This is a genomic window from Saprospiraceae bacterium, assembly GCA_016709995.1.
GTDB lineage: Bacteria > Bacteroidota > Bacteroidia > Chitinophagales > Saprospiraceae > JADJLQ01.
In genome coordinates this window covers 1-86,353 of record JADJLQ010000006.1, presented here as the reverse complement: position 1 = coordinate 86,353, position 86,353 = coordinate 1, and the positions used below count along the sequence as shown (strand labels likewise).

69 protein-coding genes and 3 pseudogenes are annotated in these 86,353 nt (G+C 41.0%); 42 read left to right on the top strand and 30 right to left on the bottom strand.

All coding sequences use genetic code 11. The annotated features are described in order from the left end of the window. The 3 genes and pseudogenes from IPJ09_21735 to IPJ09_21725 all read left to right on the top strand — a co-directional run. The coding region (locus IPJ09_21735; GenBank protein MBK7373989.1) for a hypothetical protein at positions 1-910 on the top strand (910 nt) is incomplete at its 5' end. A gap of 110 nt (positions 911-1,020) precedes the next feature. Further along, a pseudogene (locus IPJ09_21730) lies at positions 1,021-2,545 on the top strand (IS1634 family transposase). A gap of 3 nt (positions 2,546-2,548) precedes the next feature. Continuing rightward, positions 2,549-2,731 carry a hypothetical protein gene (locus tag IPJ09_21725; protein MBK7373988.1) on the top strand — a complete coding sequence of 61 codons (183 nt, stop codon included), beginning with the start codon at positions 2,549-2,551 and terminating at the stop codon, positions 2,729-2,731. 138 nt (positions 2,732-2,869) lie between these two features. Here the strand turns inward: IPJ09_21725 and IPJ09_21720 are convergent, their stop codons facing one another. Next, the gene (locus IPJ09_21720; protein MBK7373987.1) at positions 2,870-5,128 is read right to left on the bottom strand and encodes a carbohydrate binding family 9 domain-containing protein; all 2,259 of its coding nucleotides are present in this window, start codon (positions 5,126-5,128) and stop codon (positions 2,870-2,872) included. A 91-nt stretch (positions 5,129-5,219) separates the two neighbouring features. Then, positions 5,220-6,254 carry an endonuclease/exonuclease/phosphatase family protein gene (locus tag IPJ09_21715; GenBank protein ID MBK7373986.1) on the bottom strand — a complete coding sequence of 345 codons (1,035 nt, stop codon included), beginning with the start codon at positions 6,252-6,254 and terminating at the stop codon, positions 5,220-5,222. A gap of 335 nt (positions 6,255-6,589) precedes the next feature. Here IPJ09_21715 and IPJ09_21710 point away from each other — a divergent pair, with 335 nt between their 5' ends. Next, positions 6,590-7,792 (top strand): hypothetical protein, encoded by a 1,203-nt coding sequence (locus IPJ09_21710; protein MBK7373985.1) that lies wholly within the window; start codon positions 6,590-6,592, stop codon positions 7,790-7,792. A 527-nt stretch (positions 7,793-8,319) separates the two neighbouring features. Here IPJ09_21710 and IPJ09_21705 read toward each other — a convergent pair. From IPJ09_21705 to IPJ09_21695, 3 genes are all read right to left on the bottom strand, one after another. Continuing rightward, on the bottom strand, positions 8,320-8,868 hold the full coding sequence (locus IPJ09_21705) for a DUF4287 domain-containing protein (GenBank protein MBK7373984.1): 549 nt from the start codon (positions 8,866-8,868) through the stop codon (positions 8,320-8,322). 12 nt (positions 8,869-8,880) lie between these two features. Next, on the bottom strand, positions 8,881-9,285 hold the full coding sequence (locus tag IPJ09_21700) for a DUF1761 domain-containing protein (protein MBK7373983.1): 405 nt from the start codon (positions 9,283-9,285) through the stop codon (positions 8,881-8,883). 415 nt (positions 9,286-9,700) lie between these two features. After that, positions 9,701-10,519: a helix-turn-helix domain-containing protein gene (locus IPJ09_21695; protein MBK7373982.1), complete on the bottom strand. Its 819-nt coding sequence runs from the start codon at positions 10,517-10,519 to the stop codon at positions 9,701-9,703. Between the two features lie 147 nt (positions 10,520-10,666). Here IPJ09_21695 and IPJ09_21690 point away from each other — a divergent pair, with 147 nt between their 5' ends. From IPJ09_21690 to IPJ09_21675, 4 genes are all read left to right on the top strand, one after another. Next, positions 10,667-11,224: an RNA polymerase sigma factor gene (locus IPJ09_21690; GenBank protein MBK7373981.1), complete on the top strand. Its 558-nt coding sequence runs from the start codon at positions 10,667-10,669 to the stop codon at positions 11,222-11,224. Between the two features lie 11 nt (positions 11,225-11,235). Then, on the top strand, positions 11,236-12,009 hold the full coding sequence (locus IPJ09_21685) for a HEAT repeat domain-containing protein (GenBank protein ID MBK7373980.1): 774 nt from the start codon (positions 11,236-11,238) through the stop codon (positions 12,007-12,009). A 21-nt stretch (positions 12,010-12,030) separates the two neighbouring features. Then, entirely contained in the window at positions 12,031-12,927 is an 897-nt protein-coding gene (locus IPJ09_21680) for a hypothetical protein (GenBank protein MBK7373979.1), read from the top strand. 75 nt (positions 12,928-13,002) lie between these two features. After that, the gene (locus IPJ09_21675) at positions 13,003-13,785 is read left to right on the top strand and encodes a DUF4097 family beta strand repeat protein (GenBank protein ID MBK7373978.1); all 783 of its coding nucleotides are present in this window, start codon (positions 13,003-13,005) and stop codon (positions 13,783-13,785) included. 134 nt (positions 13,786-13,919) lie between these two features. On the opposite strand, the gene IPJ09_21670 is transcribed toward IPJ09_21675, so the two are convergent. Further along, a complete protein-coding gene (locus IPJ09_21670; protein MBK7373977.1) occupies positions 13,920-14,384 on the bottom strand; it encodes a CBS domain-containing protein in 465 nt (154 codons plus the stop codon). A 294-nt stretch (positions 14,385-14,678) separates the two neighbouring features. On the opposite strand from IPJ09_21670, the gene IPJ09_21665 reads away from it, so the two are divergent. Next, positions 14,679-16,361, top strand: a complete 1,683-nt coding sequence (locus IPJ09_21665; protein MBK7373976.1) for a PQQ-dependent sugar dehydrogenase — start codon at positions 14,679-14,681, stop codon at positions 16,359-16,361. 3 nt (positions 16,362-16,364) lie between these two features. On the opposite strand, the gene IPJ09_21660 is transcribed toward IPJ09_21665, so the two are convergent. Both IPJ09_21660 and IPJ09_21655 read right to left on the bottom strand, forming a co-directional pair. Next, positions 16,365-16,832 (bottom strand): RecX family transcriptional regulator, encoded by a 468-nt coding sequence (locus IPJ09_21660; protein ID MBK7373975.1) that lies wholly within the window; start codon positions 16,830-16,832, stop codon positions 16,365-16,367. Between the two features lie 12 nt (positions 16,833-16,844). Next, entirely contained in the window at positions 16,845-17,477 is a 633-nt protein-coding gene (locus IPJ09_21655) for an HAD family phosphatase (GenBank protein ID MBK7373974.1), read from the bottom strand. A gap of 79 nt (positions 17,478-17,556) precedes the next feature. On the opposite strand from IPJ09_21655, the gene IPJ09_21650 reads away from it, so the two are divergent. After that, a complete protein-coding gene (locus IPJ09_21650; protein ID MBK7373973.1) occupies positions 17,557-18,711 on the top strand; it encodes an alpha-hydroxy-acid oxidizing protein in 1,155 nt (384 codons plus the stop codon). 168 nt (positions 18,712-18,879) lie between these two features. On the opposite strand, the gene IPJ09_21645 is transcribed toward IPJ09_21650, so the two are convergent. Further along, positions 18,880-19,326, bottom strand: coding sequence for a GNAT family N-acetyltransferase (locus IPJ09_21645; protein MBK7373972.1), 447 nt, complete (start codon positions 19,324-19,326; stop codon positions 18,880-18,882). 100 nt (positions 19,327-19,426) lie between these two features. Here IPJ09_21645 and IPJ09_21640 point away from each other — a divergent pair, with 100 nt between their 5' ends. Together IPJ09_21640 and IPJ09_21635 are read left to right on the top strand one after the other, a co-directional pair. Continuing rightward, on the top strand, positions 19,427-20,113 hold the full coding sequence (locus IPJ09_21640) for a DUF2490 domain-containing protein (GenBank protein ID MBK7373971.1): 687 nt from the start codon (positions 19,427-19,429) through the stop codon (positions 20,111-20,113). A gap of 137 nt (positions 20,114-20,250) precedes the next feature. Beyond that, on the top strand, positions 20,251-21,534 hold the full coding sequence (locus tag IPJ09_21635) for a sigma-70 family RNA polymerase sigma factor (protein MBK7373970.1): 1,284 nt from the start codon (positions 20,251-20,253) through the stop codon (positions 21,532-21,534). 237 nt (positions 21,535-21,771) lie between these two features. Here IPJ09_21635 and IPJ09_21630 read toward each other — a convergent pair whose 3' ends face one another. The 4 genes from IPJ09_21630 to IPJ09_21615 form a co-directional block, all read right to left on the bottom strand. Next, positions 21,772-22,395 carry a protein-L-isoaspartate(D-aspartate) O-methyltransferase gene (locus IPJ09_21630; protein ID MBK7373969.1) on the bottom strand — a complete coding sequence of 208 codons (624 nt, stop codon included), beginning with the start codon at positions 22,393-22,395 and terminating at the stop codon, positions 21,772-21,774. Between the two features lie 92 nt (positions 22,396-22,487). After that, complete coding sequence (gene aroB, locus IPJ09_21625; protein MBK7373968.1) at positions 22,488-23,525, bottom strand: 3-dehydroquinate synthase; 1,038 nt, start codon at positions 23,523-23,525, stop codon at positions 22,488-22,490. Continuing rightward, entirely contained in the window at positions 23,512-23,811 is a 300-nt protein-coding gene (locus tag IPJ09_21620; GenBank protein ID MBK7373967.1) for an antibiotic biosynthesis monooxygenase, read from the bottom strand. The genes aroB and IPJ09_21620 overlap by 14 nt, the downstream gene beginning before the upstream one ends. Beyond that, positions 23,808-24,587: an SAM-dependent chlorinase/fluorinase gene (locus IPJ09_21615; protein MBK7373966.1), complete on the bottom strand. Its 780-nt coding sequence runs from the start codon at positions 24,585-24,587 to the stop codon at positions 23,808-23,810. Before IPJ09_21615 ends, IPJ09_21620 begins: the two co-directional genes overlap by 4 nt. 188 nt (positions 24,588-24,775) lie before the next feature. Between IPJ09_21615 and IPJ09_21610 the strand changes: the two genes are divergently transcribed. The 3 genes from IPJ09_21610 to IPJ09_21600 all read left to right on the top strand — a co-directional run bounded on the left by IPJ09_21610 (position 24,776) and on the right by IPJ09_21600 (position 27,772). Next, entirely contained in the window at positions 24,776-25,537 is a 762-nt protein-coding gene (locus tag IPJ09_21610; GenBank protein ID MBK7373965.1) for an SDR family oxidoreductase, read from the top strand. Between the two features lie 153 nt (positions 25,538-25,690). Beyond that, a complete protein-coding gene (locus IPJ09_21605) occupies positions 25,691-26,731 on the top strand; it encodes a PhoH family protein (protein ID MBK7373964.1) in 1,041 nt (346 codons plus the stop codon). 129 nt (positions 26,732-26,860) lie between these two features. Beyond that, positions 26,861-27,772: a sugar phosphate isomerase/epimerase gene (locus IPJ09_21600; protein MBK7373963.1), complete on the top strand. Its 912-nt coding sequence runs from the start codon at positions 26,861-26,863 to the stop codon at positions 27,770-27,772. 128 nt (positions 27,773-27,900) lie between these two features. Here IPJ09_21600 and IPJ09_21595 read toward each other — a convergent pair whose 3' ends face one another. The 9 genes from IPJ09_21595 to IPJ09_21555 form a co-directional block, all read right to left on the bottom strand. After that, positions 27,901-28,326 carry a biopolymer transporter Tol gene (locus IPJ09_21595; GenBank protein ID MBK7373962.1) on the bottom strand — a complete coding sequence of 142 codons (426 nt, stop codon included), beginning with the start codon at positions 28,324-28,326 and terminating at the stop codon, positions 27,901-27,903. Positions 28,327-28,952: 626 nt separating this feature from the next. Beyond that, the gene (locus IPJ09_21590; protein ID MBK7373961.1) at positions 28,953-29,594 is read right to left on the bottom strand and encodes a hypothetical protein; all 642 of its coding nucleotides are present in this window, start codon (positions 29,592-29,594) and stop codon (positions 28,953-28,955) included. Positions 29,595-29,873: 279 nt separating this feature from the next. Beyond that, complete coding sequence (locus tag IPJ09_21585; GenBank protein ID MBK7373960.1) at positions 29,874-30,278, bottom strand: VOC family protein; 405 nt, start codon at positions 30,276-30,278, stop codon at positions 29,874-29,876. 75 nt (positions 30,279-30,353) lie between these two features. Then, entirely contained in the window at positions 30,354-30,767 is a 414-nt protein-coding gene (locus IPJ09_21580; protein MBK7373959.1) for a VOC family protein, read from the bottom strand. 284 nt (positions 30,768-31,051) lie between these two features. Continuing rightward, positions 31,052-31,876, bottom strand: coding sequence for a DUF4249 domain-containing protein (locus IPJ09_21575; protein MBK7373958.1), 825 nt, complete (start codon positions 31,874-31,876; stop codon positions 31,052-31,054). Between the two features lie 29 nt (positions 31,877-31,905). Further along, a complete protein-coding gene (locus tag IPJ09_21570) occupies positions 31,906-34,662 on the bottom strand; it encodes a TonB-dependent receptor (GenBank protein MBK7373957.1) in 2,757 nt (918 codons plus the stop codon). A gap of 231 nt (positions 34,663-34,893) precedes the next feature. After that, positions 34,894-35,562 (bottom strand): DUF998 domain-containing protein, encoded by a 669-nt coding sequence (locus tag IPJ09_21565; GenBank protein ID MBK7373956.1) that lies wholly within the window; start codon positions 35,560-35,562, stop codon positions 34,894-34,896. 34 nt (positions 35,563-35,596) lie between these two features. After that, entirely contained in the window at positions 35,597-38,188 is a 2,592-nt protein-coding gene (locus IPJ09_21560; GenBank protein MBK7373955.1) for a lysylphosphatidylglycerol synthetase family protein, read from the bottom strand. A gap of 199 nt (positions 38,189-38,387) precedes the next feature. Beyond that, complete coding sequence (locus IPJ09_21555) at positions 38,388-44,150, bottom strand: T9SS type A sorting domain-containing protein (GenBank protein ID MBK7373954.1); 5,763 nt, start codon at positions 44,148-44,150, stop codon at positions 38,388-38,390. A gap of 588 nt (positions 44,151-44,738) precedes the next feature. Between IPJ09_21555 and IPJ09_21550 the strand changes: the two genes are divergently transcribed. Further along, entirely contained in the window at positions 44,739-45,722 is a 984-nt protein-coding gene (locus IPJ09_21550; GenBank protein ID MBK7373953.1) for a cytochrome c, read from the top strand. A gap of 186 nt (positions 45,723-45,908) precedes the next feature. On the opposite strand, the gene IPJ09_21545 is transcribed toward IPJ09_21550, so the two are convergent. Together IPJ09_21545 and IPJ09_21540 are read right to left on the bottom strand one after the other, a co-directional pair. Further along, positions 45,909-47,204 carry a GHKL domain-containing protein gene (locus IPJ09_21545; protein MBK7373952.1) on the bottom strand — a complete coding sequence of 432 codons (1,296 nt, stop codon included), beginning with the start codon at positions 47,202-47,204 and terminating at the stop codon, positions 45,909-45,911. A 754-nt stretch (positions 47,205-47,958) separates the two neighbouring features. Next, positions 47,959-49,200 carry a histidine kinase gene (locus IPJ09_21540; GenBank protein MBK7373951.1) on the bottom strand — a complete coding sequence of 414 codons (1,242 nt, stop codon included), beginning with the start codon at positions 49,198-49,200 and terminating at the stop codon, positions 47,959-47,961. A 1,259-nt stretch (positions 49,201-50,459) separates the two neighbouring features. Between IPJ09_21540 and IPJ09_21535 the strand changes: the two genes are divergently transcribed. The 3 genes from IPJ09_21535 (at position 50,460) to IPJ09_21525 (ending at position 53,189) form a co-directional block, all read left to right on the top strand. Further along, positions 50,460-51,080 carry a rhomboid family intramembrane serine protease gene (locus IPJ09_21535; GenBank protein ID MBK7373950.1) on the top strand — a complete coding sequence of 207 codons (621 nt, stop codon included), beginning with the start codon at positions 50,460-50,462 and terminating at the stop codon, positions 51,078-51,080. 5 nt (positions 51,081-51,085) lie between these two features. Further along, positions 51,086-51,994 (top strand): rhomboid family intramembrane serine protease, encoded by a 909-nt coding sequence (locus IPJ09_21530; protein ID MBK7373949.1) that lies wholly within the window; start codon positions 51,086-51,088, stop codon positions 51,992-51,994. A 250-nt stretch (positions 51,995-52,244) separates the two neighbouring features. Beyond that, positions 52,245-53,189, top strand: a complete 945-nt coding sequence (locus IPJ09_21525) for a hypothetical protein (protein MBK7373948.1) — start codon at positions 52,245-52,247, stop codon at positions 53,187-53,189. Positions 53,190-53,350: 161 nt separating this feature from the next. Here IPJ09_21525 and IPJ09_21520 read toward each other — a convergent pair whose 3' ends face one another. Beyond that, complete coding sequence (locus tag IPJ09_21520; protein MBK7373947.1) at positions 53,351-54,727, bottom strand: Gfo/Idh/MocA family oxidoreductase; 1,377 nt, start codon at positions 54,725-54,727, stop codon at positions 53,351-53,353. A gap of 29 nt (positions 54,728-54,756) precedes the next feature. Continuing rightward, positions 54,757-55,797, bottom strand: a complete 1,041-nt coding sequence (locus IPJ09_21515) for a PmoA family protein (GenBank protein MBK7373946.1) — start codon at positions 55,795-55,797, stop codon at positions 54,757-54,759. Positions 55,798-56,054: 257 nt separating this feature from the next. On the opposite strand from IPJ09_21515, the gene IPJ09_21510 reads away from it, so the two are divergent. Beyond that, on the top strand, positions 56,055-57,455 hold the full coding sequence (locus IPJ09_21510) for an amidohydrolase (GenBank protein MBK7373945.1): 1,401 nt from the start codon (positions 56,055-56,057) through the stop codon (positions 57,453-57,455). A 66-nt stretch (positions 57,456-57,521) separates the two neighbouring features. Here the strand turns inward: IPJ09_21510 and IPJ09_21505 are convergent, their stop codons facing one another. The 4 genes from IPJ09_21505 to IPJ09_21490 form a co-directional block, all read right to left on the bottom strand. Further along, the gene (locus IPJ09_21505; GenBank protein MBK7373944.1) at positions 57,522-59,984 is read right to left on the bottom strand and encodes a helix-turn-helix domain-containing protein; all 2,463 of its coding nucleotides are present in this window, start codon (positions 59,982-59,984) and stop codon (positions 57,522-57,524) included. Between the two features lie 370 nt (positions 59,985-60,354). Next, positions 60,355-60,702, bottom strand: coding sequence for a hypothetical protein (locus IPJ09_21500; GenBank protein ID MBK7373943.1), 348 nt, complete (start codon positions 60,700-60,702; stop codon positions 60,355-60,357). A 60-nt stretch (positions 60,703-60,762) separates the two neighbouring features. Next, entirely contained in the window at positions 60,763-61,857 is a 1,095-nt protein-coding gene (locus IPJ09_21495) for a hypothetical protein (protein ID MBK7373942.1), read from the bottom strand. A 7-nt stretch (positions 61,858-61,864) separates the two neighbouring features. Continuing rightward, on the bottom strand, positions 61,865-62,365 hold the full coding sequence (locus tag IPJ09_21490; GenBank protein MBK7373941.1) for a hypothetical protein: 501 nt from the start codon (positions 62,363-62,365) through the stop codon (positions 61,865-61,867). Positions 62,366-62,576: 211 nt separating this feature from the next. On the opposite strand from IPJ09_21490, the gene IPJ09_21485 reads away from it, so the two are divergent. The 22 genes and pseudogenes from IPJ09_21485 (at position 62,577) to IPJ09_21380 (ending at position 86,353) form a co-directional block, all read left to right on the top strand. After that, complete coding sequence (locus tag IPJ09_21485; GenBank protein MBK7373940.1) at positions 62,577-63,353, top strand: DUF1080 domain-containing protein; 777 nt, start codon at positions 62,577-62,579, stop codon at positions 63,351-63,353. A 164-nt stretch (positions 63,354-63,517) separates the two neighbouring features. Beyond that, a complete protein-coding gene (locus tag IPJ09_21480) occupies positions 63,518-65,617 on the top strand; it encodes a discoidin domain-containing protein (protein ID MBK7373939.1) in 2,100 nt (699 codons plus the stop codon). A 425-nt stretch (positions 65,618-66,042) separates the two neighbouring features. Beyond that, entirely contained in the window at positions 66,043-69,591 is a 3,549-nt protein-coding gene (locus IPJ09_21475; protein MBK7373938.1) for a DUF4175 domain-containing protein, read from the top strand. Between the two features lie 19 nt (positions 69,592-69,610). Beyond that, entirely contained in the window at positions 69,611-70,006 is a 396-nt protein-coding gene (locus tag IPJ09_21470; protein MBK7373937.1) for an ATP-binding protein, read from the top strand. A 228-nt stretch (positions 70,007-70,234) separates the two neighbouring features. Further along, on the top strand, positions 70,235-71,542 hold the full coding sequence (locus IPJ09_21465; GenBank protein ID MBK7373936.1) for a hypothetical protein: 1,308 nt from the start codon (positions 70,235-70,237) through the stop codon (positions 71,540-71,542). A gap of 59 nt (positions 71,543-71,601) precedes the next feature. Beyond that, positions 71,602-71,919, top strand: coding sequence for a hypothetical protein (locus tag IPJ09_21460; GenBank protein MBK7373935.1), 318 nt, complete (start codon positions 71,602-71,604; stop codon positions 71,917-71,919). 3 nt (positions 71,920-71,922) lie between these two features. Then, positions 71,923-74,187 carry a DUF2357 domain-containing protein gene (locus IPJ09_21455; protein ID MBK7373934.1) on the top strand — a complete coding sequence of 755 codons (2,265 nt, stop codon included), beginning with the start codon at positions 71,923-71,925 and terminating at the stop codon, positions 74,185-74,187. A gap of 346 nt (positions 74,188-74,533) precedes the next feature. Further along, the gene (locus IPJ09_21450; GenBank protein ID MBK7373933.1) at positions 74,534-75,379 is read left to right on the top strand and encodes a methyltransferase domain-containing protein; all 846 of its coding nucleotides are present in this window, start codon (positions 74,534-74,536) and stop codon (positions 75,377-75,379) included. Between the two features lie 596 nt (positions 75,380-75,975). Further along, positions 75,976-76,431 carry a hypothetical protein gene (locus IPJ09_21445; protein MBK7373932.1) on the top strand — a complete coding sequence of 152 codons (456 nt, stop codon included), beginning with the start codon at positions 75,976-75,978 and terminating at the stop codon, positions 76,429-76,431. A gap of 83 nt (positions 76,432-76,514) precedes the next feature. After that, complete coding sequence (locus IPJ09_21440; GenBank protein ID MBK7373931.1) at positions 76,515-76,808, top strand: hypothetical protein; 294 nt, start codon at positions 76,515-76,517, stop codon at positions 76,806-76,808. Between the two features lie 320 nt (positions 76,809-77,128). Further along, complete coding sequence (locus IPJ09_21435; protein ID MBK7373930.1) at positions 77,129-77,686, top strand: carboxymuconolactone decarboxylase family protein; 558 nt, start codon at positions 77,129-77,131, stop codon at positions 77,684-77,686. Positions 77,687-77,751: 65 nt separating this feature from the next. Then, the gene (locus IPJ09_21430) at positions 77,752-78,390 is read left to right on the top strand and encodes a thioredoxin family protein (protein MBK7373929.1); all 639 of its coding nucleotides are present in this window, start codon (positions 77,752-77,754) and stop codon (positions 78,388-78,390) included. A gap of 7 nt (positions 78,391-78,397) precedes the next feature. Next, positions 78,398-78,811 carry a nuclear transport factor 2 family protein gene (locus IPJ09_21425; protein MBK7373928.1) on the top strand — a complete coding sequence of 138 codons (414 nt, stop codon included), beginning with the start codon at positions 78,398-78,400 and terminating at the stop codon, positions 78,809-78,811. Between the two features lie 5 nt (positions 78,812-78,816). After that, positions 78,817-79,437, top strand: a complete 621-nt coding sequence (locus IPJ09_21420; GenBank protein MBK7373927.1) for a pyridoxamine 5'-phosphate oxidase family protein — start codon at positions 78,817-78,819, stop codon at positions 79,435-79,437. 110 nt (positions 79,438-79,547) lie between these two features. Next, complete coding sequence (locus IPJ09_21415; protein ID MBK7373926.1) at positions 79,548-80,426, top strand: helix-turn-helix domain-containing protein; 879 nt, start codon at positions 79,548-79,550, stop codon at positions 80,424-80,426. A gap of 248 nt (positions 80,427-80,674) precedes the next feature. Then, a complete protein-coding gene (locus tag IPJ09_21410) occupies positions 80,675-81,565 on the top strand; it encodes a hypothetical protein (GenBank protein MBK7373925.1) in 891 nt (296 codons plus the stop codon). A gap of 277 nt (positions 81,566-81,842) precedes the next feature. Then, on the top strand, positions 81,843-82,124 hold the full coding sequence (locus tag IPJ09_21405; GenBank protein ID MBK7373924.1) for a DUF4386 domain-containing protein: 282 nt from the start codon (positions 81,843-81,845) through the stop codon (positions 82,122-82,124). Next, positions 82,121-82,540 (top strand): DUF4386 domain-containing protein, encoded by a 420-nt coding sequence (locus tag IPJ09_21400; protein MBK7373923.1) that lies wholly within the window; start codon positions 82,121-82,123, stop codon positions 82,538-82,540. Before IPJ09_21405 ends, IPJ09_21400 begins: the two co-directional genes overlap by 4 nt. 436 nt (positions 82,541-82,976) lie before the next feature. Beyond that, positions 82,977-83,504: a VOC family protein gene (locus IPJ09_21395; protein MBK7373922.1), complete on the top strand. Its 528-nt coding sequence runs from the start codon at positions 82,977-82,979 to the stop codon at positions 83,502-83,504. 60 nt (positions 83,505-83,564) lie between these two features. Next, entirely contained in the window at positions 83,565-83,993 is a 429-nt protein-coding gene (locus IPJ09_21390; protein ID MBK7373921.1) for a VOC family protein, read from the top strand. A 785-nt stretch (positions 83,994-84,778) separates the two neighbouring features. Next, positions 84,779-85,477, top strand: a pseudogene (locus IPJ09_21385) (SDR family oxidoreductase). Between the two features lie 197 nt (positions 85,478-85,674). After that, positions 85,675-86,353: pseudogene (locus IPJ09_21380) on the top strand (NAD(P)H-binding protein).

Sequence of the window (86,353 nt, the reverse complement as noted above, 5' to 3'; positions counted from 1 at the left end):
CCAGGTAGACGAAGGCGGGGTTCGGGTACCGTCGATGGTCCTCTGGCCAGGTCAGATCAAAGCAGGTACCAGCACTGACCAGATAGCAGCCCATATCGATTGGTACCCCACTTTACAGACCCTTTGTCATTTAAATACCCTTGCCGGCAAACCCATCGATGGTAAAGATCTGAGTGGAATAATATTGAATAAAACAGATACCTTATCTGATCGCAAAATTTTTAGCCATGTGGCTTTTTTAGAAAAAGAGCTCAAACCTAAACCAGGCTCTGTGCGTACCCCACGATATCGTATGGTATGGAAATCTGCGGCAGCTGAACTTTATGACATGTCTTCAGACCCTCAACAGCTGGTAAATCTCGCAGCCACCGACTCGATCACCTTATCGACTCTTTCCAATCTGTACCAATCCTGGTTTTCATCAGCCACCCAGGATTATCAGCCCATCAAACCGGTCAACGTAAATACCTCTTATATCGAGCTCCCTGCATATGAATCTACTTTTACCGGCAGCCTCCATTATGCCGAAGGACATGGCTGGGCACATGATTGGCTCCAACACTGGGCCACGACTGAAGATGAGATCAGCTGGAGCATCATCAGCGATACTCCGACCACCTTTACAGCCTACCTCAAATATACCTGCCCGGCCGGAGATACCGGTTCCATCATCACTACCTATATCAATGAGGCACCTGTCGCCTCCGCTAAAATCATCGTACCCTTTGATCCACCATTGACCCCCAGCCCTGACCGGGTGATCAGGAAAGAAGCTTATGAAAAGGAATGGCGGATGATGGAGCTTGGTAAGATCGTGGTACCGTCTGGTCAGAGCAAGTTGAGCTTGAGGGCTAGTGAGGTGAGGCATGGGATGGTGGGCGAGGTGATGGGGGTAGTGATGGAGCGGTGAGGAAGGTGGTGCAGTCCTCCTGTTTTCCGCACTAGAGCATTTTTTTGAGATAAGTAATTGATAATCAGTTATTGTTTTTGAGAAACGGGTGTCCGGGCTTATTTTTAGGGGTGTTCATTAGACAAAAGAAGAATAAATCTGGTAGTATCAGTGTTCAGATTATATCTAAGGTTGGGGGCCGATATAAAGTTGAAAAGACTGTTGGCAGTTCTGACCGAGAAGATCAAATAAAGAATTTAGTCCAGAAAGCCGAGCTTGATGTAATCAGTATGGTTGGACAATCAAGTTTATTCAATTCTGAACAGGATGTACAGCTTGAAAATTACCTGGACACTATAGAAAACATGCAAATTAGGACTATAGGGCCTGAGTTAATTTTTGAAAATATACGACGCCATCGGCTACAATGCTATCAAAGAAGACTTATTCCGGCAATTGGTTATAGCCCGTTTAGCTTTTCCACTGAGCAAGCTAAAAACAATAGAATACATCTACCGATATCAAGGAGTAACCATTGGTCTTGATCAGGTATATCGATTTCTAGACAAGTTAAATGATACATTAAAAGAACAAGTTGAGCAGATTTCATATCAACACACTTTAAAGACTCTCGAAGGAGAGATAGGTATAGTATTTTATGACATGACGACTCTGTATTTTGAGTCTAATGAAGAAGATGATTTTCGAATGAGCGGATTCTCTAAGGATGGCAAACATCACTTACCTCAGATATATCTTGGTTTATTAGTAGGCCTAGGTGGCTATCCTATCGGCTATGATCTTTTCGAAGGAAAAATATTCGAAGGAGATACATTGATCCCAGTTATTGACAAGTTGACAAAAAATTCAATTTGGCGAAACCAATCATTGTAGCCGACGCTGGCCTATTAACTAAAGCAAATATTGATACGTTAGCAGGTCTTGGGTATAGTTATATTATAGGAGCAAGAGCTAAGTCTGAAAAAAAAACATTATCAAAAACGAAATTCTTTCCTTAAAGTTGAATGATGGTGAAACCAGGATAATTCACAAAATGGACGGCAATAGGCTTATAATATCGTATTCTGAAAAAGGGCCAAAAAGGACGAACACACCCGGAAACGAGGCCTGTCTCGTTTAGAAAAACAAGTAAAATCTGGAAAACTTACCAAGCAGAACATTAACAATAAAGGCTACAACAAATACTTACGAATGAAAGGCAAAGTAGATATTGAGATAGATTATGATAAGTATAATGCTGATAAACAATGGGACGGGCTAAAAGGTTATATCACAAATACGACCATTAGTCCTTCGATAATACTTGAGCAATACAAGAATCTTTGGCATATAGAAAAAGCATTTAGGATGTCTAAAACAGACTTAAGAATAAGACCCATATATCACCGATTAAAAAGAAGGATAGAAGCCCATATTTGCCTCTCATTTGCCGCATACTCTATTTATAAAGAACTTGAAAGAATCTTAAATAAGAATCATTCGTCAATATCTATAGTACAAGCGGCGGAGCTAACTCATACTATGTATCAATTGGAAATAAGCCTTCCAGAATCTAAAAAAAACAAATTGATTACCTTAAAAATGGATCCCCTTCAAAAGGAATTGTCGAGCATTGTTGAATCAAATTATGCATAAAACTTGTCCACAGACGCCAGGGTGTCCCATTGCGGAAAACGCGAAGAAGCTTATGAAAAGGAATGGCGGATGATGGAGCTTGGTAATATCGTGGTACCGTCTGGTCAGAGCAAGTTGAGCTTGAGGGCTAGTGAGGTGAGGCATGGGATGGTGGGCGAGGTGATGGGGGTAGTGATGGAGCGGTGAGGAAGGTGGTGCAGTCCTCGTCGCAATCAACTCCAGGCACAGCCAAACACTCACACTTTATTATTTCTATATTCCCTCCTTGATATTCCTTGCTTTCCCATAGCAATCAACCAATGGCAAAGCGCCACCGGACACCCATCACCTGATCACATCAAACATCCTCGAATACTTCACCGTAAAACTCCGATTATCAAATCGATCCAGGCCCCGATTTTCATTAAATACCAAAAACAAACCGGTATTGGACTGCTGCAACCATCCCAGCCTCAGGTTGAAAGACCATTTGTCGAGGACATCATTAAATTGGGTAAGGCTCTGGACATATAATCTGGGTGTAAAAGAATAGGATATCCTCGATCGAAGTATCGTTGTATTAAAATCACCATAGGGTAACCGCACAATATTGCTATTGAGACCCCACTCGGAGGTAAACTTGTCTCCGAGGCGGACATTAAATCCAAAAGTCGTACTGGCCCGATGACCGCCAAAAAAACCACCGATGACTTCACGTACATTAAAGGATATGTTTTTACTGGTATTCGTCATCCATACAAACTGACCTTCGTTGTGAGAATATGACCCCGCCGGTACGATAACCCCAGTGGCGATCTCAAAAGGCGTGAAAACCCCTTCGGTGGTAAAATTGATTCCGGTGTGGACCTCCATGCCGTTTTCCCATTCCCAATGATTGTCTATATGGAGAAAACTGGTCTCCAGTTTTTTATTGCCGTAATTCCAGTAGCTGCGATAAGAAATATGAGGTCTGAGCTCCAACAATCCTGCTTTGCCATTCATGCGCCAATGGTATAGGATATTGGCTTCGGGTTTGCGGAAGCTATTGCGCAACAAAAATCCAACTTCCGGATTAAATCCACTGCCAAGCTCACTATAACCTGCACCCACATTGAGTTTATTCCACTCATAATTATAGTTTAGTTTAAAGGAATGATCATTTTCTTCGATACCCGGGGTGGAGGATTTGGCCAGGAACCCAGTGAGCTGGGCTTTTTTGCCGAGGCCCCATTTGCCATCGATGGCCAGCACTCTATTATAATGGTCTTCGCCGGGTCCCAGGTTTTCTTTGTTGATGAAAGCAGCGCCGATGCGGGAGAGTTTGGCAAATTCGTGGCTCACGCGCGCAATCGTATAATTGCTCTTTGCAATGGAGTTGGACTCTACCTGATCAGTAAACATGGAGAGAAAACCGACATTGGTATGATTGATTTTGCCAGAGAGCCGAGCCCCGCCGACGATGGGTACGATAGAACCATCATCCCCGATCCCAATGCGTCTGCTAAAAAACATTTCTACCTCCCCGGGGCTCCCAACGCCAAACTGGCCTGCATTCTCCAGGAAAAAAGGTCTTTTCTCGGGGAAAAAAAGATTGAAGCGGTCGATATTGACCTGTTGGTCATCCACTTCTACTTGAGCAAAATCCGTATTGTACGTGAGGTCGAGCGTAAGACTCGGGGTAATGCTGTATTTTATATCACCCCCGACATTGGCATCGGTGCTCGTTTTTCTGGGGGACACCAGGTTATTGGCCGTCACATTGCCCAGGACATAGGGTATCACTTTGAGATTGCCCGGACTCTGAAGTTCGAGGTCGGTTAGGGTACCCTCCATAGAAAGGCGATGAAGATTAAACTCCACAGGGATGGGAGACCAAAAAGCAGCTTCATTGTTCTTCTGTATGTTACGCTGAAAGTTGACACCCCAGGTTTGATCTTTCCCACTTAGATACCGCAATGTCCTGAAAGGAATTGCAAACTCTGCTGACCAGCCTATGGCGGACACCTTTGTTTTTACAGTCCAGGAGGCATCCCAATTGAGGTTGATACCACCGATGCGGCCGCCCTGCTGACGATTGGCATTGACACTGCCCTGGCCTTCATTGTCTACTTGCGCATCATATTCAATCCCTGCCGGATTGGTACCGAACACAAACCCATTCTGTCCATCTTTATAGGTATCAAGGATAAACAAAAATGCATCAGTGGCATCGAGGGAAGCGTCGCGTCGGGAGTCTGAGATGATTATTTTTTCCGGTGTCTTATCGTGGCAGACTGCGGACAGATATAAATTCTCTTTGTCATAACAGATCCTTACCTCGGTCATTTCAGATATAGGCTGACCGGCATAAGGTTGGGTCTGGGTAAGATCGCCAAAAGCTGGTATGTCTGACCAAGCCGAATCTGCTAAAACTTCCCCATCGATCACGGGTCGCCTGGTGAGTTTGTGAGCTTTGGTAGTGGGCCTCACACCGGTATAGGCAGAAGTAGTACCACTCATAGTATTACTGCCATTGACCCCCAGGGTGCCCAGACTACCATTGGTTTGGGCCAAACCTAACTGATACCCTGCAAAACAAATAATGAAGATGATTGAAAACCTCACTTTCCTGGCTTTTAATGGATCATAAAAATAATTAAGGATACCAAACTAATAAAAATACCCGGGCGTACAAAACACCTCCTGGTAATATCTCTCACCTGGATACCTTCAGCGTAGCTGTCACCGGAAAATGGTCAGAATACCTGACCCTGTGTATGGTAAAATTGGTCCCCTTTAAAGACTGACTGCACAAAACCTGGTCGATATGTAAAAAAGGCAGTTTGCCGGCATAGGTGTAAGCCAGGCCATTGCCTGATTGCAGCCAGGCATCATTGAGCTGTCCGGAAAGCAACCTAAAAATATACGTGCTGGGAATATCATTAAAATCTCCAGCCAGAATAAACGGATGCGGAGAATGATCCATTACTTTCTTAAGCTCTTCTGCCTGATCCGTCCTAAGGAGCAGAGCTTCTTTGTATCGGTTGAGGACTCTTTTTATTTTTTGCCAGGTGGAAGCATTTTTAATATTTGCGGCATTCATCAATTGCTCGGTTTGCCCGGAGATCCGGTTGGAGACCAGGTGTACATTGTATATACGCAGCGTATCCTGATGATAAAGGATGTCTGCCCAGGTGGTGCCGTTGCCTTTGGACCTGCTATCTAGGATCCCTTTGGAGAGGATAGGGTGCTTTGAAAATATGGGTCTGGCATTGACAGCCTCTTTGAGGGTAGAATAATAGTTTTTTTCGATCGAGTCTCTTATCTTTTTGACGGATGGATTCGATAGTTGCCATTCCTGAAAACAAAGTATATCCGCTTTTTGATTGAGGTAAAAATTCCATTCCGCAGGTCGATTGGCAGGCAGGCTGGAGCCAATATTGTGAGATAATATTTTCAGGCCATCTGAGGTAGGTTCAGGTAAAGAAATATTAAAAAACGACTGTCTAAAAAGGGTAGAGAACCCGATCAGCAAAATAAAAAGCAACCATGCTCTATGGTTTTTGATCATCAATCCTACCAGGAATAAAACACCTGTCAAAATATATAGATAGGGGAAAACCAGACTTGTAAATGCTGCCGGCCAAAATAAACGCGGATCAATATAACCTGACCAGCCACTGATCAGTAGTGCCAGTGCAGCCAGCACAGCAATAATGACAAAAGATTTGTTCAATAGTTTATTCTTCATCGGTCAGATGAGCGATATAGAGAGATTATAATTTTGGCATGAAAATAAGCAAATCTTTTGTCAAGCGCAGTCAATTCATTTCAACCATCCTCTATTCTTCGTGTCAGTTCAGCCCCAGAGTCTCCGGTAGTTAAAATGCAAAAAATATCAATCTGTCGTATTACCAGATATCTTTCAAAAACCACCTGTTATCAGTATACAACGTTGGATATCCATTTTCAAAAAAAAATCTTAGCACAGTTTATATTTTTAAATTGAGAATAGGGAATAGACATCCCGAAACTTCGGTAGGCAAGGACAGACAACTAAGTAACTTATTTAAAAAACCATATTTTATGAAAACACGACATCTATTTTGCCTTTTATTACTCAGCACAGGTATGATCTATACTTCCTGTACGCGTGACCAGGTGATATCGGCAGACCAGCCTATATCAGAAGCTGAAGCCATACAATGGAAACCTGCTGATGGCATAGCCCGGTTTATTCCACAGGAGTATAAAGACAATATCCTGGCAGAAGACTTGGCCTTTGCAGAAAGATTACTACTTAACCCTAAAGAAGAGGATCTAGCTGCTCGTGGACAAGAGATTCATATAGCCGCCGGGTCCAGCAATTCATTGGCGTCGGCTATTGCATCAGCGGGTCATGGAGATGTGATCGTATTGGATCCTGGTGATCACTTCGAGACAGGTACCGTCTATATTGATAAGACGATCAGTCTGATGGGTTATGGAGCCAACTATATCTCCAGTGGGGTAGTATTTGGGCCTAATTTTAACTCCACCTCTGCTATTCATGTTACCAAAAATGGTTGTATTTCTACTATCAGGGGTATCACTTTTAAAAGTACCGAAGCTCATCCAGGGACCTGTATCTTTCTTGAAAACACCAAGAGCGTAAAAGTACTTTACAATAAAATGGAAAATTGGAATATAAGTATCATGATGGCCACCAGTGATTTTTGTTCCATTATAGGTAATAAAGTTTTTGCTGATGCATCATGGACCACAGGAGACATTCAGGAATCAGATGGAATAGTTATATCAGATGGCAAACACAACCAAGTAGTAAGTAATGAGGTTGCGGGTGCTGTATTAGGAATATTTACAGGCGGTAGTCAAGGAATGGATTTTTCTAATTACACTCACGATTGTTTTATGGGTCAAATATTATGTAGAGTGCCGGCCGGCGGATATACGATGGGAGGCTATACGATAGACGGATATGATTCCGATACAAAAACCTCCACAGCCAGATGGTTAGCGGTGTTTAATAAATCCGAGAACAACTATTTTTGTGGTTATAGTGTTGTCGATGGATCACATGATAATTTGTTACAACATAACACCACAGCCAATAATGCTGCCTATGATTTCTTTTTATTAGGCGATAGCAATTTCTTTGGTTTCCCGACTCCTAGAGCTTTTAATAATACTATTGAAGCCAGTAGCTCACAAACAATAAAAGATTGTGCAGAAAATTCAAAAATCAGAGGAGGTATGTTGATCGACACATCACTGGATCCATGTGAATAAGTAGGATGTAAAGAATGGTTAATTAGATTTGCTAAATCGTAATAGGTTTAGCAAATCTTTTTTTTATGACGGATCAACTACGACCAGTGTGAAATTGGTAGGAGGCACTTGTTAACTTGTGTGAAAAAGTATAGCCAACTTCATCACCCAGACATCCTAGTTTTTTGAATCTCCTTTGGTATGGTCTAACCAGAGACCATCCGGTGACCAGATGGAGAATAATCTTATGCATTCTACCTTTTATGGCTCCTGTCAAAAGATGCCTGAAGATAACTAGGGTTTTTTTTTCCCTTTTTTTTTTTTTTCTTTTTTTTTTTTTTTTTTTTTTTTTTTTTTTTCTTTTCTTTTTTTTTTTTTTTTTTTTTTTTTTTTTTTTTTTTCTTTTTTTTTTTTTTTTTTTTTTTTTTTTTTTTTTTTTTTTTTTTTTTTTTTTTTTTTTTTTTTTCCTCCCCCCCCCCCCCTTTTCCCCTTTCTTTTTTTTTTTTTTTTTTTTTTTTTTTTTTTCTTTACAATGTGTTAGATGTTTTTCAGCAGACCCTACTAATTACTTTTTTATCAAATTGTCCGATATCTGTGAGTACGACCATGTGAGAGATCCGAGGCATGGGTCCGGTGAGCTTTGATTTCTGGAGCGTATCATCAAAAGCTTGATCTCCAAGATCTACGCCAAGTCGAATCTCTTTGGGTTTGATATTGATCGCTGCAAACTCCCTGGTCGCAGTAAAGGAGAGGTATGTTTTCTTCGGAATAAGTTGCGCATCCGGAAATAAGCTCATTATTTTCCTGGAGACCACTTCAAATAATGGGCGCATCTGCTCACTTTTAATAAATTGATTGTCGAGCAGACTCGATTCATTTTGATACACTGGCATACCATGATTGAGATAGAGACCAGCCAGCAGGGAGGCTTGCATGTGATTGAGCTCGTGGCTGGATTTTAACCAATTAGTGATCTCCATTTGTTTGGTGAGCCCCGAGGCCTTCACTACCGGCAGCCATTGTTCAAGTGATTTGCCAGTTTTTTCTTTTGCGGATTGGATAAACTCCTGCTCAAATTCTCCTGATGTTTTCGCCATGATATAATTTTTTTACCTCCAGACACCTAAAATAAAGCCGACAATCGTAAAATACAACGTGATAAAACCACCATTGATCAGGATGTACTTCCACGAACGCATTTCAAATAGACCTATGATGGTAAAAATCAAGGCTGAAAACCCAAACCCTGCCAGGAATCCGGCCGTAGTACCCCATGCCATATCCGTTTTGTCATCTCCCAAAAAAAAAGCCATGTTATAACTGATGAGCAATGCCAGGATAAAACTCAGTCCGTAGACTTTAGGGGGATTTAATTTTTTTAACTGTTCATCCGTAAGTCCATTTTCTTTTTTCCAGGCATGGTAAAACATCGCTGGCGAATACCATAAGGCACCCAGGGCAAGATTGGCAACGGCGCAGACGATGACTGCAAAATGATTGATATGTATTTCCATTTATTTTTTTATGACAAAAAAACTACAACTAACCGATAGCGTATTGGAAAAAATTTACCTCATCGTTTAATTCTTGTAAATCATCTACTTTTTAAAAGCGTGTAATAAATCAAATGACAGTCCCGTGATCAGGATATGACATAATCTGTCTCCTTAGAGTCAGTCCATTTCTGTAGCGAAGATGTATCGCTATTCATTAGTACAAATATCCAAGGTGCCAAGTCGGTTGCGGACGACAAATGCCCTATTATATATTCTTGGAGTACAGTTTTGAATAAAAAATATTATGGTCAAGCAGAAAGCTATTCTGATGAGGAGCGTATCGCTATTAATCATTAACATCAAGGTAATTTTCAAATAAATAAGATAACAAAACTCAGGAATAGGATTAGGTCCTTATTGGAAATATTTTACCTCACCCAACAGGGATATAATTCAGGTAATCGAATTGTTTCTGCATATATTGTTTCGGTGTAAACCCTGAAAACGATTTAAAGTCATTGATAAAATGTGCCTGGTCATAAAAACCGCTATCAAAGGCGATTTTCGTCCAGTCTGCTTCTTTGGCCGTCGCTATTTCTTCAATGGCTTTTTGAAAACGAGTGATTTTAAGAAACCCCTTTGGGGTGAGGCCGACATAGTCTTTAAATAGCTTGATGAGGTGTTTTTGAGAATAGCCTACTTTGGCAGCGATTTGTTCTATAGACTGCTGATTGGGAGAAGTAATTATTTGATTTACTGCATAGTCTATAAATGGGTTTATGACCAGTTTGTTTTCAAATTTTTTTCGCAGAAAAGATTCGGCTATTAAAAATTTTTGACAGATGGAGGCTGTTGCGAGGATCTTTTCTCTGAGCTCCATGATCTCATAAGTCAATACAAGGTCACCATCTACGACACTATCTGTCAACTCATGGAGAGGCATCTGTACAAAAGGATAAGCTTTGCCTCTATGAAAATTGATGATGAACATTTCGCTGTCCTTACCGGAAGGGATAGTGATAAATTTGTTTCTGATACCAGAAAACCAAACATGGCGACAAGCCTGGATTTCTTTAAGTGAGTCATTATCGTAGATATACTTTGGATAATCCGTCAGGTCTATAACGATATTGACATGACCATCAGGCAAAAAACGGTCCACAGTATGAACAGGGTGGTAGTCACAATAATAGACAAAGCTCTCTATAAATTGACTGAGTGGAAATGACGGTATATATAGCTCGAATATCATGATGGGTAAGAAGGTTAAAGGTAACTTTTTCGGATATTTTCCTGATACAATATGTCAGCAGTTGATTCAATAAGCACTGTCACTTACTATTTTCTTTCCCATTCCTGTAACCTTTCATAACTTAGGGAGTTTACCTCTATACAAACCGTGACAGAAGAGACCGATAACGAACTGATGTACCTGGTGCGTTCTGGCGAAGTAGAACGACTGGCTGACCTGTATGATCGATACCAGGGCCAGTTGTTTGGATTTTTTAATGGCATGACTAAAAATCGGGTCTTGAGCGCCGACCTGGTACAGAATGTGTTTTATCGGATCTTAAAATATCGGCAGCAGTTTCAGGGAGGACAGTTTAAATCATGGATGTTTCATATAGCGCGCAATGTATACCATGATCAGTATCGAAATAAAAACAATACACATCATGCCTCTTTGGACGACTACAAAGAAGTCATGGTGGCTGAACACCAGGCGGATGGTGAGCTACACAAACAAGATCAGTCAGAATGGCTAAAGAAAGCGATGGCAGCGCTCTCCGATGACAAAAGAGAAATTATCCTATTGAGTAAATACCAGGAGAAAAACTATAAAGAAATCGGAGAAATATTAGGATGTACCGAAGGTAATGTCAAAGTAAAAGTGTTTAGAGCACTGCATGATCTCAAGCTCTTGTATAAAAAGTATGAAAGCAATGTGCCTCAATAAATAGAAATACTATGTCTGAATACGAATTAAATATATTAAAGAAAAAATACCACGATGGCGTCCTGGATCTGGATGAATGGAATCTACTCGAGCAAGCCATATCTCAAGGTAAAATAGACTTGAAAGATTTGCCTTCTTTGCAAAAGTTAGAAATTGATCTCGCCAGGATACCCGGAGAGGATACTCCACCGGCTGTGCGCAGCGCAGTAGTCGAGATGATCAAAAAGGAAAAAAGAGAAGTGCCGGTAAAAACGGTATCACTAAGAGAATGGATGATTCGTAGCGTACTGGCGGCAGCGGCTATGATGACAGGCGTACTGATAGGATATGTGATACCCGGGCGCTCCTCTGCTCAGGTATCGGAAGTAGCCAAACTACAATCGGAGATGGAGTCACTCAAAGAAACAGTCATGTTAAACCTGCTGCAAAAAGAATCTACTACAGACAGGCTCAAGGCGGTAAGTTATAGTTATGATCTGGATCAAAGCAGCCATCGGGTGATCAATGCCCTGCTCACGACACTCAATGAAGACAATAATATCAATGTACGCCTGGCATCTGTAGAAGCCCTGCAACAATATGGCACCCAACCTTGGGTAAGAACACAACTGGTCAAATCGATCAGTCGGCAACACTCACCTTTAGTGCAGGTAGCCCTGGCTGAATGTATGGTAGCGCTTAAAGAAAAAACTTCGGTGATCGAATTCAAAAAATTAATCGACAGCAAAGACACTCCTGAAGATATCAAGACAAGGCTAAAAGATTATATACAACAAATCATTTAATCAATATAATAACCCGATAAGATGAATAAAATAATTTTTGTTCTGGCCGTGCTGTGCATCGCCAGCAGCTCAGCGCAAGCACAACGATTCACTGAATCTATAACAAAAACATACACTTTTGAAAAAAAGAATGCACAAAATGCAGTACTCATCTACAATATCGATGGGGATGTCCAGGTAGAAGGCACCACCGGTGATCACGTGATCGTCGTCGTGGAGAAAATCATCACTGCTAAGACCGAAGCACGATTAGCTATTGGGAAAGCAGAAATACAACTCGGTAGCATGGATTTAGCGGATAGCCTTATATTTTATGTAAAAGGCATAGGCCAGGAGTTTGGTCGCAACCCGGGTCGTAAAAATAACTCGGGCCATGGTGGTTGGGGCTATATCTGGAATCAAGGAAACAATCATAATGATCTGCAGTACGAATACACCATGAATTTTAAAATAAAAGTCCCGAGAAATGTACATGTCATGGCCTCTACAGTCAATGACGGAGATGTGTTGGTATCTAACACTAATGGTGAGGTGATCGCACGTAATGTCAATGGCCATATCAAATTAAAAGATATCAGCGGGGCCACCAATGCCAATACCATCAATGGCAATGTAGACATAGATTACACCAAAAACCCCGGTAGTGACTGCAGGTACTACACCCTCAATGGTGACATCCGTGTCAATTTCCCCAGTATCGTGTCTGGCAGGATGTCTTTCAAATCATTTAATGGCGACCTGTATACCAATTTTGATCCATTGACTTCGCTGCCTCCTGTAGTCAATAAGAAAGAAAGTGACAAAGGTGTAAAATATAAAATAGAAGATCAACACTACCAAATTCGAACTGGGGGGCCGTTGCTGGATGTAGAGACCTTCAATGGCGATGCTTATCTCAAAGAAAAAATAAATAAATAATTAATTATACTATCATAAATAAATCAAACCATGAATAATCTAAAACATTTAATCTGGAAGAAACACTTCTTCTTAATGCTTGTTCTTTTACTTGCCATCGTGGCTGCAGGAACAAGTCAGACCAACAACGAATTTACCATTCCACTGAAAGATCCTTCGAAGCGAGGTAAACTGACTGCATCGATCAATTCAGGATCTATCACAGTCAAGGGAACAGCCCGCAAGGACATCCTGGTGCGATATACTTCAGACGCTGAGAAAGACAACAAAAATGTCAGCAAAGATGGATTGAAAAGGGTAAGTGGAGGCAATGTAGACCTCTCGGCTTCAGAAGATGATAATAATGTGAAAGTGATCTCCGGATCCTGGAACGAAGAACTCCAGCTCGAGATCGAAATACCATCCAATTTTGATGTAAAAATGCATACCTACAATAGTGGTGATCTTAAAATAGCCAATGTATCTGGCGCAATAGATCTAAATAATTACAATGGTGGCATATTTGCCGAAAACATCAAAGGGTCCGTAGTAGCTACCACTTATAATGATGATATCAAAGTAACTTTTGACGAAGTCAAAGGTGATGTGCCTATGGCATTCTCTACCTATAATGGAGATATCGATATCACTTTTCCTGCAAATGTAAAAAGCTCGATGAAGTTTAAGACAGATCGGGGAGATATCTATACCGGCTTTGATGTGGATATCAAAAGCTCAGGCCCTGTCAAAAAAGAAGAGTCTGCAAACGGGGTCTACAAAGTAGTGGTCAATCAGTGGAAACAAGGCAGTATCAATGGCGGTGGACCGGAAATGACTTTTAAAACTTACAACGGGGATATCTATATTCGCAAAAAATAAAATCCCTTCCCTCCTGCCAGGAAGATTGTTCTAATAGAAACATCACCAAACCTATCATATATGCTCCTGCATTCAACTGTTGAATACGGGAGTTTTTTGTTAGTGCAATTTGTTGATTGACCCCAAGTTAAGATTTATTTCCTCCAGGAGATGGAGTTATGATCATGAATGGCTCTGAGGATATCCCGTCTGCTGATCTGACCAACTAATTTGCCAAGTTCATTGACCACCAGTAATCTTTTAAATCTGGTCTCCAAAAAAATATTGGCAGCCTCCACGATGCTGGTATGCTCTGACACCGTCTGCATCACATCATCCATATAATTGCTCACAGGATCTTTAGAATTAGGAGTATTGTAATATTGAGAACCCACCAGTAGTTTTAAGCAGGTCTTGTCGTCAATCATCCCCACTATTTCCTGATGGTCGTTGAGCACTGGTGCGCCGGTGATACGTTTAGATAATAAAATATCCACTACATCACTGATGTCCGAGTCGGGATGAAAGGTGATAAGCTTGGTAGCCATGTATTGGCTCACAGGTACTGATTTTGGTTCCTCTGTGGCGGTAGTCACCACTTTTTGCATAAAGTTTTTCATTACAATACTGTTTTTAAAATTAATAATCGATCACTGGACAAGTGCGAACAAAGGACTAATATAAACTTTTATTATTGACTTAATAGTATAATTTACCTAATATTTTTATTGTGTAGCTTTAAAGTAAAAATATTAATAAATAAAATTTAAAAAATGACAACTATAATTTGGTTTCATTAAAAATAACCTTTAACTTCAAAAATGAACTTTTATAAAATTATGATTGGTAAAGCTTAACAAAACAATATGCTTTGACAATTGTTAGTTTTTAATAAAACAAACTTCTTCAACCATATGAGATTGATCCTTTTAGTATTGTGCGTAGGTCTATGGTTGAGCGCCTCTGCACAAATCCAATATACCACTATCAAGTCTGGTCTGGGCACTATCACAGACATCACTCACGCCGGCGATGGCAGTCAGCGCATATTCGTAGCTAACAAGACCGGCACCATATCTATACTAAGTGATAGCTACAGCACCTTGGGCGTTTTACTGAGTTTACCATCCGGCATGATTTCCACAGCAAGTGAAAAAGGACTGTTAGGCTTGGCTTTTCACCCTGATTTTAAAACCAATGGTTATTTTTTCGTCAATTACAACCCTGCAGGAACCAATTACACCCGAATCTCGAGATTTACAGCTGCTGATCCAGCATCGAATAATACGGTGAGCCTGGCCACAGAAAAAATAATTTTAACCATCACTGGTGCTGCAAATACCAACCATAAAGCAGGTGATCTGGCTTTCGGCCCGGATGGATATTTATACTTTGGTACCGGTGATGGAGGTGGAGGTGGGGACCCTCAAGGATCGGGTCAAAACGGCAATTCGCTACTTGCTAAAATATTACGAATCGATATCAATACCACCAGTCCGTACGCTATTCCTTCAAGCAATCCTTTCGTGTCGAATCCTGCTATTTTAGATGAAATCTGGGATATAGGACTACGAAATCCCTGGCGTATCAGTTTTGACAGGCAGACAGGAGACCTTTGGATCGGTGATGTGGGTCAGAATGCCCGTGAAGAAATAGATTTTGAACCAGCCGGTACCGGGGGGAAAAATTACGGATGGAACTGTAGGGAAGGATTCAGCAGCTATAATGGATGCGCTATGAGTCCTTCCTTTTCTGAGCCCATCTTCGATTATGGGCGATGTAATGATCCGTGTTCTACACCAGGATTAGGCAGATCGGTGACAGGAGGATTTGTATATCGTGGCACTAAGGCTTCTAATGCCTCTATGCTGGGATATTATATCTTCGCTGACTACCTCAGTCGCCATGGTTGGTTGATCAAAAACAATTCAGGCAGTGCGTCAGGACTGAGGCAAGCCCTTGAAGTGATTACCGTCAATAAACTCACGACAACTGGAGGAATCACCTCCTTCGGAGAATTGGAAAATGGTGAAATAATGGCCGGCCTCGACAATGGTGAACTGGGTACTATCAATGCAACTGCGGCGCTACCCATAAGGATGTTGAGTTTCCAGGGAGTAAAGGAGCGTGACCAGGTTGTTTTGTCGTGGACTACTGTCTCCGAGATCAATACCCTTCAATATGACATAGAACGTAGTGGTGATGGCCTTCATTTTGATAAAATAGGCAAGTTGGATGCACTGGGAAAAGCCGCTTCTTATCGCTACCTGGATGCCAGTCCGCTACAGGGGGTCAACTATTATCGGCTCAAAACAAAAGACCTGGACGGTTCGATAGATTATACCATGACCATAAAAATTCAAAATAATGAATACCCGGCTTTAGCAGCATTCTCCCCTATTACAGGAGCAATAAACTTAATTACGAATCTTGATTTGACACTTCCCATAGAATTATACAATTTTCAGGGGATATTGATACGAAGCTTCGAACCTGCTGCGAGAGCGCTGCCTGTCCATAATCTTGCGTCGGGAATCTATATCTTAAAAATCAATTCTAAAGAGTCTGCCCTTCTTAGAAAAGTGTTTATTTATTGAGTCTCAATCTTCTTCTCCTAATGTTTGAGTGATGATCTCATATTCAAATCCTTTTTGAAGCAGATAGTCCGCTATCTTTTTCTTTTTCTTAAAACGATCCTTTTCGTTAGATAATAGCTTTGATTTATTTTCAGCGAGTTTTTTTACCACTTGTGTATATTCTTCAGGATCAATCTCCAGCATGGCTTTTTTGATGCAATAATCGGGGACTGCATGGAGTTTAAGCGCCTGTTTGATCTTTATTTTACCCCATTCATTATTTCTAAACTTGCCTCTGGCGAGGGCCCTGGCATAACGCTCTTCGTCCAGCAGTTTTTCGGTGATCATGGTAGAGATGATCTCCTCAAGATCATCACCCCGAAAACCCAATTTTAATCCTTTGGTCCTGACATCCTGATGACACCGTTCTTGATAATTGCAATACTGGCGCATTAGGCTGATACCTTCCTGTACAGTGAGTGAGACTGCCATTAAAGAAAAAAATTATATGGGAAGATACGATTTTAAAACACTGACGATATCATGACCACCGGTGAGATGTAAGCCCCGGATACCTGCTAGTTGTGCTCCCAGTATATTTTCATGTATATCATCGATAAATAAAGTCTCGTCGTGCTTTAAACCTGCATCTGCCAACACATATTCAAAACAAGCGAGGTCCGGCTTGCGTCTTTGAATCAAATGTGAATAATAGGCTCTGTCAAACCAGGCATCCAGCGAAGGTGCATCATAATGTTTGAGCATATATTTGTTGACCCATGCCAGGTGCAGGGCATTGGTATTGGACAATAGATAAATGGCATATCCTTGTCGTTTCAACTCGGTCAAATATTGTAGCCGCTCAGCAGGGATGTCGATGAGCATGGCATTCCATGCGCGGATCACTTGTTGGGCATATACATTAGGACGGGCATGTTTTATAAGAGCATTGATAAAGAGCTCGTCTGAAATAGCTCCGGTTTCGTATTGATGCAAGGTAGGTTCGAGACTGGTCCACACTTCGCTTTGAAGATCCGGATGGCGCAAAAGGCTTTGCATCTCATGAGCGGTCCGGGGTATGTCCAGATCTATGATGACATTGCCAAGATCGAAGATGATGTTTTTAAGTGCTGACACCTGACAAATTTAAGCTATGCTTTTAACTATATGGTTTTAAAATGTTTAGTTTTGAGCAAAAGATTTGAATCAAACTGATATGGCAAGCTTATCCTACAATACCAAATATCCCAGCATCGAAGATCTCCGGTCCCGGGCGCAGAAAAAAACACCTCGATTTGCATTTGAATATATGGATGGTGGCTGCAATGAAGATGTCAACCTCAGAAAAAATACTGATGAAATAAGACAAGTAGAGCTTGTGCCCAGGTATTTTTCTAATTCAGGCACTTCAGATCTCAAAACGGAACTATTCGGGCATACTTATGATGCCCCATTTGGTATCAGTCCCATTGGTTTACAAGGGTTGATGTGGCCTGGTGCTACCAAGATTCTGGCTAAGGCAGCCGTAGAACACAATATCCCGTTTATCCTCAGCACCATGGCGACCAGTAGCATCGAGGAGATCAGCAAGATTACGGAGGGTAGAGCCTGGTATCAGCTGTATCATCCCAAAGAAAATGCCTTAAAAGATAAAATTCTACAAAGAGCGCAAGAAGCTTCAGTGCCTGTCCTGGTATTGCTCTGCGATGTGCCAACATTTGCTTTTAGACCCAGAGACATACGTAACGGGCTTGCTCTGCCGCCCAAAATGACTTTTAATAATATCCTGCAGATGATCGGACGACCACACTGGTCACTGGCCACCTTGATGGAAGGTCAGCCGAAATTTGCCAATCTGATCCCATACCTGCCAAAGGGCCTGGATCTCGGGCAGCTTGGCTTATTTATGAATCAGACTTTTTCAGGATTGATGAATGAAGAAAAGATCAAATCCATCCGTGATAAGTGGAAAGGCAAAATCATCATGAAAGGCGTAGCCTCTGAGTCAGATATGGAGATGTGTGTCCGGCTCGGCCTGGACGGGGTCATGCTGTCCAATCACGGCGGACGACAGTTGGATGCCGGCCAATCTACTATCGCTACTTTAAAAGAACTTGCACCAAAGTATAAGGGTAAAATCAAAATTATGTTGGACAGTGGTATACGGTCCGGTCCGGATATCGCGCGCACGCTCGCACAAGGGGCTGATTTTGCTTTCCTCGGAAGATCATTTATGTATGGCGTCGCGGCCCTGGGCAAAGCCGGGGGTCAGCACACTATCGCGATGCTCAAAATTCAGTTACAGCAGGTACTTGAACAAATAGGTTGTAGTAAAGTAGAAGATCTGCACCAGCACTTAGTCAGTAAGTAGGGGCTTTGATATAGTGCTGTAGTGGAGGGTTTATATAGAAGTCGTTCTTCGTAATGGAGGAGTTACACTCCGATTCACCGTTCCGGAGAGTGTACTCCGGCTCCCATACTTCACTGTGCTGGAGGAGTTCTACGCCCGATTCAATAAATCACTAACACTGCAAAATTTCTACAGCTCCACTACCATATATATTGCACTGGAGGGACACAGATTGCCAAATTCAGAGCTGCTGCTTATGTTTTCTGGGGCCATGGACCGCTCCGTTTTTTTGAATCCTTTCGCAGCCCAGTAATCTTGCGCTGTTTCAGTTAATAGATGGATACGATCTATTCCTGTAGTCTTGGCGATCACTTTGACCTCATCAAACAATATGCTACCGATGCCTTGCTTTTGAAAATCTTTTTTTACGGCGACCGATCTCAACAATGCATCCTGTCCGTAGCGTTGCAGACCGGCACATCCCATCATCATATCCTGGTCATACGCCACGATCAACTCGACTTTTGATTGGATCAGATCAGTATAAGGCAGTGCATTTTGTGCCAAAAGTTCGGCTATGGGTGAAAGATCCTCAAGCGCTGCATGCCGGATATTTAATGGTCGATCGATGATCATATATTTGGATTAAAGGATCAAAGTTAAGTGTTTCTAAAAAACGATTTATGGTGAACAAAATTTATCCTAAAGGTGTTTAATTTTGCCAAAACCATTTGCTTTGAAAAAAATAATATTAACAGCTACTTTTTTTCTGGGAGTTTTATTGCAATTTGCTTCCGCACAGTCTTCCAGTATTGGTGCCTGGTATATTTATTTTGGCAACAAAGTTTTAGACAAAAGATGGAATCTGCATCATGAAATACAATATCGCAATTATAATCTGGCCGGTGACCTTGAACAATTATTGTTAAGGACTGGTGTTGGATATAATCTCAGTGAAAACAATAATAATCTGTTGCTGGGTTATGGTTTTATTCATGGCCAGAGATACGGGGTGAATACGGATGAAAAATTAAAATCAAATGAACACCGCATCTTTCAACAATTTATCTCCCGCCAACATTTTGGAAGGGTTTATGTCCAACACCGATACAGGATAGAAGAACGTTTTTTAAAAGATGATTTTAAATGGAGGTGCCGCTATTTCTTGTCCTTGAATGTACCTATTAATCATACTGCGCTACTACCCGGTGCCTTTTATTTTTCTGCCTACAATGAGATCTTTTTACAACCTAAATCAGCGGTATTTGATAGAAATCGGATATACGGAGCATTGGGCTACGTAATAAATAAAAATCTCAAGGCAGAAGGTGGATTTATGACTCAGCTATATGAAAATACTAATCGTGGCCAGTTTCAATTAGTGGTTTTCAATACCATACCCTTCCTGAAAAAAGAAGATTAAATTCATACTTTGTATTGGATAGAAGGAGGTAGCTCAAGATGCATTACTTTAAGGCTGTTGCTCTAACTGCGATTTGATCAGAAATCGATTACTTTTATCCTTGCCTTAAATCCTATCACAAGAAATTAATTCTTACCATGGCTGAGAATTCCTCCTCCACTATTGACCAGTTGTCAAACGACCTATTTCGACAGGAGTCCGGTAAAATCATCTCTGTACTGACCAAAATATTTGGGATCAGGCAATTGGAAGTAGCGGAAGACATTGTACAGGATACCTTTCTAAGTGCCATCCGACACTGGCGTGCTAATGGTCTCCCGGACAATCCGCCAGCCTGGCTCATGCAGGTAGCGAAAAACAAAGCGATAGACACCATGCGAAGTAAAAAGCCGATAGTCGATATCGATATCAGCGATCAACAAAAAGCATTGCTTCAATCAGGATATACTTTTGTGCCCACCTTCGACAAGATCTGGGATCAGATCAATATCGAGGATGAAATGCTGCAGATGATGTTTGCCTGTTGCCACGAGGGCATATCCCAGGAATCTCAAGTGACCTTGATGCTTAAGATATTGGGTGGATTTTCAACTGCTGAGATCTCGAGAGCATTTCTTACTTCAGAAGATACTATTTCTAAAAGGTTGTACAGAGCAAAAGAATTTTTCAGGGCCCATAATATCAGGCTGCAATCTTCAGAAAACATAGATTACCCTGCAAGAATTGATGCTGTGCTCAAAGCCATATACCTGCTATTTAACGAAGGTTATCTATCTACTGACTCGGATCAATCTATCCGCCAGGATTTGATCCATCAAGCTATCTATCTGGGGAGTATACTCACTGAACATCCTAAAACAAAAAATGCGATGTTGTATGCAGCGATGGCTTTAATGTGTTTTCACGCTGCCCGGATCAGCAGCCGCCTGGATGAAAGTGGTGATATCATACTCTTGTCACACCAGGACAGAAGTCTTTGGAGTCTGCCCATGATCGCCAGAGGTATGTCCTACCTGGATCAGAGTGCTGAAGGAGAGGAAATCACTTCATATCATCTCGAAGCAGCCATTGCCTACGAGCATTGTATAGCACCTTCTTTTGAAAAAACGGATTGGAAAAAAATATTGCAGTATTACGATTGGTTAGAATCTATCCAGCCCAATCCAATGGTATCACTCAATCGCCTGGTCGCTTTTAGCAAATGTCATGATTTGAGTACCACCATGGAAGCATTGAATCAATCCAATCACCTGCAAGCCTGGTCTTTCCAACCTGTCTATTATGCGCTATTGGGGGATCTGCTTGCTGATACCAACCCGGATCTTGCCAGGACACATTATCAAAAAGCAGCGGAGATCACTAAGTCAGCTGCCGAAAAAAAATTAATGTATAAAAAAATGGACTCCCTGGTATCGTTTTAACCCAATCCATGCATTAGACATGGATTGCCCGCAGGGCTGACGCAATGAAAAATGCACCTTAAATCCATTGCATTAGAAACATCTTTTGGGTGCATTGTTCATTGGTCAGGGTTAAACCCTGATAAAGTTTTTCCCTAAGGAAAAAACTTTCATCAGCTCCGAAGGAGGTATTCATTGCATTTCTAATGCATGAATACGGTTTAAGAGGGAGATGAAAATCTGCTGGATTAGTTTTACTCACTGTGTATTCAACCCACCTAAAAAAGGGACAAACCTAAACATGCCATGAGTCTCCACTTCTAAGGGTCCCGTTGGTCTTTTATAGATTTTATTCATCACCTGGTCCTCACCGCTACCCACCGGAATGACCATAAGCCCGTGTTCAGAGAGTTGCTCTACCAGGGCTGGAGGTATGGTAGGTGCCCCGCAGGTTACCAATATTTTATCATAAGCGGCATATTTAGGAAGACCCTCGAAACCATCCCTCAAATAACAACGGATAGACAGGTAGCCCATTTTTTTAAGAAATCCAGCAGTTTGGTGATACAGACTTTCTTGTCGTTCGAGCGTATATACCCGGGCTCCTAATTCATGGAGTATCGCAGCCTGATATCCACTGCCGGTCCCTATCTCCAATATTTTATCTCCGGCCTGCACATCGAGCAGCATAGTTTGAAAGGCGACTGTATAAGGTTGACTGATAGTTTGATCACTGCCTATAGGAAAAGGCACATCTTCATAAGCCCATTTTTCAAATCCTTTTGGAATAAACAAATGTCTGGGTACGCGGTCCATCGCTTTGAGTATTTTTTCATCAAAAAGGTTTTTGCGCCTAAGTTCATCGACCAGTTTTTTGCGCATACCTTTATGCACCAGGCTGTCTTGTGATCTGGAGACCTCCGATACGCTATAGTTTTTTGCTAAGAGTTTATTCAAAATATTATGATTGCATGTTAAGATTCAAGGAATAAAAGATCTTTTTCTTCTAAAAGCAAATCCCACTGGCTATGACCTATAGATGATAAAAGGGAAAAACTGATTTTATTGTCCAGGTTTTTTTTGTCTTGTTTCATTGTATCCATCAGTTCAGAGATGGTGATTTTGGGTGCCGGCCCATAAAGCAACTGGATATAATGAATGATTTCTTGTTGATCATCTTTGTTTAAGCTGAGGTATTTGGACGAAAGCCGGGTTTCATAGATCATGCCTGCAGCGATGGCTTCGCCATGCAGCAATGGATATGAACTTTCGAGAAAATGACTTTCAATCGCATGGCCCAGGGTATGCCCAAAATTCAGGAGTTTTCTTTTACCTTTTTCGAATGGATCTTCGATGACGATTTGTCGTTTTACTTCCAATGATCGGCGGATGACGACTGACCAGTCTACAGATTCCAATTCTATTATTTGAGAGAGTTCGACCCAGTAGGATCCATCTGCGATGAGACAGTGTTTGATGATTTCAGCGTAGCCGCTCCGAAGTTCGCGTGTCGACAAAGTTTTCAAAAAAGCTACATCGATCATCACAGCCATCGGCGATCGAAACACCCCAATATGATTTTTATACCCATCAAAGTCGATACCAAGTTTGCCCCCAATAGAAGCATCAACCTGGCTTAGCAGGGTAGTAGGTACTTGTACAAATCGAATGCCCCTTTTATAAGTCGAAGCGCAAAAGCCACCCAGGTCACCGATGACTCCCCCACCCAGGTTGATTATGATAGCATGTCTGTCGAGTTTGGCTTCTGTCATGGATTGCCACACCCGTACACAAGTATGGATATTCTTATGAATTTCTCCGGCAGGGATAGTACATAAAGCATGTGGGTGATTTGATAGAAAAGCATCCAATAAAGGTTTGCAATGAATCAAGGTATTTTCGTCTGTGAGAACAAACAGGGAGGAAAAAGATTGTCTTTCGATCAATGACTCGAGGGAGGACAATATTGGTCCCATATAGATATTGTAGTCTATGACATCAATTTTTTCCATGATAGATAGATTGTGTGGTCCAGGCTTGTGGTCGGGCGCAAAATAAGGGTTTGACTTTAGACCATACCGCTGAAAACAACTCCGACTGCCGATAGTTTTCCAGGTCTTCCTGTCGCTGCCAGGTACTGATCGTAAAAAAGATAGTAGCTTCCGGGTCGTTTTGCAACAACTGTAAAGTCATGCACCCGGCTACTGACTCCATATTGATAGCATGATGGCTGAAGATATCCATAAAGGTATCTATGGCTTCAGGTTTGATTTCCATTTTTACTATTCGCGTGATCATGTTTCTTCGTTGAAAAAATCGATCTGCACCATTTCGTCCACTGCCAGTCCGAGCATGCTAGCAGCAGTACCGCTGTGGATAGCAATCTCCAAAAAATTGCTCGAATTAAACAGACATAGGGTTTCTCCGACCGCTACATCCTGGTAATTTGTACAAATTGTATTGATAGCATCATTGCGTTTCAGGTATATATTAAAAGGTCTTCCTGCCCTTGCTTTTTCAAATTGTTCCCTGGTGATATTGACTACTACATTTTCATAGTGGTCGATATAGATCACAGAGCCTCGGATCATATATTTATTGATCACAGGCTGCAGATGAATACGCATGATAAGGTTTCTTACCGGAGGGCCAAGTTCATCCAGGGGTTTTTGGTCCGCAAGGTGGGCCACAATCTTACTCAAGATCTTTTTTACTGAATATCCATCCCCGGATTCATCTATGACCTCGTATATATCTATCGGCAGTTTTTCAAATGCCAGGCTAAAGACTCCATTATTAGGCCCGACAAAAAAATGTCCCTGGTGTTCAAAGGCCAGGTATGAGTGCGCATTATTATAATTATTCAACACACTCACTACGTGGATCGTCCCGGCAGGAGTATCTTTATAACAGTTTTTGAGTAGCCATCCTGCAGTGACTATGTCATGAGCTTTAAGGTCATGTGTCATATCGATAAACCGGATCTGTTCATTTTGGGTAAGCATAGCTCCCTTGAGCTGTCCTACATAAGGATCACGCCATCCAAAATCAGTAATCAGTGAAACCCAGGGCATGAGATAATTTATTAGTCTTTATACTTTGTGTTTGTAAAAAATTGGTATCAACATATATCTACCTTCCATCAGTGAAATACATGCATATTTGGCACAAAATACATATTATTTAAAAATTTAATATATTTAATGACGGATGACTATAATACGGGTAGTCCATCACGGTAAATCAACACTGTTATAAACTTATGAAAATAGAAAACGCTATCGTCATGATCACTGGTGGAGCCTCCGGGCTTGGAGCAGCCACAGCCGTAAAGCTGGCACAGTCAGGGGCAAAGGTGGTCATTCTGGATACCAACCTGGAGGCTGCTAAGAACATTGCCGACTCCATCGGCGCCATCGCTATCGCCTGTAATGTGACTGACGAAGCCATGATCCTCGAGGCTATTCAAGTCACCAAAAATAGATTTGGAATCCCAAATGTACTGGTCAATTGTGCCGGCATAGCTCCATCGGCCAGGGTCGTGGGCAGAGAAGGCCCTATGCCATTGCATGATTTTTCAAAAGTGATTGAAGTCAATCTCATTGGAAGCTTTAATATGATGCGTTTAGTGGCTGCTGACATGATCCAAACTACCCCTGACGACCAGGGAGAGCGTGGTATCATCATATCAACAGCTTCTGCAGCTGCATACGAAGGGCAGATAGGTCAGGTAGCCTATGCGGCATCCAAAGGCGGAATCGTAAGCATGACCTTACCTGCTGCGCGAGAACTGGCCAGATTTGGCATACGCGTCAATGCGATTGCACCAGGACTGTTTATGACTCCTTTATTGGCCTCGATGAGCGATGAAATTAAAAAAAACCTCGCTGCATCTATCCCTTTTCCCGGCAGATTGGGTGCACCGGAAGAGTTTGCCGACCTAGTACTGCATCTTATAGAAAATCGTTATATCAATGGTACGGTGATCCGTCTGGACGGAGCACTGCGAATGCAAGCGAAGTGATAGCATTGGTAGCTCATGCTTATAAGGGAAGAAGTGGAATTGGGTATGTTTTTTATCTTAATTCATCAATCAAAGTCTATGACATTTGCAGATAATTATTAGTAATTTTGAAAAGCGATTTGAATCGTACAATGACTACATTTTTTATTTTAAATACAATACTTGGATAAAACTAGTGAAATCAATCTGACGGTGGAAGGAGTTCAACCGTTGGATCTTTTTGGTGAGAACAACCTTAAACTCAATCTTCTGCGCAAAGCTTTTCCTGATGTTCAGATCACCTCCAGAGGTAATCTGCTCAAACTTGTGGGTGAAAAAAAAGAAACTCAGGAAGTCAAAGCTCGGTTCGAATCGATGGTGCGATACCTCAAAGAGCATCATGAGCTTTCCTTGCACACGATGGAAGACCTGCTGAGTGGATCCAAATTATATGATAGTCAGGTAAATCCTAACAGTGATGGTAGCATCATCCTGCATGGTAGAGAGGGTCGACCCATCCGTGCCAAGACGCACAATCAAAAACTCATGGTAGAAGCCACAGAGAAAAATGACATTGTATTCGCTATCGGACCTGCAGGGACAGGCAAAACCTATACAGCAGTAGCCCTGGCGGTGAGAGCCCTAAAAAACAGGTTAGTAAAAAAGATCGTACTTACCCGACCTGCAGTAGAAGCCGGTGAAAGCCTTGGGTTTTTACCAGGTGACCTCAAAGAAAAAATAGATCCCTATCTCAGACCACTATATGATGCACTCGATGATATGATCCCCGCTGAAAAATTGGCTCAGTTTATGGAGCAACGCATCATAGAGATCGCACCACTCGCGTACATGCGCGGGCGCACGCTAGACAATGCTTATATCATCCTTGATGAGGCTCAAAACTCAACCCCATTACAGATCAAAATGTTTCTGACCCGACTTGGACCTTCCGCCAAGTGCATCATCACCGGTGATCTCACGCAGATCGATCTTCCGCGCAATCAACGTTCGGGTCTATCTCAAGCTATCTATTTGTTGCAACATATCCAGGGTATTGCCAAAGTCGAGCTTACCGCAGAAGATGTAGTCAGGCATCGACTGGTGAAAGAAATCATCAAAGCCTATACCCGAGATCAACAAAAAAACCGAAGAGATGATGATTATAATCTCGATGAAAAAGAGGAGCCGATCGCAGGAGAAGTAGCTGAATCGTAGTGGAGATTTAGCTTATTGTTAAGTGCTTGAAGCCTGCTTTATCATCCGTACAAAGTTTTTTTGCTTTTCGGTGGACTGTAGATAGCTATGTGCAAATTATTTCCCTACCTTTAAATAAAAAATATAATCATGCAAAGGCGCAATTTTATCAAAAATACATCACTGGGAGCCCTGGCTATATCCACCACCTCTCCTTTGGATTTATTGGCAACAAAGAAAAAACCATATATTCTCAGCCTCCAACTATATTCTGTCCGGGATGCAATGACCAAGGACCCGGTGGGCACTATCAAAGCTTTGGCCAATATCGGCTACAAGGACTGTGAGCATGCAGGCTATAACAATGAAAAAAGACAATTCTATGGATATTCCCCCATGGATTGGAAAAACATACTCAGTGATCACGGCATGACGATGAAAAGTGGTCATACGGTATTTGGACAACCCCATTGGGACGGAACTCAAGTCACTGATCTATGGAAAACCACCGTAGAAGATGCCGTTACAGCAGGTCAGGATTACATCATCAGTCCCTGGCTGGATATCAATCTTAGAAAAAATCTCGATGATCTCAGAAAATTTCTCGAAGGATTTAATGGTGCAGGGGCATATTGTAAGTCACAAGGTATCAGGTATGGTTATCACAATCACGATTTTGAGTTTAGCATCCGATTGACTAGTAAATTGATCATGGACATCATCATGGAAAATACGGACCCCAGCCTGGTAGCACAACAAATAGATATCGGCAATATGTATGGCGGTGGTGGGCGTGCCATGGAGTTATTAAAAAAATATCCAGGCAGATACGAGTTGATGCATGTCAAAGATGTCATCAAAGCTCAAATGAATGGGCTTGATCATTACGAAAGTACTATCCTGGGTAAAGGGCTCATCGATGTAAAAAGCATCGTCAAATATGCCCGAAAAAAGGGAGGAACTTTTTACCTCATCATCGAACAGGAAGCCTACCAGGGTATAGCTCCGATCGACAGCATGAAGCAGGATTTTGCGATTATGAATGGATGGGGTTATAAATGATAAGAAAACCCCGGAATCACAACAGGTCATAATTGACCATTAAACTAAACAATGGTCGCTTCGCTTTTCAGGTATATGCTCGAGGCGCAGGGTCTCCAAAATCCAGGAGCCTGATAGTATTAGCTAGCTTATTCTATTTTACCCGCACTATTCACCATCACTACATTAGACAGTATGGTTTTATCTACCGTCACAGGTTGATGAGAGCAAAAGCCGATACCCACATAAAATGGGCCATCCATATGTAGCTCTACAGGAGTGCCATATTGTTGCATGGGTTCTCCTGACATACTGAGATAGACAGTGAAATAATCCCCCTTTTTCTCAATCCCTATACGCATCGCTCCTTTTTTATCAACCTTCATTTCTTTTAGATTTTGGCCTTTTTCAGGACGGTATGCCAGGTGAATCAGCCCACCACCATGCAGGGCAGTCATAGCTTCTTTGGCATCGTCTTCCAGATTTTGTCGAATGATCAGCACTGCTTTTCTGTCAAAATAACCTTCTTTATCAGGGAAGTTTACATCTGCTGCCAGTGATACATCCCCTGACATCTTCTTCCATAGGTATCTGAATTCATCTCTGAAGTACCAGATATTGTATCCGGCCGAAGCGATGGTATACTGTTTGGTTTTTTTGTCATAACTGGCGGAGCCTGGTACTAAGGGTCCACCTATATCACTTTGACCTTTAAACATACCGATGCGTTTTTTGATGTTTACAGTCGGACGATGAAAGCCTGCCGGAGGCGGTACTTGTTTATGAGTTTTGGACCCAGGCAGTGCCCATTCAGGGACTTCTATGGTAGAAGCGGTCTGTGCAGTGAGCGTAGCAGCGATATGAACACATAATAATAAGGCCAGTAGAAACCTTTTACTGATCGTTTTGGATTTATTGATAATCTTAATAAGGATAATATTAAGATCACAAAATGCGAATGATGTGTTTTTCATTTTAGGAATTCTAGACTATGATAATGATCGAATGAATAAATGTACCCAATAATATCTGGTACTCATTTTTTATTCAATCTTCTTTGATAGCAAAGAGGGAAAATGTTGGATCAGAATCAGAATGGTTATAATTCTGGCTAAAGTAGTGCTAATACAAAGGTCAACCTTTCATTAAGTAATAAAGTCCTCCGTCAAAATCCAAGAGAAATAATATTTCAGATCGAGCGTTAAGGCAAACTAAGTTGCTTGGCCAATACATTTTTGCTCAACATATTGTTTACAATCAATTGTCCATATTCATGTCCCAGGCTTTCAGCATTGCCCGGATCAAAAGACTCGGTTTGTACAGAATAGATCAGTTGCTGGCTATGCATATCATAAAGATTGCTTTCCCAAAAATATTTTGTAGATACATAATAGCCAGGTTCGACTATGCGATGATAGAGCGTATATCTATAGTTCCAAAATCTGGAGTAATATCCAGCATAGGGAGAATAATATATCCTATCACCGGTATACAACCTCTCTTTTTCTTTGTCCAATAAAACAATAGTAAGGACTGCATCGATCCCACTATTCTTAAGCTTATTGATAGCTTCGTCTTCATTCATATTATTAAAAGCCTTAGGACCATATTCCTCATAGGAGGATAAAGCAAAGTAACCAAGATTGCGAAGATCTCCCATGAGGTGCTTTTCCATACTAACCTGAATGTTGCGATCTGATTCGCGGATCAGGCCCAGTACCAGGATTTTATTGAAGTGCTGCAAAGTAGTTTGCGGTGCTATCCAGGACGAAGTGATGTTGGAGGTCGCACAGGCAGTCAAAAGAACTATCGAACTCGCCAGAATCCATTTTATTGTGTTCATATAGTATTGGTTTATTTGAATTAAATCACCTGGAAAGGTAGTTTGATCGTCTTAAGTATCAAATGACAGGTATCATTGATATAAGGAATATGAGTCAGGACATGCGTAAAAAAGGAGTGAAAGCAGAAGCTTTACTATTAATCTCATGCCTCAGATATCGTTAATATAAGGTGCATCGCCCAGCGTCACTCACCTGGCATTGCCGAAAAAACAAAAGAAAAAAAGCCTATAGCTAAGATAGATATAGGATATGTATAGCCTAATGTGGGTGTGTACTCTTTACATCGGCATCATAGGAACAGGCGGAACTGAATGCAAAGCCACCCGATTGCCTTCCGTATCCAAAAACACTGCCATATGTCCGTGCTCTGGAGAGATCTCCGTCTTAGGCACTAAAATGGTACCACCTGCATCCGGAATCCTGTCGAGTATGCTCTGCACATCCGGATTGGCATTGAGATAGACCAGTGGCCCATCAGTCGCTGAGGGCTTATAAAATCCTTCAGCAAATGTCAAAGCACCGCCTACACCCATCATATCTTCCAGAGGGAACATGCGCATCTTGAGCTGAGGCATATCCAAAGGATTGAGTTTGATGTCAAATATCGTTTCGTAGAAAGTAGTGGCACGATCGAGATCCGTAGTCGGTATTTCAAACCAACTGATTGCATTATTAAAAACCATGAGATACTTTTTTATTTAAGTCAAAAATAATTTTAATCAAGTTGAAATTTATTCACCCAAGATGGGGGATTTCGTTTATTCGCTGATATTGACGGTCACCAACATTTTCCCAAATTCTTCGTTGACCGGCTCCCATAATTCTATTTTGTGCCCTTCCGGATCGAGGATCCATCCAAATTTGCCATAGTCATACACTTCCATATCACCAACGATCTCTACACCTTCCTCTTTGAGGACTTTGAGTAGCTCTTCAAGGTTTGCAACACGGTAATTGATCATGTATTCCTGTTCACCAGGATTGAAATAATCTGTATCCTTTTTAAATAGGCTCCATACTGTATGACCGATATTGCCAGCCTGGCTTTGCCAGGAGAAAGTGGCGCCGTATTGATCCGTGTTGATACCGAGGTGTTTTGAATACCAGGCTTTGAGGGTGGTGGTGTCATTTGACTTAAAAAAGATGCCGCCCAGGCCGGTGACTCGTTTCATAGTATCAGGGATTGATTAATGAAGTATAAAAATACTCTGAAAATTTTATACATGGCTGGTTGGAAAACCAATATCTGAGGGATTTAATATTCAACCTCAAACATCAGTTGGGATTTAACAATCTCACTCCCATCAAAATAAACCAGCGTAGCTACTGCCGAATAGATACACACAATAAATCAAAATTGGGTGAAGTGAAGGTCAAGGATCAAAAAAATTATTGAGCCTGCAAAAATAATATACCGCACCCAATGGCAATACACTATCTAATCCTATACGAAGTATTATTGTTTTTTGACCAGTAAGTTCAGCGTAGTTTGAGCATATCCTGTGAATATACCCAGGCCATTTTCTATATTGGTTGGTGGTGGTGCAATATTAATAGAACTTAATTGATTATTGTTTTCATATAAGGCTGCATATTCTGGCTGGACATGCAGGAGTCCTATGTGGTACAGGCCATAGTATTCCAATTGGAATGGTTGTATCTGGGCAGATATACCTTGTGTCGGAGGGTTAAATGCGATCCTGCCTCTGCCACGGAAGTTGGGCCCGCCACTAAAAATCGGTACTTGAATGGTATCGGTATTGATATAAGAAGTCAAATAATAAGATTGATCAGTATTGGTCCAGGTGAGTAAGACAGGATCAGGCAATCCTGAAAATCCTCCTGGAAATCCGCCACCACCAAAAACGATCTGTGCAATAGCCAACTCTGATGCACTCATGGCGAAATCCACCGGAGGTGTAGGTACAGTAGTGTGAGCAGTGACGAGTTTGCCACCATATTCAAACTCCAAAGTATAGGTTTGTTCTGAAATGATTTTTTGAAAGGAAGTATAGATACCGGGTTGAGTTTCTATCAAAGCAATAGACTGACCTCCGGTGGAGATCAGGATATCCAGGCCGGTCAAGGGCTCTGCAATGGTATCTGCTGACCCAATAGGAATTTCCTTTGTAATCTCAATAGAGATGCTGTCACCGGCAGAGAGATATCCCTGCACCACGGGTCTTGCGCCGTAGAGGTCGATGGAATCAGACTTTTCGCAAGAAGATACTAGTGTGATCAGGCATGTAAAAAGGAAGAAATAAAAAATAATTCGATTCATGTTATTCATTGATTGGTGTGTCATAAAGATTAACGTAGTTGCCAGGATACTGAAAGATTGGGAGTAAAGCCAAGAAAGCTGACATTGGTTTCCAGGATCTGGCCTGATTCTATTTGAAATTCTTTATACCAGGTATTAACCCGGCCATAAAGATTAAATAATGAGAGGCTAATGCTGCGCGGCGCACCTTTGAGGCTTTGCCATTTATAGGTAGCTGCTACATCCATTCGATGATAATCAGGCAATCTCACGCCATTTTTGTCGGTCACCGTGATAAAATCCCTGGTAGTGCCATCGAGCAATTTTAATACATAACCACCGGCCGGAGAAGTATAAGGTCGGCCGCTGGCATAGATCCAGGTAGCTGAAAAATCCCAGTTTTTGTATGAATAAATGCCCACCATTTTAAATTCATGGCGAACATCCTGGTTGGCATAAAATGGCTTGCCAAAATCTGCGAAATCATATTTGACACTTCCCAGTGAATAGGACATCCATCCATTTAATTTTCCATATTTTTTCTGCACCAGCAGGTCCAGACCTTTAGTGATTCCGTCTCCCTGGGCAAACTTTTCTTCATAGGAGATAGATCTTGGTGCAGGCTTGATGCGCAAGGAGTATTCACTCAGCCCTGTGATGTCCTTGAGATAGATCTCCGCATCAAACAGCCAGTTTTTGTTTTCATAGGAAGCTCCGGCTATATAATGAATCGCCTTGGCGACAGGCAGTTTTACATTGTCTGCCAATACCCAAAAATCCCGACTGCCCTGTAAGACATCTTCACGCACTACCCGCTTGACGAATTGATAATAGTGGCCGTAGGCTGCTTTAAGTTTTATACGTTCGGTCAAATTGTAGGCGGCAGATAAACGAGGTTCGAAATAGACACCCTGGGTTGGTGAAAAATGGTCAATTCGTAAGCCGGGAATCACGCTGAGTTTGCCATAAGTCCATCGATCTTGTACATAGGCTGTACTGGTATAACCTGTGGTGTGCCGATCTATGATTTTAACCGTATCATTTTGTGAATAAAGATATTTTATATCATTGAGGGTCGTACCCACGCCAAATTCCAATTGATGATATTGATTGAGTTTCCATTCCATATCGACTTTGGCAGAATAGTCCAGGAGGTTATTGTCTTCATAGCTGCCAAGGCGATTATTGCTCACAGCGCCGGATGAATCTGTAATCGTATTGTCTGATCTTCGATCACGGGTAGAAAAATAGTTAGAATAAGAGATGAGTGAATTGAGATAAAACGATTTTGAAAATCGGTGACTCCATTTAAATGAGCCGCCAGTATTGCCCCAATTGGTTTGGTCATTGGTATTGAGGTTAAAGTTTTGTCTACCGAAACCACCACCGCCAAAACCACCACCACCACCAAAACTATTGGTACGAGAGTTGTCCATATTATCAGTACCATTGTATACACTCAGCGTGAGGATGTCTTTTTGTGTGGGTTTAAACGTGATTTTACCATTGAGGTCATAAAAAAAGGATTTAGGCGTAGTCGTGGCAAAATTAAATCCTTGATTGAATCTACCTCCTCCTCCCCCGCCAGCAGGAGGACTGCCGGGTATCACCTGGTTGGTAGAAGCGCCATATTTATTAAAGATCTTGTTGTATAAGCCGGATTGATAAGATCTTCTGAAGGCGAATAAAGTGGTCACTTTATCTCCGATCGGTATCTCTGCGGTTGCATTGGCGGCTAGCAGGCCTGCATTGATCCCCAGGTTAAAATGTTGGGCATTGCCCTCTTTGCCTGTGATCTCTGCAACAGAGGAGATCCTTCCGCCAAACTTTGATTCAAAGCCGCCTTTGTACAGTTGGACATCTTTGATGGCATTGGAATTGAATGCGGAAAAGAACCCAAACAAATGCTCTACATGATATACATTAAATCCATCATACAGTACCAGGGTTTGATCCGGCGTTCCTCCCCTGACATATAATCCCGACGAGTTTTCATTGGCAGCTGACACCCCTGGCATCAGTTGAAAAGATCGCATAACATCTTTTTCACCGATAGAAGGAAGTGCTGCAATTTTGACGGGTGACATCTTGAGCATGGATATTTTTTCATTGGCTCTCAGGATCTCCTCTCTATCAGCCGAAACGATGACTTCATTCAAAAGTTGAGATTGCGGCAGCATTGGGATCATAATATTATTAGGGTCCAGTTTTGGATTGAGATAGAAAGTGATCGATTGGTATCCAATATAGGACACCAGTAACCCTACCGTATCGCTGGGTACTGAAAGCAGGGTAAAATACCCATCCACATTAGTATTGACTCCCTGGTCTGTACCTGCAATAGAAATATTGACATAAGGTAGTGTCTCACCGGTGTTGCGGTCCTTGACGATACCTTTAATCGTAAAATCTTTTTTTTGGGGTTTACCCTGATATCGGGTTTGATCTTCAAGTATTTTTTGAGCTGTTATTTTGGTTTTGTTATAGATTTTAAATACTCCCTTCTCAGAGATAGCGTAGCTAAGGTCAGTGTGATCCAGGCAGATTCGTATCACACTTTCAGGTTTGGTGCCTGTAAACAAATAGGTGAGCTTGTAAGGACTTACATCTTCCAGATCATAATTTATTTTAAAATCGTACTTGGAGATCAGGGTGTCAAGTACCTGGCTGAGTGGTTTATAGTTAAAATATTCTTTGACCGGCTTGGCGGCAACCATATTGTCCTGGGAATACAAACTTGGGAGATAACCAATATTGCCCAATAATAACAAGGATACAATGATACCAAAGGATATTTTAGAAGTCATAAAATGGCTTTAAAGCAATAAATAATTATTAAAAAACAGATATGGGCAGGCTTTGAGAGAGCAATGCTTTTATCAAAGTACTAGGTGCCTTTAGGTGAGATTGGTTGCATGAAAAATAAAAAAAAACAACTCATCGCAAATATGGATCGGGGCCAGTTTAAAAAATTCCTGGTATTGGGTTTGAATGGATGAGACATCTACCGCGCCACATAAATTATCATTTCTCCTGTTTTATGATTTGTGAACAGGTCTGAAGCGACTGGTTTTCCACATAAAATAAATGGCAGTTAGGATATAAATATAGTTGGTAAAAAGCAGTAATCGCTGCCACAAACCCTTAATTCGGACTATTGGATGATCTGCTGGAACAAAAAATCGGCACAGAAATAAGCCAAGCAGGACACCACCAAGAGCAAAAACGAAGTCGGAAAAAAAAGGAAATCCGGGTATAGATCTAAAAGGAAATAATCTTTTTATGACCAAAGGCAGCAGAAGGATGGCCAGTACGCCACAGATGCTGGTCAATTGATGAATAATCCCAATAAAACTCAGGGAATGATGTAAAGAATCTACTTTGAAGAAAGCTGAGCCAAGTCCTTCCCCTGCTCCATATAGAATGATCAACCAGGATGCGACTTTTGCATACGTTCCTTCAGCCCTATACTGGCGTCCAAATTCTACACCAAACCAAATAAACAGGAGCCCAATGATCAACCAACTGATCTCTGCCCACTGGGCGACCGGACTATTGGAGGCACCTAAGGAGCTGATGCTGTGCTCCAGTTGACTGTAACCAGGGTAATATCTACCAAGGACAAATAAAACGACCCAATCACCTATACAGGCCATCACAGCTCCAAAGCTTGCAATCCTGGTATGCTGCGCTAATGAATTCGTCATACTGATTTGATTCTAATCCGTTGGTTTGAAAACATTATGGTTTGATCACTTTGGCCAACACAGAAGGAACTTGCAGCAAATCAAAATCGTGTGAATAGACCAGGTATTCGTTTTTCCATTCAGGAGAAAATTTGTCTTTAAAATCCCGAAGTCCTTTATAGTGAGCGAATGATTTTATTTTTTCATACGCATACTTCATGGATTTCTCCGGAAAAGTATTTGGATCTTCAAGGCCGCTCAAAGGGGCCAAACCAAGATTGATAGAGGTAAATTGTTGTGTTTTCAAATAGGCAAACAGGTCCAGCAGGATAAAATCCAGGACGCCATTGGGAGCGTCACTGGTCTTTCTAAGCAGGTCGTAAGTAGCTTCCCCTTTGACATAATCAGGGATGATATTTAAAAAGGCAATAATTTTCTCTTCGGTATTCTCGACAGTGATGATAGTTTGCTTTTTTAGTTCTTCCACTAAAAACATGCCTTGAGAAAACACGATTTCGCTTCGGTGAGTATCTAATAACCACTCGTCGCTGACAGATTTAAGTTTTTGAATTAAACCATCTTTGATAGGGGGTAAATGGATCTTTGACCGCAGTCCTTTATCATTGATTTTCCTATAAGCATTGCGTAATGATTTTTTGCCGGGACCTTCTAATGAAAACGAATCCAGATCTACTACACCGACCTGACCTAAAAAAAGATGTTTATACCCGAGTTGACGATACACGGAAAGGCTTTCTTCCGGCACCCTGTAAAAAATACTCTTTAACCCACTCTCAAAACAATATTGATTAAATTCATTGATACAATTAATCCTGACTACCCGGCTGATGGCTACAGGATTTTCAAGAACCACCGCAAAATTGGCAGACACTCTATAAGAAACAAATGCTTGTTTGTCGGAAGCGATAAATATCAGTTTGTCTCTGTAAGTTTTAAAATAATCCAACGCTGAATCTCCTGCTTTAGATACTAGATCATCCGACAAGACTTTTTCTTCAGCTGAAAAGGTATTTTCTTGTATAAAAGGCCTTACCAGGGTGTAGAGCATAAAACTAAAAGAAAAGAGGCCACTGATTTTAATTGACATCAGGAAATGGTCGGCAAACGAACCTAACGGATAAAGGTCCTCGCTCCCGATCAAAAAATAATTCTGCAAGGTATATCGTACAGATTGCATAAAACCAAAATCAATTCCGAAATGTTTTTTGTCTAAAAAATAAAATCCAATGATGCCATATACCAGGACCGCTGCTATACTTAATAAAGCAGTCTGGATGCCAATCAGTCGAAGGTGCGGATTATTTTTAATGTAATATTCTTTGCGTGTAGCCATTAAAACCAAGATGACCAGCAAAGCTGCGGAAGCTTCCTCCACATCGATGGCTTTAGTGAGATGGCCGATCAGTGAGATCACACTCAATATCACTCCAAACCACCATGCTGTCCTTAAACCTTTGAGCATGAATGCCGCGGTCACCAGCAAAAACAATCCGGTGATCAACACAAGATTGTTGGAGGCATGAATAGCTTCTATCGGTAAAAAATCCTTGAGCCAATTTAGTCGATCCTTAAACGCCGGAGTCAAGACGGATACGATATTGATAATGCCCAGGCCAAACAAAAAAATTGCCGGGAGAATACGCATTAATAATTTATTGATTTTTAAAAGAAACGAAAGGGCTCCGGCCAACAAAGGCATCCAAAATTCAAAAAAGCGATACAAAAAAGTAATTGAAATAGCACTCACTGGCTCAAATCCAAATCGAATTAAAACATAACTCATGGAGACCTCTACGGCTCCAAGTCCCCTCAAAAAAGGAGATATAACCAAAAACACTACCGAGACGATATATCCCATGATCGCTGCGAATAGTGTTGGTGAAAATTGCAATGCCAGCATAGCAATGTATACATGAACAATACCTACTAGTTCTATGAGGATGGAATAAAGTATGGTTAACAAAAATTGTTTTCGATCTATACCTTTACTCGCGAGATCATTCAAAAACACTTCCGTCGAAGGGAACCACTTAAGGATGATCTTATAGGCTCTACCTTGTTGGAGCATCGAGCGGTAAGCCTGCACCAGTCCAACATTAAGCACCACAATGGCTATCAAAGCTAACCATTCACCAGCACCGGACGCATTCTTGACCAAAGCAAACATAAACGCAGGAATACCGACTACTGCTACAGATAAAAAACCGACAAAAGCATATATCGTTGACGCGAAAAGGATTTGGGTCTCTTTGATACCCTTTTTTTTAAGTGGGTCTGTAAAAAAAACCAGGGACGAAATACCCCCTGCTGGTAGAAAGACACTGACAAAATTTCGTTTCAAAAAGAGGATAATGGCATCGGCAAGACCGACCGTGTTTCCTATGGCAGCAAAAGAAGTCATATACATCAAAGCTTGTAAAAGAATGTATAAGAAAGTCACTCCTATACCAGCAATAACCCACCACGCATTAGCACTGCTAAGGTGGTTTCTGACCGACACCAGCTCAGCCTGTTCGTGTTGAATAAACCAAATACCAGTCCCTATAAAGAAAATACTGAATATAAATTGGCCGATTATTTTTCTATTTTCTTTGATGTAAGGAATGGTCTTGATCACAAAAAACAAATTAAAGCTTTAATGAGGATACCTCAGCTACCCCGTAGTTTAACTCTTACGTATAAATCATACTTCATAGAGCTACTAACACAGAGAAGGGACGATGTCACAAAGATATAGGCTTTGCCCTGGAAGGTTGATTCTTCTTTAAATCCAAACTGTTGTCACAGGATAAAGCAGAGCAAATTTATGTTTTAAAAATGCTTATTTACTCAACCACTATTATTTTCTTTACGATATGACCTTTTGCAGTGGAAATCTTTACGAGATAAGTGGCAGCCGGCAAAGAATGAATGTCTATAGATTTTGTAAAATGATTATTTTCAAATGATTCATCTGCGACCTGCTGACCTATCAGGGAATATAAAGAAATCTGCACCCTGCCCGGTAGTGCTTCATTAAACTGAATATAGATTTTTCCCTTAGACGGATTGGGATAAATCGAAATTGAATAGGGTTGAGATTTGTCAGCGGCACTCACGCTGGAGCATTTCCATTGATTGAACAGCACTTCACCACCCGTATAAAGATTGCAGTTTATCTTTTGAACCCCTGAATCTGATACTGCAATCGCTTTTACTATGCCATTGGCAGGATGTCCAAAACCTGACCAACTGGTTCCATTCCATTTGGCCAGTTGAGCAATATTCTGACCATTGATTTGACTGAACTGACCTCCGACTAACAGTTCGTTATTAATCACTTTTAACGCAAAGACTCCATTGCCTGTGTTAATAGAACTTCCTGGAGGATTTGGACCTATGCCTATCGTAGTCCAGTAGGCACCATTCCACTGTGCCAGATGTTGTGTTTTGGTGCCATTTAACACGGTGGTGGAAACTGCTGAGGGAAATTGACCACCGACGATTAAATCATTTTTGTATTGTGTAATTGCATAAATTCCTTCGGTGCTAATGATTGGTGGTGTAGATAGAGTGACAGCACCGCCACCGCCTACTTTGGTCCAATAACCAACCCAGATAGCCAGATTGTTAAGCCCTCCGGGAGAGTTGCCAAAATGACCACCGGCTACGATGTTGCCATTGAAATGAGATAGAGCAAATACAGGGCCATTCAATCCACTACCAAAAGTAGCCCATCCGCTCACCGGATTCCACCTGGCAATATTATTGGCTGTTAAAGCGCTAGAACCAACAGCATTAAACTTACCACCCACGACCAATCCCCACGCACTGGAAAGTAAGGCTTCGACATTATTGGCAACTCCATTGATACCCCCTTGTGGCAACGCTGACCAGGAGGATCCATTCCAACTGGCAATTTTATTGGCTGAGGTATTGCCCGCCATTGTAAAATCACCACCAGCATATAATATACCATTGTGTACTTCTATATCTTTAACCATATTGTTTAATCCATTGCCCAGGGGTGCCCAGACAGATCCATTCCAGGCAGCAATATTGTTAGCCTGGATGAGGGGGTTGCCAATCGAACTAAACTGACCTGCCACGATGAGTTTTCCCTGGAAGACGACCATATCCTCTATCCAGGAAGTATTGAGCTGACTCCACGAGGTACCCGAACAATACATATTACAGGTATCGATCACAGGACATGGCCGCTGGAAGATGGTAATTTTACAAGTACATTTTTGTTGGCCGCATACTGTCTGCAAATTCAGCACATAATACCCTGCATTTAAAGGACCAGGGATATTTATTTGAATATTTCCCGGTGAGGTACTGCCGCTGAGGTTGACCGAAGGTCCTGATAGCGTCCATTGAATATTGGGGGTGACGCATGAATCTCCCGCACAGGTAAAATGTCCGTTAATCGACAAGGAAGGTGATGCCGGGCACCCCAAGGTAAGCGTATCATTGCAGGACAAAGGCGTTACAAAACCATTTTGCGCCGCACCCAATAAATATCGTCCGCATTCACAAACGCAGTGAATTTCTATCGGAATGCTCAGTAAAGTATCAAAGCAAGGTTTTCCATTAGCACCATATTCGACGATAGGAATCTGTATGGTATAGGTGCCGCTTTGAGTGTAAGTATGCATCCACATCCCATTGGCAAATGCTCCATTCGTGATCTGCCCGTCTCCCCAATTGATCAGTAGGATGGAATCACACAGGGGCAATCTTTGCACCGTAATCTTTGCTTTGCAAATAGAGTCTGCTATTGTAAAGTGAACCGCATTTAATATGTTTTGACCAAATGTCGCTTTACTCATACAGCAACTGTCTTTTTCCGGTGGACAATTGGCAAAATTGACTTGTGCGACCTGATTGGCTCCCAGGAAGATGGAGGATATGCCAGAAGAAGGCAGTGAAGGTGTCCATCCGGATTGATTGATTTCTTTTAGGGTGTATAAGCCTGGAAGTAACGGGCTGAAGCTATAGGCCCCAGATGGATCAGTGATCACCGTATCAATGGCCACCCCCTGGTTATTGCACAATACGATTTGCCATCCTTGCAGGGTGGGCTGGCCTCCATTATAAGATAGGCCTACACAGGAAGTGTCCAAATATTTTACACCGATAATAGAGGAAGGCTCACAACAAATCTCTTTGACCAGGCCATCCCCTTTTATGCTTCCACATACGTTTAACCCGGTATAAGTATGACCATAATTAGATACGCTGGCTTTGATACAATACCTTCCTTTATCCAGGAGCAACGATACAGTAGTGTCAGCAGGAGGTCTGAGGAATGTACTGGAACTTAATAATTGTGCCAGGGTGGTACCCGTGCTATCACAAAGGGTAAAGTCAACTTTGTTGTCAACCAATGCACTTAAATGTATTTGTATTCTTGCGCCATCTTTGCAAATACAAAAACATCGGGTAAACTCATAGATTCCGCCATCGTAGTGATAAGGTCCACCTGAAAAATTTATCCAACGTGAGCAAGGCATGGAAGCATTGGGTTGATCGTGCCAATAAGATGGGGTAGCCAACACATAAGCAGGTTTCGGCAAGCTGTAGGCAGGATAGGGAGTTTGTGTCACGGTCCAGTAGGGATCAGGACTTCCGGGTGCATAAAACAAACCAGTACTGTGATCCACCCCGGTGTTTAATAAAATACTATCTGCTTTACAACCAATACCGCAGGCTGTATCAGGCTGAGGTGGACAGAAGAATACAAAACTGGTATCACAGGTCACCTTGGTATGACCGACCAGAAATTCTGCTTTCACAGAAATGGTATCCGGATTAGATCCACTATAGATACACCAACTAAGCGGTGTAAAACTACCGACCGGAATAAAACCGGATACGTTGTTTGATAGATTGATATTGCCTGGATTGGATTGGCTCGCAATCCAACCGTTGAAATTATCTACACTGATGGAATTGAACTGAGCTGTATTCAGCACTAATGGGATTTGAGTAAACTTGTTTTTCGCCTTATTATCGACATGCAATCTAAAGCAACAGGCAGGAGGGATAGCCTTCAACGATTCCACCCAAAACGAAATGCTGTCACAATAATCTATTGGGCAATTTACTTTGACTGTAGTACACATCTGCTTCACCTGGCAGGCATCAAATACTGTGACGCATACCTGATGTGTACCACTTTGAGTAAAGGTATAGGTCCACGAACCATTTGGATTGGTAATGACCTGTGATGCTATCCCCCCATCCAATACCGGTGGAGTGCTAAATAAAAAACAGCTGTCAAATTGTGGTGCAGTGACGGTCACCTGGCAATCCTGATTGACCACGGTAAAACCCTGATTGACCAGAGCATTAAAAGTCATTGCATCTTTACAGCAGGTATCGCAGGGAGGAGAGACGCAGCTCTCACAGACGGATACATCATCAATATAATAGTAGGAGCCGGGATAAAACCCACCTTGCCCCATCAGTGGAATGGTCAGGGCATCATTATAAAAATTTCCGATCACCAGGTGAGTTTCAACGCCCGTGGCTACATAATTGCCACTTATAAGCGTCCAGCCTGTTTTATTGGTGATATAATTGCCTATAGGGTTCATGATTTGAGGTGTATACGGCAATACTGGTGCTGTAGCTATAGGCCCTACAGATGTCGGGGAAAGAAATGCGCCTATCTTGTCAATAGCCCATTTGGCCTGATCGGCAAGGCTTAGATAAAAAGAAACCTGGTAAGTATGTCCGGCTGTCAAAGTCGCTGTCAAAGGCACTTCGAGATATTCCCGATAGTTAGGATTAGAAGGGCGCAATATAAATCCCGCATATCCATTGCCTGTCCTGGGATTTTGGAGACCAAAAGAATTTTGTGGAGCATTTACGTTACTGCTGATTGGGGCACAACTGTTGTACAAATCTGAGGTCCCCCCGGTAGGCAATGTCCAGCCCGTTGCCGTGAATGGTGGTGAAATACCAGGCGGGCATATAGTATAACTCTCAAAACTGGGATTAGGTACCAGGTTGTTAGGGCAAGTCAAAGAATTGACGCAAGTCACAGTAACCGTAAATTTGCAGGAGTCCCTATTTCCTGCCATATCTGTTACATTATAAGTCACGGTAGTGATTCCCTGCAAAAAACTTAAATTACTGGCCATGCCATTCCCCTGGCCGGAGGTAGCTCCTGCCAAAAGGTAACTAAGGTTTGTCATAGGACAATTATCTGTGACGGTAGGTGCCAGATTAGATACGATCGCTGTGCAGGTACCTTGAGGATTAATCGTACCTATCAGGGATAAGTTTGAGGGACAAATAATTTTTGGCTTTTCATTGTCGACTACGGTGAGGCTAAAATTGCAATTTTGACTTTGGTTTCCGCATCCATCTTTTGCAAAACAGGTGATAGTATTTACTCCCTTAGGAAACTGGGTTTGTGAGGTAATCAGGATAGAACTGGTCGGCGTAATCAGTGAACAGGTGAAGGTCACATTTTGGCTGCAATTATCTACTCCTGTGGGTTGGGATATTGGGCCTGAAAAATAGCATACACCAGGATTGGTATTCACTACCGCATTGGAGGGACATATAATACCCGGCGCAATAGTATCCTTGATGGTTATGCGTTGAGGACAAGTAGAAATATTGCCACAACCGTCTTTTGCAGACCAGGTTCTCGTGATGGTCGCATTGCAAGGCATGACCCCGGTCACCAAATCGGAACTGGTGATCAGGATTGAATTGGCAGGGGTACAATTATCTGTTGCCGTAGCCACGCCTGAAGCGGGTGGGTTGGTATTGATATTGCAAGCCAGGTTTAGGAACGGTGGGCAAGTAATCACAGGTTTGACATTGTCTATGTATGAGACCGTTTTACAAATGGAATCAGTACATCCGGAACCCGAAGTTTTCAGACAAACCAAATACATTCCACACGCGGTGAATTGATGATTAGGATTCTGTGCGTTGGATAGGTTACCGGATCCACTACCGGGGTCACCAAAAGTCCAGCTATAGGTTAAAGGAGCAGATCCTGTAGATTGGTTGGTAAACTGAACATTGCCACAACTATTGATATTGCCAAAAGTAAAATCTGCATCACACGGCAGGGGATCTGAACAAAGCAAGGAGTTGATCGAACAAGTACCGGAGGTGCCTAAAGCAGAATAAGAAAAACTAATTTTTAGTGAATCCGGATTGTTTCCGCCCTTAAGACAAAAGGTCAAAGGGGATGACCCGCCCAGTGGTATAAACCCTGAGGAGTGTGATAATAATATATCTTTTTGAAGAGTTTGGCTGACTATCCACCCAGCATTAACTTCTACCACAATATTGGTAAAAGTGGCTGTATTAATATCCAGTTTGATTTGGGTTATGGCATTTCTAAGTTTATTATTAATAATCAATTGAAAACAACAGGAGGCCGGCACAGTCCTTAGCTGCTGAGTAAATATGGTTACGCTATCACAAAGACCTGCATAATCGAATGCGGTTGATTCGTCCTTCGGGGAATTATATGTGCCAGCATTAGGTGATTCAGTATTATTAAAATTAAAAAGAATAGTACTCCAAATGGCGAGCATCAGAGTAAAAGTGAAAAACAAGAAATTTTTCATTTTAAATATGATTTAGAAAGGACTACATAAATGAATTTTTCAATCCGCAAAGACGCACACAGGATAACCCAAAATATCTGATTTGAGCGTTATATTTTGTTACCCCTTCTCACCAATAATCACTCATTTTTCAAAGAACTTACCTAAATATATCTCTTTTTTGAAGTGCCTGTATTTTTCAAAGATTATTTGATTTTTAAAAATCATGCTTTCTTTCGTAGTTGATCAAAGTATTAAAACCATATTAGCAGGTATAAATTTTAATAAAAACAGTATCGAATTGAAATATGACCGAATTATAATCCTTAACCTAATAATATGGAAATGAAAACCAAATAATAATCTGAAAACACCATGACAGTGGTATTCAGGGTATTCATAATTTATTAAAAATGTTTAAATGAATCCAGTGAAAGACTTGTTTTTTAATTCATCGATACGCCGTGTAAGAGATCAAGAATTCTTGCCAATTTTTTTAATAAATGCAACCTATGGTTTATATTTGGATCCATATGCAATAAGCTTTCTTGCTTTAAGCAGGTCAGCGTTTTTATTTATTAACCAATCCAACTAACCCCAATTACCATCATGAAAAAAATCTTACTTTACCTGGTGACTATACTGTTATTAGTCATCGCAGGATTTTTCATCTTCGTCCAATCCACCTGGAACAAAAAACACGAAGCACCCTATCCTGACATCAAAGCAAGTACAGATAGTGCAGTCATTGCGAGAGGTAAATATCTTGTATTTGGACCGGCGCATTGTGCCGAATGTCATGGAGACATGAATAAAATGAAAGAATTAGCTGCCGGAGAGATCATTCCTCTATGTGGAGGCTGGGAGTTACCTATTGACCCGGGCATAATGCGCGCAAGAAATATAACCCCCGATGTTGAAACCGGTATCGGTAAATTAACCGATGGAGAAATAGCCCGAACGATGAGGTATTCTGTAGGCTCTGACGGTAGAACCATTTTTCCATTTATGCCATTTCAAAACATGAGTGATGAAGACCTGACTGCGATTATTTCCTTTTTGAGGTCACAACCAGCCGTAAAAAACAAGATAGAACCTTCAGCGTTAAACTTTTTGGGTAAAGCCATTCAAGCTGTCGGCATGATCCAGCCAATTTTTCCGGAAGGCACGCCACCTAAAACAGTCAAAATAGATAGCACTATTGAATATGGCTCCTATATCGCCAATAGTGTAGCCAATTGTAAAGGATGCCATACAGACAGAGATCTGAAAACCGGCAAGTTTACTGGAAAACCATTTGCCGGTGGATTTCATATGCCGCCGGATGCTTTTTCCAAGGGATTTGCTTTTATCACACCCAATCTTACTCCTGATGTCGAAACAAGCAGGTTAAAAGATTGGACTGAACAAGCTTTTATCAACCGATTCAGGCAAGGAAGGATATATGAGACTTCGCCCATGCCCTGGGGGCCTTTTTCAAGATTGGACGAAGTAGAGCTCAAAGCGCTGTACAGATATTTACAGTCAATACCTGCGGTAAAAAATTCAGTAGTAAAAACAGTTTTTGCTCCAGGCGAAGCTTTGCCAAAATAAGAGTCTCCCTCCCTGACAGCAGGGAAACAGACCCGTGGTATGGTTACGAAGCTTGAGAATAGTGAATCTCATAAGTGTCTCCGATTATTTTTTTTACTATCTCTTTCTATTTTCATTCTGCGTAATCTTTTAATCTCAACAATCTGCGCCAGTATGCCTGAAAGATGAAGTCGGAGCGGGCGTGAATCAGACAATAGGGATTAGAATGATAAATGAAGTACCGCAATAGATCGAGGCATTCGGGTGGGTTTCACCTTCATTACCTGTCCGTCCGGAAGGCGGGCTTCCAACCATGATTTCCCCTCCAGGAGGATAATAATTTGACTTAACTTCAATGGTCCCTCCATGAGCCTTCACAATATCATACGCCAATGATAAGCCCAAGCCCGTTCCTTTCCCTGCTTCTTTGGTGGTAAAGAAAGGTTGAAAGATCTTGTCTTTGATCTCTTCCGGGATCCCGGAGCCATTGTCTTTTACGGATATTTTCACTCTGGCGTTTTCAAGTTTTGTGGTAACTGTAAGCGTTGGTTTGTAGCCTTCAATTCCTCTTTTGGATTGTTCATCAATAGCCTGGAATCCATTATTTATCAAGTTCAAAAGCACCCGGCCGATATCTTGTGGAATGACTTCTATTTTTGGGAGGTTTGGGTCGAAGTCGGTGACCAATGCAGCATTAAAGTCTTTATCCTTGGCACGGAGACCGTGGTATGCTAAGCGTAAATATTCATCAGCTAAGGCATTAATATCAGTTAGTTCTTTTTTACCTGAACTTGTTCTGGAGTGCTCCAACATGCCTTTTACGATGCTGCTGGCACGATTTCCATGGTGATTGATTTTTACTTGGTTTTCCGCAATATCATTGGCTATTTCTGAAATGAGTAATTTATCAATGGTTTCTTTATTTGCTTCTTCTTTGAGCTCTTCTGCAAGCTCTTTAGAAACCTCTGAAAAATTGTTCACAAAGTTTAAAGGGTTTTGTATTTCATGAGCAATTCCTGCAGTGAGCTCTCCAAGTGAAGCCATTTTTTCTGATTGGATAAGTAACGATTGGGTGGATTTGAGCGCTTCATGTGTTGCAGTAAGTTCCTTGTATGCTTTTTCTAATTGCCTATTAGAGGTCTTTTTGATCTGATTATTTCTATAAAAAAATAAAGCAGAAATTAATAAAAGCATAGCCAGACCCATCAGAGAATATTGTATGATATTACTTCTTAAAGCTTTTTCACGAACAATTTGATCGAAACGGAGTTGTTGTTCATTAATCCGTATCTCTTCCATTTGTTTGAGCTTATTTGAATTATAGAATGTATCCTTTGTATTGACATAAAGATTTAAATATTGATTGCTGGTTGCAGGACTAATTCCAGAATACAGGCGAGCCAAAAGTTGTGTGCTTTCTAAGATAATGCGTGGATCATACTTCTGTTGAGCAGTATTTAATGCCAATTTAGCAAAATATATAGAAGAATCGGAGTTGTTCATTTCATCATAAGTCCAGGCTAAACCAATTGGGCTTTGGTCTCCTTGTCGGTAATAGTACAAAGCCTCTTCATAGTTTTTCCTCTTGCGTGCGATGTTGCCTAATAAGGAATAAGTATTAGCTTCCAAATCAACTGCATCATACTTTTTGAGGTATTCTTTTAAAATATCAGCATAAAACTGTGCTGAATCCAAACGATTTTCCCATTCATACGATAAACCCAATTGCATATAAGTTGGCCATTTTACTAAATCGTTACCGCTTTCAAAATCCGGGTGTTGTAATGCTTTTAAAGCCCATATCCTTGCCTGCTTTAAATCGTTTTTAGAAGCATAATTGATAAATTTTAGATTATAAAGAAAAATAGACCACTCAGTCTTTACTTCATGGGTCAAAGGAATGGCTTGGTTAATCTCAAGAATAGATTGAGGCCAATTGCCAGTGGTGGCATGGTAATAAGCCATCTGTCCAAGTGCACTAATTCTGCCTACAGTCGAATTGATTTTTTGAGCTAAAGAATGTGCCTCATTTGCATATTTCATAATCAAGTTCGAATCTCCTTTGGCAATGTACATTTGTGATAATAAAATCAAGTTGCTTATTTTATTGGTATCGTCTTTCATTGCAGGCAATAGATATGTAAGGCTATCTACAAGCTTTTTGTTAAAAGGTATAGGTTGTGCCGTAATATTTATTATGGTAAAAACACATAATACCAGTATTCTCCACCATGGCCGTTTTGATATACCCATTTTTTTAACTTTTTAAAGGTAAAGTAATTATAAACTCCGCTCCAATCCCCACAGTTGAAATGAATTCTAAAGCACCCCCATGCCCTTTTGTAACAATATCGTAGGCCAAACTCAACCCCAATCCAGTTCCCTGACCGGTAGGTTTGGTGGTAAAGAAGGGTTGGAAGATTTTGTCATTGATGGATTCTGGAATGCCAGGGCCATTGTCTTTAATGCAGATAATAATTCGGTCAGTCTCTGATTTTGTGCTAACTGTAAGTGTTGGTTTGAACCCTTCAATTCCCTTTTTCGATTGCTCATCAACTGCTTGAAATCCATTATTAATTAGATTTAAAAACACCCTTCCAATATCCTGCGGAATGACTTCTGTTTTTGATAGGTTTGGATCAAAATCGATGACCATTTCAGCATGGAAGTCTTTATCCTTGGCACGTAGACCGTGGTAAGAAAGCCTCAGATATTCTTCTAACAGGACATTTATATCGGTCAGTTCTTTTTTGCCAGTATTGGTTCTACTATGCTCCAACATGCCTTTTACAATGCTGCTGGCTCTTTGGCCGTGGTAGTGGATTTTTGAAAGGTTCTCTTTGATTTCGCCTAAAATTTCTCCTTCCAGAGATTCATCCCTTTTTCCATTCTCCTTTTTCCTTTCTCCTAAAACTTCCTCCATCAATTCCTTGCTTAGTTCACTGAAATTATTCACAAAGTTTAATGGGTTTTGGATTTCATGGGAAATACCTGCGGTTAGTTCTCCCAACGCGGCCATTTTTTCTCGTTGTATTAACTGACCTTGAGCTGATTTTAATAAAGCCAAATTTTTCTGAATTTCATCTTTCTGGTCCTGAAGTATAGAATTTGTTTTTTGTTTATGTTGATTGTTTCGGAAAAGGATGATGGCTATAGTCAAAAAAAATCCCAATAATGTCAGCAGTGCTATTGTCCTGATTTTGTTTTTATATGCCTGCTGTTCTTGTTGAGTTTTTTGTTGTTTTTGTAGTTGGTCCAGCATCAGCAATTGGAGTTGCTTTAATTTATGAGGTCCGTATAAACTGTCCTGCTTCGCGATAGCTATATCCTGGTAATAAATCACACTATCAGGAGCATTATTTCTATACAATTTTACCAACAGGTTGCTGGCATCCATGACCTGGAGTTTTCTGGCAATACTACTACCATTGAGATAAGAAAGTCGGGCATAATGCAAGCTGGAATCTCTCTCGTTCATTGAATTGAATACCTCTGCCATCTTGATCTGAATATTGCCAGGATTGACTTTGTCATTGATATCATAAGCATCCTGTAAAGCTTCCCGGTAATATTGTAAGGCCTGTACTTTTTTATCTAATCTTGCAGAGACGATCCCCAGTCTTGTCAGAATTAATATTTTTAAATTGCCATGTGGTAGACGAATCGAGTTTTCCCGGGCTTGCTGCTGAAATAATAATGCTGAGTCAAGTTTGTCCATTCTTTCATAAGCACTCCCAATATTAGAAATACAAAGGGTATGCCGGATAGAGTCAGCAAGATGAATAAATAATTCTTGCGCCTGGTTTAAATAATATAGTCCCTGTTGGAATTCGTTGAATTCAATATATGTAAAACCAATAAACCCTAAGGTCACCGCTTCACCATTTTTATCATGGTTTCTCTGGTTTATTTGAAGGGCTGTAAACTGCATTTCTAAAGACTGTGGAAAATCGCCCAGGAAGCGATAAGATTCTCCAGCTACATTCAATGCATCTAATTCACCATAGCTGTAACCTAGTCTCTTTGATAATACAATGGCCTCTTTTGCTAATGCCAGACAGGTATCTGGCTTCATAAAATAATAATTTCTAGCTAATTGAATCAGTAGCTTTACCTGATTCGTGTCCTGCTCAACTTTTAATAAGTGCTGTTGATTGCCATCCTGCTGTCCTTGACAATATGAGCCTGGTATCACCCACAATAAAAGGAAAAGCAGATTAAATAGTGATTTCATTATTGATCGTTAAAAGAATAAACTCCCTTAGTCCCAGGCATTAATCTCCAGCTGGAGGGTCTCATCCTTTGGAAGGACCGAAGGATCATAGTCATAACCCTATTGCTTATTGACCTAAAAGGTTGGTAAAAAAATGCCAGAGTATGGACGGTGGCTGAGATCATAATTCAATGAATGGTAAGTATTTTGAAGGTTTGATTGAGTTTTAAATATACGATTATGGTTGAATAATAAAGACTGACTGGATAAATCAAATTCTTGATGTAAGCAGGTGAGGAATACACGAAATATATCCAATCGATCTAAGAGTACATAGTCGGGCATTGCTAGACAAGATTAAAAGCCAAATTGATCTCACTCGCTACGAAGGACACTATGAGCATCCAGGCTTAACTATGCCCTTCTTACCTTTATATGATGGTGTGTCTTAAGACATAAAGCATTGGGATGATTTTTGTCGCTTCATCCTGCTTACTGATCTAAGAATCTTAAAATACCTGCATAAAATCACCTAAATTTGCGCGATGCTTAGACTGACCGATGTAGTCAAACAGTTACTGATCATTAATGCCATATTATTTGTAGTCAGTATTCTGCCTTTATACCAATATATGCCTGACCTGGCGATGTATTATCCCGCATCGCCCCAGTTCAGACCCTATCAGATCATTACGCATATGTTTATGCATGGTAGTCTGAGTCATTTTTTCTTCAATATGTTTATGCTGGTGACTTTCGGACCCATGTTGGAGTCTTTTATGGGATCCAAGCGGTTTTTATTTTATTATCTTTTTTGTGGTTTAGGAGCGATCTTTCTGCATGTGGTCTTTTGGTATCTGGAGATATCCCAGCTCAGTCCGGGTCAATATGCCATGTATCTGCAACATCCTGGCAGTGTGGTAGGTGCTTCCGGAGCCTTATTTGGTATTTTGGTTGCCTTTGGGATGTACTTTCCGGATACACAACTAATGCTTTTGATTCCCCCGATACCGATGAAAGCCAAGTATATGGTGATCTTATGTATCGCCTTGGAATTTTTTATGCTCGCACGTGGGGCAGAGACTCAGATAGCACATTATGCGCATTTAGGCGGTGCCCTGTTTGGTTTTTTAATCATCCTCTATTGGAGAAAAACCGGTAAATAGCAGGTATGTTAGGATCTTCTATATGGGATGATTTTCGATATCATATCAGTAAGAGCACCAGGCTCAACCAAATCATACTGATCAATATTACTTTTTTTATCACCCTGGTCATCGCACGCATTGCACTCAATGTGACCCAGGGATCAAGTGGAGCCGGCCAGAGCTTACTCACCGAATGGCTATCGCTGCATACCGATCCTACCTACCTGATCACTCACCCCTGGATATTGGCTACACATATGTTTACCCACTTTGGCCTCTGGCATATCCTCTGGAATATGCTCATGTTGTATTGGTTTGGCAATATCGTAGGGGATCTATTGGGCGACAAGATGGTGTGGCCGGTATATATTGTATCGGGACTAACCGGAGCCTTGGTGATCTTTATTTTTTCTAACCTGTTTAATTACCCTTCTGCAGAAGTGATGGCTTATGGAGCTTCCGCTGCGGTCATGGGTTTTGTATTGGCTGCTACGATGATCGCACCCGATTATGTCATGCACCTCTTATTGATCGGTGAGGTACGGCTCAAATATGTGGCCATTGTCGTCATCCTTATTGATCTGGTAGGTCTCGCAGAAAACAGTAATACTGGTGGGCATCTTGGCCATATTGGAGGTGCTCTGGGCGGTGTGCTTTTCATTCTATACATCCGGCAAGGCTGGTCACTCCATGATCTTTTTCAAAAAAAACCACCTACCAAAATAATCCCCATCAGAAAGCCGGTGATGTCCCCTTCGGGCAGTGCTAAACCGATATCCTCCCTCAGCAAAAAATCTGCTTCGGAAGAAACTGTACTCAGCCCTCAGGAAGAGATAGATCGTATACTCGACAAAATCAGAATCAAAGGCCTCAACAGCTTAACCGAAGAAGAGAAAAAAAGATTAGATCAATTCAGCGGCAGCGGTCATTAAATCTTGACGGCAAATCTCCTTATCGTTTTTTTTAAAGCCTTCATTTTCTGCGCTTCGTAGTTGCGCGAACCAGACCGTATTCAAGATATCTGAATATACTACGTTTGCGGTCAGATCTTAATCTACCTTAAATCTGGACGAACGGAGGTTTTACCATTAACAAAGGTTAAATGCTTGTGCTCTCAGCCTTTTTACTAAAATAACCCCTAATTTGAAGGTAACAAATTTATTTAATTCCAGAATACCGCTCATGAGATCTCATTATTTGCTTTCCATTATGGCCATTTTTAGCACTGAGCTTTTACCGGCTCAATCTGCCCAACCAAATTTTACCTGTTATAATGGTATTGCCACGGTGATACTAGGCGCACAAGGAAGTACCACGATTCGAGCCAGAGATTTGATAGTGACCATCAACCAGACCACGAGTCTGCCTTTCGATGCGAGTTTTACACTGAATGCTTCTGATAGTACTAAAACTTTTTCATGCCAGGATGTACCCAATGGAAGGTCGGTAGTCCTACCCATCACGATTTATGGAAGGATGGGCAATGCACCTCCGGACAGTTGCTCCACCTATGTGTTAATTCAGGACAATAGCGACAATGCATGCAAAGATGATTTTAGAGGTCTGATCCATGGAAAGGTCCTGGACCAAATGGGTGCACCAATGAAGGATGTAGTCATCAAGCTCGAAAAATCCGACAAGTCCATTCTTAAAGATACCACCAATGAATTTGGGGAATACGCCTTTGATCATCTTCCCATCGACTCTTCAAGTTCATTTTCTACGCTTCCTGTGAAGGGAATTCCTGGTTTTCAGGTTGGCTATCAATACAAAATCGAAGCGGAAGACTTCACGACAGACTATACCAGCCAGGTATCCACTATAGATCTTATACTGTTGCAAAAACATATCCAGGGTGTAGCGCCATTCACCAATAAATTAAATTATATAGCAGGGGATATCAATAACGACCTGGATATTAATGTGCTCGATCTGCTTGAATTGCGCAAACTCATTCTTCTGCTAATCGATCGCTTTCCCAATAATGGTAGTTATAAGTTTTTACCAAAATCATTGTACGAGGTGTATAATCCAGGCGCTCCACCGCCATTTAATTCGACCATACGTTTGGTTGGGCCTACTCAATATGATTTTATAGGCGTAAAAATCGGGGATATAAGGAATTAGGAACTAACCTGTGGTACTGCAACCTTGAACAAAACCACTTTGTCCTTTCCAACTTTGCACAAGGTCGAAGTACAACTCCTTCCTATCAAACGAAAAGAAGCAGTTGTACTCCGACCTTTTTTGATTGAGTATATATGCAAGCGATTTATACCAAACCGAGCCTATACATTCTCCGGCACCACATAAGGATATCGATACTTACGGGACAAAAACATATCTGCTTCAGGATTATTGATAAACTGCTCGTACTCGCCATTAAATCGCAAAGTTTCCCCAACCCTATAGGCTATATTGGCCATATGGGGCAGTACGGTAGACATATGCCCTACCTCCACATCACAATTAAGGTCTGACCGTTTTCCAGAACGTAATGCTGTGATAAAATTCTTAAAATGAGCATTACCATCCGGAGCGGTGATGAAGGAAGTGTCGCCACCGACTGCTGCTCCTCCTCCTATATCTGATCCTGCAAAGGCTTTCTTCTCAGCGCCTTTATATGCCTTCCAGGTACTGCCATCTATTTCCATCCAACCTTCGGTGCCATAAAATAGGTTTCCGATCTGAACTCCTGCATTGGCTTCACCATTGGTATACCTGCCCCTGGTTTCAAATTCCAAAATTTTGCCATCTGCATATTCGAAATTAGAGATTTGAGTATTAGGCGTCTCCTGGGAGCATTCTAATGGAGATATTCCGAAGATACCACCCATGGATTGCACTTTAACGGGATGTACTTTTTTGTTCAAACCCCATCGTGCTATATCAAACTGATGAGGGCCCTGGTTGCCGGTATCGCCATTTCCAGTGGACCAATGCCAATGCCAGTTGTAATGCCCTTTTTTCTCATTATAGGGACGATAAGTCGCCGGGCCCAACCACATATCATAATCTAAAGTAGCTGGTGCTTCAGAATCTTTAGCTATACCAAATGAATTTCTTGGTTTATAACACAAACCTCTGGCCATATATACATCGCCTATACCTCCATTGTGCAGAAAGTTAATGGCGTTGATTACACTGCTGTTGGAGCGGTTTTGAAAACCTACCTGCACGATTTTATTGTATTTTCGGGCGGCTTCTACCATTTTTCTACCTTCCCAGATATTGTGAGAAGCTGGTTTTTCACTATAAGCATTTTTGCCGGCCTGACATGCCCAGATAGCAGCCAGTGCATGCCAATGATTAGGAGTGGCTATCAGGACAGCGTCGATTTCTTTATCATCATAGACTTTCCTCATATCAGTGACCGTGCCAGGCTTCATCCCATTTTGATTTTTTGTAGCAAGCTGCAGCCGCTCATCAAAAAATTTGGAATCAACATCGCAAAGGGTTTTGACCATCACATTGTCTTTGTATAAGCTGGTGAATCCTTTCAATAAGTCATTGCCTCTGCCGCCGATCCCAATAGATCCTAACATGATCCTGTCATTGGCACCTAAAATATTTTTGTAGGATTTAGCAGATAGACTATTGGTCCCAAGTACTACCGCGGAGGTAGCCAAAGTGGCATTTTTGATAAAATTTCTTCGATTAGACATTTCTATTTGTTATTTATAAAGTGAATAATTTACATTTTTGAGAATGCTGAAAACTTCGAATCCAAATCCGATTTATTTAATGTTTGGTTAGCGATGAGGATGCGATGTTTAAAAGTAACACTTTCTCCGTTTTTCAAAGCAAAATTCAATTTGTCTTTGCCGTCACTTAAAGCTTCCTGGCCTAGCGGATTGGCTGCGAATAATCCATACCCACGTGCATGCCAGTAGGTAGGGTAACCCACGTTTTGAGGATGGTCGAGAATCGCCAGGGATATATCTTCGCGGCCAATGTTAGAGGTCAATACCATCCAATTGGCTCTTTTGCCCCAACAATCCAGGCCCTCCACTCCGTTTGAATTAAGATATTGGCCATGCACGCCTTCATTGTTTAATACTTTTACTGTAGTCGCCACACCTTTGGAGTCTGTAAAAATTTGTGGTTTGTCATCGGGCAATTCTAATTCCCGGCAAACCCGGATACCCAGCACGCCTTCTTTATTGTCTTTAAAACTTACATCTCCATTGGCCGCAGTCAACCTGGTGATGCGATCAATAGAATATTCTTTATCTGTGGCCTTAAAAATAAAAGTCGTGTTTTCTAATAATAATATTTTTCCCTCGGGTGACACCCATTGCATCAGTACTTCCAACTTTCCATCCTGCATGCTGACTATTTTTTGATGCACGATCGTACCATATCTACTTCTTTTATCAGGTTTGATAGAATCAGAATTGTTCCAAAAGTCCAGGCCATTGACATCCCCGTAATTAAACCAGAGGCCTACATGATGCGGATGGTCCGTTCTTTCACCCACAGAATGTTCCAAAGGAAATCTTCGGGTGATCCTGGTACCCATAGGGGTAGTCAAAGGATATAAGACCGGTTTCTTGATATTGTCAGGATAGATATAAGAAGTGAATAGATGATCATCGACCAGTACATCAACCTTCTTTTCTGCGTCATTTCGGATAAAACGAATTTTCTTTTCTTTCCCTGGAAAGTTAATAAAAGAAGATACCATCAAACCAATACCTGTAAGCACTGCGATTACAATAAAATATTTTTTCATTTTTTTCAAAAATAGTAAGGAAGTCAAATGTAATGTTTTTCGAAAAGTATTTGACCATAAGTTCAGTTTTACTGTATTGCGATTACCCTATACTTTAACTTGTTGAAAACTAAAAAATGTTTTCACCATACCGATCCTCATAATTTACATAAATTGCAATTCAAAACCATAATCATATGATCAAAAAAATCTGGATGGTGATAGGCATCTTGTCCATCGCCTGTCTTCCTGCTATCAGTCAGAAAAAAAAGAAAACCATGCCCGTGGTCGTAGCGCCACCCTCTTATGAAATCCTTAAGACGCAGGCTGCTCAGGGCATTCAATCATCTTATAATGCATATAAAGATATTGCTCTCCAGATCTGGAATTATGCGGAACTTGGCTACAAAGAGACCCAAAGCACAGCCTTATTGCAAGCTATACTCAAAAACGAAGGGTTTGCAGTTCAGGCGGGGATCGCTGATATTCCTACTGCCTTTGTAGCTACCTATGGCAGTGGCTCGCCCGTCATCGCCATCCTGGCGGAGTACGATGCGCTACCCGGACTTGCACAACGAGCGGTACCCGAAAAATCTGCGATCGAAGGTCAGGCGGGTGGTCATGGTTGTGGCCATCATCTGTTTGGAACTGCCTCTGTGGCTGCTGGCATAGCCATCAAAAAGCTGCTCGAAGAAAAGAAAATATCCGGTACGGTAAAAGTATTTGGCTGTCCTGCAGAAGAAGGAGGTTCTGGCAAAGTATACCTGGTGCGGGCAGGTTTATTCGATGATGTCGATGTAGCAGTACACTGGCACCCAGGCAATGCCAACAGTGTGACTATGACCAGTGCGCTGGCCAATAGCTCTGCTAAGTTTAGATTTTATGGACTTTCTGCACATGCTGCCGGGGCACCGGACAAAGGCAGATCGGCACTGGATGCAGTAGAGGCCATGGACTATATGGTCAATATGATGAGAGAACATGTACCGCAGGAGTCCAGGATTCATTATGTGATTACCTCCGGGGGCAAAGCGCCCAATGTAGTCCCTGATTTTGCGGAAGTATATTATTATGTCAGGCATCCTAAACGCGACCAGGTAAAACTCATATTTGAAAGAGTGGTCAATACAGCCAAAGCGGCCGCACTAGGCACTGATACCCGCATGGAATATGAGGTCATTGGAGGTACTCACGACCTATTAATAAACAAAACGCTGGGCGAAGCCATGCAAAAGAATCTGGAGAAAGTAGGCGGAGTAAGTTATACCGAAGAAGAAAAAGTCTTTGCACAAAAAATCCAATCCACTTTTAATTATACGGTACCAGCTATCGAATCAGCGGGACAAGTCTCTCCACTCAAAATCGAAATGGATTCAGGTGGTGGCTCGACTGATGTAGGTGATGTGAGTTATGCAGTACCTACGGTAGGGATGCGCGCAGCGACCTGGGCGCCCGGTACTCCTGCTCACAGCTGGCAGGCGGTAGCTTGCGGCGGTACAGAGATGGGCACCAAAGGAATGATGGTAGCTGCCAAGACCATGGCCATGACTGCTATAGACCTGTTTACTGATCCAATGTTGATTCAGAAAGCCAAAGCAGAGTTTAAATTAATGAAAGGGGACTATCATTATGAAGCCTTGTTGGGGGATAGGAAGCCTGCCTTGAATTATAGGGATTGATTTCCGTGCTTCCCCGTGTCTTCCGTGGCTATCAAAGTTGCGTAGCAACGTTTCAAATGCCCGGTTTCACCGATCTTCCACCCCTAAAGACGCTGCCACCAACTGAATATCCCCATACGTATACTTATCTCCAAAGGTCTCCTTCAATTCTTTATGGGTCAGGGAGGGATGAAGGCTCATATACGCGCTGAGTGTTTCTGCTTTTTCTGATGGCATGATATCCGTGAGCTTGATCAATCCCTTTGAGATGTATCGCGCAAGATGACCTTCAATAGTAGAAATACCAAGGCCTCTTTCCTTCGATATTTCCTCTATGGTTTTACCAGACTTAAACATATCATAGGTGGCTTGCTGGGTAGCACCTTTGACAAATTTTGGTTTTTCCACCACGACATCATGAACCTCTGTAGTTTGAAGTCCCTTGCTGTCACCGTAATCATGGATGATGCGAAGCAACTGGTCCCCATATAAATCTAACTTTACTTTTCCCAGGCCATTGATCTTAGACAAAGCGGCAATATTGCCCGGCAGCTCATCGCAGAGATATTTTATAGTCTTTTGCGGAAGCACCATATACTGTGGTACATTTTTTTCATTGGCGATCTGATCCCGCCATTGTTTGATGATTTCATACAGATCGGGATTACCCTCTGCAGTTCGATTGGCAGCATAGCTCACTCCTTTCGGTTTTTTCGGGATCACTAGGGTGTCAGCATCTATAGATATATTGGCTTTGGTCTGTAAGTATTTTATAGAATCAAATCCATCCTGGCAAATTTCAAGGAGCTTTTGCTTTTCTATCAAAGATCTAAGCGTAACTTCATAAGATTTTGAAATCAGTTTTTGAGTCTCTTTGTTATCACACTCCAGGTCCAGAGATCTTAAAGGAGTATATACCAGCTCCGTCAATTTTTGATAAAGAAAACTACTACCTTTCTTGATTCTCTCTTGCAGTGCAGCATGCTCCTCAGGCAGTTCGTCCAGGTTAAAATAACTATCCAGTTGAAATAAAAATTTGTCAGCTATGATTTTGACATCGGATTCCAGTAACGGTCCCAGTTTATTTAATTGGATGGTGGCCTCACCTTTTAATTGATCGGCAAATGGCTCTACGGTTCGCGTAAGATAATATAGATTTTTTTGACAGGTTCCGAAGTCAAACAATTCTTTGATCCACTCTGCTTGTGATTGTTTTTTGGCCTGTTTCAGAGATTGTTCGGAAAGGTCCTGGAGCGCACTCTGATCGTTGAAAGTAGTGATGAGCCCGTCTGATTTGACACTCCTCACCCCAATAGGAGTACTGAGCACCAGGCCCTCAAAAGACTTGCATCGGCTGAGCGCCACATAGACCTGCCCATGTGCAAAAGATGATTGAGCATCGATGATGGCACGCTCAAAGGTAAGTCCCTGACTTTTATGTATCGTGATAGCCCAGGCGGTTTTGATCGGAAACTGAGTAAAGGAGCCTATGAGCTTTTCCTGCAGCATTTTGTTTTCATCCAGGACATATTTGATATTATTCCAGGTCACTCTGCTGGTGACTATCGTAGCGGTATCATCCTGGCAGCGAACATGGATGTTTTGCTCCTCGATTTTAGTGATGACCCCTAGTTTACCATTATAAAATAATTTTTCTCTATTGCTATCATTTTTGACAAACATGACCTGGGCGCCTACTTTCAGATCCAGTTTAAATTCATTGGGGTACATGTGCTCGGGAAAGTCATCGACTACCTCCGCCTTGAAAGAATGCAACTTGCCCTCCAGCTCCATCAACCGGGTTTGATTGATCGATTGGGCAGCATGGTTATGGGTAGTCAGCGTGATGTATTCAGGACCTTCTGCAGGGTTAAAATCAGGTTGGTACCGACTATTTAATTGATCTATACTTTCAGCGTCCAGTTGATTATCCCTGACCTTATTAAGCAGTCGGATGAATATTTCGTCTTCCTGACGGTAAATTTTGGTCAGCTCAATGGTCATCAGTTGGCTCCGTTTTAATGCGATACTTTCAAAAAAGTAGATGCTGGCATAGTGATCCTTGATCAGATTCCATTCGTCGTCTTTGATGACCGGAGCCAACTGGTGCAGATCGCCGATCATCAATAACTGTACCCCGCCAAAAGGCTTATTTCGCACCCGGTATCGTCGCAGTACCTCATCGATGGCGTCCAGTAGATCCGCCCGGACCATACTGATTTCGTCGATGACAAGCAGATCCATTGCTTTGATAGCCTTGATTTTTTCTTTACTGAATTTATGTTCAAATCTTTTTTCAGCAGTGCCATTCGCAGCCGGTATGAATGGACCAAAAGGCAATTGAAAAAAGGAATGGATGGTCACTCCCTCTGCATTGATAGCCGCTACACCTGTGGGTGCTACAATCACCATCCGTTTCGGTGAGGACTTTTTTAAGTTTTTCAGAAAAGTAGTTTTACCTGTACCCGCCTTCCCTGTGAGAAATACATGGCGGTTGGTATAGCGTACATATTGATCTGCGAGTTCGAGCCTGGGATTCGTGTGAAGCATAAAAAATGTAAAAGTAATGAATGTGTGTTTGATAAAATGAACGACACAAACATACTGGCAGGCACTTATGTTTAGCAAGGAATAATCGATTGCTTTCGATTACAATCGTTTGTAACTGTTTGCATATTTAAAACAGGGAGCCATCGTGTACTAAAATTGAATCCCTTTTTCCCTCATTGTATTTTTTAACTTTTCAGGAATATCCCTGCAGCTGCAATGCTGTCGATGTTGCAAATGCCATTCGATCCTTTGATCCAGACTTGCATTTTTGGGCATTACATGGGCCTGGTGCCACTCCTTATTTAATTTTGAGACAGCTGGTTTCATATTTGATGACTGATCTTTTATTAAAAATTGGTTGATTCCCGAATTAATGATACACCTTCTGATAAATTAGAAGAATGATCAATACAACTAACAGACCTGTATAAATTAATTTATTATATTTTGCCAGCCATTCGGGCAGATAGATATCAAAATTGTCTTTCGTAGAATCTGAGTATTTTCTGGCTACCAAAGTCAATGGGCATTTCATCCCATATAGCAGCAAGATCACCCCTTCCAATACAAAAGATCCAAGACCCAACCATACATAGATACCTATTCTGTTCGTGATGACAGCATAATATAAATAGATCATCACCAGGTTAAAAAGTATCCAGATCAGGGTGTGTACCAATTTGATCCGGATGAGGTTTTTTGAATGAAGATCCACCATTCCTTTTTTTACCAATTTAAACCAACTTCAACTTTTCTTCAGCACCTATTATTTTTCAATTCAATCCTGAAGCTCACGCACATTGTATTCGATGTTTTTTAAATAAAATTTTCCATAAACAAACTCCCCTTCCGGATAGTGCCATACCGCCTGTCCATAGGCGACTACATTTCTACCATCGATCGATTTGTAATCCATGACCGGAGTTGAAAACCGATATCGCTTTGTATCTGAGATATCATAGCGATCATCAGAGACAAAATTGATCAGTTGTCCCGTTTCATTAAAATATAAAATGGCGCTAATCTGATGTCCTCTGTTGGTAAAGACAACTTTGGTCGTGAGGTCATCGATCTCCACCCACCGGATCCTGTCATCGATCAGAGCGGCCGGTGCCATCAGACAAAGGTCATTCAATACAGTGACTGTCTCAGCCTGATCCATCTCAGTACCATTTTTATTGACGACATTCCATAAGCCCCCCAGTTTGACTTGCATGCTGGCAGCACCATTAAGATATTTGTGATATCCCGGTACATACATCCCAACTATTTTTGCTTTCATATAAAACAATCTGGTCGGTTCTTTCATAAAATTATATTGGACCGTATTAAATTTAAACCAATTCATTTTTTTGCTGCGCATCTCCCCTTCAAATGCGATTCTGACATTTTTCACTTTATCTTTTCCGATGGCTCCCGTATATCGGATATATTTTTGAACAGGTGCAGGCAAAGATGCCAGATCTTGCTCTGTCAATAGATCAGGGATATCATTATGGGTTTGAATTAAGTTAGTCCTCACATCCTCCCTGAATCGTGCCTCAAAGAGCTGACTTGCACGGCTCGTCATGGCCATCATCAGAATGATCACATTGGCTATCGTTCCAAATTTTGCATCCTGCCAGCTCAGGATGATGAGTATCTGTGAAACCACTACACCAAAAGCAGCGATTACAGGCCACCATTCTTTTTTAAACAAATACCCTGTGCCGGCTATCAGGAATAAGAGGGCAGCCAACAACCATATGGCGCCGGTTTGTTTTGAAATATCCCTGGTCAATGAAGTGATCTGCCCTACACCGAAGGCTTTGGAAAACCCCATTAAATGGATGAGCCCATGCACCAACACAATAAAAGCAAATACATATTTCATATTAAAATTATTTTTTTACCGGATGACTGGATTGTTTTTTCCATAGATAATTGCCATCATCCTGCCGCAGGACCAACCAAACTGCGAAGGATACCGTGATGGAAAAAGGGAATGCCGAGCCCACCATCAAAGGTGCTATACTCAGCAAAAACAGGATGCTGCCTATACATGCTCCCCGCATCAACCAACCTCTTAAACTCATCCCTATAGCTATCAGAGCCTGGCCTGCTGCGATCGCCAGGACTATTTCAATAGGGTGTTGACTAAACCAGCCGTGGATAAAATCGCTATAAACCGGGATAGCCTGATCAGCATACTCCAGGTAGGCATTCGGATGTTTGATCGCCGTAAGGGTATTGACCACGAAAGCAGCAAAAAACACGACACTCAGCATTCCCCTGGCTATTCTGGTGTTTTTCCAGGCGAAATACAACAGGATTAAACTGGCTATTTGTGAAAAAACATAAGGCTGCCAATACAGTTTAATATCACTGATAAATTCACTCATAGCATTACTTAAACAATGAATTATACATCATTTTTCAAGTACCGCAAAGAAAGCATAATACCGCTCTACCCGCATTGATCCTGATCACCCTGGATGATGATACTCAATAGAATGGATGCTACAGAGCCCTTGCCGAAAGCCCCAAATCATTATCTCAGGTTCCATATATATTTAATACTTTTGGCCCTTCACATTTCAAAAAAAACCTTACATGAAATATTCAATTTTTCTATTCCTATTCTGCATCGCCCTTTTTTCCTGTAAATCCAAAGAAAAGGCTGCTCCTGTGGCAGAAACACCCGCTGCTGCCCCCATGGTAGATCCCAATCTCCCGGTCCTTACCGATGAAGAAAAAGCCAATGGCTGGAAGCTTTTGTTTGACGGCACCTCTACCGCAGGATGGCACCGGTACGGAGGAGCTCCTATAGGTCCCGCCTGGAAAGCCAGCGATGGTAGCCTCATGCTCGATGCCAGCAATAAAGAAGGCTGGCAGTCCAATGGAGGCGGTGATATCGTGACCAATGAAGAGTACGAAAACTACCACCTCAAAATAGAGTGGAAAATAGATACTTGTGGCAATAGCGGTATCATCTTTGGAGTACACGAAGACACGGTCAAGTATGATTATGTTTGGCATACCGGTCCGGAAATGCAAGTGCTCGACAATGCCTGCCATCCTGATGCCAAAATCATCAAACACCGTGCAGGAGACCTGTATGACCTGATCTCTTCCTCTGTAGAAACTGTCAGACCAGCTTTAGAGTGGAACCAGGCAGAGATCGTCAGCAATGCCGGTGCACTTGATTTATATCTCAATGGCCAAAAAGTAGTCAGCACACATACCAATGATGCCGCCTGGAAGAAGTTGATCGCCGGCAGCAAATTTAAATCGATGAAAGACTTCGGTTCTTTTGCCAAAGGTGGGATTTCACTTCAGGATCATGGCCATACCGTTTGGTTCAGGAATATTAAGATTAAGAGCCTTTAGTTTTTGATCGGCTAAGCTTACCGTTTTATTTGTTTTGTTTCCCAGCAGATATTGATGACAGTATCTGCTGGGATTACTGTATGCGCAAACGAATTTTTATTTAATGGTTTTTGCCAAAAGATGATGGGTGGTATACTGCTCAATCTTATAACTTTGCACCTATTATGAAGTCAAAATATTTTGCGCTATTCATTATTGGATTAGCCTCCTTCTCCGTCAGTTTTGCAGCAGTAAGATTACCCGCTTTATTTGGGGATCATATGGTTCTCCAACAAAATGCAGATGCCCCTTTTTGGGGATGGTCAGAGCCCAACGCCACCATCACGATATCTTGTAGCTGGGATCAGGAACTGCACATCACCAAAGCTGACCGCTGGGCCAAATGGAAGACTTCCATCAAAACACCACCCGCTGGAGGGCCTTTTACCATCACGATCTCCGAGCGCAATACCATTATATTACATCATGTCATGGTCGGCGAAGTCTGGCTATGTTCTGGCCAGTCCAATATGGAATGGACTCTGGGTAGCGGTATTGACAATAAGGAATCAGAGATCGCCAATGCCAATCATCCACTCATCCATCATATCCGTATCCCTAAAGGTTCTTCTGACTATCCGCAGGAAAACATAGAAGCCGGCTGGGAAGTGTGTAGCCCGGAGAGTGTAGCAGGGTTTAGTGCTGTCGCCTATTTTTTCGCACGTGAATTGACAGAGCAGTTGCACATCCCGGTAGGCCTTATCCATACCAGTTGGGGTGGCTCGGCAGCAGAAGCCTGGACACCTAAAAACATCATCGAAGCAGATCCTGAATATGCGCAATGGCGCACCCTTTATCCGGAAACCTACCAATGGCCTTATCAGCCTGGCAGCACGTATAATGCGATGATCTATCCCCTGGCTCCGTATAAGATAGCTGGTGCACTTTGGTATCAGGGGGAATCCAATACCGGCAATGCCCTGGTATATCGTAGGCTGTTTCCTGATATGATCAAAAGTTGGCGGGATTTATGGGGTTATGAGTTTCCGTTTTATTATGTGCAGATAGCCCCCTTCAATTACGGCCGCCCCTTACAAGGAGCGCTGGTGCAGGAAGCCCAAAGACTCACCCTTCAAGCCTCTCCTTCCACAGGAATGGCAGTGACTACCGATATAGGCAATGTGCAGGACATCCACCCAAAGAACAAACAGGATGTGGGAAAAAGACTTGCTTTATGGGCTTTGGCCAAAAATTATCATGAAAACATTCCCTACTGCGGTCCTTTGTATAATAAAATAGCCCGGGAAGGAAATAAAATAAAAGTATTTTTTGACCATATGGAAGGTGGTCTCGAGCTTAAAGGCACCAAACCCGACTTGTATAAAATAGCTGGTGACAATCGACAATTTGTAGAGGCTAAAGTCGAAGTGGAAAAAGATGGTTTGCTCCTGTCCAGCGAATTAGTACCTGACCCGGTAGCAGTACGTTATGCTTTTACCAATGTCGCAGAAGGCAATCTGTATAATAAATCCGGCTTGCCTGCCACCCCATTCCGCTCCGATGATTGGCCTGTCATATATAATAATGTATCGATCAAGTCAGTCTATGACCCCGCCCAACAAGGTTTCATCATCAGTATGGAAGGGGATGGCAGTGACAAAATCGTCTATAGCCTGGATGGCAATGAACCCGGCTTAAACTCCACCATCTACGAAGGCCCGTTTGTAGTCAAAGAAAAGACCAATATCACCGCTAAAGGAATATTACAAAACCAACTTTCTGAAAATTCAACCACCAAAGATGTACTCCTCAGCAAAGCCACTTATCGCCCACTGACCGTCCTAACCCCCAGCAGTGAAAAATATAGCAAAGGAGGAAACTACACCCTCATCAACGGTCAAAAAGGCAATATCAACAATGTCAACGATCCGGAATGGCAAGGATGGGAAGGGGATAATATGGAAGTCGTGGTGGATCTTGGCGTCAGTCAAAAAGCTAAGAAAATATCTATCGAATTTCTTCAAAATCAAAACGCCTGGGTATTCCTGCCCAGCCAGGTTATTATCAGCACCTCGACCAATAATAGAAATTTCACTGATGTGCTCAAACAAGCTGAGCCTACCACCAACAATCGGGTCCCCCAAACTAAGAACTATACCGCCGACATCAATGTCAATGTGCGTTTTGTCCGCATTAAAGCTGTCAATATCGGTACCTGCCCACCCTGGCATCAGGGTGCCGGAAGCAAAGCTTTGATATTGGCGGATGAGATTATGGTAGAGTAGAGGTTCTGCCGGCTCCCCCCTGCCTACCGGACAGGCAGGCTTCGGAGGGGGCTGGGAGTGGAATAACAAGCAGATTTTGGCTTACCAAACAAACGCCCGTCTCCCAAGATTCACAATAAAACCCATGCACAACCTTCTCCCCCCTGCCTACCGGACAGGCAGGCTTCGGAGGGGGCTGGAGGGTGGAATAAAAAACCATAGACCACTTTTTCCTCACCTCTGCAAGTCTGGGTCTCCTCCCACACCACCACCAACCCACTCTCCCACACCCCCGAATACAAATGTTAAATTCACCATCCGTATTCCTAAACAAAAACCAAAAGAATTATCCACCCTCACCCCCCACTTAGCCTCTTGACATCTAACATATTAAACTGTACCTTGCACGGTTTGTATTCAAGCTTACCTTATTAAACTTATAGCATATGTCAGGACAAGACAATTATAGCCTATTGCTCGCTAAGCTCGATCAGTTTATCCGCAAGTATTATACCAACCAAATCATCCGTGGGGTCCTCTTTACGATGGGATCCGTGTTATTGGTTTTTTTGGCGTATAACCTGTTGGAACATGAGTTTTATTTTAGCAAAGGCGTCCGCAAAGTCTTGTTCTATTCATTTAATGCCATCACCCTCGCAGCCGTAGCCTATTGGGTCGCCTTGCCGGTGTTAAACTATTTTCACCTGGGCTCTACCATCTCTCACGAACAAGCAGCCAGGATCATCGGGGATCACTTTGCAGATGTCAAAGACAAATTACTCAATATCCTCCAGCTCAAATCTCAGTCTACTGATCGCGAACAGGTGCAACTCATCGAAGCCAGCGTACAACAAAAAAGTGCACAGATACAACTGGTGCCTTTCAAAAACGCGATCGATCTGAGCAAAAACAAAAAACACTTGCGCTTTGCACTACCGCCCCTGCTCCTGTTGCTGGCCCTATTAGTCGGTGCTCCCAGCCTCATCAAAGAAAGCTCCAGCCGAATCATCCATAACGACGAAGAGTTTGAAAAAGCAGCACCTTTCCATTTTAAAATTCAGGACGAAACCCCTGCAGTGGTTCAATTTGACAATTATACCCTCGATATGGAAGTGGATGGTTCTATCCTGCCATCAGAGGTATTTATCGAAGTCGATCAGTATCCCTATCGCATGAACAAAGTAGACGCTACTCACTATACTTATACTTTCAACAATGTGCAGAAGAATACGGGCTTTAAAATGTTCAGCGGCAAGGTCAACTCCAGACCTTACGAACTGGCAGTATTGAAAAAACCCAATCTCAGTGAGTTTTCTATCAAATTAGACTATCCGGCCTACACCGGTCGCAAAGACGAATCCGTCCAAAATATTGGCGATGTGCTGGTACCACAGGGCACCAAACTATCCTGGCAGATAGATGCAGAGAATACCGATCACGTGATGATGTCCTTTGGGGGTAACCAACCTAAAGAAATCAATCGCAATGGCTCACAATATTTTACCAATAGCCATCAGGCACTCAGTGACCAGGATTATAAAATCTATATCTCCAATGCCGCCATCCCAGACCCTGATTCGATCCAGTATCACCTGAGAGTCATCGCCGATCAGCACCCCACGATCCAACTGGAACAGTTCATCGACAGTGCAGTGGACACCAGGATGATTTATTTTGCCGGCAACGGGTCCGATGATTATGGTTTGACAAAGCTGGCCTTTAACTATGCTATTATTCATCCTAATGGCAAACAGGAATCTGCTGCCCCCATAGCGATCCCCATCAAAAACTCCAACAAAACTCCTTATGAATATCAGTGGGATACCAAAGAAATCGATCTGCAGCCGGGTGATCAGCTCAGCTATTATTTTGAGCTGTATGACAATGATGGCATTCATGGACCCAAATCAGTAAAATCCAATGTGCTCAGCCTGCGCCTGGCCTCCAAAGAAGAACTGGAAGATCAAAACAGCAAAAACAGTGAAGACATCAAAGATGAATTAAAAGAGGCCATCGAGCAAAACCGCAAACTGCAGGAGCAAATGAATCAGCTCCGCGAGAAAATGATCCAGGAAAAACAAGCCAACTGGCAGGATAAAAAAGAATTGGAGCGACTGATGGAGCTGCAGAAAGAAATTCAAAAAAAGATAGACAGCGCCAAAAACAAATTCCAGGAAAACCTCCGCAACCAGGAAAAATTTGAAAAGACCAATGATCGTATCCTGGAGAAACAGGAACAGATAGAAAAAATGTTTGACCAACTGCAGGATCCTAAACTGCAGGAACTCATGGACAAGATCCAGGAACTCATGCAGAAACTGGAAAAAGATCAGTCCCTCCCCATGATGGACGAGATGAAAATGGAAAACAAAGAGCTGGAGAAAGAACTGGATCGCATGATGGAGCTGTTCAAGACCCTGGAAGTCGAGCATCAAATGCAGCAGGCCATAGACAAACTCAAAGAGATGGCCAAAGAAGAAGAACAGATCAGCGATAAGACCAAAGACCTGGACCCTAAAGAAAAGACTGACCAGCAAAATAAAGATCAGCAAAACAAAGACAAAGCCGATCAGGACAAAGCCGACCAGGAAAAGAAAGACAAGGCAGATCAGAATAAAGCTGACGATCAGAATAAAGACAAAACAGATCAGCAAAAAGCCGACGATCAAAACAAAGATCAGGCAGACAAAGACAAAGCCGACCAACAAAAAGAAGCCCCTGCCACCAAAGAAGAACTCGAAAAGCAACAGGAAGAGCTCAATAAAAAAATGGAAAAACTCGAGGAAAGCCTGGAAGATCTGAAAAAGAAAAATGAAGAGCTGGAGCGACCTAAAAAGATGGAGGACAACAAAGAGAAGGCTGATGATATCAAAAAAGATATGGAGAAAAGCTCTCAGGAGATGAAGCAAAGCCAAAACAGCAAAGCGTCCAAATCCCAAAAGAGTGCAGCCAATAAAATGAAAGACATGGCCCAGTCCATGGAAAACCAGATGCAGCAACAAGAGCAGGAGCAGGCAGAAGAAGATGTCAAAGCACTCCGACAGCTGCTCGAAAACCTGGTCGATATGTCTTTTGATCAGGAAAATCTCATCAAAGAGGTGAGCACCACCATGGTCAATACCCCAAAATATACCGACCTCTTACAGCAGCAGTTTAAAATCAAAGACGACTTTAAGATGATCGAAGACAGCCTGCAGGAGCTCAGCAAAAGAGTATTCCAGTTGGAGGCTTTTATCACAGAAAAAGTCAATGAGATCAATACCCAGATGGCCTCCTCACTGGACGAACTCGAGCAAAGAAACAAACCCAAAGCCGGCGACAATCAGCAGAGAGTCATGAAAAATGTCAACGATCTCGCCCTCATGCTCTCCGAGTCCATGCAGAACATGCAGCAGCAGATGTCGGGTGCCGCCTGCGCCAATCCTAAAAAATCCGGCAAAGGAGAAGGCCAGAAGCCCATGGATAAGATCTCCGAAGGCCAAAAAGGCATGAAAGAGCAGCTCGAGCAAATGAAAAAATCCATGGAAGGTAAAAGCGGCGAAGGCGCCGGCAGCAAAGAGTTTGCCAAGGCTGCAGCCAGGCAGGCAGCGCTCAGAGAAGCACTCAAAGAGATGCAAAAAGAAAGACAACAGCGCGGCGAAAAGACCCAGGACCTCCAGCAGATCATCGATGGCATGGACAAAACCGAGACCGAACTCGTCAACAAACAGCTCACCAATGAGATGATGCAGCGGCAAAATGAGATCATGACCCGACTGCTCGAAGCGGAGAATGCGGAGCGTGAAAGAAAGCAGGACGAAAAAAGAAAATCAGAGACCGCGCAGGAATTGGAACGAAAATTGCCTCCATCCTTGCAGGAGTATCTAAAAAAACGCGAAGCCGAGATCGATCTGTACAAAACAGTATCCCCCGATGTTACACCTTATTACCGATCCCTGGTCGAAGAGTATATGCGGACGCTCCGGACTGAAAATGGAAATACAAACAAGAAATAACAGGCCATCGCCGCTTCTAATGACTAACTACTGGCGATTTCCTTCCACCCCCGGATGCATCTCCGAGCTGGAGCAATTGGTAGATCATCTGGCATCTAAATACCATATCTCCCAGGACAAATATCCCAATATCCTGATCAGCCTCACCGAAGCAGTCAATAATGCCATCATCCATGGCAATCACTGCGATGAGTGCAAGTGCGTACACGTACAGATCGAAGAACAACTACACGGCCTCACTCTCACCGTCAGAGACGAAGGCTGTGGCTTTGACCCCAATGATGTAGATGATCCTACGCTGCCGGAGAATATCGCCAAGACCGGAGGGCGGGGGATCTTCCTCATCAAGCAATTATGTGATGGGGTGAAGTATGAGGCTAATGGGACGGAGGTGAGGATGAGTTTTGATTTTTGATTTTTGAGGGGGGGTAATCAATTATCAATTTTGAATTACTTAAATGCCTTTCCATTAAAGATGATTTGACTCTCAATAATACTTTAATCTTGTTTTACAATCCTAAAGAATACCACTTTTGGCAAATAGAGGGATCTTTACAGAATTTTTTATTGGCCTAGTAATTAACTATTTGCTTTAAATTGACTGAATGTTCTGAATATTACTCAATAAAAAACGAATTGAAAAATGTACAACATTAAGATATGGATTGAAAAAACAATTGTTGAGAGAAGGCCAGATAGAGAAAATGGTGAATGGACATTAGGCAAGGCTCTTTGGTCTCCACTAAAATCTAAAGATGGTGCTGACATTTACAAGAATATGAGACTTGTTGAAAAAGGTGACATTGTACTTCATCTTATTAACAATAAAGTTTTTTCCGGAGTTTCAATTGTTAAATCAAGTGCAACTGAATCAAAAGGAATAGATGGCACAAACTGGTCAGGCCCAGTATATTTAATTGAACTAAATGACTATATTCCATTAACCCCACCTATAAATAGAAATTTAATTCTTTCTCAAAAAAATAAAAACTTACTTAATCAAATCTCTAAAACATCTGAGGTATATTATAATAGTAAGCTTGATTTAAGACAAGGAGCATATTTAACTCCGTGTCCAATTAAATTGTTGAGACTTATCAATGATGTTTACAAACAATATTCAGCGACTGATTTACCACATATTGAACATATAGATTTAGGAAATTCAGAAGAATCATTAATGAATACTTTTGGTATCTATCCACTCATTGACAGCCTCAAAAAGGCAGGGCTAAAAATTTCTAATGAAATAGTCGCAAGATTTACTGCTTCTCTCCTTACTAAACCTTTTGTAATTCTCACCGGACTTTCGGGTTCTGGCAAAACAAAACTTGCACAGGCATTTGCTATGTGGATTTGCGAAGATGAAAATCAGTATTGTATTGTACCCGTTGGTGCTGACTGGACAAACCGTGAACCATTGCTTGGTTTTCCGAATGCACTTGAACGTGAAAAATATGTTAAGCCCGATAATAGAGTGCTTGATTTAATTATTGAAGCAAATAAGAATGAGAACAAGCCCTATTTCCTCATTCTCGACGAAATGAATTTGAGCCATGTGGAAAGATATTTTGCCGATTTTCTGAGTGTGATGGAATCAAAAGAATATATTTCGCTTCACTCTGGTACATCTGAATGGAATGGAGTACCCGCAAAAATCGGCCTCCCAAAAAATCTTTTTATAATAGGCACAGTTAACATTGATGAAACTACTTACATGTTCAGCCCCAAAGTTCTGGACAGAGCAAACGTAATTGAGTTTAGAGTTACAGCAAAAGAGATGGAAGCTTTCTTACAAAGCAATACAGTAATCAATCTTGAAGATTTGAAAAGTGAAGGAAAAGATATGGCTGAAAGCTTTGTTCAGTTTGCTGAAGAGAACCATGAAATTGAAAAGGAAGAAAACAGGACAATACTAACAGATTCTCTTAATATTTTTTTTCTGAATTAAAGAAATGCGGTGCAGAATTTGGTTACCGCAGTGCCTCGGAGATTCTTCGTTTTTCAGCAGTGGCAAATAAATTAGATGCTGACTGGATTCAGGATGAAATAATTGATGCCACTATTATGCAAAAGTTATTGCCAAAGGTTCACGGCTCAAGAAGAAAAATAATTGACCCTTTAGGAATTTTAGCTAGTTTTTGTTTAAAATCAAAAGAAGGAGTAATAATTTCAGCAGAAGATAAAATAAAAAGTGTTCAATCCTATATTTCTGATTCCAAACTCAATGAAACTTTAGAAATAATCTATCCGATATCATTTGAGAAAATTATCCGAATGATTAAAAATGCAATTATTAATGGATTTACAAGTTATGCTGAAGCGTAAAAAATGTCTGCTCCAAAATTTGTTATAACTCTTACTGTTGCTGAAAAGAACATTGAGATTGTTCTATGCGGAGAAAACTCCAGTGAACCTATTATTGAAAAAGCCGATGCGATTGAAAACGGGGAAGCAATTGTTCAGATTAAGGAAGGATCTTTTTATGAGTACAAAATCACAGATGGGTATTCTCTGCAGACTGATGAAATTGTAAGTCAGTCAAACATCAGTAAATCATCAGGTCGAATTTCTCCAAACATTTATGTCGGCACTCTCAGCATTGATGTTTTGAAATCAGATACGAAACAAAAGTGTGGAGAAATAAAACTGGAAGTTCAGTCGGTAAAAACAACTTACCGTGAAGACTACCGTCACATGCTGGAAGAGATTACAGAGAAGTGTACTGATTTGCTTTTACAGCACAGCTCACCAGTTGCGCAGTTTTTTGAAATAGACTTTAATGCAGATGCAGTCACTTTATATCAGCGGTTTGCCTTTATCAAATCAATTATTGAATCAGTTGAGTTTAATGATTCAGTTCACAAAATTCTCTCATCGCCTGTAACACGATGGAGAGAAAGCAAAACCGTAAAAGAAATCAGAAGCGTAAGAAGATTCAACAACTCAACAATTCGTCAGTTGAGCAATGCAACAAACCGTTTTGATTTACCTGCTGAACACCCATTGAAAAGCACAATGATTTCGGTTCCTTCCAAATTAAATGTGAGTAATAAATCAGAAACGGTGGATACTCCTGAAAACCGTTTTGTAAAACATGCGTTGATGTCGTTTCAGAGTTTTTGCAGTGACTTTAAAACAAAAGTAAAGGACAGCGACCGCATAAAAACTGAAGCAGCATTGCTTGAAGATAAACTGGAACAGTATTTAAGTCATTCTATATTCAAAGAAATTTCTTCTCCCACCACATTGTCGCTTAACAGTCCGGTGTTGCAACGCAAAGAAGGCTACAGAGAAATTCTGAGAGTGTGGCTTATGTTTGACCTTGCTGCAAAAATGGTGTGGAAGGGAGGTGATGATGTGTATAGAGGAAGCAAAAGAGATGTTGCAGTGCTTTATGAGTACTGGTTGTTTTTCAAACTACTGGATATAGTAAAAGAAGTTTTTAAAATTGAATCAGTTGCAACTGAGAACCTGATTGAAAAAACATCAGACGGACTTGGTTTGAAATTGAAGCAGGGAAAGTTTTTACCTGTAAAAGGAATTTACTTAACCGACACAAGAAAACTGAATATTGAATTCAGCTACAACAAAACTTTCTCAGGTGGCAATGAATATCCCGCTGGCGGAAGCTGGACAAGAAATTTAAGACCTGATTATACATTAAGCATTTGGCCGTTTGGAATTGAGCAGGAACAAGCGGAGAAGGAAGAGTTGATAGTGCATATTCATTTTGATGCAAAGTATAAAGTAGAAAATCTGCAAGGCATTTTTGGGAAAGATGATAATCTTGAAGAAGAAAAAGAAGAACAGAAAAAAGGGACTTATAAAAGAGCAGACCTATTGAAGATGCATACATACAAGGATGCAATCAGACGGACAGCGGGTGCTTATGTTTTATATCCTGGTAATGATAATTCATACGCCAGAAAAGGCTTCCATGAATTAATTCCAGGTCTTGGAGCTTTCTCAATACGACCTTCCAAAACAAATAATGGATGTGGAGAATTAAAGAGGTTTTTGCTTGAAGTTTTAAATCATTTCATGAATAGAGCATCTCAGAGAGAAAAGATTTCGCTTAAAACCTATGAAACATATTTTGACAAAAACAGTAATAAAGTAAATGATGTATTACCTGAAGCATACGGATCAAATAGAACTTTATTGCCGGACGAAACTTATGTTCTCATTGGATTTTATGACGATACCAATGTTCTAAACTGGATTGAAAAAACCAGGTTGTACAATTTTAGAACCGGAACATATGTTGGTTCTTTACCTCTAGGTGTAAAAGAAACTAGTGCTAAATATTTGTTACTCCGTTCTCATGGTGAATCAAAAAGGGCTACACGACTTTATAAATTGAAAAATAAAGGCCCTAAAATATTTTCAAATGAAGATTTGAAACGAAAAAAATACCCTCATGAGCCTAATGGTGAACTTTATTTGGTTTATGAGTTAGATGATGAAGTAGAAAATGAATTCAAAAAATTTGTATGGGATATTACGAAACTTGCTGAATATAAAACTCATTTTGGCTCTGCAAGACCTTTTTCAATATCATTGACCGAGCTTATGAATGTAGTTGTAAAATGAAGAGTTAGTTCGCCTCGGCTCCAGTATTACAGTCATTTGTAGATAATCTAAACTCAATGGAGGCAATTAAGACCAGAAGTAGGATATAACCAAACATTGGCTTTTGAATGGTAATACAGGAAATAATAGATAAATTGTAGTTGGAATAAGGAAAATCCTGCAATATTATTCGTTATGCTGCCCTATATATTGATAACCCCTTCAAAATCAAATAACTGGAAAATGATTACGCCGAGCGCAGTATATTGAATAACGGTTTTCAATATTCCTTATTAGATGTCATGAGTGGGTTTACTGCAAACTCAAATCCGTAGTACATCAGATTAATTTTTTAAACTAAAACAAAATGAGCCTGCCACTGGAAGAAATCCGGGACCAACAAAGAGCCACCTGGAATAAATTTTCTCCCAGCTGGAAAAAATGGGATGACCTGAATATGGATTTGTTAAAACCAATGGGTGATGAAATCATTCGTAGTATTAATCCCAAGGGCGCTGAGGTGGTGTTAGACATTGCCGCCGGAACAGGAGAACCCGGTTTGACCATTGCAACCATGTTAACAGGCGGGAAAGTGGTGATTACAGACCTTTCGGAAGACATGCTTGAAATAGCCCGTGAAAATGCACTGAAAAGGGATATTAAAAATATTGAAACCCGGGTCTGCGATGTGTGTGCCCTTCCTTTTGCGGACAATACTTTTGATGCCATAAGCTGTCGTTTGGGTTTTATGTTTTTCCCGGACATGCTGTTAGCAGCAAAAGAAATGGTTCGCGTGCTCAAACCCGGCGGAAAAATCGCTACTTCGGTTTGGAATGTGCTTGAAAATAATTTTTGGATTACAGCCATTTTGGAAACCATCAGCAGACATATGGCTTTGCCTGCACCACTGCCAGGTGCTCCAGGCATGTTTCGCTGTGCCAAAGAGGACTTAATCTCAGATCTATTTTTACAAGCAGGGTTGAAAAATATTAAGCAAAAAGAAATAACCGCTAAAATGCACTTCAAAACGGCTGATGTCTATTGGGACATGATGACGGAAGTAATTACGCTCGTTGTGTTAGCGCTTAATAATGCAGAGGATGACATAAAAGAAAATATCAGGAAAGAAGTTTATCATCTTTTGGATCAAAAATATCCTGATGGAAATATCCTGATGGACTCCAGCGCTCTTCTAATTGAGGGTGTGAAATAAGCCGCCGAATGATGGGATTAACACAGCAGCACAAACGCATAACGACAAATTTACAATAGGCGGAGTTTCCCCGTTAAATCGGGGCTAGCTGTGCTCTGCAGACAGTCCCGAAGCATCGGGATATGGTCACAGAAGGTGTCGTTAATTTATGATTATAAAACAAAATCAATTATGTTAAACCCACCTCAATTGATTTTCATTCCGTCAGGCAAGGGCAGAAAAGTTTTATCGATTGGCGGCAAAGATGAAACACTTGTCAATGTAATTATTGTATTGGCACCTAATAAAATCATTCTGAACAGTTAAGACAGTATACGCAGTAGTTGTCTGCATTTTATTAGTATCATAAGGCGATGATGGGTTACGATAATCTTCCAGGAAGAATCGTATGTTCTCCTGATGTCGATTTTTGAGCCTCCATGGATTAATTTTTCTAAATTCTGTGGATCGCCTATTCCAGGAAACAAAACAATCATTCTAAACCTAAAAAGCGTGAATCATGTAACATTTATCTTTAATTGTGTAACGCTTTATTTTGCAAAACAAGCCACCTTTGATGCTTAATAGTACTGTATAAAAATAATAAACAAAACAAAATGACACAATTATCAAAAAACGCAAATTCAATACTTGCATTAGTAATAACATGTATAGCAGCAGCAACTTTTTCGGGTTGCGATTCACCTTCTCAGAAAGTAGATAACGCTAAAGATAATGTTACAGTGGCAAAAGAAAATTTAATACAAGCTCAGGAGGATTACAAAACAGAAGTAGTCAATTTCAAAAATGAAACAAACGAAAAACTCACTGCGAATGAGAAAGCGTTTGCTGATTTTAAAATACAAATGGAAACAGCTAAAAAAGATGTTAAAGCAACTTACGAAAAACAAATTGCTGCGTTGGAACAAAAAAATTCCGACATGAAAAAAAGAATGAATGAATACAGTGAAGATGGAAAAGATAACTGGCAATCATTCAAAAGAGAATTCGATCACGATATGGATGAACTAGGACAATCACTTAAAGATTTTACAGTTAACAATAAAAAATAAATATTTCTCAATAGTTAATCCCAATCCATGTATTAGATATGGATTGCTCGTAGGAGCTGAACAATGAACAATGCCTGCCCGACTTGTTATTTTTAACAGAGTCAGGCGGGCATTGTTCATTGCGTCGGGTCACTGATGTTTACAATCAGCATACCGATATCCATCATCGGGATCCGGAGGAGGTATTCGTTTCATTTCTAATGTATGAATACGGTTTAACAGAGTCAGGCGGGCATTGTTCATTGCGTCGGGTCACTGATGTTTACAATCAGGATGCCGATATCCATCATCGGGATAAAGAGTTTCAACCCAAAGGACAAATTAAACAACCTATATGGGCTGCGAACCTATGCAAAATTATTGGTACTAACTTTTGACAAACCATAGACCGTTAGCTCAAGCTTTGCCTTAGTGGGCAGGCAGTGCAAACAGAAACCTTTGAGCTATAAATAAACAGTAGTTCGGGTAGCGAGTTTGGTGATCTATAAGCTCGCCGCCTCAAATCCAGCAACCGCTAGCTCTAACTCTATTGCTGCTTTCCCTAAAATCTCGTTTTTAAATAATTGCACCCTATTCCCTAAAATGGGTGAACTGGAAAATTGTCCATGCTCTTGCGTTGATTATCCATTTTCTATGGAGATATGTCATGGCATTTTTGTACCGTCAATAACGACAGAAAAAATTAAAAATAAATAAGATGAAAAAATTCAACGTTCCTACAAGAGAAGAAGTAGCCTCTACAAACCAGGCCATTTTTGACAAATTAAAGTTAGCCTTAGGTTTTGTTCCCAATTTGTACGCCACCATTGCTTATTCTGATCATGGCCTGGAAAGATACTTAGCCTATCAAAACGCTAAAACAACCCTTTCAAACAAAGAAAAGGAAGCGGTAAATCTGATCGTTAGCCAGGTAAACGGTTGCATATACTGCCAAAGTGCTCACACCCTTCTTGGCAAGATGAATGGCTTTACCGATGAGCAAGTTTTAGACATTAGACGCGGTCAAGCCGGCGATAAAAAACTCCATGCTTTGGTAGCCTTAACTGCTGACATCACCAAAAACAGGGGCAAAGCAAGCGAAGAAAATGTAAATGCCTTCTTTGCGCATGGGTATACCAAAGAAAACCTGGTAGATGTAATTCTTCAGATAAGTGACAAAACGGCTATGAACTACTTGCATAATCTGACAGAAATTCCAGTTGATTTTCCAATAGTTCCTTCTTTAGATCAAGAATTGGTATATAGCCTTAATTAATAAATCTATAAAAAAAAGCCAGCGTTGGTTCTGGCTTTCTTTTTTCATTCAAAAAATCTAATCCTATGGAAGCATACTTAAGACAACAAGATCTTATAAATCAAGACTATGGCCAGTATATCCTGCAAGGGATTGATTACAACCAATACAAAATCAATATGTTGGAAGACCTTCATTCTAACCCGGATGATACTATTAGAGCCTATATCAAACTCAACCAAAGCAGGATGCACCGGGTGGAGAAGACCTATACCTTGTCGGAGGATATCACAAATCAATTAAAAGGTCTAAGACACAAGATGAATTGGCTGGTCATTACAGAGCATTGGTGTGGCGATGCTGCCCAGAATTTGCCGGTATTCAATGCTGTAGCCGAAGCCAGTAACGGAAAGATAGAAATGAAGCTGGTGTACCGCGATCAAAATCCGGAACTAATGAATGCTTATCTGACGAATGGGGCACGGTCTATTCCTAAAATAATACAATTAGACAGGCATTTTAATACTACAGGGATTTGGGGCCCCAGGCCCGGTGCAGCTCAAAAGCTGGTGAATGACTTAAAATCTAACCCCGAAACAGCGCCTGGTTATGCCAATCAACTACATTTGTGGTATGCAAAAGACAAACATAAATCCCTCGAATTGGAAGTACGTAACCTGCTGGGTAGAGCCAATAAATTTTTTTCAAATGGTCAACTTAATTAATTAAAATATGGAACAACGAAATCCGCTGCCTCCTTTCACGGAAGAAACAGCCAAACAAAAAATCCAAATGGCGGAAGACGCATGGAACAGCAAAGACCCGGTCAGGGTATCTAAAGCTTACACCGCTGACAGCGAATGGAGAAATAGAAATCAATTCATTAATGGAAGGGAAGAAATAGTTTCATTTCTTACCAAAAAATGGGAAAAGGAATTGAACTATACACTGAAAAAAGAATATTGGGCACATACTGGTCATCGAATTGCTGTTAGATTTGAGTATGAATACCAAAACCATGCGGGGCAGTGGTTTCGTGCTTATGGAAACGAGAACTGGGAGTTTGATGATCATGGATATATGGCCAAAAGATTTGCCAGCATCAATGATTTAGAAATAGCAGAAACCGATAGAAAATTAAAATAATGGCCATGGCAAAAAATTTTGCAACCCTAGCATTTACCGATGCAGTAAAAGCAATGCAGGAAAAGGCAGGCAGCCGGTCCGGTTATGCAAGAATGGAAAAGGCTAACTATCTGGAGGGTTTAACAAAAAACGAAATGGATTACATTGCAGATCGGGATAGTTTTTATATGGCCAGTATAGGTGAAAATAATTTCCCTTACCTCCAGCATCGCGGCGGCCCGAGAGGGTTTATCAAAGTACTGGACGAAAAAAGGATAGGTATTATAGATTTTCGCGGAAACATGCAATACATTACGGTTGGTAATATTTCAACCAATCATAATGTGGCCCTGATAATGGTGGATTACCCTGCAAGAGCCCGGCTAAAAATATTAGCCAGGGCAGAAGTAGTAGAATTAAAAGACGATCCTTCGTTGTATGAATTACTTGATCCGAAGGATTATACATTCAAGCCAGAACGAATGATGGTGTTTCATATAGAAGCATATGATTGGAATTGTCCGCAGCATATCACCCCACGATACACGGTACAGGAAATTGAAGAAGCTTTTGAAGGGCAACGAAATCACATTGCGAAACTGGAAGCAGAAGTAAAGTCGTTGAAAATGAAATTAAATGATCAATAGGTTTGCGACCACCGCAGGATTTCCTATACAATGAAAAAAATAACTGTTTACAAAAACATTTAAGCTACCATGGCTGTCTTATATACTAATTATCCGTAGAAACAATTGTGATGAATCAATACACCCTTACATTAGTCAATCCGCAAAACGGCAGCCTGGCCTTTAAACTGTTCTCATTTGATGATGGCGCTGCTTTCGACCAGGTACAAAGGCTGCCTTACTATTCACTTATCTTGGTCCAACAGGGAAGTGGAAAAGCAAAGGTTGATTTTTCGGAATTTGATTTTGTGGAGCATACCTTGTTTTCGTTCGTGCCCTATCAACCATTTATGTTTTCGCCAAAAGATGGCATGAGCGGGATGGTCTTAAATTTTCACCCTGACTTTTTTTGTATACATAAGCATCACAAAGAAGTTGCATGCCACGGCGTGCTCTTTAATAATATCTATCATCCACCATTTATTTCCGTAGATCCCACCGCATCTAACACCTTTAGTACTTTGATTGAACAAATGAAAGTGGAGATGCAAAATCCTGATTTGGCGCAATATGAGCTATTGGTTTCCTACCTGAAAATATTTTTGATCACGGCAGTACGTTTAAAAACGGCCCAGCAACCTCAAGCAAAACAGGCTGTTGAAAATCTTCAGGAACCATTCATCCTCCAAACCTTGAAGGATACGATTGAAAAGGACTTTAAAACCAAACATTCGGCCAGTGAATATGCAGATGCATTAAATATTTCGGCAAAAGCATTGGCAAAAATCACCAAAACCTATTTCAACAAAACACTCACCGAACTCATCGCAGAGCGTATCATCATAGAGGCAAAACGCGAATTGTATCTTACCAGCAAATCGGTGAAGCAAATTGCCTACGAATTAGGTTATAAGGATGAATATTATTTTAGCCGGTTCTTTAAAACAAATGCCGATGTTTCACCACTGTTATATAGAGAAACTGTTGGGTTTGCCAGGGGAGAAGTGTGATCAATCCGAACATTTTATTGCCGGCACATGCTATCTCATAAAGGATTAATCCTGGTGAAAATCATTCAGTGTATAAACTAAATCCCCTGCCAGGTCGTGCTGAAAGAGCGACCTGGCATACCCTTGGTTAATTAGCTATGAAACATAATTTATTTGCCAAAAACGCGTCAAAAATATAATTATCTTTGGTATCATTTAAGCTGCACTAAATTTTTTACGGATGTGCTGTAGTCTAAAACAAAGATGCGATGAGTAAAATATTAACTCTTTTTTTAACAATCGCTTGTTTTTTAAAAATTTTTGGACAAGACCATGCTTTTCCCCGCGACCCACAAGAAGCCAAATTTGTAATCACCGACATTGAAAATTTTTGGAAAGCATTTGATTCCATTGAAATTTCAAGAGAGAATCCATTTGAGCAATATATTAAAAATGGAACAACCGGACTTAAAGGTTTTATCCCTAACAGAATAATCAGTGCAGATTCATTGCTAAATATGGTTAAAAGCAGAAAGCAAGCATATGAAGAAATGAGAGGGATAGAAGTTAAGATCAAGGAACAGGAAAAGTTGATCAAACCTTACTTTTATGCTTTAGAATATTGGTATCCCTATGCTGTGTACCCACCTGTTTATTTTGTAGTCGGTAGATATAATAGCGGGGGTACTACTTCAGAAGATGGGCTTATAATTGGAGTTGAAAAATTGACAAGTTTAGAGCTTCTTCCGGAGTTGGTTATTCACGAATCGATTCACTTTCAGCAGCATTGGCCTGAGGATGGTAAAACTAATTTATTGCAACAATCTATACTGGAGGGATCGGCTGACTTTATTGCAGAATTGGTTACTGGAATTAAGGGAAACAAGGAAGCAAATAAATATGGCAATGAACGTAGAGCTGATTTATGCACGGAGTTTGTAAAACGGATGTATAAAGAGGATATGCAGGATTGGCTATATGGTACCAGTGGAAAAGATAATCGCCCCAATGATTTGGGGTATTGGATAGGCTATGAAATTGTAAAAGCATATTTTGATAAAGCCGAAGACAAAAAACTAGCTGTGAACCATATTTTAAATATAGATAATTACAATAGGTTTTTAACAGAAAGTGGATATTTAGAAAAATATAAAAATTGAAGTCGGCAAACTGTTCCAAAGGCTGAATATACTTTTAGCGAGAAAGGATATGTAATTGTTGAGACACAATTAAGAAAATAATAGGTGAAGATACTGCTCAAGTCACCTATAATAAAGCATTTCATTTTATGATAAAAAATTATTAAATTTAATACTAATAAAATGCTGAAAAATGAAAACAATCGGTTATGCCCCATAAAGGTGTTGTTTAGCAGTTCGGGGTCTGACCATTCCCGAAAATATCGGTACAGGTATCGCGTTGTCATTATAAATTAATATGAAATCAAAAATTAAGCTTGCAAGAACGGCAGGTATCCTTTATTTACTTATTGTAATTTTTGGATTAATTGCTCAAATCTTTGTGCGAGACCATTTAGTTGATTACGGAAATGCCCATGTTACTGCAAAAAACATTCTTGCTTCTGAGTACTGGTATAGATTCGGTTTTATCAGTGAGTTACTCATGCTTGTCTGCGATGTGGGTGTGGCGACCATTCTTTATATATTGTTGAATGACACAAGCAAGAATTTATCTTTATTGTCTTTGCATTTAGATTGACAAGTATCACCATCCTGTCAATCACAGCCTTGAGCCATTATGCTGCCATATCATTCTTAAGCAACCAGGATTACTTAAATGCTTTTAATACAGACCAACTTGATGCATTCGCCTTGTTTTCGATCAAAATGCATGGAGTGGGTTATAATATTTGCCTTTTATTTTTTGGAATCCATCTCCTACTTCTTGGATATTTGCTTTATATAGCTGAAATATTTCCAAGGTATTTAGGAGTACTGCTTTTTATTGGAGGTATATGTTATATATTGAATAGTATTGTTTGGTTCCAATTCCCATTACTTGTAAAGTATATTTATCCTGCTATTATTATTCCGAGTGCAATCGGAGAATGGATATTCTGTATTTGGCTTATTGTAAGAGGAATAAAATTAAGTTCAAATGATAATGATTCTTAAATTAACGAATAAACCAGAAGGCTTACACTTTGAAATTCCAAAGGAATATGTTTGTTTTTTAATGACATTCACTTTTCAAGAGGATTTAATACAAAAGCAAAATGGAATTAATGCCGATTGATCTTTTATAAACAAATCAAAACAAAATTAGTGAAATAATTAAATTTGACTCCACCATGATAGTCAGCCTAAAACTAATTAGTGATACTTCTTATACTGAAAGACTAAATTGGAGTGACCTGCGCTTTTTTTCTGCGGATTTTTATATACAGCATAAAGGCGATGAAAACTCAAAAGTACATAGAGACTCCCTTGAAAAGGTAGTTGCTTTAATAATATGCAAATGTGACAAAGTACTATTCACCGCTGAATAATTTCCAAAAACGTTTTTTTAAATGAAAATGACCATACTCACAAAAACAATATCTTACTTACCATGAAAAAGATAATATTATTATTTTTTGCTTTTGCGGTGACCTTCGTGCTGGGTTTCGCATTTAAATCAGTCACCACAAAAAGTGTTAATAGTCAGCAATCAATAAAAAAAGTAACCGGCATCGGAGGTATATTCTTTAAGTGCAAAGATCCAAAAGCTATGCGGGCCTGGTATGCCACCCATCTTGGGCTCAATACGAATGAGTATGGGGCCGTTTTCGAGTGGAGACAAGGCAGTGACACTTCCAAAAAAGGCTTTACTCAATGGAGTCCTTTTAACGAAAAAACCAGGTATTTTGAACCGTCCACCAAAGACTTTATGATTAATTACAGGGTTGAAAACGTAGAAGCACTGATAGAAGAACTGAAAAAAAGCGGAGTAACCGTGGTTGACACCATTGAATCATATGAATATGGCAAATTTGTCCATATCTTAGACCCGGAGGGCAACAAAATTGAATTATGGGAGCCAAACGATATTGAATTTGAAAAGCTCGGTGAGCAGATCGGCGCTAAGACCACAAAATAATTTTGATCTCCTCCCCCTTCTGCTTACTTTTAGTGAGTCGATGACTAAAAACTTTTCATTATGGAAAAACAAAATAACACCTCTGACCAAGATACTCCACCTGCTGACTCTACCCCAAAGGTGACAGGCATTGGTGGCATTTTCTTTTTTACCGACAATCCGCAGGAAACGAAAGAATGGTATAGCAAAAATCTGGGACTTGAAATCAATGAATGGGGTGCCTCGAGTTTTGATTCCCGAAATATCGACAAACCTGAAGAGATAAACACGCTTCAGTGGAGCCCTTTTAAAACAGGCAGTGACTATTTCGCTCCTTCAAAAAAGGAGTTTATGATTAATTACCGGGTGCAGAATATAGAAGGACTGCTAGACAAGCTCAAAGAAAACGGCGTAACCATACTGGACGATATGGTGACTTACGACTATGGCAAATTTGTACATATCATGGACACCCAGGGCAATAAGATCGAACTATGGGAGCCTGTTTGAAAATGAAGTTGTTCAATTTATCGAATGAGCATTGCTGCATGGGTGATCTTAATCATAACAAACTTCGGGTACTGATTACCACTGTACAACTATAAATTATGGGACTGTGACAACCTCTTTGGGAAAAAAAGGTGAAAAGTACCACCCAAAAATCAAAAGGTAGAGACAGGGACACGTTATTTATGGAATAATGATGCCTATAAATAATCAGCCGTCGCAACAAAAAAATGAAAATCAACTATCCTGCTCCGGCAGCGTTGGCCCTAATTAAAAAGGTTATGTTTTTGAAACTGAAGAACCATTTCCCAAAATCCTGTTGCAAAGCAAAATCTGTCGCCCTTTCGAGGGAACTGGGACAAAATAACCAACAATTGTGTTTGACTTTATTGAACTCGCTGACAAACCAATAGGACATCTTTCTTAAAGAATTACACCTTTCCAAAAAGGTAATTTTTATCTACATGGCACTCCTATTCCTATCTATGCATACAGCATCGGCGGAATTCATATCGTTAAAAGAACAGAGTTAGAATAAATCAAAAAATTAATAAATACTAACACTCCTCCAACATGATGCCAAAACTCCAATCGATTTAATACGGAGAGTATTGCGCGATATTGTCCCATCCTTCTTTATATGTAGTTAATAATCAGTTAGTTGCAACTATATGATCCAAACCTTTATTCCAGATTGGGATTGGGTATATTTTACGAATGAAGATAATTAATTAACAAAACAGCCATTTATTTGTTGCAGCTGATGAACTATACAAGGTACATACTACATGTCTAACTATTTAATCATCGGTGCATCTTCAGGAATAGGTAAAGCACTTGCTTTGAAATTGGCAGATGACGGTCATCAGGTGTATGGAACTTATCATAAAAAATGAAATCCATGCTGACAATCCGCTTCTTCATTATTACCCATTAAATGTGTTAGATGAAAGCATGGTGCTTGATTTTTACCCGATACCTTAAACGGTCTTATTTACTGCCCCGGCAGCATCAACCTGCGACCATTTGAAAGAATTAAACCTGCTGATTTTTTAAATGACTACCAACTGCAAGTCGTAGGAGCCATTAAGGTCATACAAGCGGTTGCACCAAAATTAAAAATCAGTGATAATGCAGCCATTATATTATTCTCCACCTTTGCAGTCCAAACCGGTTTGCAGTTTCATTCACAAGTGTCTGCATCCAAAGGCGCGATCGAAGGTCTGACAAAAGCATTGGCAGCTGAATATGCTCCCCGTATCAGAGTAAATTGTATAGCCCCCTCACTCACCGACACTCCATTGGCAGCGTCATTATTAAATAGTGATCAGAAAAGAGAATCTAATGCTCAGCGCCACCCGCTAAAAAGAATCGGCACTACGGAGGATATCGTCAACATGGTGGAATTTTTACTTTCATCAAAAGCTGGGTGGATCACCGGACAAATTATGCACGTAGATGGTGGAATATCTACTTTAAAAGTATAAAATCAATGATGCCATTTTATTATTTAAAACTAAATTGAATGAAAGAATTTAGGAATGTTAAAGAGTTCAAATATTTTCAAACATCACGGAGGAGGTTGGGCGCACTTGCTATTACACCAGTTTAATCATAAATCAACTTCCATAAAAATTTGATTACAGAATTATTGATTTAGAAAAAGGGATTGAAAAAAATTTTTATGAAAATTTTACTTACGGGGGTCACCGGATACATTGCACAAAGATTATTGCCTGTTTTGTTGGAAAACGGGCACGAGGTAATATGTTGTGTCAGAGATAAAATCAGATTTAATAAGAAAAATTATTTAACCTCCAAGCTCTCCGTCATTGATGTAGATTTTAAACAAGGAGAGCTTACAGTATATTCCCAATGATATCGATGTAGCATATTACCTCATCCACTCTATGTCTACGCAAATCGGGGACTTTGAAAACATGGAGGAAATATGTGCCACTAATTTTAAAAAATCGCATTGAACAGACAAATGTCAAACAGGTTATTTACCTCAGTGGGATCAGCAACGCTGACGAATTATCAAAACATTTGTCATCGCGAAAGCATGTGGAAACCGTTTTATCAGGTTCTGATTTTGCCCTCACTACTTTAAAGGCCGGCATCATAGTAGGATCAGGAAGTGCTTCCTTTGAAATCATTCGTGATTTAGTGGAGAAATTACCTTTTATGATTGCACCGCGTTGGCTAAAAACAAAATGTCAACCCATCGCTATTCGTAACGTAGTAGAATTTTTAATTGGTGTCATTGGTAAAACCGAAACATACAATAACAGTTACGATATTGGTGGTCCCGATATACTAAGTTACAAAGACATGCTTTTGCGATTTGCCAAAATACGGGG

Coding starts and splice junctions, on each gene's coding strand:
- IPJ09_21390 (MBK7373921.1), top strand. CDS start 83,565: ATGGAAAAACAAAATAACACCTCTGACCAAGATACTCCACCTGCTGAC.
- IPJ09_21570 (MBK7373957.1), bottom strand. CDS start 34,662: ATGACTTCTAAAATATCCTTTGGTATCATTGTATCCTTGTTATTATTG.
- IPJ09_21520 (MBK7373947.1), bottom strand. CDS start 54,727: ATGTCTAATCGAAGAAATTTTATCAAAAATGCCACTTTGGCTACCTCC.
- IPJ09_21580 (MBK7373959.1), bottom strand. CDS start 30,767: ATGAAACGAGTCACCGGCCTGGGCGGCATCTTTTTTAAGTCAAATGAC.
- IPJ09_21415 (MBK7373926.1), top strand. CDS start 79,548: ATGAATCAATACACCCTTACATTAGTCAATCCGCAAAACGGCAGCCTG.
- IPJ09_21650 (MBK7373973.1), top strand. CDS start 17,557: ATGGCAAGCTTATCCTACAATACCAAATATCCCAGCATCGAAGATCTC.
- IPJ09_21435 (MBK7373930.1), top strand. CDS start 77,129: ATGAAAAAATTCAACGTTCCTACAAGAGAAGAAGTAGCCTCTACAAAC.
- IPJ09_21540 (MBK7373951.1), bottom strand. CDS start 49,200: ATGGCAGAGGTATTCAATTCAATGAACGAGAGAGATTCCAGCTTGCAT.
- IPJ09_21535 (MBK7373950.1), top strand. CDS start 50,460: ATGCTTAGACTGACCGATGTAGTCAAACAGTTACTGATCATTAATGCC.
- aroB (MBK7373968.1), bottom strand. CDS start 23,525: ATGGAAAAAATTGATGTCATAGACTACAATATCTATATGGGACCAATA.
- IPJ09_21575 (MBK7373958.1), bottom strand. CDS start 31,876: ATGAATCGAATTATTTTTTATTTCTTCCTTTTTACATGCCTGATCACA.
- IPJ09_21480 (MBK7373939.1), top strand. CDS start 63,518: ATGAAGTCAAAATATTTTGCGCTATTCATTATTGGATTAGCCTCCTTC.
- IPJ09_21450 (MBK7373933.1), top strand. CDS start 74,534: ATGAGCCTGCCACTGGAAGAAATCCGGGACCAACAAAGAGCCACCTGG.
- IPJ09_21705 (MBK7373984.1), bottom strand. CDS start 8,868: ATGGCGAAAACATCAGGAGAATTTGAGCAGGAGTTTATCCAATCCGCA.
- IPJ09_21410 (MBK7373925.1), top strand. CDS start 80,675: ATGAGTAAAATATTAACTCTTTTTTTAACAATCGCTTGTTTTTTAAAA.
- IPJ09_21600 (MBK7373963.1), top strand. CDS start 26,861: ATGCAAAGGCGCAATTTTATCAAAAATACATCACTGGGAGCCCTGGCT.
- IPJ09_21405 (MBK7373924.1), top strand. CDS start 81,843: ATGAAATCAAAAATTAAGCTTGCAAGAACGGCAGGTATCCTTTATTTA.
- IPJ09_21555 (MBK7373954.1), bottom strand. CDS start 44,150: ATGAAAAATTTCTTGTTTTTCACTTTTACTCTGATGCTCGCCATTTGG.
- IPJ09_21420 (MBK7373927.1), top strand. CDS start 78,817: ATGGCAAAAAATTTTGCAACCCTAGCATTTACCGATGCAGTAAAAGCA.
- IPJ09_21530 (MBK7373949.1), top strand. CDS start 51,086: ATGTTAGGATCTTCTATATGGGATGATTTTCGATATCATATCAGTAAG.
- IPJ09_21465 (MBK7373936.1), top strand. CDS start 70,235: ATGTACAACATTAAGATATGGATTGAAAAAACAATTGTTGAGAGAAGG.
- IPJ09_21455 (MBK7373934.1), top strand. CDS start 71,923: ATGTCTGCTCCAAAATTTGTTATAACTCTTACTGTTGCTGAAAAGAAC.
- IPJ09_21635 (MBK7373970.1), top strand. CDS start 20,251: ATGGCTGAGAATTCCTCCTCCACTATTGACCAGTTGTCAAACGACCTA.
- IPJ09_21510 (MBK7373945.1), top strand. CDS start 56,055: ATGCCCGTGGTCGTAGCGCCACCCTCTTATGAAATCCTTAAGACGCAG.
- IPJ09_21595 (MBK7373962.1), bottom strand. CDS start 28,326: ATGTCAGGGGATGTATCACTGGCAGCAGATGTAAACTTCCCTGATAAA.
- IPJ09_21660 (MBK7373975.1), bottom strand. CDS start 16,832: ATGGCAGTCTCACTCACTGTACAGGAAGGTATCAGCCTAATGCGCCAG.
- IPJ09_21615 (MBK7373966.1), bottom strand. CDS start 24,587: ATGCCCTGGGTTTCACTGATTACTGATTTTGGATGGCGTGATCCTTAT.
- IPJ09_21610 (MBK7373965.1), top strand. CDS start 24,776: ATGAAAATAGAAAACGCTATCGTCATGATCACTGGTGGAGCCTCCGGG.
- IPJ09_21475 (MBK7373938.1), top strand. CDS start 66,043: ATGTCAGGACAAGACAATTATAGCCTATTGCTCGCTAAGCTCGATCAG.
- IPJ09_21565 (MBK7373956.1), bottom strand. CDS start 35,562: ATGACGAATTCATTAGCGCAGCATACCAGGATTGCAAGCTTTGGAGCT.
- IPJ09_21430 (MBK7373929.1), top strand. CDS start 77,752: ATGGAAGCATACTTAAGACAACAAGATCTTATAAATCAAGACTATGGC.
- IPJ09_21550 (MBK7373953.1), top strand. CDS start 44,739: ATGAAAAAAATCTTACTTTACCTGGTGACTATACTGTTATTAGTCATC.
- IPJ09_21545 (MBK7373952.1), bottom strand. CDS start 47,204: ATGAACAACTCCGATTCTTCTATATATTTTGCTAAATTGGCATTAAAT.
- IPJ09_21470 (MBK7373937.1), top strand. CDS start 69,611: ATGACTAACTACTGGCGATTTCCTTCCACCCCCGGATGCATCTCCGAG.
- IPJ09_21710 (MBK7373985.1), top strand. CDS start 6,590: ATGAAAACACGACATCTATTTTGCCTTTTATTACTCAGCACAGGTATG.
- IPJ09_21515 (MBK7373946.1), bottom strand. CDS start 55,797: ATGAAAAAATATTTTATTGTAATCGCAGTGCTTACAGGTATTGGTTTG.
- IPJ09_21395 (MBK7373922.1), top strand. CDS start 82,977: ATGAAAAAGATAATATTATTATTTTTTGCTTTTGCGGTGACCTTCGTG.
- IPJ09_21505 (MBK7373944.1), bottom strand. CDS start 59,984: ATGCTTCACACGAATCCCAGGCTCGAACTCGCAGATCAATATGTACGC.
- IPJ09_21500 (MBK7373943.1), bottom strand. CDS start 60,702: ATGGTGGATCTTCATTCAAAAAACCTCATCCGGATCAAATTGGTACAC.
- IPJ09_21425 (MBK7373928.1), top strand. CDS start 78,398: ATGGAACAACGAAATCCGCTGCCTCCTTTCACGGAAGAAACAGCCAAA.
- IPJ09_21490 (MBK7373941.1), bottom strand. CDS start 62,365: ATGAGTGAATTTATCAGTGATATTAAACTGTATTGGCAGCCTTATGTT.
- IPJ09_21590 (MBK7373961.1), bottom strand. CDS start 29,594: ATGAACACAATAAAATGGATTCTGGCGAGTTCGATAGTTCTTTTGACT.
- IPJ09_21525 (MBK7373948.1), top strand. CDS start 52,245: ATGAGATCTCATTATTTGCTTTCCATTATGGCCATTTTTAGCACTGAG.
- IPJ09_21675 (MBK7373978.1), top strand. CDS start 13,003: ATGCTTGTTCTTTTACTTGCCATCGTGGCTGCAGGAACAAGTCAGACC.
- IPJ09_21585 (MBK7373960.1), bottom strand. CDS start 30,278: ATGGTTTTTAATAATGCAATCAGTTGGTTTGAAATACCGACTACGGAT.
- IPJ09_21695 (MBK7373982.1), bottom strand. CDS start 10,519: ATGATATTCGAGCTATATATACCGTCATTTCCACTCAGTCAATTTATA.
- IPJ09_21665 (MBK7373976.1), top strand. CDS start 14,679: ATGAGATTGATCCTTTTAGTATTGTGCGTAGGTCTATGGTTGAGCGCC.
- IPJ09_21445 (MBK7373932.1), top strand. CDS start 75,976: ATGACACAATTATCAAAAAACGCAAATTCAATACTTGCATTAGTAATA.
- IPJ09_21680 (MBK7373979.1), top strand. CDS start 12,031: ATGAATAAAATAATTTTTGTTCTGGCCGTGCTGTGCATCGCCAGCAGC.
- IPJ09_21685 (MBK7373980.1), top strand. CDS start 11,236: ATGTCTGAATACGAATTAAATATATTAAAGAAAAAATACCACGATGGC.
- IPJ09_21620 (MBK7373967.1), bottom strand. CDS start 23,811: ATGATCACGCGAATAGTAAAAATGGAAATCAAACCTGAAGCCATAGAT.
- IPJ09_21630 (MBK7373969.1), bottom strand. CDS start 22,395: ATGCGCAAAAAACTGGTCGATGAACTTAGGCGCAAAAACCTTTTTGAT.
- IPJ09_21700 (MBK7373983.1), bottom strand. CDS start 9,285: ATGGAAATACATATCAATCATTTTGCAGTCATCGTCTGCGCCGTTGCC.
- IPJ09_21670 (MBK7373977.1), bottom strand. CDS start 14,384: ATGAAAAACTTTATGCAAAAAGTGGTGACTACCGCCACAGAGGAACCA.
- IPJ09_21715 (MBK7373986.1), bottom strand. CDS start 6,254: ATGAAGAATAAACTATTGAACAAATCTTTTGTCATTATTGCTGTGCTG.
- IPJ09_21495 (MBK7373942.1), bottom strand. CDS start 61,857: ATGAAATATGTATTTGCTTTTATTGTGTTGGTGCATGGGCTCATCCAT.
- IPJ09_21485 (MBK7373940.1), top strand. CDS start 62,577: ATGAAATATTCAATTTTTCTATTCCTATTCTGCATCGCCCTTTTTTCC.
- IPJ09_21645 (MBK7373972.1), bottom strand. CDS start 19,326: ATGATCATCGATCGACCATTAAATATCCGGCATGCAGCGCTTGAGGAT.